Source organism: Actinacidiphila sp. bgisy144, assembly GCF_057708105.1.
Genome location: NZ_JBYIRM010000014.1, coordinates 114,532 through 209,350 on the forward strand (window position 1 = coordinate 114,532; position 94,819 = coordinate 209,350).

Consider the following 94,819-nt stretch of genomic DNA (forward strand, 5'->3'; position numbering starts at 1 on the left):
GCGTCGTCGTCGCACCGACCGTGTCGAGCCGGCTGGTGAGCGGGAAGCATCTGAGCAGCGCGGCCTACACGGCTGACGTTCGGATCGCCGCCCACTACGGGGGCGCGACCTCGGACCCCGCTGTGCTCACGCTCGGCCTGCCGGCCGGTCAGACGGTGTCCGCGCCGGCCGCCGCGACCCAACTGCGGTCGGTCGACGCGGCCATCGAGAAGACCGGTCCGCAGCTGCGGCTGGTGTCCTACGCCTCGACCGGCTCGCATGCGCTGGTGGGGCGGGGGAGTGCCAGCACCGTCGTGCTCGTCTATCCCCCGCACGACAACGACGACATGACGGACGATCAGGTCAGCGCCCTCACCCATGCCGCGAAGGCGGCGGCCCCGTCGTTGCGGGTGGCTGGCACGAGCGTGGCGGCGCTCGAGGCCGGAAGCACCAGCGGCGGCAGTTCGACCGTGAGCGGTGAGCTGGTCTTCGGCGCTCTGGGCGCGTTGATCGTGCTCGTCTGGGTGTTCGGCTCGCTGCTGGCGGCTCTGCCGATCATCATGGCGCTGATCTCGGTGCTGACGATGCAACTGTTCATCTGGGCCCTGACCTACGTGATGCCGTCGTCCTCGCCGCTGAACCCGGCGGTGCAGTACATCGTGGCGCTCCTGGGTCTCGGCCTGTCCATCGACTACTCACTGCTGGTGGTCACCCGCTGGCGCGAGGAACGTGCGGCGGGGCACGACAACGCTGACGCGGTCCGCCTCGCGGTCCAGCGTGCCGGGCATTCGGTGTGGTTCAGCGGGGTCGTCGCGTCACTGGGTCTGTTCGCGCTGATCGTGGTGCCGAACTCGCTGGTGCGCGGTATCGGGGTCGCCGGCCTGTTCATCCCCTCGACCGCGACGCTGGTCGCGCTCACTCTGCTGCCGGCGGTGCTGTCGAAGATCGGGCCGCGGGTGGACTGGCCGCGCCGCAGGTCGGCCGACACGGTCGGCCGGTTCTGGACCCGCTGGGCGAAGCTGGTGATCCGTCGCCGGGTGATCGCGGCTGCGCTGGGTCTGGGTGTCCTCGGCCTGCTTGCGTCGTTCGCCGCGACGATCGATGTCGGGCTGCCGACCACGGGCCACCTCGCCAGTAGCGGCGGCCCCACCGACGGTCTGCATGCGCTGGAGGCCGACGGGTTCCCCTCGGGCACGCTCACCACCGTACCCGTCTACGTCCCGCATGCCGCCGACGCGGGCGCGGTGGCCTCCACGCTCTCCTCGCTGGCGAGCCTGCACGGCGCCGTCGCCCCGTCCGTCCCGACGTGGCGGCAGAACGGTTCCGCGATGGTCCTCGCGATCCCGCGCTTCGAGGTGGGCACGTCCCAGGGCGGCGGCTCCCTGCGGGACATCCAGCACACGGTGCCCTCCGGGGTCCTCGTCGGGGGCGAGGGCGCGCTCAACATCGATCTGACCCACTCCACGTACGGGGCGTTCCCGATCCTGTTCGCGGTCGTGGCGATCGTGACCTTCCTGCTGCTCGCGCGGGGCCTGAAGTCGATCGTGCTCCCGGCGAAGGCCGTGCTGCTCAACATCTTGTCGGTGGCTGCCTCCTACGGCCTGCTCGTACTGGTGTTCCAGCACGGGTTCGGCATGCAGGCACTGTGGGGCGTACGCAGCTACGGGGCGGTCGACACGCTCGCGCCCGTGCTGATCTTCGGGTTCCTGTTCGGTGTCTCGATGGACTACGAGGTCTTCATCCTCTCCCGCGTACGCGAGGGCTACGAGCGCACCCGCTCGACCACCGCGGGAGTCATCGAGGGCATCTCGCGCACCGGCCGGCTGGTGACCAGCGCCGCGTTGATCCTGTTCCTCGCCCTGGCTTCGCTGTCGACGGCGAACGACGTCACGGTGCGGCAGATCGCGGCGGGTCTGGCCGCGGGCGTCCTGCTCGACGCCGTCGTCGTGCGGATGCTGCTGCTTCCGGCACTGGTCTCCCTGTTCGGCCCTCTCAACTGGTGGATGCCCGAGCGGGTGGCCCGACTGCTGCGGATCAGTCCCGACGCCCCGCAGGAGGGCATCGGGCAGGAACGTGAGCCGATGCCGATCGGAGATGCTGGCTAGATGCGGGTACTGGTGGTCGAGGACGAGCAGGACATGGCGGAGTCGCTGGCCTGGGGCCTGGCGGCCGAGGGCTATGTGGTCGACGTGGCGGCCGACGGTGTGGAGGGCCTCTGGAAAGCGCAGGAGACCTCCCCCGACGTGATCATCCTCGACGTGCGGCTGCCCGGGATGGACGGCTACCGGCTGTGCCGCGCGCTGCGCGAGCAGGGCCGGTGGACCCCGGTTCTGATGCTCACCGCGATGGACGAGGATCTCGACCACGCCGAGGGGCTCGACTCCGGGGCCGACGACTACCTCGCCAAGCCGTTCTCCTACCCGGTGCTCCTCGCCCACCTGCGCGCGCTGACCCGGCGCGGGCTCGGTGCCAGGCCGGCGGTGCTCGAAACCGCCGGCTTGGCCCTCGATCCGGCGAGCCGGACGGTCACCCGCGGCGGCCGGGAGCTGGATCTGAGCGCGCGGGACGTCGCCGTCCTCGAACACCTGCTGCGGCGCAAGGGCCGTGTCGTATCCAAGGCGGAGCTGCTCGCACACTGCTGGGACGTGGCCTACGAAGGCAGCCTGTCCGTGGTCGAGGTCCACGTCCACCGGCTTCGGCGGAAGATCGAGACCCGCGGCGGGCCGCAGGTGATCAGAACGGTGCGCGGCGAGGGTTACACGATCCGGGAGGAGGAGCGATGACCGTCCGGACGCGGGTGACGGCCGTGGCGGGCGTGGCACTGACCGCCGCGGTCTCGCTCGGCCTCGTCATCATGTACCTGATGCAGGTCGGCTCGGCGCACCGCACCGCCGACGACCAGTTGCGCACCTACGCCGCGCAGATCGAGCAGTCCGCGCGGTCCACCCGGCCCGGCGGCTGGCCCCGCCCGCTGCCGGCCTTCCCGCTGGACGCGAACGCCCAGGCCCAGGTCACGGAGGCCGGCAGCGCGCGCGTCCTGGCCTGGACCCCCGCGCTGGACGGGTTCGCCGCCGTCTACACGCTGCCGGCGGGCGCGGCCTCGCCGATCCGGCAGGCCGGAGTCGACCCCGCACTCGACGGTGAGGTGCGTGTGGTCGGCACCCATGCCGTCGTCGGCGGGCGGACGGTGAGCATCGTCACGTGGACGGACACCAGGGCGCTCAGCCAGATCAACGAGACCTTCAGCCGCCTGCTCCTGGTCGGAGTGCCCGGCATCCTGCTGCTGGCCTGCGTCACGGTGTGGCTCGTCGTGGGCCGGGCGCTTCGGCCGGTGGAGCGGATTCGCCGTACCGTCACCGAAATCAGCGCCGCCGATCTCTCCCGGCGGGTGCCCGAACCCGCCGCCCGTGACGAGATCGGCGAACTGGCCCGCACCATGAACGGGATGCTCGCCCGTCTCGAGGACTCGGCCGCGCGGCAGCGCCGGTTCGTCGCGGACGCCTCGCACGAGTTGCGCAGCCCGCTGGGGACGGTCCGCACGGCGCTGGAGGTCGGCCTCGCCCATCCCGACCACGCCCCGTGGACGCAGATCGCCGAACGCGCCGTACGCCAGTCCGCGCGCCTGGAAACCCTGGTGCACGACCTGCTCCTGCTCGCTCGCAGCGACGACCGGCACCTGCTGCACCGACGGAGCCCCGTCCCGATCGCGGCGCTCGTGCAGGACGTGCGGGCGGCGGTGCCCGCGCCGCGGGTACCGGTCGGGTTCCGTGCGGCCGCGAGCACGGCCGGGGGCGGTAACGGGGACGCGTGCGTGCTCGGCGACGCGGAGCAGTTGGACCGGATGGTGCGCAACGTCCTGGACAACGCGATCCGCCATGCCCGGAAGGGCGTCGAGTTGTCCGTCGACGTCTCGGCACCGGAGGCGGTCCTCATCGAGGTCGCCGACGACGGCCCGGGCATCCCGGTCGAGGACCGCGAGCGCGTGTTCGGCCGCTTCGTCCGCCTCGACGCGAGCCGGGAACGGGGGAGCGGAACGAGCGGTCTCGGGCTGGCCATCGCACAGGAGATCGCCACCGCGCACGGCGGGCGGATCGCGATCGGCGACGCGCCCGCCGGCGGCGTGCTGGTGCGCATCACCCTCCCGCGCACGGCCGGCTGAACTCCGCCGGCGCCGGCGCCGCGCGGACCCGCCGCCGCCCCCGGTTCGGTTGCCCCGGCTCAGCCGCTGCCGGGGCGGGCGAGCCCCTGGTCGTAGGCGAAGATCACCGCCTGGACGCGGTCGCGGGCGCCGATCTTGGCGAGGACCCGGCCGACGTGCGTCTTCACGGTGGACTCGCTGACCACGAAGCGGGTGGCGATCTCGCCGTTGGTCCAGCCCTTGCCGATGGCCACGAGGATCTCCCGCTCGCGTTCGGTGAGTGCCGCCAGTCGCGGGTCCTCGCCCTGGCCGGGCGTTCTGAACGGCACATGCCGGGTGTACTCGTCCAGGATGCGGCGGGTGAGGGCCGGCGCGATCACCGCGTCGCCCTCGGCGACGGCCCGGATGCCGGCGAGGAGTTCCTCGGGGCGGGCGTCCTTGAGGAGGAAACCGCTGGCGCCGGCCCGCAGCGCGGCGTGCACGTACTCGTCGACGTCGAAGGTGGTCAGCACCAGGACCCGGGAACGCCCCCCGGCCTCGGCGATCCGCCGCGTCGCCTCGATGCCGTCCATTCCGGGCATCCGCACGTCCATCAGCACCACGTCAGGACGCAGTTCGGCGGTCCTGCGGACGGCCTCGACCCCGTTCGCGGCCTCGCCGACCACCTCCGTCTCGGGGAGGGAGTCGAGGAGCACCCGGAAGCCGTAGCGCTGCAACTGCTGGTCGTCGACGACGAGCACCGTGGTCACGCGGCGCCTCCCTGGGGTGCCACGTCGAGCGTGGCCTCCACGACCCATCCCCCGTCGGATGCGGGACCGGCGTCGACGGTCCCTCCGTACAGCGCCGCCCGCTCGCGCATGCCCACCAGTCCGTGTCCTTCCTCGTTGCCCGGTCCTGGGTTTTCGGCCTGGCCGTTGTCCCGGATGCGCAGGACGAGCCGTTCGTCGTCCACGATGACCGACAAGGCCACCCGGGTGCCGGTCCCGGCGTGCTTCAGGGTGTTCGTCAGGGCTTCCTGGACGATCCGGTAGACGGTCAGCTGCACGCCCCGGTCCAGCGTCCCCGTCTCGCCGACCGTCCGGTAGACCACCTCCAGGCCGGCGCCGCGCACGCTGTCGCACAGCGCCTCGACGTCCGCCAGACCCGGCTGCGGGCTGAGCTCGACCACCTGGCGGGCGCCGTCCGACGCCTCCCGCAGGACGCCCAGCACCCGGCGCAGTTCGCTCAGGGCCGTCCGCCCGGTGTCGCCGATCAGCCGGAGCGCCTCCTTCCCGCGGGCGGGAGCCGTCTCGGCGGTGTACATGCCGGCATCGGCGAGGGTGATGATGACGGACAGGTTGTGGCCCACGATGTCGTGCATCTCCCGTGCCACCCGGGCGCGTTCCGTCGCGGTCGCGAGCCTGATGCGCTGGTCGCGTTCCGTCTCCAGCCGCGCTGCCCGCTCCCGCAGCCCCGCGAGCTGTGCGCGGCGGGTCCGCACCATCAGGCCGACGGCGAGGGCCGCGATCACCGTGCTCAGCAGGAAGAACAAGGTGTCCCACACGGACACCGCCGGCGAGATCCGCACCGCCACCAGCACCATCCCCGCCGCCATGCCCCCGCAGGCCCAGGGCAGCAGCCGCAGCCGCCCGTGCAGGGCCAGGCTGTACAGGGCCACGAACAGGGCGACGTCCGCGCGCAGCGCGGCATCCAGCGACCACTGGAGGACGAAGACGACGCCGATGGCGACGAAGGCCGCCATGGGCCGGCGCCGCCGCCACAGGAGCGGCAGCACCAGACCGGCCTGCAGGAGCAGCACCGCCGCCGGCGGCAGCTGGGTGAAGGAGAACTGGAACCGGTGCTGCTCGTCCCCGTCGCCGTCCCCCGCGCCGCCGTGGTGCAGCAGGTCCGGCAGGCAGAACACGAGGTAGACGACCACCACCACCGCGGTGTCCAGGACCCACGGGTGCGCCCGGTCCGCCTGCCGGAGCCGCTGGCCGGCCTGGGCGAACCGGGCGGCCAGCGGTCCCATCCCGCCGAGGTCGCCGGTGTCCGTGGTGGTGGTCAAGGTCGTCACCTGCCCATGGTGCAGGTGGTCAGACGTCGCTGCGCACCAGCCGGTACGCCGCCCCCGCGAGCGCGAGCGCCGTCCAGCCGAGGAAGACCAGCAACCCGGCGCCCGGTGACAGGGCGGTCGCGTCGTGGGTCAATGCGAACATCGACTCGCCCGCGTTGCTCGGGAGGTAGGGGCTGATGTTGTCCTGCCAGGAGCTGGGCAGGAGGGAGATCAGCCCCGGGACCAGCATCAGGGAGGCCACCAGGACCGAGATGCCGCCGGCCACCGAGCGCAGCAGCGCGCCCAGCGCGGTCCCGATCACGCCGACCAGCCCGAGGTAGAGGCCGGCGCCCAGCAGGCTGCGGAGGACCCCGGTGTGCGTGAAGCCCATGGCGGCGGGGGTGCCGGAGACGATGCCGCTGCCGAACCCGAAGGCGACGAACGCGCCGAGGGTGGCGACCACCAGGGCGACCAGTCCGAACACGGCCGCCTTGGACCACAGCACGGGCAGGCGGCGGGGCACGGCCGCGAGCGTCGAGCGGATCATCCCGGTGGAGTACTCACCCGCGGTGACCAGGACCCCGAGCACACCGAGGGCCAGCTGGGCGAAGTTGGTGCCGAAGAGGGACAGGCTCACGGCCGTCGCGGTGGCGAAGTCCTTGTCCTGGTGCGGGGAGCCGACGCCGGACTTGTAGTGCTCCGCGGCGATGAGCCCGAAGGCGACGAGGAAGAGAAGGCCGAGGCCCAGGGTGATCCAGGTGGAACGCAGGGACCAGAGTTTGGCCCACTCCGAGGCGAGCACGCGACGCCCGGTCACCCGGTAGGCGGGGCGGGCCGGAACCGAGGCGGGCGCCTCGACGGTCGTGGTGAGCGTGCTCATGCGGGCCTCCCGACGGTGGCAAGGGTGTCGACGGTCGTGGTGCCGTGGTACTCCACGGCATCCCGGGTCAGGTTCATGAACGCCTCCTCCAGCGACACCGTCCGTGCCGTCAGTTCGAACAGCGCGATCCCGTGCTCGGCCGCCTTCAGGCCGATCTCGCGGGCACTCGCCCCCGTCACCCGCAGTTCCTCGGAGCCGGCCCGGCCGGTGATGTCGACCCCGGGCCCGGCCAGGACCTCCCGCAGCCGCGCCGGCTCCGGGGTGGCCACCTGCACCGTGTCCCCGCCGGCGTCGCGCACGAGGTCCGCCACGGTGGTGTCGGCCAGCAGGCGCCCGCGCCCCACGATGATCAGGTGGTCCGCGACCAGGGCCATCTCGCTCATCAGATGCGACGACACGAACACGGTCCGGCCCTCGGCGGCGAGGCCCTTCAGCAGGTTGCGGATCCACAGGACGCCCTCCGGGTCGAGCCCGTTGACCGGTTCGTCCAGCATCACCGTCTGCGGATCACCCAGCAGCGCCGCCGCGATGCCGAGCCGCTGCCCCATCCCGAGGGAGAAGGCACCGGCCCGGTTCCTCGCCGCGCTGCCGAGCCCCGCCATCTCGATGACCTCGTCGACCCGGCGGCGGGGAATCCCGTGCGTCAGGGCGAGCGCCAGCAGGTGGTTGTAGGCCGAGCGGCCCGGGTGGATGGACTTCGCCTCCAGCAGCGCCCCCACCTCCTGGAGCGGCGCCTCGTGACGGGCGTACTGCTTCCCGTTCACCGTCACGGAGCCGGCCGTCGGTGCGTCGAGCCCGACGATCATGCGCATGGTCGTGGACTTTCCCGCGCCGTTGGGCCCGAGGAAACCGGTCACCGTACCCGGCCGCACGGCGAAGTCCAGCCCGCCCACGGCCGTCTTCTCGCCGTACCTCTTGGTCAACTGCTGTGCGTCGATCATGCGCGTCTCTTCCTGTTCGGAGCCGGCGCCCGCCGGCCGCTCTGGACGCCTCACCGACAACGCTAGAAGCCCGAACCCCCTGATCCGGTGGTACCGCGGACCGATCCGCGCCCCCCGGGTCGTACCGCGGTACTACGCGCCACTGCGACCCCGGTCGCACCGTCCGGGCCGCGTCCGCGTCCGGGCGGCCTGCCGACGCGGTGGGCTTCCGCATCACCGACGACGGCGCGCCGCCGCCCTCTTCGCCGGCCGGCAGCGGCCTCACCGGCATGCGGGAACGCGTCGCGATGTTCGACGGCGACCTGGGCGCCGCGACCGGCATCCGCGTCGTGGCCGAGGCCGCCGACGGCCGTGAATGCGGTCGAGGCCGCGCCCGCAGGCAACGCCCCGACGTGGTCCCGATGGACCTGCGCATGCCCGGCATGGACGGGATCGAGGCCACCCGCCTCATCTGCGAGGCGACCTCCTCCCGACCACGTTCGACATGGACGCCTACGCGTTCGCGGAGCTGCGCGCGGGCGTAGCTGGAGGTAGCTGCGGGGCAAGGCTCGGGCAGGCCGACGAGCCGGGCAAGGGGCGTGCTCCCCATGGTCCTCGGTGCCGCACTGGCAGTCGCCCTACCGGCACTTCGCGCTGCCGGCGTCGGCGACTTCGCCCGCCTCGGCGCTACCTCGGGGGTACGACAACGCCGTTCGCCGTTCGCCGCGCCCGCCGAGCTGCCGGGGATGGCGGCGTCACACAGAGACCGTATTGACAGGTCCATGACCGTCGAAGATTCTGAATTGCCGCGCCACGTCCCGCGCACGACCAAAGGCCGGCGGTTTGAGCATCCTGCACCCCCCACGAAGGAGCCAGCATGCGCAGATTCCTGATAGGCGTCGCCACCCTCGCGGCTGCGGCGGCCTTTGCCGCTCCGGCCGCGCCGGCCACCGCGGCGGCGGCCGCACCGGGACTGTCCTTCCGCCCCTTGCACTACAACATCAACGGCTACAACTGGGGCGGATACGCCGCCACCGGCAGCGGCTTCACCTCGGTGTCGGCCGCCTGGACCGAAGCGAACGCGACCTGCAACTCCACCAACGACCTCTACGCCCCCTGGGTCGGCATCGACGGGTACGGCTCGTCCACCGTGGAGCAGACAGGCGTGGAGACCGACTGCTCCAGCGGCAGCCCCGTTCACCAAGCCTGGTACGAGATGTACCCCGCCAACCCGGTCTACCTCAGCCGCACTTCGTACCCGGTCTCGGCCGGGGACCACATCACCGCCTCGGTGACCAACACCAGCGGCAGCACGTACGCCCTGAAGCTGACCGACTCCACGCGCGGCTGGACCTACAGCACGAACAAGTCCCTCTCCTCCCAACGGGCCAGCGCCGAGGTCATCATCGAGTCGCCGACCGGGGCCTACCCGAACTTCGGCACCCTCAACTTCACCTCGGCCACCGTCAACGGGAACTCCCTCGGCTCCTACGGCCCGACCGCGCTCGACCCGTCGAACGGCGCGTACGAGGCCCGGACCAGCGCGCTCGGCTCCAGCGGCACCAGCTTCAGCGAAACGTACCTGCGGGAGTAGCCGCGCCGGCGCTGGGGCGGCACCCCGCCCCAGCGCCCCAGCGGCTGACGCCGTCTCGGTCACCGGCGGGGACACGGTCCGCCGGGGCGCCGTGCAGCGGGGCGGCGGTGCGGGCGGCGACCTCCGCCGCGCTGACGCCCGGGGCCGTCTCGACCAGGGCGAAACCGTCCGGTGTGACGTCCAGGACACCGAGGTCGGTGATGACGCGGTGCACGCACGCCCGGCCGGTCAGCGGCAGGGTGCAGTGGTCGAGGAGCTTGGGGCCGCCGTCCTTCGCGGTGTGCTGCATGAGCACGATCACCCGCCGGGCGCCGTGCACCAGGTCCATGGCGCCGCCCATGCCCTTGACCAGCCTGCCGGGGACGGCCCAGTTGGCGAGGTCGCCGCCGGCGGAGACCTGCATGGCGCCGAGCACCGCGGTGTCGATGTGGCCGCCGCGGATCATGCCGAAGGAGAGCGCCGAGTCGAAGAAGGAGGCGCCGGGCAGCGCGGTGACGGTCTCCTTGCCGGCGTTGATCAGGTCCGGGTCGACCTCGTGCTCGCGCGGGTAGGGGCCGGTGCCGAGGATGCCGTTCTCGGAGTGGAGGGTGACGCGCACGCCCGGCGGCAGGTGGCCGGGGATCGTGGTGGGCAGGCCGATGCCGAGGTTGACGTAGGAGCCGTCGGCCAGTTCCGCGGCCGCGCGGGCCGCCATCTCGTCGCGGGTCCAGGCCATCAGCGTCGTACCGTCCTCTTCTCGATCGTCTTGGCGGCCGCCTGCTCGCGGGTGAGGGCGACGACCCGCTGCACGAACACGCCGGGCAGGTGCACCTGTCCGGGGGCCAACTCGCCCGGCTCGACCAGCTCCTCGACCTCCGCGACGGTGATCCGGCCGGCCATCGCGGCCGGCGGATTGAAGTTGGCGGCCGCCTGCCGGAAGACCAGGTTGCCGTCGCGGTCCCCGCGCCAGGCCCGGACCAGCGCGAAGTCGGTGGTGATGCCGTGCTCCAGGACGCAGGTGCGGTCGCCGAAGGTCCGGCGCTCCTTGACCGGCGAGGCGAGCGCGACGGCACCGTCCGGGCCGTAGCGCCAGGGCAGCCCGCCGTCGGCGACCTGCGTGCCCACGCCCGCCGGGGTGTAGAACGCTGCAATGCCGCAGCCGCCGGCCCTCAGCCGCTCGGCGAGGGTGCCCTGCGGCACGAGTTCGACTTCCAGTTCCCCGGCGAGGTACTGCCGGGCGAACTCCTTGTTCTCACCGACGTAGGAGCCGGTGACCCGGGCGATGCGGTGGGCGGCGAGCAGGACGCCGAGCCCGGCTCCGTCGACGCCGCAGTTGTTGGAGACGACCGACAGCCCGGTGGCGCCCTGGTCGTACAGCGCGTCGATCACCACGTTCGGCACGCCGCTGAGACCGAAGCCGCCGACCGCCAGGGACGAGCCGTCGGTGATGTCGTGGACCGCCGCGGCGGCGTCGGCGCAGACCTTGTTCACGGTGCGGGCTCCCTGTCCGGGACGGGCGCGCTCGGCGCGGGGACGGCGAAGAGGCGTAGTTGGAGGGCCAGCAGGGCGTAGTAGCCGACCAGGGTGGACAGTTCGAACAGGGCCCGTTCGCCGAGGGCGGCGCGGGCGGCGGCGTACCAGGCGTCGTCCAGCGGCCGCGGGGGTGCGGCCAGGGTGCGGGCGGCCTGCCAGGCGGCGCGTTCGAAGGGGTCGGCGAAGCCCGGGTCGCCCTCCTCGCGCAGCGCGCGCAGTTCGTCCCCGGTCAGTCCGGCGGCCCGGCCGACCGCCTCGTGGGCGTACCGCTCGAAGTCGCTGTCCCAGACGGCGGCCACGACCAGGATCGCGGTCTCGCGCACCCGGGGCGGAAGGGAGGCGGCGAAGCGGATCGCCGCGCCGAGGGCTTGGACGGCGCCGCCCAGCCGGGGGCTGGCCAGCAGGGCGTTGAACGGCCCGTTGAGGCGGCCGTCGGTGTCGGTGAGGGCGAAGAGCTGGGGGCCGTCGGCGCGCGGACCGCCGGTGATCTCGTCGTACAGGGCGCGCTGTTCGGGGGAGAGGCGGTCCGGGGTGGGGCGGGGCAGCCGGCCGCCGTGGACGGGGGCGGCGGTCATCGCTGCGGGCCCGCCTCGTCCGCGGCCTCGCGGGCCAGCGCGGCGAGGTCGGCGTCGGTCAGCAGCCGGCCCTCGCGCGCCATGGCGGCGCGGGCCCGCCGCAGTACCTCGTCCACCAGGGCGGGTGTGGTGTCGACACCCAGTGCGGCGAGCTTGTCGGCGAGGGTGTAGGGCCCGCTGTCGGGGGTGAAGGGCACCACGCGGGTGTTGCCGACGAGGGTGGGCTCCAGGCAGTTGTGCAGCAGCGGGTCGACGGCCGTCTCCTGGGTGATGATGTCCAGGCCGCCCCAGCAGAAGGCGCTGGTGCCGGTCACCGGGTGGTTCCAGGCGACGCGGTAGCCGGTCAGCTCCTCGCCGGCGCGCGCGAGTCCGGTCAGCTGCCGGGTCTCGATGCCGGTGTCCACCCCGTACAGGGTCTCGAACGCCATGGCGGTGGCGGCCAGGTCGGCGTTGCCGGGGCCGCCGCAGTAGCCGTTGACGGACAGCTCGACGACGTCCGCGCCGGCTTTGACCGCGGCGACCGCACAACCGACCGCCAGCCCGAAGGTGTTGTGCGGGTGCAGGCCGACCTCGACGCCGGGGGCCGCCTCCTTGGTGCGGGCGACGAGGTGGCCGTACGCCTCGGGGCTCAGCGCGCCCGGGCCGTCGAAGAGCGTGAGTTCGGCGGCGCCGGCTTCCGTGAGCACGGCGACCGACTCCTGGAGCACCTCCTCGGTCAGGTAGGAGACCATCAGCATCGGCACGACCACGTGCAGGCCGCGGTCGCGGGCGTGGCGGATCAGCGGGACGGCGCGGGCCAGCACCTCGGCGCGGCTGCGGGCCGGGCCCGCGGTGCGCCAGTCCTGCCCGCGCCACGCCTGCTGGTAGACGAGCGGCTGGTAGATGAGCGACGCCTCGCCCAGGCCCTGCACCCAGATCTGCACGCCGTCGTAGCCGGCGTCGGCGGCCCGGTCGATGTCCTCGGTGGTGCGCAGCAGCGGCAGTAGGGCGCGGCAGTCGGCGTTCTCGCCCTTGATGACCTCGACCTCGGTGCGCAGTGCCTTGTCGTCCCGGCCGGCCAGCCCCGCGGTGACGACCTCGCGGACGCCCGCGCCGACGAGTTGCCGCAGGTACGCCTCCTTGGCCGCGGTGGAGGCGACGACGCCGGGCAGTGTCTCCACCGACCGCAGGGTGGCGTCGCGCAGCCGCACCGACGGCGGCATCGGCCCGCGCACGTCCGGGCGGCGGTTGAGCGGGCTCACCGACCAGCGCCCGGGCGCATGGGCGCCGGGGACGCGTTTTCCGGCCAACTCGGCACGGAAACGGGCGATCTCCTCGTCGGTGAACACGGCCGGCTTGTCCATGGGCCCTCCGGGCGGCTGTCTGCGCGGGCGGTTTCCTGCACCGTCATTGAACCATCACCACCCGTTCTCTGTCGACACTAGAGACGTCGACGCTCAGAGGAGGGCGGGTCTAAGTGCAAATATTCCGAACGGTGTTTACTTTCTGTCGACACTAAGTGAAACTCTCCGGCAGTCGGCACGCACCACCCGAACCGAGGGAGACCAACCGTGACCCACGATGAGCCCCCTGCGCGGCCCGGCCGCCTGGCCGGGCGGACCGCCGTCATCAGCGGTGCCGGCAGTGTCGGCCCCGGCTGGGGCAACGGGCGCGCCACCGCCGTGATCTTCGCCCGCGAGGGCGCCACCGTGTACCTGACCGACCGGGACGAGGAGTCCCTTGAGGTCACCGCCCGGCAGGTCCGGGAGGAGGGCGGTACCGCGCACACCCGCCTGCTGGACGTCACCGAACCGGACGCCGTACGGGCCTGTTTCGCGCACGTCGCGCAGGCCGCCGGCCGGATCGACGTCCTGGTCAACAACGTCGGCGGCTCCCGGGCCGGGGGAGTGGCCGAACTGCCCCTGGCGGACTGGGAGGACCAGCTGCGGACCAACCTCACCAGCGCCTTCCTCGCCTGCAAGGAGGTGGTGCCGGTGATGCGCCGCGGCGGCGGGGGAGTTATCGTCAACACCGCCTCGGCGTCCGGGCTGCGCTGGACCGGGGCCGCACAGGTCGGCTACGCGGCGGCCAAGGCCGCGGTCATCCAGCTCTCCCGGGTCACCGCCGTCCAGTACGCGCCCGACGGCATCCGGGTCAACACCGTGGTGCCCGGCCAGCTGCACACCCCGATGGTCGAGGCGCGGCTGGCCGGCCAGCGGGCGGGCGGCGACGTGGCGAAGCTGCTCGCTCAGCGGCAGGCGCGCATCCCGCTGGGGTTCATGGGCGACGGCCGGGACACGGCGTACGCGGCGCTGTTCCTGGCGTCGGACGAGGCGCGCTTCGTCACCGGCACCGAGATCGTCGTCGACGGCGGAATGACGGCCCGCTGTGACTGAGCCCGTCCTCCACCCCGCCGCCGCCCGGCCCTCGCCCGGCTGTCCGCCGCCGCACCCCGCGCCCCGCCGGCCCGCCCTGCCGCTGCCGCCCGGCGCCTGCGACGCGCACTGCCACATCCTCGGCCCGGCCGCAGTCTTCCCCTACGCGCCCGAGCGCACCTTCACCCCGGTCGACGCCCCCAAGGAGCAGGTGGCCGCCCTCCACGCGCACCTGGGCCTGAGCCGGGCCGTGGTCGTGCAGTCCTCCTGCAACGGCTCCGACCACCGCACGCTGTTGGACGCGCTGGCCGCGGCCGGCGGCCGGATGCGGGGGGTCGCGCTGGTCGGCGAGACGACCACCAGAGCGCAGATCGAGGAGCTGCACCGGGCGGGGGTGCGCGGCTTCCGGCTCAACTTCCTGCCGCACCTGCGGGCCGCGCCCACCCGCGAGGAGATCGACTCCGTGCTGGAGCGCGTCGACGGCCTGGGCTGGAGCGTGGAACTCCACGTCACCGGCAGCGAGGTCGCCGACTACGAGTCCCTCATCCGCGCACTGCCCGGCCCGGTGGTGGTCGACCACCTGGCGCGGGTCGACCTCGCCGACGGCCCGCACAGCCCGGCGCTGCGGGCCCTGCGCCGTCTGCTGGACTCCGGGAGTGTCTGGCTGAAGGTCAGCGGCGTGGACCGGGTCTCCCGGCAGGGACCGCCCTACGCCGACGCGGTCGGCCTCGCCGCGTCCCTGGTGGCGCAGGCGCCCGAGCGGGTCGTGTGGGGCACCGACTACCCGCACGTGAACATCGACGGCGCCGCCCCCGACGACGGCCTGCTGGTCGACCTGCTGGCCGAGATCGCCCCCGAACCCGCCCTGCTGCGCCGGCTGATGGTCGACAACCCGGCGGAGCTGTTCGACTTCCCGGCGCTGCCCGCGCTCGAATAGTGTCGACAGAATGCCGAAATTGAGGTCATACGGACCCTTGACCTTCAATTTCTGTCGACAGTAACGTCACCTCAGTCCGCACCACCCAAGGAGCCGCAGTTGTCCAGGCCATCCGATCAGCTCCCTGCCCAGAGTATGCGCGCCCGTGTGATCCGCCGCGGTGACGCGGACTACGAGCAGGCCCGCCTCGACGCGGTGTGGAACGCCCGCAAGCCCGACCGCTACCCCGACGCCATCGTCCTGGCCGAGAACGGGCAGCAGGTCGCGGCCGCCGTACGCCAGGCCCGCGCGGAGGGCCAACGGGTCTCGGTCCGCTCCGGCGGACACAGCTGGGTCGGCAACGGGGTGCGCGACGGCGGCCTGCTCATCGACCTCTCCCGGCTCCAGGAGATCACCGTCGACCCCGGGGCCCGCACGGTGGCCGTCGGACCGTCCGCCAAGGGCCCGGCCCTCCAGCAGGCCCTCGCCGGACACGGGCTGTTCTTCCCCACCGGCCACGCCCCGACCGTCGGCATCGGAGGGTTCATCCTCGGCGGCGGCTACGGCTGGAACTCCCGGCATCTGGGCCCCGCCTGCCTGAGCATCCGCGCGATCGACGTCGTCCTCGCCGACGGCACCCTCGTGCACGCCACCGACGCGACCCACCCCGACCTGCTGTGGGCCGCGCGGGGCTCCGGCCCCGGCTTCTTCGGCATCGTCACCCGCTTCCACCTCACCGCCCACCCCCGCCCCGAGGCGATCGTGCGGACGGTGCACAGCTACCCGGTCGACCTGCGCGACGAGGTGCTGGCCTGGTCCTACGACACCCTCCCCGCGCTGCCGACGAACGTCGAGTTCTCCGCCAAGGTCGGCTTCACCCCCGGCCTGGACACCCACACCGTCTCGCTGACCGCCACCGCCTTCTGCACCCCCGAGCACGGCGCGGAAGCGCTCGCCGTACTGGAGCAGGCGCCCTTCCGGGACCGGGCCGTGCGCGCGGTGGTCGGCCAGCAGACCACCATGGACGAGCTGTACGACGTCGCCGACCGGCTCAACCCGGCCGGGCTGCGCTGGGCCGTGGACGGGGTGTGGGCCGAGGGCCCGGCCGAGGAGATCCTCACCGCCGCGGCGCCGGTCCTCGACACCATCCCGGACGGCAACAGCTTCGTGCTGTGGATGCTCTGGGGCCACTACCCGACGCGCGACGACGCCTGCTGGTCCACCCAGGCCGCCGCGTACCTCTCGCCCAACGCGGGCTGGCGCGACCCGGACCAGGACCTCGCCCGCGAGAACTGGGCGCACGGCTCGCTGGCCGCGGTGCAGCACCTCTCCAAGGGCCTGCAGTTCTCCGACAACAACCTCGCCGACCGCTACGACCTGGGCCTGAGCGCCGAGAACGCCGAACGCCTGGAGGCGGTCCGCGCCGCCTACGACCCCGACGGGCTCTTCCGCAGCTACATGGCCCCCGCCGAGTCCACCACCGCCTACGCCGCCGCCCGCCGCTGATCGCTCCGCCCGCCGATCCCGCCGCTGATCGGTCCGCCGTCCCCGCGCCACCACATCAGGCATCCCGAGCCGCAGACACCGTGCAAAGGAGCACAACCCCTCATGCCGAAGCACACCAGAACCACGCTGCGCCGTACCCCCGTCGCCCTGGTGATCCTCGCCGTCGCCGCCCCGGTCGCCGCCTGCGGCTCGAACTCCTCCTCCGCGTCCAGCGACGGCAAGGCCGAGATCACCGTGCTCCGCTCCAACAGCGCCCTGTTCGAACCGCTGTACATCGCCCAGCAGCAGGGCTACTTCACCGCCGCCGGACTCGACGTCACCATCAAGGCCGGCGCGCAGGACACCTCCCAGAACGCGCCCTCCGTCCTCAACGGCGAGGCGCAGTTCGCGATGACGGACTGCTCCGGGTTCCTCAAGGGCGCCGCCAAGAACATGCCGATCCGGATCGCCACCGGCCTGGAGTCCGCCACCACCAGGACCGAGCCCACCGACGGGCTGCTGGTGAAGGACAACAGCGCCATCAAGTCCTTCGCCGACCTGGAGGGCAAGACCGTCGGGCTGACCGCGCTGGGCGGCACCATCCAGTTCATCGTGGAGTACCTGATCGAGAAGGAGGGCGGCGACCCGACCAAGGTCAAGTACGTCGCGCTGCCGACCAGTTCCCTCACCGACGCCGCCACCAGCGGCAAGACCGACGCCGTCTACTCCTTCGGCGCCTTCTACTCGGCCGGCAAGCAGGCCGGGCTGCGCTCCATCGGCAACGGCATGAACGACCTGCCCGGCATCGCCCAGGGCGTCCTCTTCTCCAGCAAGAAGTACCTGTCCGCCAACGCCGCCACCGCCCAGAAGTTCACCGCCGCGATCGCCAAGGCCATCACCTACGCCGACGCGCACCCCGAAGCCGTGCGGGCCGTGGACAAGAAGTACACGCAGCTGTCGGCGGACTACATCGACAAGGCACCGGTCTCCTACTACGACAAGAACATCAACACGTCCGTCATGCGCACCGTCATCACCAAGATGCACGCGTACGGCCTGCTCAGCGCGACACCCCAGGACGACGCCATCTACTGGGACAAGGCCCCGACCGTCAGCGGCAGCTGACCGGACGGAAGAGGTGACAACCATGGCTACTTCCACCACCGGCCGCCGCCCGCCCCCGACCCGCACCCGCCCGGCCCGCAGGGCCGCCCCCGGGCGGGTGCACGGCCGCGGACTGCTCCTGCTGCGGCTGGCCGCGTTCGCCGCCGTGCTGCTGGTGTGGGCCGGCGCCGCCGCGTCCGGCGCCGTCAGCGCCACCGCGCTGCCCGGCCCGGTGTCGGTGGGCAGGGCGTTCCCGGGCCTGTTCGGCAGCGGCGCGTACTGGCAGGCGGTGGGTGACACGCTGCGCGGCGCCGTGACCGGATTCGTCGTCGCCGGCGTCGTCGGGGTGCCGCTGGGGCTCGCGACCGGCACGTACGCCGCCGCCGAGCAGTCCTCGCGGCTGCTGGTGGACGTGCTGCGCTCGTTCCCCGTGATCGCACTGCTGCCGGTGTTCCTGCTGGTCCAGGGGTCCACACCGACGATGAAGTCCACCGTGGTCTTCCTCGCCTGCGTCTTCCCGGTCTTCCTCCAGGCCCAGTACGGCGCCCGGTCGGTCACCCCGATGATCGCGGAGACCGTGCACAGCTACCGGATACCGCGCCTCCTGCGCTTCTGGCGGGTGATCCTGCCCAGCGCCACGCCCTCGATCATGACCGGGATACGACTGGCGGCCACCACGTCGGTGCTCGTGGCGATCGGCGTCGAGGTGCTCACCACGCTGCCCGGCATCGGCCACGAGGTGGTGCAGGCACAGCAGGGCGGGGCGTCCGCCCGGGCGTACGCCTACATCCTCACCGCGGGCGCGATCGGCTACGCGATCACCCTGCTGTCCCAGTTCGCCGAGCGACGGCTGCTGCGCTGGCGCCCGCCGGCGCAGACCGACTGAAGGGGGCGGACCGACCATGTCCCTGAACCGCAAGGGCCCGCGGGCCTTCTGGACCTCCGCGCTGCGGCAGCTGTGGCTGCCCGTCGTGGTGCTCGCCGTGCTGCTGCTGGCCACCGCCGGCAGCACCAGCTTCTACTTCCCGCCGGCCACCGAGGTCCTGGCCACCCTGTGGCGGCAGCTCGTCCACGAGGGCCTGGCGGGCGACCTGCTGTACTCCCTGAAGAACATCGTGCTGGGCCTGCTCGCCGCCACCGCGGTCGGCGTCGGCGCCGGACTGCTCATCGGCGAGGTGCCGCTGCTGCGGCAGGCGGTCGGCCCGCTGCTCGACTTCGCCCGCGCCACCCCGACGGTGGCGTTCGTCCCCGTCATCATCCTCACCCTCGGCATCGGCTCGGGCCCCAAGATCTTCCTGATCGCCCTCGGCTCGCTGTGGCCGATCCTGCTCAACACCGTCAGCGGCGTGCAGTCCGTCAACCCGGCCGTCCACGAGACCGCCCGCAGCTACCGGGTGCCGCTGCGACTGCGCCTGCTGAAGGTGGTGCTGCCCGGGGCGCTGCCGCAGATCTTCGCCGGGGTCCGCGTGGCGCTGTCGATCGCGGTGGTCCTCATGGTCGTCAGCGAGATCTACGGCTCGCCGGTGGGCCTGGGCCACTTCATCCTGCAGTCCGGTTCGGACTTCGCCGTGCCCGAGACCTGGGCCGGCACCGTACTCATCGGCATCCTCGGGTACGGCCTGAGCGTGTTGCTCCTCGCGGCCGAGTACGCGCTGCTCGGCTGGTACCACCAGCGCCCGCCCCGCACCCGGCGGGCCACGCCCCAGCCCCGGAACGAGGTCACACCGTGAACACACGTGGATACAGCCTGATCGTCGAGGACGTCTGCAAGTCGTTCGGCCACGGCGCGGACGAGCACCGGGTGATCGAGGGCCTGTCGCTGCGGGTCGACCCGGGCGAGTTCGTCTGCGTGGTCGGACCCTCCGGAGCGGGCAAGACCACCCTGCTGCGCTGCCTGTCCGGCCTGGCCCGCCCCACCTCCGGCACCGTGCGCTACGGCGACGAGCAGGTCACCCGGCCGCTCGCCGACATCGCGGTGGTCTTCCAGGACTACCGCGGCTCCCTGATGCCCTGGATGCGGGTGCGGGAGAACGTGGCGTTCCCGCTCCAGGGGACCGGGGTGCGCAAGGCGGAGCGGACCGAGCGTGCCGAGGAGTGCCTGGCCGCCGTCGGCCTGGACGGCGTCGGCGACAAGTACCCGTGGCAGCTGTCGGGCGGTATGCAGCAGCGGGTGGCCATCGCCCGCGGCCTGGCCTACAACGCGCCGGTGCTGCTGATGGACGAGCCGTTCGGGTCGGTCGACGCGCAGTCCCGCTTCGACCTGGAGGACCTGACGCTGTCGCTGCGCGCACGGCTCGGCATCACCGTCGTCGTGGTCACCCACGACATCGACGAGGCCGTCTACCTCGGCGACCGCGTCGTCGTCCTCGGCGGCAGCCCCACCACGGTCGTGGACAACCTCACCGTCGGCCTCGGCGCCGAACGCGACCAGATCACCACCCGCGCCGACGCCCGCTTCACCGAACTGCGCAGCCGCGTCCTGACCTTGATCCGCGCGGCCCAGCACCCGGCCCCAGGAGAGCAGGCCGGGGGCGCGGGGCCCGCGAAGCGCCGGGGCACCCGGGCGGTGCTCGGCGGATGACGACGCGCTTCGACCACGTGGGCGTCTCGGTGCCGGACCTGGCGGCGGCCACCGCCTGGTATTGCGCGACGCTCGGCCTCAGCACCGCCCCGCCGTTCGCGGTCCCGGGCACCGACCTGAGCGGGGTGATGCTGCTGCACCCCAGCGGCTACCGCATCGAGTTGCTGCACCGCCCCTCCGCGATCCCGGGCACCGTCGCGCCCACCGCACTGGAGGCGGCCGGCACCCACGGCTACGGGCACATCTGCCTGTGCGTCCCGGACGTGGACGCGGAGTTCGCCCGGCTGGTGGCGGCTGGCGCCGCGCAGAGCATGCCGCCGTGCGCCTCGCCGCGCCCCGGTGCGCGGATGGCGTTCGTGGCCGACCCGTTCGGCAACCTGATCGAGCTGCTGGACCGCGCGTAGCGCCGGCCGGTAGCGGTCAGGCGCCGATCATGTTGTAGCCGCCGTCGGCGACCAGGAACCCGCCGGTGATGTGGTGGGCGTCCTGCGTGGCCAGGAACAGCGCGGCGCCGGCCAGTTCGGCCGGCCCCGGGATACGGCCCATGGGCGTCATCTTCCGCAGCTGGTCGCCTCGCCCGCTCTGCCAGTCCTCGCGGCCCAGCGTGGCCTCGGTCTCGATGAACCCCGGGGCGAAGACGTTCACGCGCACCGCGGGGGCCAGCGCGTGGGCGTAGGACTTGGTGAGGCCGATGATGCCGTACTTGGCGGCGGCGTACTGGGGCGCGCGGGCGCTGCCGCGGGCCACCACGGTGGAGCCGATGTTGACGATGGCGCCGCCGCCGTCCTGCTCCAGCATCCGCGCGCCGAACTCGTGCGTGCACAGCAGTGTGCCCTTCACGTCGACGGCCAGGACGTGGTCGACGGACTCCTCGGTGACGTCGCGCCAGGACATCTGCTCGCGCGCCACGTCGCCGACGTTGTTGACCGCGACGTCGAGCCGGCCGAAGCGGCTCCACACCTCGTCGGCCAGGTGCTTGATCTGGTCGTGCTCGGCGATGTCGGCGCGGACCACGAACGCCTTGCGGCCCAGGGCCGTGACGCGCTCCGCGGTCGCCTCGGCGCCGGCGCGGGAACTGCGGTAGTGGACGGCGACGTCGGCGCCCTCCTGGGCGGCGCGCACCGCGATCTCGGCGCCGAAGCCGGTGCCGGCCCCGGTGACGAGCACCGTCTTTCCGGTGAATCGCTGGAACACGGTCATGGGAACTCCGTTTCTGTGCTGCGGGCTGTGCTGCGGGCTGCGGTTCGGGTCGTGCCTGGGCCGTGCGGGTCAGACGAGAGTGCGGCCGCCGTCCGCGTAGAGCACCTGGCCGGTGACGAAGGCGGACGCGTCCGAGGCGAGGAAGAGGGTGGGGCCGACCAGGTCCTCCGGTGTGCCGAGGCGGCCGGCCGGGACCAGCGCCTCCATGGACGCGCGCACGCCCGGCCGGGCCAGGTAGGCGCGGGTGAGGCCGGTCTCGGTGTAGCCGGGGGCGACGGCGTTGACGGTGACGCCGTGCGGCGCCCACTCGCGGGCCATCACCCGCATCAGCTGGTTGACGCCGCCCTTGGTGGCCGCGTAGGGCGCGTGGTCGCGGTGGGCGAGCAGGCCCGACACGGACGACAGGTAGACGATCCGGCCGTGCCCGGCGGGCACCATGAGGGCGCCCACCGCCCGCCCGAGCCAGAACGCGCTGCCGAGGTTGACCGCGGTGATCTTGTCCCACAGCTCGTCCGGGGTCTCCAGCACCGGGTGGCGGTCGTTCATGCCGACGGCGTGCACGAACACCTCGATCCGGCCGCCGAGCAGCTCCGCGGCGCCGGCGACGGCCTCCCGGCAGGCGCTCGCGGAGGTGAGGTCGGCGGTGTGCCCGCGGACCCGTCCGGCAGTGGCGGTGCCGGCCAGTTCGTCCAGGCGGACGGGGTCCCGGTCCAGGGCGATCACGTCGGCCCCGGCATGTGCCAGCGCCCGGGCCACGGCGCCGCCGATACCGCCGGCGCCGGCTACCAGCGCCCGGGCGCCGGCGAAGTTCCACATCGTCTCCATGCGGGGGACCGTAGCCGACACGGATTCAAGGTGTCCACACTTTGCCAGGGTGTTGACGCGGATATCGGATAGAGGCAGGCTGAGTGTCGACAGTTAGTGACTTGTTGTCGGGCGCTGAAGGCCCGGAGGACGCGGAGGACCTGATGAAGCTGGTGACGTTCGACGACGGCCCGGAGGCCGGACTCGTGGGCCGCCTGGACGGCGACACCGTGGTCGGACTCGACGTGCCGACCACCCAGGAGTACTTCGCACGCGCGAGCCGCGTCGCCGAGACCGGCCGCACCCACGCCCTCGCCGACGTACGGCTGCGCGCCCCGATCGTGCCGAAGAAGTTCTTCCACACCGCCGGCAACTTCCGGGAGCACCACGAGGACCTGGCCCGCGTGGACTGGTCCCACCCGGTCAACAAGGGCATCGTGTTCTTCCAGAACGTCGACGCGGTCATCGGCCCCGAGGACGACATCGTCTACCCGGCCAACCTGACCCGGGAACTGGACTACGAGCTCGAACTCGCGGTGGTCATCGGCACCCCCGGCAAGTTCCTCACCGCCGAGCAGGCCGCCGAGCACATCGCCGGATACCTGGTCTTCAACGACATCACCGCCCGCGACATCCAGCGCAAGGAGATGGAGTCCGGCGTCTTCTCCTTCTCCAAGGCCATCGACACCTTCTGCCCGATCGGCCCCTGGATCGTCACCGCCGACGAGGTCGGCGACCCGCACGACCTGGACATGGAACTGCGCGTCAACGGCGATGTCCGGCAGAAGTCGAACACCTCCCGCATGTCGGTGTCGATCCCGCAACTGGTCGCCTACCACTCGCCGCAGACCTACAGCGCCGGCGACATCATCACCACCGGCACCATCGCGGGCGTGGCTGCCAGCACCGCGGACCCGTTCGCGAACTACCTCAAGCCCGGCGACGTCGTGGAGGCCGAGATCGAGAAGCTCGGCGTCCTCCGCAACCGGGTCGTCTCCTGGCAGGACGCGTACGGCACCCCCGAACCCCCGGCCGGCTGGTCGCCCGCCCCCGGCGCCGGGGCCTGACGGCATGCGCATCGCGAACCTCTCGGGCCGGCTCGCCCTGCTGACCGGGAACGGCGCCGTCGACGTGGCCGACGGCGGCTTCGACCCGGACCCGGCCGCCGTCTTCGACCAGTGGGACGCCCTGCTGCGCTGGTCAGCCGGCGTCGACCCGGCCGCTGCCGCCCCGTACGACGAGGCCGACCTGCGCGCACCGGTGCCCGAGCCCCGGCAGGTCTTCGCCGTCGCGCTCAACTACCGGCCGCACGCCGCCGAGGCCGGTTACGAGGACCCCGACCAGCCGCTGGTCTTCACCAAGTTCCCCAGCTGCGTCACCGGGCCGGGCGGCACCGTCGACCTGCCGCCCGGCCACGTCGACTGGGAGGTCGAACTGGTCGCCGTCATCGGCCGGCCCGCCCACCGCGTCCCGGAGGAGCACGGCTGGGACCCGGTCGTCGCCCTCACCGTGGGACAGGACCTGTCCGAGCGGATCACCCAACTCGCCGGCCGGCCCGCGCAGTTCTCCCTGGGAAAGTCCTTCCCCGGCTTCGGCCCGACCGGACCGGCACTGGTCTCCCTCGACGACCTCCCCGACCCCGGCGACCTCGAACTCACCTGCACCCTCGACGGGGAGGTCGTCCAGCACGACCGCACCTCCCGCATGATCTTCCCCGTGCCGCGGCTGGTCGCCCACCTCAGCGCGATCTGCCCGCTGCGCCCCGGCGACCTGGTCTTCACCGGCACCCCCGCAGGCGTGGGCAACCGCCGCACCCCGCAGCGCTTCATAGGTCCCGGTGACACCCTCGTGAGCAGGATCGAGGGACTGGGCGAGATGCGGCACACCTTCAGGAGCGCACCATGAGCAACCACGGCGAAGCCACCGTCTTCACCGACGTCCAGGTCTTCGACGGCACCGGCAGCGACCCGTTCCCCGCCGAGGTCCTGGTGGAGGGCAACCGGATCACCAAGGTCGCCGACCGCATCCCCCTGGCCCGGCTCACCCGGGCCCGCGTGATCGACGGAGGCGGCGGCACCCTCATCCCCGGCCTGGTCGACGCGCACACCCACCTCGGCTTCGGCTCGACCACCGAGCACACCTCCCGCCGCCGGGACGAACCCGACGAGGAGAAGGCGCTGCTCGTCGCGCACGCCGGCCGCGTCATGCTCGACCACGGCTTCACCAGTGCCTACTCCGGCGGCAACCGGCTGCCGCGCACCGAGGTCGCCGCCCGCAAGGCGTTCGCCGAGGGCTGGATGCCCGGGCCGCGCTACAAGGCCGCCTCATGGGAGGGCACCGCCGGCATGCGCGAGCCGGGCGTCTACACCTTCCCCGGCACCGAGGGCCGCCCCTCCGACCCGCGGTCGGTCAGCCGGTTCGTCGACGAGATGGCCGACGTCGGCGTGGACATCGTCAAACTCTCGCTGTCCGGCGAGAGCGCCGTCGTGCAGGGCACCTCGCGGATCGTGCAGTTCACCGACGAGGAGGTGGCTGCCGCCGCGGCCACCGCCCGCGCCCGCGGGGTCTGGCTCACCGCCCACGCGCACGCCGCCGAGTCCGTGAAGATGGCGGTACGCCACGGCATCCGGGCGGTCTACCACTGCACCTTCGCCGACGAGGAGGCCCTCGACCTGCTCGCCGCGGCCCGCGACCGGCTGTTCGTCGCCCCGACCCCCGGCATCATCCACGCCAACCTGTACGAGGCCGGCAGCGAACCCGAACCCGGCATGGAGGTCGAGGCCACCGCGAAGGCGGTCCGGCAGGTCGTGCCCGAACTGGTCTCGCGCGGCATCCGCGTCGTCCCGGGCGGCGACTACGGCTTCGCCTGGAACCCGGTCGGCCGCAACGCCCGCGACCTCGAACTGTTCGTCGACTGGTTCGGCTTCACCCCGGCCGAGGCACTGCGCGCAGCGACGTACCTCGGCGGCCAGGTGATGGACATGGGCGGCGAACTCGGCCTGGTCCGCGAGGGTTTCCTCGCCGACCTGGTGCTGGTCGACGGCGACCCGCTGGACGACATCCGCATCCTCCAGCACGCCGACCGGCTCACGGCCGTCATGAAGGACGGCGCCTTGCACAAGGCGCCCGCGTGAGCCGCCGGCCGCCGCCCCGCGCCCGGACCCGCGGCGGGCGGCTGGTGGGGGAGTGGGACCGCGGCCCGACGCCCCGGCCCCGCGTCCCGGTCGCCGCCTTCCGCGGCATCCCCTTCGCCGCGCCCCCGGTCGGCGACCTGCGGTGGCGCCCGCCGCGACCGGCCGAACCCTGGGACGGGGAGCGCCGCGCGACCGACTTCGGGCCCGCGCCACTCCAGCCGCAGCCACCCGCCGACTCGGTCATGTACCGCGCCAACTTCGCCGACCGGCGGACCCTGGTGATGAGCGAGGACTGCCTCTACCTCAACGTGTGGACCCCCGAGCCGACTCCCGGCAGCGGGCTGCCGGTCATGGTGTGGGTGCACGGCGGCGGCAACCGCTACGGCCACGGCTCCCAGGACATCCACGACGGCCGCGCCATGGCCGCCCGCGGCCTGGTCGTCGTCACCCTCAACCACCGCCTGGGCGCCCTCGGCTTCCTCGCCCACCCCGGACTGGCCGCCGAGGACGCGTCCGGCGCGTCGGGCAACTACGGGCTGTACGACATCGCCGCCGCGCTCGCCTGGGTACACGGCAACATCGCGGTCCTCGGCGGCGACCCCGGGCGGATCACCCTCGCGGGCAACTCCGCCGGCGCCGCCCACATCTGCCACCTGATGGCCGCCCGCGCCGCCCGCGGCCACTTCCGCGCCGCCATCGGGCAGAGCGCCTCGGGCGTCGGCCGCGCCGAGGGCCCGCTGCCCGCCCAGGACGACGCCCAGCGGCTCGGCGTCGCCTACGCGGACGGGTTCGGCGCGAAGGACCCCGCAGCGCTGCGCCGCATCTCAGGGGTCGAACTGGTCGTCCGCGGCCACTTCGGGCCGGTCGTCGACGGCCGGCTGCTCACCGAGCCCACCGACGACGTCTTCGCCGCCGGCCGCCAGCACGCGGTCCCGCTGCTGCTCGGCACCAACCGGGACGAGGGCACCGTGTACGCCCGGCCCGGCGAGGACCCCGCGGCGGTCGGCGACGCCCGCTTCGTGGGCCCGGTGTGGCAGTGGGCCCGGCAGCACCACGCGGCCGGCGCGCCCACCTGGATGTACCGCTTCGAGCACCGGCCGCCACTGCCGCCCGGCCTGCCCGACCTCGGCGTCCACCACACCGCCGAACTCCCCTACGCACTGGACAACCTGGCCCAGCGCCCCGGCTGGCCGTGGCGGGACGCCGACCGCCGGCTGGCCGCCGCCATGGCCGGCGCCTGGGCCCGCTTCGTCGCCTCCGGCGACCCGGCCGGCCCCGGAGAACCGCCCTGGCCGCGCTTCAGCGGACCCGGCACCACGCGCGCCATGGTCTTCGGCGACACCGTGCACGAGGACGCGCTGACCGCGCCCGCCCACCCCTCCTGACCGACCAGAAAGGACGCCCCGTGGCACGACTGACGGGTACCGACGGCAGCGGCCAGGTCGCGGACCGCATCCGCGCCCGGCGCGGCGGCACGCTGCGCCCCCTGGACCGCATGCTCCTGCACAGCCCGCCCGTCGCGGACGGCTGGAACAGCCTGCTCGGCGCGATCCGGCAGCGCACCGCGCTGCCCGCCGACATCCGGGAGCTGGCGATCCTGCGGATCGCCGTGCTCAACCGGGCCAGGTACGAGTGGGTCGCCCACGAGGGCGAGGCCCGCGCCGCCGGACTGACCGGCGCCCACCTCGACGCACTGCGCGACGAGCACGCCGCGGACCACCGCGCCCTGGACGAGCGGCAGCGCCGGGCGGTCGCCTACACCGACGCCATGACCCGGCACGTGCACGTGCCCGACGCGGTGTTCGACGCGCTGCACGGCCACTTCACGCCGGCGGAGGTGGTGGAGCTGACCGCCACGATCGCCGCCTACGGCATGGTGTCCCGGTTCCTGGTCGCGCTCCAGGTGGAACTGCCCGCACCGGCCGCCGACCCTGTCGCCGAACCCGCCGCCGGTCCCGCGGCAACCGATCCCGAAGCCGGCCCCGAACCCGCCGCCGGCCTCGCCACCGAACCCGCCGCCGAACCCGCCCCCAGGAGGACGACATGACGACCCCCAGCCGTACCCGTACCGGCCGGCTGGCCGGCAAGGTGGTCCTGGTCACCGGCGCGGGCGCCGGCATCGGGCAGGGCTGCGCGCTGCTCTGCGCCGAGCAGGGCGCCACCGTGGCCGGCTGCGACATCGACCCCGCGGCGGCCGAACGCACCCGCACGCTCGCCGCCGAGCGCGGACTCGACCTCGACGTCGCCGCCCCGCTCGACATGACCGACCCGGCCGACGCCCGGCGCTTCGCCGACGAGGCGCGGCAGCGGCACGGCCGGATCGACGCGCTGGTCACCGCGGGCGCCATCGCCCCGCACATGGCCACCGCCGCCGAGATGGACTTCCGGCACGAGTGGACCCCGACCATGCGGGGGGAGGTCGACGTGGTCTTCCTGCCCGTGCAGGCGGCCTGGCCGCACCTGGTGGCGTCCGGGGGCGGCTCGATCGTCAACTTCGCCTCGGTGAACGCCTTCCGCGGCAGCGGGAACTTCGGCATGGTCGCGCACTGCGCCGGAAAGGCCGCGGTGCTCGGTCTGACCCGGCAGCTCGCGGTGGAGGGCGGCCCCCGGGGCATCCGGGCGAACACCATCTCCCCGGGCATGGTCCGCACACCGGCCACCGAGTCGGCCGGCGCGCACGAGGGCGCCACGCAGCGGGCGCTGCTGGACCGCATTCCGCTGGGGCGGGTCGGACGGCCCGAGGACATCGCCTGGTGCGCGGTCTACCTGATATCGGACGAGTCCACCTGGGTCACCGGCGGCAACTTCCCCGTGGACGGCGGGGTGCTCGCCAAGTAGCCGCGCGCCCGCGGGCGTCGGGGCCGGCGCGGGCCGGTCAGGCGCTCGCGCGGCGCTTGCGCGGCGGTTTCCGGCCGGCCCCCGCCTCCTGCGCGATCTGCTCCTCCACCGCGCGCAGGGCCCGTACGGTCGCGCCCGCGATCAGTGCGGAGGCCAGCTCGCCGTCCCGTTCCTCGCACGCCTGGATCAGCCGTTCCTGGTCGTCGACGCTGAAGGCGAGCCGGCCCGGGCGGGTCAGGCTCAGGTGCCGCAGCATGAGCGTCCGCAGCGCCAGGGAGTCCAGGATCTGCTTGAGCGTGCTGTTGCCGACGATCTCGGTCATCCGCTCCTGGAGCTGCACATGGCCCCAGAAGTACGCGTCCACATCACCGGCGTCGGCCAGCTCGCGCATCGCGGCGACCCGCGCGCGCAGCTCGGCGAGCTCGTCGTCGGTGGCCCGCTCGACCAGCAGCCCGGCCAGCATCGACAGCAGGTGCCGGCGTACCTGGTAGGTGTCCCGGATGTCGCCGAGGGTGGGCGCGGCGACCCTCGGGCGGCGCCGGGCCTTCATCTCGACCAGGCCCTCCTGCTCCAGGAGCATCAGCGCCTCGCGCACGGGGGTGCGGCTGGTGTCGAAGCGCCGGGACAGCTCGACGCTGTTGAGGTCCTGCCCCGGCTCCAGCCGGCCTTCGATGATGCCGCCGGCGACCCACCCGGCGATCTGCGCGACCAGCGGTTCGCGCCGGTCCTTCAGCCGCAGCAGGCGTTCGAGCACCAGGTCCATGTCCTGACCGGCCATGCGCCGTGTCCCCTTGATCGGTCCGAGTCCCACAGACTTTGGAACGGTGTCGACACTATCGCATGTGTGCTCGATCCAGCGCCCGGATGCTCGGTCCATTGTCGACACCTTGCCGAGCGAACGAGTCGGCCCGGGGCGTTGCTACCCGCCCCGGGCCGACTCACGCACAGGTCATCCCACGGTCAGGGTGAGGGCGCCGGTGTAGGTGGTGCCGGCCTTGATCGCGGTGGGCGTGCCGTCGACGGTCAGCCGCACCTTCTTGCCGCGCGGCGCCGTGACGGCGGCGTCGGCGGCCAGGGTCAGCGAGCTGAGGTACGACGGGCCGGTGACCGTCCAGGTGGAGCGGGCGCCGAGGGTGACGATGACGCCGTTGTTGACGACGTCGCCCGGGGTGTTGGCGACCTCGCTGATCTGGCGGTACTCGTCGATGGTGATGGTGGCCACGCGGTGCCGGGTGCTGGTCGCGGAGATGACGCCCCTGACGGTGGAGCGGGTGAAGTCCAGCACCAGGTTCTGGCCCTGCAGGCTCGCGTTGCCGCCGCCGCGGACGGCGTTGTAGAAGTCGCCCGCCAGGTCGATGTCGGTGAACGCGGCCCTGGCGTCGGTGCTCTGGGCGGTGGTGGTGTCCCAGGTCGCGGACCTGGTGGGGGCGGTGGTCGGCTCGGTGTAGGTGCCGAGCATCTCGGTCGACCACGGCTTGCCGGTCACCGCCACGCTGCTGGGCCGGTCGGTGTCCATCAGCTGGAAGATGACGCCGTTGCCCGGGGTGAGGCGGGCGCCGCGGGAGCCGTCGACGGTGACGTTCGCGGCGACCGCCTTGCACATGAACGTCGTCTCGCCGGTGTCGACCTGGGTTCCGCCGTCGACGAGGACCGAGCCGGCGGCGTACCACAGCACCATGAACCGGCCGGCCCTGATGGTCGTCGCCCGCTCCGGCAGGCGGCGCAACTCGCTCGCGGTCAGGCCGAGTTCCAGCGACTCGTTGAGCGCGGCGACCGCCGCCCGGGTGCTGTCGCCGTAGTGCGCGGAGGCGCCCCAGTGGATCAGCGCGTAGTCGCCGACGTCGTAGGTGCAGCCGAGGATGTTCTCGGTGACGTTGCCGATCGCGTAGGAGCCGTAGCCCTGGCCGCCGGTGTTCGCGACGCGGCTGTTGATCGCCGTCAGGGTGCAGTTGCTGCCGCCGTCGACGGACAGCGCGCCCCATTTCTCCGAGGAGATCGAGGAGTTGATGTACGACGCGCGGGTGCTCGCGCCGAGCAGGTTGGTGGCCCGGACGTTGCCCGAGATGCCCAGCATCCAGGGGACGGTGATCATGTAGCGGGTGTCGCCGCTGCCGCTGGCCGGGTACTCGGCGGGCACGTGGTCGCCGTCGGCGCAGTGGATGGTGGAGTTCTTCACGACGACGTTGGCGGTGGCGTCGGCGATCACCGCGGTGCGGACGACGCCCTCGTTCCTGATGGTGGCGCCGTCGATGACGAGGTTGGTGCCCGCGCCGGTGCCGACCACGGCGGCGCCGTACCCGACGAAGTCGCAGCGGCCGTTGCCCTGGAAGGCGATGTCCGGCCGGGTGAGCCGGTAGGTGGCGCCGCCGGTGACGTAGACGCCGTTGAACGCCTCGCCGTTCGACCGCAGGGTGATGTCGCGGGCCTCGTCGTCGGTGACGGTGCCGCCGCGTACGTCGGAGGGCACGGAGCGGCTCTCGTCGACGCCGTCGGCGTCCACGTAGACGGCCTGCCGGAACGGGAAGGACATCGCGTTGTAGGTGACGTCGTTGGCCGCGGCGACGTCGAGGACCACCGTGCCGCGGTAGGTGCCCGCCGCGATGGCGGTGGCCACGCCCCCGTCGCCGTCGGTGAGCCGGCCCAGCTTGCTGCCGGTCTCCACGCCGTTGACGGTGAGGGTGAGGCGGGTGCCGTCCGGGGCGGAGATGGCGCCGCCCTCGGCGATGGTGAGTTCGGTGACGGTGGTCGTGGCGGTGAGCTCCAGGGTCTCCCCGGACCGCACCGTGAGTGTCCGGCCGCTGCCGCCGCGGCCCCCGCCTTTGTGTGCGCTCTCGGCGACGGCGGGGGTGGCCAGCGCCGGTGCGAGCACCAGGCCGCCGACCGCGACCAGCAGTGCCCGGTTGCGGGCCCGGTAGCTGACCTCGCGGTCCAATGTGCCGGTGCCGGTGCCGGCGGGGCGGTCGGTGTCCGTACTGCGTGTGCGTACCACTTGAACTCCCTTGTCTTCCAGTGCATTCGGGCATGGCCGACCGGCACCGCCACGACCTGGGTGCGGCGGAGGAGGACGGCGGGCTGGTGGACTGAAGGGACCTTACTGTCGACACTTACTGCGCCTCAAGAGGTCGTGCGTGCCCATTTATCGCAACTCTGCCGACACTCCTGAGTGGACCGCGCATGCGTCGACCGTGTGTGCACGATCGCGGCGCGGCAACCGAGGCGCGGGTCGCGTCAAGCCGGGCCGTGTCAGCGCGCAACACGTCCGCTGCGTGGGAGGGTTCCGCGATCCACCGTGTCGGACCGGACCAGCACAACGACAACGATGAGCGGACCCGAAATCCGACCGAGTCCCACCGTTCGCTTCGCGGTCCCGGGCCGCCGAGGAACAGCCGCGATTCGGGCAGATGGATATGCGAGCGTCGCTCATCATCGGGCGCGGCTTGTGCTCCGCGGTCGGTCCCCAGAACTTCCGTCCGACGGTGCACTGGGCGTTGGCTGTTCGCCGTGTGTGGGTCGTCGAAACCTTATATCTGCGTGCTGCGTTTCGGGTGCCCCAGAGGTCGGTGGCCGGGTGGTCGCCGTCAGTTGGCTCCACGCAAGCGGTTGCGGATGCGGCGGATCTGGGGGTTGTCGGTGAGGGAGTGCAGGATGCGCCGGCCGGTGCCGGTTTCGTGGGCGGGCCCTTCGGTGCGGAGTACGGTGCCGTCGCGGACGACGACGTACGCGAGGGGGGCGTCCGTTTTGGGGAGGGTGACGGGGTGGCGGCCGGCGGGGAGGTCGAGGCGGGCGGGCAGCCGCAGGTGGGCGGTGGTCCCGTCGGGAGCCGGGACCAGGTGGGCGGTGACTGTCACCGTGGCCACTGTGACCTTGAGGGGGACCGGCGTGGCGGACGCGGTCGCCGCGACGTACGGCAGCGGGAACCACCGGCCGCCGCGCGCGTCGTTGGCGGCGGCGGCCTTCGCTGTGTCCGGGCCGAGCTTGCGCAACCGCTCGCCGAGGTCGAGGGTGAGCTGGCCCGGGCCCTTCGTCCAGTACGGCAGCGCGATTCGGCCGCCGGTCAGGGCGGGACCCGCGGCGGGGGCGCCGGGGGCGGCCGGGCCGGTGAGCCGGACCATCCGGTCGATGCCCAGGAACTGGACGAACGCCCACGCCTCGTAGACTCCGCGGTCGAGCGGCCGACCGCCCGCCAGCCGTTCCGGGTCGATACGCAGCCGGCCCGAGGCGACGATGCGGGAGCGCCCTGGGCCGGCCGGCAGGAGCCGCAGGTCGAGGTCCCCCTCCGGGTACCACCAGTCGTCGCGGTCGCGGTCCTTCACGACCAGTTCCGCGGACGCCAGCCGGAACGGGTCGCGGACCTCCCAACCGTCCTCCGTGCCCGGCACGCCGGCCAGCAGGGCGGGGTCCAGGTATTGCCTGCCGTCGCGTTCGACCAGGGCGAGCGGTTCGCCGTCGCCGCGCCGCAGTTCCAGGGTGACGTCGGTGACCAGACAGCCGTCCTCCCAGCGGGGCGGGCTCACCTCGCCGTGGGCCTTGACGTCCCGGACGCGCTCGGCGAAGGCGAGTGCCCCGTCGTAGTCGCCGCGTTCCAGCAGTTCGGCCCTGAGCCGGGATACCGCGGGCAGCCCCTCGCGTACGGCCGGGGGGAATTCCTCCAGCGCTGCCTGGCGGGCGGCCTCGAATCGGGGGCGCTGCTGGGCGGGGTCCTCACGCAGGATCTCGGGCTCGCGGGCCCGGGAGAGGACCTCCACGTGGTAGAGGCGGTGCAGCAGCCGGTTCTGGAGTGCGTCGATGTCGTCGGAGGGGGCGGTGCCGTCCTTGATCTGGCGCACTATGGTGCGCAGGTTGCCCCAGAAGTCGTGCCGCGGGTCGAATCGCTGACCGGTGTTGTTGCCGCCGTCGTCCCGCTTGAGCCAGTAGTAGCAGGGGTAGTCCGCGAGGACGGATATGCGGTCGGCTTTGAGGTAGGCGGCGCTGACGAAGGCGATGTCCTCCATGATCCACGGCCCTTCCGGAAACCGCAGCCCATGCTCCTGTATGAAGGCGCGCCGGAACATCTTGTGCGGGGCCAGGGCCTGCATCAGCTCGTCGTTCTCGACGGTGCAGACATCCACGGTGTGCCGGAACAGGCGCCTGGGGCGCGCCATCGTGGTGGACAGCTTGCCTATGACGATGTCCGAGTTGTTGCGTTGGGCGTGCGCGTACAGCCGCTCCAGTGCCTGGCTGCCGAGCATGTCGTCGTGATCGACGAACTGGACGTACTCGCCGCGGGCGTGCCGGATGCCGAGGTTGCGGGGGCCACCCGGCCAGCCCGAGTTGGGCTGGGTGTGCACCTGCACGTTGGGGTGGGCCGCCGCGATCTCCTTCAGGCGGTTCGGTGTGTCGTCGGTCGAACCATCGTCGACGTAGATGACCTCGTACTCGTCCTCGGGCAGACTCTGCCCGAGGAGTGAGGGCGCGCACTCGGCGAGGTATTTCCCGGTGTTGTACACGGGGACGATGACGCTGACCTTGACCTTCGACATGTCACGGACACTACCCCGCCCCATCGGATGCAGGTCGCGCCCGGTGATTCCTCACCTGGGTGCGGTGCTATGCCAGCGGCCTACCAATCAGCGACTACATTTCCTGACTGCACGGTTTCGGTGCGCGTTTGGAGTTCTGGCAGGAATTCGCTTATGGCGGCGGCGTCGGGGTGCCCCGAGGTGCGCTCCATGAGCTCGGTTCGGCTGATGATCGCGCCGTAGTGGGACACTTCGCAGGGGCAAACGGCGATCTGTTCGGTTCCGTCGTCGTCGGTGACGATGTACAAGCCCGGGTTGTCCGCGGGCCCGGCCTGTATGAGGCGCCGTACGTCTTCTGCGGTGATGTGCAGGGGCATGCCCGCACGCTAGGCGATGCTGGTTTCGCTTGTCGAGGCGATCGGTCGCCGAGGGTTCCTCGCTATCGCGTCCGCATGTCCGGGTGGTGCCGGCGGGCGCTCGTCCAGGCGGCCTGGCGCGCCCTGCTCTGCTGCCCGTTGTGGTGCAGGTGCGGATCTTTCAACTCCCATGGGGTTTTTCGGTACTGGACTTGGGCGCGGGAAAACTGGCTCTTGACTTGTACATGCGTGGTGACTGTAAGCTCCATCGACTTGTGAAGATCCTGTGACTCCGGGGTGGGGGCTTTGGAGCGGGGCGGGGACGGGAGTTGAACGCGGTGCTGCGCGGACGTGTACGCGGTGTGTTGGTCGCAGGGGTGGCCGCCGCCGTTCTGGCTGGTGTCGGTGTTCCGGTGGGCCTGGGAAGTGCGGCGGTCGCCGCGCCGAGAACGGCGCCGGCCGACGGGACCGGAGCGGCAAAGGCCGGAACGGGCAAGCCGACGGCGCTGACGGAGGACGCCGCGGTGTCCAAGGCCGTATCGACCGGTCAGGACGTGGAGATCACCTCGCTGCGTGCGGAGTCGAGCGAGACGTACGCGACCGCGGACGGCCGGCTGGAGACCGTGCAGCATCTGCGGCCGGTGCGGGCCCGCGTGGACGGCGGCTGGAAGGACGTCGACAACACCCTCGCGGCCGGCGCCGGCGGGCGGGTCGCGCCGAAGGTGTCCACGGTCGGCATGACGTTCTCCGGCGGGGGCAGCGGTCCGTTGGTGTCCCTGGAGACCGCGGGCAAGGAGCTCTCCTACACGTGGCCGACGGCGCTGCCTGCGCCCCAGCTGGACGGCGACACCGCCACGTACAAGGACGTGCTGCCCGATGTGGACCTGCAGATGCGGTCCGACACCGACGGGTTCCACCAGTTGCTGGTGGTCAACACCGCGACCGCGGCACAGAACCCGGCGCTGGCGCAGCTGAAGCTCGCGGTCTCGGGTTCGGGGCTGAAGCTGGCCGAGTCCCCGGACGGCGGGCTTCAGGCCCGGGACGAGGCCGGCGGCGGTCTGGCCTTCGAAGCCCCCACGCCGGTGATGTGGGACTCCGGCGCGGACGGCACCACAGAGTCCGCGACCACCGCGAAAACTCGGTCGGCGCAGGCGCAGACGGAGGCCGCCGCGGCCGACGGCCAGGGACCCGGTGACGCCTCGAAGATCGCCCCGATCGGGGTGGACGTCAGTAGCGACGGCAGCCAACTCCAGCTGACGCCCGATCAGGAGATGCTGTCCGCGGCGGATACCCGCTTCCCGGTGTACCTCGACCCCGAGACGTACACGCCGAAGGCGTCGTCCTGGACGATGGCCTCCCGCTACTGGGCCTCCACCCCGCAGTGGCGGTTCAACGGCGACGCGGACGCGGGCGTCGGCTACTGCGGGTGGGACTACTGCGCCCCCTACGACCTGAAGCGGCTGTTCTACCAGTTCCCCGCCTCGACGTTCGCGGGCAAGACCATCCTGAGCGCGACGTTCGTGGCGCACGAGACGCACTCGGCCAGCTGTGACGCCCGGCCGGTCGAGCTGTGGCGGACGAAGGCCATCTCGTCGTCGACGACGTGGAACTCGCAGAACAACGACGCGTTCTGGCTGAACAAGCTCTCGACCGCGAACGTCGCCCACGGGGGCGGGACGTCGTGCCCGGCCGGTGACGTGGAGTTCGACGCGAAGTCGGCCGTCCAGGTCGCCGCGAACGTCGGCTCCTCCACGGCGACGTTCGGGCTCAGGGCGAGCGACGAGGACGACAAGTACGGCTGGAAGCGGTTCTCCGACGACGCCTACCTGCGGGTGAAGTACAACCGCCCGCCCGGGCAGATCCCGATGGCGCACCTGTCGATGAACCCGGGCGGGCTGTGCAAGAAGCCCGCCGACAAGGTGTCGGTGCGTATCCGGCCCTCGGTGAGCGCGGTCGACGTCACCGACCCGGACAAGGACCAGGTCAGTGTCCAGTTCCAGGCGTACTGGGACGCCGGTGACGGCAAGGGCATGGTCGCGCACTGGACGTCGGCGAAGATCGGTCCGAAGGCGTCCGGTTCCGACTTCTCCACCACGCTGCCCACCAGCGTGCCGGAAGGCAAGACCGTCGCGTGGGCCGCCCGCTCGGTCGACTACGACCAGGGCGCCTACTACAGCTACTCGCCGTGGTCCCAGACCGGTTCGGCGACCGCCTGCTACTTCGTCTACGACAGCCACGTCCCGGCCAGCCCGCAGCTTGCCTCCGACGAGTACCCCGCAGTCGACGACACCGACCCCGACGACCCGTCCTACGACGGTGTCGGCCGCTACGGCACCTTCACGATCACCTCCGGCGACTCGTCCGTGACCGGCTACGAGTACGGCATCAACGCCGACCCGTCGTCCGGCAACACGGTCACCACCACCGCCGGCGCGGCGAAGACGATCCGGTTCCGCCCGACGAGGTCGGGCACGAACTTCATCACGGCGCTGACCATGACCGCCTCCGGTGTGCGGAGCGCCCCCGCCACCTACGAGTTCAAGGTGAAGGCGGGCCAGCCGGCGCGCGCCGAGTGGAACCTCGACGACGCCGAAGGATCAGCCGCGGCTGCCGGGACCGCGGGGGAGCGGACCTTGGACATCCACGGCGACCCGGTCCTGGGCGACCCCGGAGCGGTGGGCAGCGCCGTTACGTTCGACGGCACGGACGACTACCTGCAGTCCGACCTGCCGACCGTGGACACCTCACTGGGCTTCTCCGTCGCCGCGTGGGTGAAGCTGTCGGCCATGCCGTCCGCGGCAGCGGTCGTCGCCACCCAGCCCGGCAACAACAGCCCCGGCTTCGAGCTGTACTACTCCAAGGCACTGGACCGGTGGGCGTTCAACCAGTACACCGCCGACACCGCCACCGCCACCCCGGTCCGGGCCATGCAGGCATCCGCCGGCGGCGTCCAGGCCGGCCAGTGGGTCCACCTCGCCGGCACCTACAGCGCGGCGGCCGGCCAGCTCTCGCTGTACGTCAACGGCACGTTGGCCGGTACGGCGGCGTACACCAACGCCTGGGACGCCCGCCGGGGCCTGCAGATCGGCGCCGGACTGTACGAGGGCGTGCCCGCCTCGTACTTCCCCGGTTCCATCGACGACGTCCGCATCTACGACAAGCCCCTCGTCGCCGCAGACGTGACGCGCCTGTACAACAAGCAGCCCATCGGCACGGGCCGCCCGGCCCGCGCGGTCTTCCCGCTCGACGAGCCGGCCACCGACGACGCCGGCAACCCCACCACCCAGCTCTCCGGCCGCGCCGACGTCGAAGACGCCACACTGAAGAACGGTGCCGAACTCGGGCAGCCGGGCGTCGACCACCACGCACTTACCCTCGACGGCGTCGACGACTACGCCACCACCACCTCACCGCACGTCAACAACCAGGCGAGCTTCTCCGTCGTGGCCTGGGCGAAGCTGAGCGAGAAACCCAACCACGCAGCGATCATCGCCACCCAGACCGGCACCAACCGGCCCGGCTTCGAGCTGTACTACTCCGCCACCTACGGCTGGACGTTCAACCAGTACGTCTCCGACAGCGACGACTCGACCGCCGTGCGCGCCACCCAGGGCAACACGACCCAGTCACCAGCCGGCGTATGGACCCAGCTCATCGGCTCCTACGACGCCGTCGCCGATCAGCTGCAACTGTTCGTCAACGGCTCGCTCGTGCAGACCACCGCATTCGCCGCGCCCTTCTACGGCGGCGGACCGGTCCAGATCGGAGCCGGCTCCTACGACGGCGCCCCCGACTCCTTCTTCCCCGGCCAGATCGACCAGGTCCAGCTCTACGACCGGGCCCTGTCCGCACCGGAAGCCTCCGACCTGTACCAGGCCCGGCCGCTCGTCGAGGGCCGCTGGCGACTGGACACGTCCACTGGCACCACCCCGGCCGTCTCACCGGACGACATCGCAGCCACCACCGACCAGCACCCGATGATCCTCGGCCCCGGCGCCGCCATCGACACCACCGGCAACAGCAACCTCGTCGGCACCGGCGGCCTGTCCCTCACCGGAGACGGCAGCTACGCCGCCACTGCCACCTCCCCGATCCGCACCGACACCAGCTTCACCGCCAGCGCATGGGTCACCACCCCCGGTCGGCCCACCAGACCCATGACGGTCATGAGCCAAGCCGGGACCAACACCAGCAGCTTCGCCGTCCGCTACGTCCCCGACCCGGACGACCCGGACAATGCCGGCGCCTGGCAACTGGACCTGGTAGGTACGGACAGCGCCACCGCCGCCCATACCCTCGCCGACAACACCACCTTCGAAGGCAACGGTGGGTGGGACAACATCACCGTCGTCTACGACGCCTTCGCCACCCAGATGCGCCTGTACGTCGACGGCGACCTCCGCGAGACCTTGTGCGCCGACGACGATGACGACGGCACCCCCGACGACGCGACATGCACCGAGAAGGTCTCCTGGAACTCCGACGCCCACGCCTTCGACGCGACCGGCGGTCTGCAACTGGGCCGCTCCCGTACGGCGGCAGGCACCTTCGGCGAGTACCTGTCCGGCGCGATTGACGACGTATGGGTCTTCCAGGGCGCCGCCGACGACGACCAGGTTCACCAACTCGCCAGCGGCGCAGATCTTGCGACCAATCCGGGTCCGTGACCGGCCCGTTCGAACGCAACCTCACGACCTTCCGACAAGCAGGACCCAACCGCGGGACCAGCGCTGGATGCGCTGGCCGGGCCGGACACACACATGGAGCGAGCATGGCTGGGAAGCCCCGACACCGTGTACGGAGTCGCATTTCCGCGGTCGTATCAGCAGCACTCATCGGTACGGTCCTGCAGGGAACTGCCCTGCCCGTGGCACAGGCCGACGACATGCCCTCGGTGCCCGCCGCGGAAAAACCCATGGCCGGCCACTCGGTGACGGTTGCACCTCGCGTCACTCCTGGTGCCCCAAGCCTGCCGAAAGCCGCCCCGCCGCGTAGTTGGCCTCGGGCAACGTCGATCACGGTGGCCGTGCACCCGCAGTCCACCGCGTCACGAGCTCGTGTGGGCACCACGCCGTTGTCCTTGCTCGTTCCCGGCACTACCAGCGCGACGAGCAAGAAGACCGGCACGTCGAAGACCGCCGCGCTCAGTGGGCCGACGCACGTCCGCATTCTCGACCACGCAGCAGCCGAACAAGCCGGCGTCGCAGGCATGCTCTTCACCCTGGACCGCAGCGCGACCACCGTCGGCAGCACGGTGGGGTTGAGCATCGAGTACAAGGACTTCGCCCAGGCGTACGGCGGGGCATACGCCGACCGGGTGCGGCTTGTCGAACTTCCCGGCTGTGCGGTAACCACACCCGACAAGCCTGCCTGCCAGGTATCCACGCCCGTGCCGACGAAGAACGACCGGGTCATGCAGACCCTCAGCGCCACCGCTGTGACGGTTCCGGCAGCCCAATCGGCGGTGTTCGCGCTGGACTCGGCGACATCCAGCGATCAGGGCGACTACAAGGCGACTTCGCTGGCGGAATCCGCTGCGTGGTCGACCAATCTCAACACGGGCTCCTTCACCTGGTCCTATCCGATACAGACGCCAGGCGTGCCCGGTTCTTTCGCTCCCAGCCTCGGCCTGAACTACTCCTCAGGAGCTGTCGACGGACGGACCTCCAGTACGAACAACCAGGCGTCATGGGCCGGTGACGGCTTCAGCATGTGGTCCGGTTCGATCGAACGCGCCTACAAACAGTGCGCCGATGACGACGTCACCAACGCAGACGGCAGCAAACCCGGGGATCTGTGCTGGTCGTCCGACGACGCGATTCTCACGTTCGGTGGCCACTCAGGAGAACTGATCGCCACCGGCACGAACAGCTTCCGGTTGAAGGACGACGACGGAACCAAGGTCGACCGCATCTACGGTTCCTCGACCAACGTGCGTGCCAACGGCGCACACGATGACGAGTACTGGCGTGTCACCACGACGGACGGCTCTCGTTACTACTTCGGCTACAACCGGCTGCCCGGATGGGACTCGACGAGCGCCCCCACGAACTCGACGTGGACGGTGCCGGTCTTCGGTGACGATGCCGGCGAACCCTGCCATGCGAGTACGTTCGCCGACTCCTGGTGCCAGCAGGGCTGGCGGTGGAACCTCGACTACGCGGTCGACTCCCATGGCAATGCCATGGCCTACTACTACAACACGGAGACGAATACCTACGGTCGTGACGGAAAGGCGGCCGACGAGACGTCCTACGACCGCGGCGGCACCCTGGACCACATTGACTACGGGTTCCGTGACGGTTCGGCCTACAGCACCCAGGCACTGGCCCGCGTGGACTTCGACACTGCAGAGCGCTGCTTGGAGTCGGACAGCACCTGCGGCGCATCCAGCATCGACGACGACGCGTTCTATTGGTACGACACGCCGTGGGACCTCAACTGCGATGCCGGCAAGGACTGCACCAAGGCGTACTCCCCGTCGTTCTGGACGCGCAAGCGACTCACGGATGTGACGACGTCGGTCCTCAAGTCGGGGAGCACTACGTACACCCCTGTCGACACCTGGCATCTCGAGTACGGCTGGGGCATGGCCGACATCGACTACCAGCTCGAGCTCAAGTCCATCCAGTACACGGGTCTTGCCGGTACGCCCACGGTACAACTGCCGAAGGTCACTTTCGGCTATGACCAGCGGACCAACCGGTTGGACATCCCCGGGGACGACACCTCGCCGTTCATCAAGGAACGGGTGTCCACGGTGATCGACGAGTACGGCGGTCAGATCGACGTCCAATATTCGACTGCGACGTGCGATGCGGCGCACCTGCCGACTCCTTCGGCGAACACCACCCGCTGCTACCCCGTCTACTACACGAAGGAAGGCGACAAGGACCCCACACTCCAGTGGTTCGACAAGTACGTCGTCGACAGCGTCACCCGGACTGACCGGACCAACGCGTCACCCGACATGGTCACCCGTTACACCTACCTTGACGGAGCGGCTTGGCATTACGACGATGACGACGGGCTGACCAAGGAGAAGTACAAGACCTGGTCGGAGTGGCGGGGCTACTCCCATGTGCGGGTGGAGACCGGCGGGCAGGACCCGGTCGGCATGAAGTCGCAGACCGACCACTACTTCCTCCGTGGTATGGACGGAGACAAGGGGAGCACCACCCCGGTCACGGTCTCCGACGATCACGGTGGCACGATCACCGACGTCGATGCCCTCGACGGATTCGAGTACAAGTCCGAGCAGTACAGCGCCCCCGGCGGAGTGGTCCTCGACAAGACCGTCAATACCCCATGGGTTCACACCACTGCGACCCGCACCCGGGACTGGGGCACCACCACCGCCAACCTCACCGGAACCGCAGGCACCCGCACCTGGACCTCACTCGACAGCGGCGCCGGCCAGAAGTGGCGTACGACAAACGTCACCAACGCGTTCGAGGAGACCGCGGGCCGCATCGTCCGAACCGACGATTTCGGAGACGAATCCACTGCCGCAGACGATCAGTGCACGCGTGTCACCTACGCGGACAACACCGATGCCTGGATCCTGACCGCAGTCGCCCGTACCGAGACCGTAGCGGTGAGCTGCGCCAGCACGCCCGACCGCACCAAGGACGTCCTGTCGGATGTCCGCACCGCCTTCGACGGTCAGGACTACGGTGTCCCGCCGACAAGGGGGGACGAGACCCGCTCCGCCACGCTGGTCTCGCACAACGGAACGACGGGGACCTACCTCGAATCCGGCGTCACTTACGACACCGCGTACGGCCGCCCCCTCACCACGACCGACATCACGGCCACGGTCACGGCGAGCGAGACCACCGCTCCGGTCCGGACCGCCCGATCCGACGGTCACACGGTGACGACCGTGTACACCCCGGCCACCGGATTCCCTACCACCACCACGGTCACCGGACCGCCCGCAGACCCGGCGAGCAGTTCGACGTCGCAAACGGTGAAGACCACGTTCGACCCACTTCGCGGGCTTCCGACTACCGTCGTGGACGCCAACAGCAAGCGCACCGACACCACGTACGACGCGATGGGCCGCACCTTGCGCGTCTGGCAGCCGAACCGGTCGAAGGCCAACAGCGACATACCGAACTACCAGTACACGTACACGGTCACGGACAACGCCCCCGCCTCCGTCGCCACCAAGACCCTCAAGAGCGACAGCGCGCAGCAGACCGCGTACACGATCTACGACGGATACCTTCAGCCCCGGCAGGTCCAGGTTCCCGGTCCCTCGGGCGGTCGGCTCGTCAGTGACACCTTCTACGACGAACGCGGCCTGGTCGCGAAGCAGTTCGCCGCGTACTACAACGTCGACCCGCCGTCGTCGCAATTGCTGACACTCGACGATGCCCTGGGTGTCGAGACCCAGACCTGGAACACCTACGACGGCCTCGGCCGGGTGGTGCGGAGCCAGCAGGTGGCCGGCAACAGTGACGGCGGCACTGTCCTGGCCACGACCGACACCTCGTACGAGGGGGACCGCGTCGACGTCACCCCGCCCAGCGGTGCGACGCCGACCACCACCATCACCGACGCCCGCGGACAGACCACTGATCTGCTCCAGTACCACGGTGCGACGCCGACCGGCACAGCAGACGACACACACTACGAGTACACGCCCGCAGGCAAGCTCCTCAAACTCACCGACCCGTCGGGGAGTGTCTGGTCCTACGGCTACGACCAGCGCGGAAACCAGACCAGCAGCACGGACCCGGACACCGGCACGAGCACGTCCACGTACGACGACCGCAACCAGCTGGTCAGCACTACCAATGCCCTGCATCAGACGATCACCCACGTCTATGATCAACTCGGCCGTGAGACCGAGACCCACAGCGGAAGCGCCAGCGGACCTCTGCTGACCAAGCACGTGTGGGACCCGTCCGGTGCCAAGGGGCAACTCGCGTCCGCCACGAGCTATGTCGGTGGTGCCGGAGGCGACGCCTACACGACCACGTACAGCCTGTACGACAGCCTTTACCGGGCCGGTCGGATCACCACGACGATCCCGTCGGTCTCCGGCGAGGAGGGACTGGCCGGCTCCTATCAGTCGAACGTCAGGTACAACGCCAACGGCACACTCCAGTCAACGAGTTATCCCGCCGCGGGTTCTCTGCCTGCGGAAGTGATCACGCCCACGTATGACGACACTCTGCGCCTCACGGCGCTGACCGGCACCGGAGGCGTCACCTACCTCACCGACACCGCCTACAGCCTCACCGGCAAACCGTTGCAGTTCACCTACCAGAGCGGTGGGAAGAAGACCCAGGTCACCGACACCTATCAGTGGGGCACACAGCGGCTGAACAACTCGCGCGTCGACCGTGAGGACGTTCCAGGTACTGACAAGTCGTCCACTTACACATACAACGACGCCGGCACCATCACGTCCATCGATGATGTCTCCCGTGACGGTACGGACGACCAGTGCTTCACGTACGACTACCTCGGTCGGCTCACCGAGGCGTGGGCGCAGACCACCGCGACATGCGGCGCCCCGAGTGCAGCGGTTCTCGGCGGGCCGGCCCCCTACTGGCAGTCGTACACCTACGACCTGAGCGGCAACCGCAAGACCGAGACGGTGCACGACGCCAGCGGCGTTGCGGCGAACGACGTGAAGCGCACCTACGCCTACCCGGGTGCGACAAACGCCCAGCCGCACACGCTCTCCGAAGTGGACACCAGCGGCCCGACCGGTATCTCCAAGGACCTCTACACCTACGACAGCACCGGCAACACGCGGACCCGCACGGTCGGCGGAGACACGCAGACACTGAACTGGGACGCCGAGGGCGACCTCTCGTCTGTCACTGAGGATGACGGCAGCGGTGGCACCAAGTCGGTCGCCTCCTACGTCTACGACGCCGACGGAAACCGCCTGATCACCCGCACCGACAGCGACACCACCCTCGATCTCGGCACGACCAAGATCACCCTCGCCGATGGTGTGGCCAAGGCCACCCGCTACTACGATCTGGGTGGCGGAAACCAGGCCATCCGCACCGACGACAATCAACTGAGCTTCCTGCTCGGCGACCACCAGGGCACGTCCCAGTTCGCGGTCAGCGCCACCACCCAGGCGATGCAACAGCGCCGCTCCACCCCCTTCGGCGAAGCCCGCGGCGACCAACCTACGTCGTGGCCCGGTCAGGAAGGCTTCGTCGGCGGAACCCAGGACACCTCTACGGGCCTCACTCAACTCGGCGCCCGGGACTACGACCCGACAACCGGACGATTCACCAGTCCGGACCCGGTCCTCGATACCAGTGATCCGCAACAGATCAACGGTTACACCTACAGCGACAACAACCCCGTCACCTTCAGCGACCCCTCCGGACTCCATCTCGCATGCGGAGCGGACAGCCACGACGGAGTCGCCTGCCCGAAGCCGACGACACAGCCCACGACGAAGAAGAAGCCGGCGCCCGCTGATCCGTGCGCCCACGCCAGAACCATCTTCTGCGCGCTGGGACTGCCTGAGCCCAATGGAAACCTCGCCAAGCCAAACTTCTCCCAAATGGTGCAGAACGAGATCGACGTCTGCGCCGACGAATACCGCTCATGTGGACTCAAGAGCTCCCGGGCGGACTGGGACGCGGCCATGCAATTGGCCTATGACCTCATCAAATTGGGCTTGAAAAACGGCGTCATCGTCAAGCACGGCCACGTGCTGACGGAAGCTGGACCGCATGGACTGCCAACGGACGTCAACAACGTCCTCACAGGCGGGCCCGGCATCGGTGCGTACCTCGTTATTATCGGTGGCGGTGAACTGCCACCCGCAGGGACGCTGTATGAGAGCTTGAACGGCGCATCCGGGATCAAGTCTGCCCTGAGCGACATGTGTAGTTTCACCCCGGGCACCGCCATCCTGATGAAAGACGGCAAGGGCAAGCCGATCGGCAAGGTAAAACCCGGGGACGAGGTCGCCACTGCCAATCCGAAGACTGGCAAGCGGGAAGGAAGCCGCACGGTCGCGGCGCGGCTCGTCCACCGCGACGAGGATCTCGTCGACCTGACCGTACAGAGGACCGACGGTGTGCGCTCGACCCTGCACACGACGGCCAACCACCCCTTCTGGGATGACACCCTGCACGCCTGGGTCCCCGCCGCAGAGCTTGACCCCGGCCACGCCCTCATCACGGCGGCCGACACCCACGCCACGGTCCTCAGCCTGACGGCAAAGTCCGGCACTGCGTCGATGTACAACCTGACCGTCGACCAGCTGCACACGTACTATGTACTGGCGGGCGAGACTCCGGTACTCGTTCACAACAGCAACTGCCCTCTGTACACGGTGGGCGGGCCGAGGGTTCGCCCGGGGAAAGATATCGATGTGGATGCGGATGGCTTCGTTAATGGGCCTACTGCTGAGCAGCTTAAATCTCTGGATGTGCAGGGTCTCTCGACGTTTGATTCGGTGGAGAACGCCAGCCGTATCGGACTGAAGGGGCAGGTTCGTACCCCTACGGGGCCACTTCCCGACGGCTTGGGTATTATCGCCGACGGTAGAGGAGTCGGAGGTCCGCGGGCACTTGGTCACCACACCATCTACCCAACCCGTCGCATGTCGTTCGACGATTATGTAGGGCTCATCCAAGGGATGAACTGGCAGAACATAGGGAAGAAGCTGTGAGTCCAGAAAGAGATGCCCTGGGGATGAAGGAATGGCGTGCCTTGGTGGCAGCCGAACAGGTGGTCGCTCGATGTCGCGCCGACGTGAACCAGTTGCCCTCGCGCGTGGACTTGCTGGCGAAGGCGCTTTCAAGCAGTTCGGCATGGGATCGGTCTGCCGCTTTGGATTTCCTCCACCTCTTCCCTGAAGATGTTCCGGAGTTGATCGATCTGCTGATTGACCTTTCCTTGTCGACTGGGTGGGCGCTGCCCGCCCGTGGGGCGATCCGCTCAGCTCGGAAAGAAATTGATCCATCGAAATTCGTGCGGGTAGCGTTGGAGTGCCTATCTGACGGTGAACTCGAAGACTATCTCAGGCTGGCTGACCTGCTGGCCGAGGTTGAAGCGTGGGAAGCTCTGAGCGCCGTGATCGGCAAAGCTGCCGAGAGTAGCGACGCTGAAATCCGGGATTTCTCTCGCAGTTTCACTGAAAGTCGCGGGGGCATGTTGCCTTGATTGGCGAGTAGTCTTCGTTGGTGAAAATGGGCCGAGCCCCGTGTTCTCCGAATTTCTGCCCTGCTGGAATTCTGGTCGATCGCGACGGGCGTAGGTCTGCAAACCCGAAGCCCCGACAGGTGAGCCTTTTCCATCATCGGTTTGAGCTGGCCAGATGCAGTGTGAGGACGGCTTGGACGACGCTGGTGATCCGGGTGGTGGTGCATCGGAGTTTGCGAAAGGAGGCGCCTGGACTTGAGGGTCGCCATGGCCTGCTCCACGAGGGCGCGGATCTTTGCGTGGGACCGGTTCGCTGCCTGCTGACCGGCGGACAGGGTGGCCCATCGCCCCCAGTACGGGATGCGGACGGTTCCGCCGGCGCCGCGGTGGCCCTTGTCGGCCCAGCGCGGGGCGTCGGCCTGGGTGAGTGCGTCGACGATGCCGTGTTCGCGAGCCGCCCGTACGTCGTGGACGGCGCCGGGCAGGGCTGGTGAGGTCCACAGCAGCCGGCCGAAGGGATCGGCGAGGACCTGCACGTTCATGCCGTGCTTCTTGTGCTTCCCGGAGTAGAAGGGCCGGTCCGCAGCGATCCGGTCGATCGGCAGAAGAGTTCCGTCCAGGAGCACGAATGCTTTCGACGATGCTGTCCGCATCGCCTCCCCGAGGGTCGGCGCGAGGGCGGCCAGGGCCTCGACGGCCTCGGTGATGTACCGGTACGCGGTCGTGGTCCCGATGCCGAACCCCGCCGCGAGTTGGGCATACGGGTGGCCATTGCGGAGATGGGCAAGGGTGCGGAGCGCCTGACGGTCAGCGCTCAGGCGTCGCCAGCGGGTGCCGAGCTCCCGGCGACGCTGCCGCAGCTTGGCGGACAGGAAACGCAAGGCAGAACTGGACACGTCGACGCCCGACGGGTTGAAGAGCACACGAAGCCTCTGGTGGAGACGGATTTCTTGGTCGAAAACCCATCTACCAGGGGCTTCACCTGTCTGTCAGCCCAACTGACCACCTCGCCAGACAGGATGGAAAAGGCTCACCCGACCGGTCGGGGCGGCACGGCTCGCACCCCGGCGACGAGCTCGGTCCGATCGGCGCGGGCCAGGAGACGGTCCCCTCGGACGCGACTTCGGGGCCGGTGTACCGAAGGTGAAGTGGCGCTTCGGTACCGCAAACCGGTCGGCGGCTCAGGGTCAGGGCTGTTTGCCATCGGTGCGACTTCATGTCTACCATTGTAAAGATTCCTGACTAGTTTGCGTGATGGCCCAACGTCCCTGCTGGATCAGCAGCTGATGGCGGCGTTGCCATAGGGTGCGAAAAGGCTGGTCTTTCCGGGCGCGCGAGCGACAGATCCGAGGGCGGCATGGACGACGGGCAACGGGTTGACCTGGGAGTGTCGTTGTTCATCCCGTACCGGTACACCGAGGAACGGCTCTTCCGGGCCTTGCAGGATGCCGGGTTCGACGACTGGACGCTCGCTCAGTGCCGGGTCTTCCAACGCATCGCCCCGGACGGCTCGCGCCTCAAAGACCTCGCCGACCAGGCACAGATGACCAAGCAAAGCGCCAGCGTGATGGTCGACCAGCTCGAACGCCTGGGCTACGTCCGCCGGATCCCCGACCCCACGGACGGCCGTGCGCGGCTGATCGTGATCGAGGAACGCGGCCGGCGTGCGGTCAAGGTGGCCATGGCCACGCTCGATGAGATCTACGCGGAGTGGAAGTCCTACCTCGGCACCCGCAACTTCACGTTGCTGCACCAGATTCTCGATCAACTCCGCGAGATCACCGACCCCTACACGTGACGGCCCGGACCCGGTGCGACGCGGGATTGATCGTGCGCGGCCACGAGGCCATGTCCTTGTCCCCGTTCTCGTCGTGCCGCTCGATCAGCGGCGCCGGGAGCGCGACCGCCGTGAGCAGGTCCCGCGGTGGCCGCGCCGCGCCCCGCACGACGCGACGCGGCTGCGACTCCGCCGCAGAGGCCCCGGTCCATCGCGTGGTCGCGGGTCGGTCAACCGCGGATCGCGGTGGTTTCGCGGGTGAACTGGCGGTGGCCGATCAACTTGTAGGCCAGGCGGGCTGGGGCCGGAACGACCTGCATGAACTTCTGCCGTTCGGCGTCGCTGGCCTCCTCGGTGATGTGGCCGAGGATGACCAGCCGTCGCGTGAGCGGAATCGCGTTCATGCCGTGCTTGGCGAGCGCGTTCCATTCACTTTGGGTGACCGTGGCGGAGACGATCGGGAGCAGGCGCTGCTCCTCCTCGGCCAGGTGGGTGATCAGCGTCGGCATCGTGTCTTCGACGCGGGTCGCCATCCGCTCGCCGGCGGCGGCGTCAGCGCTTGTCGTCCACGCCGGCAGGTCCGCCTCCAAAGCCCTCACAGCGTCGTCGACCTGCATGTGCTGCGCGTCCATCCGGTCCATCAGCTCCGGGTCGAGCGCGGCTCGCTCACGGAGCAAGGGGAAGAGCAGTTCATCCTCGCCGGTGTGGTGCGTGTGCAGGAAGTCCAGCATCTCGCGGGCATGCGTGCCGACGACTTCGGATCGAGCCCGGTCGTCGGCCGCGGAGCGGAACAGCCGAGGCAGTTGACCGAACTCGCGCCGGAGGACGCGGTGGATCAGAACCATCTCGTGGGTGTCGACTCGGGGCCCGAAGGCGCTCATCGTGACTCCTCGATGGTTGCGGTGTCCTGGACGGCGTCGGGGGTGGGGAACGCGGCGCGGTGGGCCTCGGCCCAGTCGGTGAAGGTGCGTGCAGGGCGCCCGGTAATTGCGGCGACATCGCCTGTCGGCTCGGAGTTGTACGGCTCCATGGTGGAGCGGAACAGCTCGGTGACGGCCTGCGCCTGCTCCTCGGGCATGCCGTAGGACACCATCTGCGCGACCATGTCAGCCGGGTCGGCTTCGAAGTAGCGCAGGTCGCGGCCCAGCACCTCGCCCAGGAGCGTCACCTGGTCGGCGGGGCTGAGCGGTTCGGGGCCGGTGAGTTCGTAGGTACGGTGGTGGTGGCCGTCCTGGGTGAGGCAGGCCGCGGCGACCGCGGCGATGTCCTCCGGGTCGACGACAGCGGCCCGGCCGGCGGCGAACGGCGCGAACACGGCTCGATCGGCCGCGATCGCCCCTGCCCAGTTGAGTGCGTTGGACATGAATGCGGTGGGGCGCAGGAACGTCCATCCGATGCCGCTGTCGCGGATCGCTTCCTCGCCGGCCCGGTGCAAGGTGGTGATCGGGTCGGTGCCGTCGCGCCCGACGTTGCGTACGGAAAGCTTGACGATCCGCTCCACGCCCGCTCGCTGTGCCGCGGCCACGAGTCGTTGATCGTGTGCGGCGATGTTGAGCCCGTGGGTTATCGAGAACACCGCCTGCACACCGTCCAGTACGGGTGCCAGCTCGCTGTCGCCGAGATCGGCGACGACCTTCTGGGCACCGTCGGGGAAGACTGCGCCGGGATCGCGGGTGAGGACCCGCAGATTGCCGCCCCGAGCGGGGAGCAGCGCTTTGATGACTTCCGAACCGACAGTGCCGGTGGTTCCGGTGATCAAGATCATGGGTTCTGGTCCTTTTCCCTCAGTCCTCTGGATGTGGGCGGTCCTTGGGTCGCACCGCCCGCTCCTTCGTCGGAGCCGCCATCCAAGCTAGTCAATTTTCCTGACTATAATAGTCACGCATGCGAACCAATGGCAAACGGTGGTCGACGCGAGGCGACGAGGCGCGGGCGACACCCGCCGAACGTCGATCTCGCCGCCTATCTGGACGGCTATGCTCGGCCGATCGCGTTGAATCCAAGCCCATCCTCACCAGGACCTACCTGGCCGCGATCTTGACTCGGTCACGAAAACTGACTAATCTTGTAAGCCATCTTGACGATATCCCGAGCTGAACGGCACGGTTGCGGAGACGTGCAGCCCCCGGGCGCAGGACCGGCGCCGCACAGGCCGCCGTCAGCAGAGGCATGGGCGGTGGCTCTGCCGCGGCATGGGCGGGAGCCGGGCGCCCTGCGCTCGGCCGCAACGCCGGTGCACCCGTTCATCCGTCAACAGAGAGGGAAATACCGTGAAGTTTCTTGTCCTTGGAGCAACGGGGCGAACCGGTGTCCTCTTCGTCAAGAAGGCGCTCGACGAGGGACACCAGGTCACTGCTGTCGTCAGGCGGGCCGGTTCCGCCGTTGACCCACGCGCTCGGGTCGTCACCGGTGACGTCACCGACGCTGCCGTGATCGCGAAGGCGGCCCAGGGCCACGACGCGGTCATCAGCACGCTCGGGGTGAAGGAGGCCGGCGAGATCCCGGCGCTGATCACCGACATGGTCCGCGCGGTCATCGCGTCTGCGGAGACCTCTGGCGTCGACCGTTTCGTCCTGCTGTCCGCGTTCGGAGTCGGCGACTCCCTCGCCAAGGCGTCATTCCTCGTGAGCCCTCTCTTCCGAACCGTGCTGCGGAAGACCTACGCGGACAAGGCCGCCTCGGAAGTGCTCTTGAAGGCCAGCGATCTGAAGTGGACCCTCGAGTATCCCGGAGCGCTGAACAACGGTGGCAGCACGCGCTACAGCGCCGCTGCGCTCGAGGACGTCAAGAAGATGCCCCTCTTCCCCTCGACCTCTCGCACGAATGTCGCGGACTTCCTCCTCCGCTCTGCCGTGGGCAGCACCTTCATCCGTCGGACCGCCGTGGTCATCGATGTCAAGTAGGTCACCGATGCGGGCCCGAGAAACGTTTATCACCGGCACCGGCACCGCTCGGACCGGTCGCGTGGGTGAAACACCTCTTCCGGCACTGGAATTGGTGACGAGCGGCGTGATCGAGTCCGGGGACCTTCGGTGTGCCGCAGCAGCAGCCGCGGCATACCGTGACCGTGGGCCGTGCCGCTCCTACTCCTTGACGGCGGCGACCTTGTCCTCGGAGAGCGGTCCGGCGCGGACGTCGGTGATGCCGACCTGGGCGGCCAGATGCCGGGCGGCGCGCTCATTGTCGCCGGTCAGCAGGACGGGGGCGGCCAGTGAGCTCGGGAGGGCGGCGCCCTCCCGCCTAAGTCGGAGATCTATCTCGGTTGGTGTTACTGGCACCGGGACTGCATCTTGCCGGGCAAGGACATGCCTCCCGGCTGATCACCTCGGAAGAACCGGCCCTGATCTCCCGGCAGTTGATCCGCCGCAGCTGAGCACCAGCGAAGCGCCTCGCGACCGAGAGGTGGCTGAAGCCGTCAGCTGCCGGCATCGTCAGTGTTGAACCCGCGCTTGCGCTCGAGGACCACGACTGGGCAGTGCACCGCCGCAGCGATCTTGAGCAGGTTGGACGGTGTAGTGCTGCGCCAGCCCGATTCGATCTCCCCCATGAGCTGCTCGGATATCCCCACCCGTCCGGCGAGGGCGCGTTTGGTCAGCCCTGCTCTTTCGCGGGCCCACGTGACGGCCTCCGGCTCCTGACTGGGTCTTCTGGGCCGAGTCCGAGCACGATGGCATTCCTGCTCCCCAGGTGGTCGATCGCGGAAATCCTGGCCGGCCGTGCGGGACCGGATCAGGGGGCGGGCTGGCTGGCGATGGCCAGGCCCGCTGGACCATGCGCTGGAAGACCGCACTGAATGCCTTCGACATCACCTTCGACGGCCGACTCTCCGCAGCCCGTCAGTAACCCCAACCACCCGGATTGCACCGTTCATTTGACCGACCCACGTGTACTCGCCACCGGAAACCAACCCGACGCCCGTCTCTTCACCGGGCCACGCGGCGGACGCATCACCACCGCGGTGCTGCGCGACGCCACCCACTGGGACGAAGTCGTCAACGCCCTCGGCTACCAGCACCTGCGCCGCCACGACCTGCGCCACACCGGCCTCACATGGATGGCCGACGCCGGAGTTCCCCTCCACGTAATGCGGTTGATTGCCGGACACGGCTCGCTCACCACCACCCAGCGCTACCTCCATCCCGACCTGCGCTCCGTCGTCGATGCCGGCCACACCCTCAACGCCCACCTGGTTGCCAAACCCGACCTTCCACCGCCCCCTCCTTTCCCGTCGGCAAGGCTTCACGGATTGTAGAAACCGTACAAAGCCGGGACGTGAAGGGACGGCCGCGAAGGCGGCCGAAAGTGTCGTGAGCTGCGGGTTTTCTGGAGCCGTGGTCCCCAGTTGGTCCCCAGCCGGTTCCCGGAAGCTCGGCTGCTCGCGACGTGGGAGCGCCGGTCGAAAATGACGAAGGGCCCGCTGGCCTGGCTATATGCCAGTTCAGCGGGCCCTCGCGTGCACCGTCGGGACGACAGGATTTGAACCTGCGACCCCCTGACCCCCAGTCAGGTGCGCTACCAAGCTGCGCCACGTCCCGATGCTTGATCTTCCGGGCGGGGCCCGGGGTGATCGCGCAAGAGAACTATATCGCACTCGGGGGGAGGCTCTGCCGCACATTGAGGGCGGCGCGGGGTGGGCGGTGAGTAGGGGTACTCATGTGGGGCGGGGCCGGCCGGGGCGAGGGTGGGGGCATGACCAAGGTGATTCCGCAGCAGCAGACGACTGCTGCGTATGCCGCGCAGGCCGCGATCTCGTTCGGGCTGGCGCTGGGGGCGATGGTGGTGGGGGTGGCGTACCTGCCGGTGGACGCTTGGGTACGGGCGTTCCTGGCGGTGGGGCTGCTCTATGTGGTGACGGCGACGTTCACCTTGTCGAAGGTGGTCCGGGACCGTCAGCAGGAGGGGCAGGTCACGAGCCGGGTGGACCAGGCCCGGCTGGACAAGCTGCTCGCCGAGCACGACCCGTTCAAGGTCGAGGGGATGTAGCGCGGCCCCGGCAAGGCGCGCAGGGCTGAGGGCAGGGCTGAGGGGCGCCCCGGGGGAGGGGGCCGGGGCGCCCCCGGCCCGCGTACGGACGCCCGCACCAGAAGCGGCCCGGACCCGCCCCGCCCCGGCCGCCCCGCAGGGCCCCGGCCCGCACCCGTACGGCCCCGGCCCCCGGCGACGGCTCAGCCCGCCGGGGGCGTATCGCCCAGCAGATACCGCGCCCCCGGCCCCTGCCCCGCGGCGCGATCCCCGGGGTTGTACAACCCGCACCGGCTCAACGACAGGCACCCGCACCCCACACACCCCCCGAGCTGCTCCTTCAGCTGCTGAAGCTCGGCGATCTGCGCGTCGATCCGCTGCTGCCACGCCCGGGCGACCCGGCTCCAGTCGGCCGAGCTGGGCACGTGGTCGACGGGCAGGTGCGCGAGGGCGTCGCGCACCTCCTCCAGGCTCAGCCCGATCCGCTGGGCGGCCCGGACGAAGGCGAGGCGGCGCAGCGTGGCGCGGCGGTAGCGGCGCTGGCCGCCGGCGGTGCGCTCGGCGCGGATGAGGCCGATCTCCTCGTAGTAGCGCAGCGCGGACGTGGCGTTGCCGCTGCGGGCGGCCAGTTCGCCGATGGTCAGGCGGTCACGGCTGGAAAGGCTCACGTCCTCCACGGTAGCGCTTGACTTCAAGCGAGCTTGAAGTTGCACAGTCGGGGCATGACGACGACGCGAACCGCCGCGCCGGCCGCGGCGGGCCACCCCGACGGGCGGCCGTACGGCTACCAGGACCTCCAACCGCTGATGTCGCTGATGAGCGGCGACGAGAAGCACGGCCCGGCGGCCACCTCCACCCTCGACGTGCTGTGGGTGCTGTACGACCGGGTGCTGCGGGTTCGGCCGGACACCGCGGACGACCCCGGGCGGGACCGCTTCCTGCTGTCGAAGGGGCACGGCCCGATGGCGTACTACGCGGTGCTCGCCGCGAAGGGCTTCGTGCCGCGCGCGTGGCTGCCGGGCTTCGGGACGTACGACTCGCCGCTCGGGTACCACCCGGACCGGACGCTGGTGCCGGGGGTGGAGATCGGCTCGGGCTCGCTCGGGCACGGGCTGCCGCTGGCGGTCGGCAGCGCGCTCGGCCTGCGCGCGCAGGGACGGACCGGCCCCGCGGTGTGGGCGCTGGTCGGCGACGCGGAGATGGACGAGGGCAGCAACCACGAGGCGGTGCAGTTCGCCGGGGCGGTCGGCCTGGACCGGCTGCACGTGGTGGCCGTGGACAACCAGTCGGCGACCTACGGCTGGCCCGGCGGGCTCGCCGCCCGCTTCACGATGGAGGGCTGGTCCGCGGTGACCGTGGACGGACGCGACCACGAAGCGCTGTACGAGGCGTTCACCGCGCCGCACCCGGGCCGCCCGCACGCGGTGGTCGCCCGGGTGGAACCCAAGAGCTGAGCCCGAGCGCCGATCCCGGCGCCGAGCCCGCAGCCCCCCATCCCGCAGCGCCGACCCCGCCCGGCACCCCGCCCCCTTTCCTATCGGAGCCACTCCATGGACACCATGCGTGACCGCTTCTGCACGGTCGCCGGCACCCTTCTCGACGAGGACCCGCGCCTCGCGGTCGTACTCGCCGTGATCTCCGGCGACCGCTTCAAGGACGCCGCCCAAGCCCACCCCGACCGCGTGATCGACGTCGGCATCAGGGAACAGCTCCTGGTCAGCGCGGCCGGCGGCATCGCACTGACCGGCCTGCGCCCGATCGTCCACACCTTCGCGAGCTTCCTGGTGGAGCGTCCCTTCGAACAGGTCAAGCTCGACCTGAACCACCAGGGCGCCGGCGCCGTCCTGGTGAGCGCCGGCGCCTCCTACGACGTCGCGGCGGGCGGCCGCACCCATCAGGCGCCCGGCGACGTCGCGCTACTGGACACCCTGGACGGCTGGACCGTCCACGTGCCCGGCCACCCCGACGAGGCCGAGGCGCTGGTGCGGCACGCCGCGGCCGACGGCGACCGGCTGGTCTACGTACGCCTCAGCGAGCAGGCGAACCGCGCGCCGCGCCCGGTCGCCCCGGGCCGCTTCGAGACGGTGCGCGAGGGCCGCGCCGGCGTCGTGCTGGCGGTCGGGCCGATGCTGGACGCGGTGCTGGCGGCGACCGAGGGCCGCGACGTCACGGTGCTCTACGCCTCGACGGTACGGCCCTTCGACGCGGCGGCGGTGCGCGCGGCGGTGGGGCGTACGGCCGCCGCCGACCTGGTGCTGGTCGAGCCGTATCTCGCGGGGACCTCCGCGCCGTTCGCAGCCGACGCGCTCGCGGACCGGCCGCACCGGGTGCTGGCGCTCGGCACCCGCCGCGAGGAGCTGCGGCGCTACGGTTCCGCGCCGGAGCACATCGCCGCGCACGGCCTGGACCCGGCCGGTCTGCGCGCGCGGATCGACGGCTTCCTCCACGCGTGAGGAGCCCGCGGGCCTGACCGGATCGGTCCGCTTCCCGACCCGATGGGGCCTGTCACCGGCGGGCGCCGCGCGGCCAGGATCAGCACATGACCCGTGCACTGATCGTCATCGACGTCCAGGAGTCCTTCCGTGCCCGTCCGCTGTGGCAGGCGGTCTCCGACCCGCGGATCGCCGACCGGGTGGGCCGGCTGGTCGAGCTCGCCCGGCAGGCGGGCGACCTCGTGGTGTGGGTGCTGCACACCGAGCCCGGCAGCGGCGGCGTGTTCGACCCGGCGCTGGGCCACGTCCGCCTGATGGACGGGCTGCGGCGCCGGGACGACGAGCCGCTGCTCCACAAGACCGCGCACAACGCCTTCACCACCACCAACCTCCAGCAGATCCTCACCGGGCGCGGCGTGCGCGAGGTGGCCGTGTGCGGCATCCGCACCGAGCAGTGCGTGGAGACCACCGCGCGGATCGCGAGCGACTTCGGCTACCAGGTCACCTTCGTCGTCGATGCCACCGCCACCGATCCGATCCCGCACCGCGACGCGCCCGCCGGGCGGAGCGTCGCCGAACTGCTCGCGGACCCGCGGACGTTGAGCGCGCAGGAGGTCATCCGGCGGACCGAGTACGCGCTCGCCGGGCGTTTCGCCACCATCGCGACCGTCGCGGAGCTGGAAGCGGCGGCCGCGCGAACGTCCGAGGACCGGGACCCCGCCGCCGACGGCGGCGCGCACCCGGCATGATGGCCGGACCGTGAGCCGTATCGTCTTCTTCCTCGTCCCCGGCGTCCACCTGCTGGACCTGGCCGGCCCCGCGCAGGTCTTCTCCACCGCGGCGGGCTTCGGGCACCCCTGCACCCTGGAGTACGTCGCCGAGCAGCCGGTGGTCGGGACCGCGCAGGGGCTGCCGGTGGTGGCGGGGACGGAGTGGCCCGAACTCGGCCCGGCGGACCTGGTGGTGGTGCCCGGCTGGCGGTCGCCGGCCGCCGTGCCGGGCGCCCGCGGCCCGGTCGGCCCCGCCATCGGCCCGGCCGTCCTGCGGGCGCTGCGCGACCACCACGCCCGGGGCGGCACGGTGGCCGGGGTCTGCGCGGGGGCGGAGGCGCTCGGCCGGGCCGGGCTGCTCGACGGGCGCCGCTGCACCACCCACCACGACGTGCAGGACGAGCTGGCCCGCCGCCACCCCGCGGCCGTGGTGGTCCGCGACGTCCTCTACGTCGCCGACGACCGGGTGGTCACCTCGGCCGGGATCGCCAGCGGCATCGACCTGGCACTGCACCTCGTCGCCACCTGGCACGGACCGGCCGCGGCCGCGCGGGTCGCCCGCGACATGGTCGTCCACACCCGGCGCAACGGCCACGAACCGCAGGCCAGCGCCATGTTCCGGCACCGGTCGCACCCGGACGACACCGTGCACCGGGCGCAGGACCTGCTCGACGCGCGGTTCGCCGAGCCGCTGCCGCTGCCGGTCCTCGCCGCGGCGGCGGGCGTCAGCGAGCGCACCCTCACCCGCCTGTTCACCCGCGCCACCGGCGGGCTCACCCCGCTGCGCTACCAGCAGGCCCTGCGCCTGGAACGCGCCGAGCACCTCATCAGCCACGGCGCCACCGCGGACGCCGCCGCCCGCGCGGTCGGCTTCGAGGACCCCCGCATGCTGCGCCGCCTGCGGTCCCGTACGGCGGCGGGCGCGTGAACCGGTAGCGCGCCGGCACGCGAACCGGTGGCGGCGCCGGGCGCCGTAAACCGGTGGCGGCCGCGGGGCGGCGGCGGTGAGGGTGGGGGACATGGCAGCACCCCGGCAGCAGATACGCGCCCTGCACACCGCCTCCACCGTGACCGTCTACCAGGCGTACGCGCCGCACATCGGCGAGCCCGCGGCGCGCGACGGCCGCTTCCCCGCGGCCTGGAAACGGGACCGGATGACGTGGATCAAGCCGTCCTTCCTGTGGATGATGTACCGCTGCGGGTGGGGTGAGAAGGAGGGCCAGGAGACCGTCCTCGCCGTCGAGATCACCCGGGAGGGCTTCGCCTGGGCGCTGGAACACGCCTGCCTGGCGCACTACGACCCCGCGCTCCACACCGACCACGGCGCCTGGCGGCGGGAGTTGAGGCGGGCCCCGGCCCGGGTCCAGTGGGACCCCGAACGCGACCTGCACCTGCGGCCGTTGCCGCACCGCTCGCTCCAACTCGGGCTCGCCGGGGAGGCCGCGCGCCGCTACGCCGACGACTGGACGGTCGGCATCACCGACGTCACCGCCCTCGCCCGCGAGGTCCACGCGCTCGTACGGCAGGGGGAGTCGGCGGCCGCGGAGGCGCTGCTGCCGCGGGAGCGGCCCTACCCGGAGGACGCGCGGCTCCTGGCCCACCTGCGCGGATGAGGGGCCGATGAGCGGCTGATGAGCCGCCGATGAGCGGCGGACGGGAGCGGTGTACCGGGCACATAAGGACCGCGCGGCGACGGCGTACGGATGTTTATGCCATCGTGACCTGACGGATGTCAGAGTGTGGCCATGAGCGTGAGAACCACGGAGGACCACAGACACCCGTTCGCACCCCTCGCCGACGCGCCCGGCGGTCGCGCCGGCCGGTTCGGCACCGAGGGCGCCGGCCAGTTGGGCGGGTCGCCCGCCGGCGCCGGGCTCATCGCCCGGATGCAGGCACTGAACAGACGATGCCGGTGAGCAGTCCCGAGCACCCACGGCTCCTACCGCCGACGGTCCCGATCACCTCCGGGCCGACCACCGCCGGCCCCGCCCCTCGCCGGTCCGGCCGCCATCGCCGCCCACCCGGGCCGACATGACGGCCCATGAACCGGTGGCGCGCAGCACGAGCCGCCGGCAGGACCCGTGCGCCCGCCCACCCGTACACGCGTCCCCCGCGCACCCGCACCCCACGTATCCGCAAGCGCTCAGCCGGACTTCGGCCCCGCCGTCGCGGTGAGCAGCGCCAGCGGAGTGGCCGCGGCCCAGGCCTGGGGAGAGCAGGCGTGCGGGTAGGGAACGGGCCGGGGCTGGAGGTCACTGCCGTAGCCGGAGATGACCTCGGGCAGCCGCCATCCGTTGTGGCCGGCGGCGGCCACCAGTGCCTCGGCCACCTCGCGGGCCTCGGCGTCCAGGCCGTACGCGGCCATGCCGAGGGCGATCACCGCGTTGTCATGCGGCCAGATCCCGCCCCGGTGGTAGGACAGCGGATGGTAGGGCACCTGGCCCGCCGCGAGCGTGCGCACGCCCCAGCCGGAGAAGAAGTCCGGTTCGAGCAGCCGCCGTGCCACCCGCCGTGCCTGGTCCTCGTCGAGCATCTTCGACCAGAGCAGGTGCCCCGCGTCGGAGGCGAGGGCGTCCACCTGGCGGCCCTCGCCGTCCAGGGCGAGGGCCGGGAAGTCCGCGCCGACGAGCCAGAACTCCGCCGGGAAGCGCCGGCGCAGGTCGAGCGCCGCCGCCCGCAGCTCCCGCGCCCAGGCAGGGTCGCCCCACACGGTCTCGGCGAGCCGGGCGGTGCGGCAGAGCGCGTCGTAGGCGTAGCCCTGGGCTTCGGCGACGGCGATCGCGCCGGTCGCCTGGGTGCCGTCGGTGAAGCAGATCGCGCCCGCGGAGTCCTTCCAGTTCTGGTTGGCGAGCCCGCCGGCCTGCTCGTCGGACCGGTAGACCAGCCAACCGCCGTCGTCCAGGCCCCCGTCGCGGAACATCCATGCCACGGCCGCGCGGGCGTGCTGCTCCAGTCGCCGCGCGATCGCGGTGTCCCCGGTGCGCTCGGTGTACGCCTGGAGCAGCACGAGGAAGAGCGGTGTGGCGTCCACGGAACCGTAGTAGCGGCCGTAGGGGACCTGGCCGAAGTGCGCGAGCTCGCCGTGGCGCAGCTCGTGCGGGATGCGGCCGGGCTGTTCGAGGCGTGCGGGATCGTCGCGGGTGCCCTGCGCCGCGGCGAGCGCCCGGAGGGTGTGCGCGGCGACGCAGGGCCGGTACGGAAGGCAGAAGAGCGAGGTCAGCAGTGAGTCGCGCCCGAAGAGGGTGAGGAACCAGGGAGTGCCGGCGCCCGGCACCCGCAGCGGCTCGCCGTCCGGGCCGGTCGCGGGCACCCGGAGACCGGCGATGTCGGCAAGCCCCTGCCGCACCGCGTGGGCGAGGTCGGGCCAGCCGGTCAGCCCGGCCGGCCGCGGCTCGGCGTCACGGAAGGCTGCCACCTCCCGGGCGATCCTGTCCCGTACGGCCTGCGGCCCGGTGTCTTCTTCCCCACCGGTGGCGGTGGCCCGACCGGCGTCGGGGGCAGGTGCGGCGTCGGTGGCCGCGCTGCCGGGCATCGCCCGTGCCGTCAGGTCGATCCGGGCACTGCCGTGCGGCGGGAGGTCCAGCCGCCAGCTCAGCACGCGCGCGGCGCCGGGCAGGTGGCCGGGGGCGTCCAACTCGGCTCCGGTGGTGGCGTGTTCGCCCCCCGACACGTCGATGCGGTCCGCCGCCCCCGCCGGGCCCGTGGCCGTGGGCGGCGGGTCGGCGGTGACGCTGGTCGAGGCCGACCATCCGGGCTCGCGCCGGTAGCGGAAGGTCACGCCGCCGGCGTGCTCCTCCACCACCCGCGAGGCCCCGGGCTTGGCGTAGTGGCGCCGGTCCGAACGCAGCTCGAACTGGTCGGCGAAGTCGGCGTCCACGGTCAGTTCCAGGGCGGCGGTGACCGCGCGCGGCAGGTTGTTGACGACGGTCAGCCGTTCCGCCAGCACCCCGGCGGCGAGCGCCTGGTCGCGCCGGACGGTGTACGGCGACGGCTCGTCGCGGGTGCCGGGCAGCACCATCACCGCGCTCGCGTCGTCCGAGGTCAGGACGGTCAACGCCTGTCCGCCGACGCTCAGTTGCCACCGGCTCAGATGCCGGGCGTCCCTGGCGAACAGCCCGTCCGGAGCGGCGCCCCGGCCGCCGGCGATGTCGCCGTCGGAGGCGAGGACGGCGAAGGTGCCGCCATCGACGAGGACGCGGTCACGGTCCCGGCCCGTGGATGTGCCGGTCATCGTTCCTCCCGTGGGTCGGACAGCAGGTCGAGCACCACCGCGGCGGTCCAGCTGAAGTCGCGGATGCCGCGGGCGGCCCCGGTACGGGGGTTGACGTACTCGGCGAAGCCGCTGGTCCAGGCGTCGCGCAGGATGCCCGCGCGCAGTTCGTCGGCGGCGTCGGTGCTGCCGGAGGCGTGCAGCCCGCGGTGGACGAGCCAGGCGGTGTTGAACCAACTGGGGCCGCGCCAGTAGCGGTTGGGGTCGAACCGCTCGGACGTCAGGTCGTAGCTGGGCACCATGTGCACCTGCCCGAGCTGGAAGCGCTCGCCGGTGGCGGTCGACTCAAGGGCGTCGGCGAACGGGCGCGGCAGGCCCGGGACGGCCAGCGGCAGCAGCCCGTTCACGCCGGCGACCGGCAGCAGCCGGTCGTCGTGCAGGTCGCGCGGGGCGAAGATCCGGCGTTCGTCGTCCCAGAGCCGTTCGGTCAGCACGGTGGCGAGCCGTTCCGCGCGGCGCAGGGCCGGGGCGGGGTCGGCGCCCACGGCCCGCAGGATCTCGGCGAGGGCCTGCTCGGCGGCGATCAGCAGGGCGTTGAAGCCGGGGTCCTCGACCTGGAAGGCGTGCGGGGCGGCGTCATCGTAGCCGCTGTCGCGGTAGTCACGGGCAAGCCGGACATAGCGGGCGTAGTCCAGGTCGGTCGGACGGTCGCCGGCGGCGCTGTGGTCGAGGTCCACCCGGCGGTAGGAGTCCTCGGCGGCCGGTGTGACCCGGCCGAGGGGGACGTCCCAGCAGGGGCTGTTGTCCAGACCGGGTTCCCAGGGGTGCAGGATGGCGGCCAGGCCGCGGCCGCCGAGGTCCCGGTGGTCGGCGAGGTAGCGGTGCCAGGCGTCCAGGCGCGCGGCGACCCGCGGCAGGAAGCCGCGGCGGGCGGACTCGCGCGGGTCGGCGCGGTGTACCAGCCAGGCGGCGATGGCATGCACCGGCGGCTGCACGATCCCGGAAGTCTCGGCGTGGGCGGGCGCGCCCCGGTGCCGCCCGGCGCTGGAGGACTGCCAGAAGTCCGGGCTGGGGAAGTAGGCGCCGGCCGGTACCGCCGGGTTGAAGACGATGTGCGGAACGCGGCCGTCGGCCCACTGGGCGCTCAGCAGCCACTCGAGCTCCTGCTGCGCGCGGCGGGGGGAGAGGTGCCGCAGGCCGATGGCGACGAAGGCCGAGTCCCAACTCCACTGGTGGGGGTAGAGGGAACGGGACGGGACGGTGCCCCTGCCGTTCCAGTTGCCCAGCAGCACACGGGTGGCGGCGGCCCGCAGCGCCCGGTGGTCGTGGTCGGTGTCCGTGACGTCGCCGCTTTGGAGGAGGGAGGTCATCCCGCCGCCCGTCGCAGGAAGGCGGGCACCGACCGTACGGCGTCCAGCGGGTCGCCGGTCAGCCGGCACTCCGCCGCGAGCCAGCCGGTGTAGCCGGCGGCGCCGAGGGCGCCCAGCCAGGCGGGCCAGTCCAGGTGGCCGGCGCCGGGCTGGAACCGGTTGGAGTCGCTGACCTGGGCGTGCCCGATCCAGGGAGCGGCGGCCAGGATCGAAGCGGCCGGATCGGCTTCCTCGATGTTCATGTGGTAGCTGTCGATGCCGATGCGCACCGAGTCCAGCCCCACCTCGCCGATCAGGTCCACCGCCTGTTCGAGGCGGTTGACCATGTGGTCCTCGTAGCGGTTGAGGGGTTCGAGGAAGAGGGCGACCCCCTCGGCGCGGGCGTGCTCGCCGAGTTCGGTGAGCCCGGCGAGCAGCACCTCGCGGTCCTCGGCCTCGGTCCGCGGCGGCTCGAAGGGCGGCAGCCGGCGGGAGAACATGCCGTAGGAGGCGGGGGTCTGCGCGCCGAGGCCGCCGAGTTCGGCGATGACGCTCAGCTGGGACTTCATCTGCTCGATGGCGTCGCGGCGCTGCTCGGCGTCGAAGGCGCCGAGGAAGTGCAGCATGTCGACGCAGACGGTCGGCATGACGACCCCGTCGGCGAGCGCGGCGCGCAGTTCGGGCAGCCGGTCGCGGAAGTGCTGGTCGCCCTTGCCGCGCAGCTCGATGCCGTCGTAGCCGGCGGCCTGGGCGAAGTCCCACTTGGCCTGGAGGGTGTCTCCGGGCAGCAGTTGCTCCTGGCAGGCGAGTTTGAGCATGGGAGGGGGCCTTTCGGATCAGCCGGGCGGCTCAGAATTCCAGGACGACCTGGAGGGCGTCGGAGGGGCGTTCGTCGAGCAGGGCGTAGGCGTCGGCGGCGTCGGCGACCGGCACGCGGTGGCTGACCAGGGCTTCGGTGTCGACCTGGCCGCGTGCGACCAGGTTCAGGAAGGTGCGCTGGAGCCGCTCGACGTTCCAGCGGTGGGACAGCTGCGGCGGGACCCCGCCGATCTGGGAGCAGACCAGCTGGACGCGGTTGTGGTGGAACTCGTCGCCGAGCCGCAGCCCGGTGCCGTCGCCCTGGTAGAAGCCGGAGGCGACGACCCGGCCGCCGGCGGCGACCGAGCGGATCGCCTCGTGCAGGGCGGGGTAGGCGCCGCTGATCTCCACGGCGACGTCGGCGCCGCGGCCGTCGGTGAGGTCGCGGACCGCCTCGGCGACCTTGCCCGCGCGGACGTTGAGGGTGTGGGCGGCCCCGTAGTGGCGGGCGGCGGCCAGCCGGGAGTCGAGGGCGTCGACGGCGGTGACGGTCGCGCCGTTGAGCTGGGCGAGCCGGGTTGCCAGCAGGCCGATCACGCCCTGGCCGAAGACGGCGACGTCCTCGCCGAGGTGGATGTCGGCGGCGAGCACCGCGTTGTATGCGATCGCGCCGACCCGGGCGAACGCGCCGGCGAGCGGTTCCACCCCGTCGGGCAGCCGGTGGCCGATCATCCGCTCGGCCGGAACCAGGCCCTCGCTGCGGTGGCCCCAGATCCCCCAGACCAGGTCGCCCGGCTCGGGCAGGTCCGGCGTTCCGGCGAGCTCGGGGGAGACCTCGACGACCTCGCCCACCTCGGAGTAGCCCCAGCCGGCCACCGGATAGGAGATGCCCGCCACGTCGTCGTGGAACAGCCGCTGCTCGGCGTCCCAGGTGCGGGTCAGGTACGGGTTCGTGCCGCGGTAGGCGGTCAGTTCGGTGCCCGCGGAGATGCCGGAGAAGCGGGTGCGGACCCGCAGATGGCCCGGTGGAAGTGCCTCCGGGGCGACGTCCGCGACCTCGACGGTGCGGGGGCCGGTGAACTGGACGATGCGTTCCACGTTGACTCCGGAGCTGCTGCGGGATGCGTGCCATGAACCGTCGGATGACGCTGGCTTGTGTCGAAGATATCTCAGACTTAAGTCTTGTCAACAAGTAAAAGTGGTGGTGTTATGCAACACGACGTTGACGCAAGGCGGGCAAGTGAGGACGGTTCATGCACATGAGGTCCCTCGGAGGCATCGGCGGCGGCCGAGGCAGAAGCAGGTGCCTGGCGGCCGGTACCGCGGCGGCGCTCGGTATCGGGCTGCTGGCGGGATGCTCCGGCCAGAGCCCGGGGCCGCACGCGGGCAGGACCCTCACGGTCTGGAGTGAGGAGAACCTGCCGGCCCGGATGGCGGCGACGCAGAAGCTCGTCGACACCTTCGAGAAGCAGACCGGATACAAGGTCAAGCTGGTGGGCATCGACGAGAGCCAGCTGCCCCAGCTCGTGGAGTCCGCCGCCGCGGCCGGCAAGCTGCCCGACGTGATGGGCGGCATCCCGCTCGCCCCGATCTGGCAGATGTACAGCAACGGCCTGATCGACACCGACGCCACCGCCAAGGTGCTCGACAACCTGGGGCGCTCCACCTTCAACGCCAACGCGCTCAAGCTGACGAGCGACGGCGGCAAGGCCCTGTCGGTGCCCAGCGACTCCTGGCAGCAGATCCTCGTCTACCGCAAGGACCTCTTCGCCAAGGCCCACCTGCCGGTGCCGGACACCTACGACGCGATCCTCAAGGCCGCGCGGACGCTCAACAAGGGCTCGATGAACGGCATCTCGCTGGCCACCGACCCCAAGGACGCCTTCACCCAGCAGAGCTTCGAGGACTTCGCGGTCGCCGGCGGCTGCCAGCTGACCGACTCCGGCGGTGACGTCGCGCTGGACAGCCCCGCCTGCGTGAAGGCGTTCAAGACCTACGACGACCTCGCCAAAACCGGTCCCGAGGGCACCCAGACCGTCGACACCACCCGCGCCACCTACCAGGCCGGCCAGTCGGCGATGGTGGTGTGGTCCACCTACCTGATGGACTCCCTCGCCGGCCTGCGCGACGACGTCCTGCCCAACTGCCCGCAGTGCAAGGGCGACCCGACCTTCCTGTCGAAGAACTCCGGCATCGTCACCGCGATCAAGGGCTCCGCCGGCTCCTCCTCCGCCCAGTTCGGCGAGATCTCCTCCTGGACCGTCACCAAGACCGCCAACACGCTCGGGGCCGAGAAGTTCATCCAGTTCATGATGTCCAGCGGCTACGAGGGCTGGCTCGGCATGGAACCCGAGGGCAAGATCCCGGTCCGTGACGGCACCGCCGCCGAACCGCAGAAGTACGTCACCGACTGGCGCGGCATGAAGATCGGGGTCAGCCGGACCGAGCCGATGAACCGGCTCTTCCCGGCTGCCTTCCTCGACCAGCTGCTCGCCGGCGTCACCAACATGCAGCGCTGGGGCATCGCCCAGGGCCAGGGCGCACTGGTCGGCGCGACCGAGGGGTCGCTGCCGGTGCCCCAGGCCATCGGTTCCATGACCGGCGGGGACGGCACCTCGCCGAAGGACGCGGCCAAGCAGGCGAACGACGCGGTGTCCGCCCTGAAGAAGACGCTGCTGTGACCGGCGGCACCCTCACACGCGAGGCAGCACCTGAGGAAGCGCACATGAGCACATCCACCGCCGGCGGCCGCCGACGGTCCACCCCGTCGGAACGCGCCGAGAACCGGGCCGGGCTGGCCTTCGTGTCGCCCACGCTGCTGGTCGTCCTGGTGATCGTCGTCGTGCCGATCATCTGGACCGTCCTGCTCGCCTTCCAGCACGCGAAGCTGATCGACCTCCAGGGCATGGGCCTGTTCGGCAACTGGACGTCGCACAACTTCGAGCAGGTCTTCACCGCGCCCGGCTTCTGGAGCTCGCTGACCACCACCCTCATCTACACCGTGGGCGGCACCGTCGGCTCCATCGTGCTCGGTCTGATCGCCGCGCTCGCACTGCGCCGCCCGTTCCGCGGCCGGGGAGTGGTCCGCAGCACCATGCTGCTGCCCTACGTCGCCCCGGTTGTCGCGGTCACCTTCGTGTGGGAGACCGCGCTCAGCCCGCAGACCGGCATCATCAACAACTGGGGCACGCACGTGTTCGGTTGGCACAAGCCGATCGCGTTCCTGTCCACCAGTTCCTACCCCGTGGACCTGCTCGGCTGGCACCTGCACCTGCCGCTCGCCCTGCTGACCGTCGTCGCCTTCGAGATCTGGCGGTACTTCCCGTTCGCCTTCCTCTTCCTGCTGGCCCGCCTCCAGGCGGTCCCGGCCGGCATCGAGGAGGCCGCCGAGGTCGACGGCGCCACCCTCACCCAGCGGTTCAGGCACATCCTGCTGCCGCAGCTGATGCCGGTGATCGCGCTGCTGTCCGTGCTGCGCTTCATCATGACCTTCAACAAGTTCGACGACATCTACCTGCTCACCGGCGGCAACTCCGGTACCGAGGTGGTCTCGGTGCGGGTCTACAACTTCCTGACCGCCAGTTACGACGTCGGCGCCGCCGCGGCGCAGGCACTCGTCCTGGCCGTCATCCTCATGGTGCTGCTCGGCATCTACTTCGGGTTCTTCGCCAAGCGTGTACAGGAGGAGCAGGCATGAGCCGGGCACAGTTCGAGGACCGGCTCTTCGGCACGCTGCGGTGGGTGGTCATCGCGGCGCTGCTGGTGGCGACGCTCTTCCCCTTCTACTACATGGTGATGCTCTCCTTCCGGCCCACCGGACAGCTACTGCTGCACCCGGGGTCGCTGTGGGTGCCGCTGCACGAGATCACCGTCAGCACCTACAAGACCATCCTGGAGCCGACCTCCAAGGGCGGTCAGGGCCTGCTCGGCATGCTGCGCAACTCCGCCCTGGTCTCCCTGGGCACGGTGGTGCTCACGCTGGCCGCCGCGGTCCCCGGCGCCTGGGCGATCAGCCGGCTGAAGTTCGTCGGCAGCCGCCAGATCAGCGCGCTGTTCCTGGCGGTGTACCTCTTCCCGGCGACCCTGCTCGCGGTCCCGCTCTTCGTGATGTTCGCCAAGATCGGCCTCCAGGGCAGCCTGGTGGGGCTGGCCGTGGTCTACATCGCCCAGACCGTGCCGGTGTCGATCTACATGCTGAAGAACTACTTCACCACCGTGCCGGTGAGCATCGAGGAGGCCGCCGCCCTCGACGGCTGCTCGCGGCTGCGCATCCTGTGGCGGGTGGTCCTCCCGCTGGCGGCGCCCTCGCTGATGGCGACCGGGCTGTACGTCTTCATGATCGCCTGGAACGAGTTCCTCTTCGCGCTGCTGTTCCTCGCAGCCACCCCCGCCAAGTGGACGGTCTCGCTCGGACTTTCGCAGATGAACAACGCCATCGAGGTCCCCACCACGGTTCTCATGGCGGGTTCGGTGGTGCTCACCATCCCCGTGATAGTCCTGTTCTACGCTGCTGAGCGGTTCCTCACCGAGGGACTGACCACCGGCGCCGACAAGAGCTGAGACCATGAGGAGATCCCACCCGATGGCCCAGACGGCCGCGCCGCGGACCACCGCCGGCCACTTGCTGGAACTCATCCGCACCGGCCAGGCCGGCACCCGGGGAGAGCTCCTGAGTCTCACCGGTCTGTCCCGTTCCACCGTCGGCCATCGGCTCGACCAGCTGTTCGCCGCCGGCTGGGTGGCCTCCGCCCCGGGCCAACTGTCCACCGGTGGACGGCCGTCGGTGCGCCTCACCTTCGACACCACCCACGCGGTGGTGCTCGCCGCCGACCTCGACACCAGCCAGGCGCACGCCGCGGTGCTCGACCTGGCCGGCGCGGTGCTCGCCGAGCGGCGGGGCGAACTGCGGGTGGCCGACGGGCCGGAGACGGTGCTGGACACCCTCGCCGACTGGTTCACCGGTCTGCTCGACGGCCTCGGCGCCGCCGCGTCGAAGGTATGCGGTGTGGGCCTGTCGGTGCCCGGACCGGTCGAGTTCGACACCGGCCTGGTCATCCGGCCCCCGATCATGCCCGGTTGGGACGGCTACCCGATCCGGGAGCGGATGCGCGCCGCGCTCGCGGAGCGCGCCGGCACCGAGCCGCTGCTGCCGGTGCTGCTCGACAACGACGCCAACCTGATGGCACTGGGCGAGCAGCGCGCGGACTGGCCGGACTGCTCGACCTTCATGCTGGTCAAGGTCTCCACGGGGATCGGCGCCGGCGTGGTGATCGACGGCCAGGCGTTCCGCGGCATCGACGGCGGCGCCGGCGACCTCGGCCACATCCGCCTGCACGACCAGCCGGACGCCCGCTGCATGTGCGGCTCCTACGGCTGCCTGGCGGCCGTCGCCAGTGGGAGGGCGGTGGCCGGGCAGCTCTCCGGACTGGGTGTCGCGGCCGAGTCGGGCACCGACGTACGCGAACTGCTCGACGCCGGGCAGCCCGACGCGGTACGGCTGGCCCGCGAGGCCGGCCAGCGCTGCGGCGAGGTGCTGGCCACCGCCGTCACCCTGCTCAACCCCGGCGTGCTGATGATCGCCGGCGACCTCGCCGAGACCCACTTCCTCACCGGGGTACGGGAGGTGCTCTACCAGCGCGCGCTGCCGCGCTCCACCCGCAGCCTCCAGATCGTCACCTCGCGACTCGGCGACCGGGCCGCGCTGGCCGGAGCGGCCGCCACCGTCGTGGAGCACCTCTACGCGCCGGAACAGGCCGACCTGCGCCTGGCGGCCACCCTCGCCGACCAGCCCGCCACTACCTGACCCTGCCCCCTGCCCTCTGACCCTGCCGTCGCTGTCCGGCACCGGCCGGCCTTCGACACGGCCTGCGGGACGACCTGACCACGGGTACGGACCCGACCACGGGTACGACCCGGCCTCCGGCGCCGCGGACCCACGACCCCTCCCGGGAGAACCACCGTGCACTCCACCGCCCCCGACCCGGTCAGGGTCGGACTGATCGGAGCCGGACCGTGGGCGCGCGACATGCACGCCCCCATGCTGGCCGCCGGGCCCCAGACCAACCTGACAGCCGTCTGGGCCCGGCGGCCTGAAGCCGCCGCCGAACTGGCCGCCGCCCACGGGGCGGTCGCCGCCACCAGCATCGACGAGCTCTTCGACAGCTGCGAGGCGGTGGCCTTCGCGGTGCCGCCGGCCGTGCAGGCCGAGCTCGCCGTACGCGCGGCCCGCGCCGGAAAGCCACTGCTGCTGGACAAGCCGCTGGGTGCCGACCTGGCCGCGGCCAGGTCGGTGGCCGACGCGGTCGCCGAGGCCGGTGTGGTCTCGCAGATGGTCCTCACCAAGCGCTACCACCCGGCGACCCGCGCCTTCCTGGACCGGGCTCGGGACCTGACGCCGACCGGGGCGCGCTCCTGCTACCTGCACGGCGCCTTCCTCGGCGGCGAGATGGCCACCGGCTGGCGGCTGACCGAGGGCGCGCTGCTGGACCTCGGCCCGCACCTGCTCGACCTGCTCGACACGGCGCTCGGCCCGATCGTCTCCGTACGGGCCACCGGCGACCCCCGACGCTGGGTGGAACTGGCCTGCGTGCATGACGGCGGCGCGGTCAGCCAGGCGTCACTGTCCGGTGCGGTACGGCTGCCGCGCGCCCGGACCCGCGTCGAGCTCTTCGGAGCCGACGAGGAAGTGGTGTGGGACAGCAACGGCGCCGGCCACCAGGAGAGCTGGCCCCTGCTGCGCGCGGAGTTCGCCGCCGCCGTACGCTCCGGCGTCCCCGGCCCGCTCGACGCGGCGCGCGGGCTGCGCCTTCAGGAACTGATCGCGATGGCGAAAGCCGACCTCTCGGCGTGACCCGCGGCGGGGCGTCCGGGTTCCGCGCGGCAAGCGGGCCGGCCCCGGCGCGCCGACGCTCACGGCGCGTTGCCGTTCCGGCCACGCCGGCATCACCTGCTGGCCACGGCACCGGGTGAGGGTCCAGGCGACGGGACCGCGGTGTGGCGGACGACCGCCCCGCTCGCCGCCTACGTCCGCGCCGAGGTGCGCCACCCGATGACCGACGGCACCCCGGGCCAGGCCAACACCATGGGCGACGCGCTGCTGTTCGGCCCGATGGCGGCCCTGGCCAACCCGGTCCTCCTGGTGGCGGAGGGACACCGACGCTCGCGCGTGCCGCCGGGCGGCACAATGGGAGCATGAGCGACGCCTCGCAGGACGCGGACCGGCCGGCGCGGCGTCCCGGGCGGGACCGGGATGCCGAGGGCAGGGCCCGCAACAGCCGGCCGCGCGACGGCCTCGGCCGCCCCCTGCCGTACGGCGCCCCGGGCGTGGAACGCCAGCCCGAAGGCATCCGCCGCACACCGCGGCAGACCCTGGACGAGGCCCAACGGCTCCTCGACGACGGAAAACCCTTCCACGCGCACGAGGTGCTGGAGGACATGTGGAAGGCCGCGCCGGAGGGCGAGCGCGGCCTGTGGCGGGCCCTCGCCCAGTTCGCGGTCGGCCTGACCCACGCCGCCCGCGGCAACACCCGCGGCGCCGCGACCCTCCTGGAGCGGGCCGCCCGCGGCCTGGCCCCGTACGGCGACCGCGCCCCGTACGGCATCGACGCGGCCGGACTGGTGCGGTGGGCCGCCGCACAGGGCGCGGCGGTCGAACCCGGAACAGTAACCGCGTACTACGCGGCCGCCGAGGACGGTCCGTCGGGCGTACCCGGCACCACCGCCGGAGCACCCCCGCCGCTGCGTGCCCCGCGATCGGGCCACTGACCGGCGCCGGGCCCTCACGAGCGACCGGCGCTCACGACCGCCGCGGGACCTCCACCGGCGCGGCGCCCGGGAAGACGATCCGGACCCGGTCGCCCTCCACCTCGCAGCCGATCGCCTGCCGCAGCGCCGCCGGGTCCACGGTGTCCTGGGACAGGACGACCAGCGTGACGTGCACGCTCCCGCCCGGCTCCGCGTCCGTCTCCCCGTCCGGCACCGCCCCTCCGGCCTCTCGCGCCGCACGCGTGAGATACGGCGTGGCCGAGTGGGAGCCGAACGCGTTGGCGGCGACCTCGCGGGCGACCGCGGCCTCCTCGTCCCAGCCGTGGAGGGCGACCACCGCGCTGGTGAGGCCGTCCGCGGTACGGGCCAGCGCCCAGCCGGGACCGGTCTCGACCTGCGGCGGCCGCGCGCCGGCGACCGCGTGACCGCCTTCCCGTACGGCCGCGTGCGGCGCGCCGCCGCCGACCCGGTGCACCCGCACCTCCCACGGGCCGTGCAGCACGCTGGCCGTCTCGACCGGTACCGCCTCGCAGCCCGGGAGTTGGGCGTCGTGGCGGGAGGCGGCGGTGGCGCCCTCGCAGTGCAGCGGATGGATGCGGACCCGGCGCGAGGCGGTGCCGTCGGGGGCGAGCAGCGCCAGGTGGCCGTCGACCGTACGTTCCCAGGCGTGCGGCGCCGACTCGGGCGCGGTCGCGGTGGAGTAGCCGAACTTGGCGTAGTGCGGGTCGTCCTGGCCCGGGCCGGCGGGCGGGTTGTGGTCGCTGCCGTGGTTGACCAGCCGGACGATGCCGTCGTGCCGGGTGCCGTGCAGCAGCCAGCCGGGGACCGGCAGCGCCGTGCGCAGGTCGGACTCCTCGACGGGCAGCGGCGCCTCGTGCGCGGTCCACACCGGGTGGTCGGCCGGCAGCAGCAGCCCGAGGAAGCCCTTGCTCGCCCAGTACGGCGAGGCCGGCCCGGAGTACGCCTGGGTGGCGGGCAGGAAGGTGCGGTGCCAGCCGAGGGTGAGCAGCCCGCGCTCGTCCGGCGCGCCGCGCTCCACGAAGTGCCGGACCGCGCCCGACGCCAGCCGCCGGGTGAGCCCGGGGGACAGCGGCGAGCAGTCCGCGAGCGCGCCCATCCACACCGGCGCGGTCGCCGCGAACCGGTAGGCCAGCGAGCGCCCTTGGTGCACCGGGGCGCCGTCGCCGCCGAAGAAGCGCGGGTAGTCGGTGAGGAAGCGGGCCAGCCGGGCGCGGTACTCCCGGGCCCGTCCGCCGTCCTCCGCGCCCGCGATACGCGCCCACAGCAGCGGGTACAGGTGCAGCGCCCAGCCGCCGTAGTAGTCGAAGTTGCGGCCGTCGCCGTCGGTGTACCAGCCGTCGCCCAGGTACCAGTCCTCGATGCGGTCGAGGCCGCCGTCGATGTCCCGCCGGCTGAAGGGCGCGCCGACCGAGGCGAGGAACTGCTCGGACACGACCTGGAAGAGCCGCCAGTTGTTGTCCCAGGTGCGGGCGCCGACGAAGCCGGAGAACCAGTCGACCACCCGCTGCCGCACGGTGTCGTCCAGCCGGTCCCAGATCCACGGCCGGGTCTCGTGCAGGCCGATGGCGATCGAGGCCGCCTCCACCATCTGCTGCGAGCAGTCGGTCAGGGCCGGCCACGCCTCGCCGGAGCCGGGGTCCACACCGGCCGCCAGGCCCCGCGCGTACCGCTCCACGAGCCGCCCGTCGACCGCGCCGCCCGCGCCGGCGATGCGGAAGGCGGCCAGCAGGAAGGTCCGCGCGTATCCTTCGAGGCCGTCCGAGACCACCCCCGACCAGGAGTTGCGGCCCGGCAGCCGGTACTGCGCGAAGCCCGGGGTGGCGAACGGCACGACGGAGTCCAGCAGATGGTCGGCGAGGGCCTCCCAGTGGGCGCGGGTCCAGCCGGTGCGGGACGAGCGCACCCGGTCGGTCGGCGGGAGTCGGAGGTACGGAGCGGGCATGCGGAGGTCCTGCCTTCCTGCGTACGGTGCCGGGGGTGGGGAGGGGCGGGGTGTGGCGCGGGGATCGCGCGGGTGCGCCGGCGGTGAGCGGTCCGGGGGTAAACGGTTGCTGTGTGCGGGGGCCGGGCTCGGTGGCCGGGCGGGTTGTTCGACGGCCGGGCGGGCCAGGTGATCCGGCGGGGGGAACGGGGGAGCGGGGCCCCGCCTGCTCAGCCCCGGCGGGCCCGGCTGCCGCCGCCGGGCGGCGCCACCGAGTCGCGGACCACGATGTGCGTGCCGAGCCGCACGGACCCGCTCGGCTGCGCCCGCCAGTCGTCGCCGTCGCCGTCGGCGTCGGCGAGGGCCAGCCGCACCGCCTGCCGCCCCATCTCCTCCAGCGGCACGTGCACGGTGGTCAGGCGGGGGCGCAGTTCCTGGGCGACGGGGATGTCGTCGTAGCCGACCAGCGAGACGTCCTTCGGCACCCGCACGCCCGCTTCCTCCATGGCCTGCGCGGCGCCCGCGGCCACGATGTCGTTGGCCGCGAAGACGGCGGTGAACTCCGGCCCGTCGTCGAGCAGTTCGGCCATCCGGCGGTAGCCGAAGGAGCGGCTGAAGGGCCCGTGCTGGACCAGGGCGGGGTCCGCGGCCAGGCCCCGGGCCTTCAGCGCGCGGCGGTGGCCGGCCAGCCGGTCGCGGCTGGTGGACAGCCGCGGCGGGCCGCCGAGGTAGACGATCCGGCGGTGGCCCTGGGCGAGCAGGTGGTCGGTGACGGCGAACGCGCCGCCCTCGTTGTCGTACTCGACCTGGGCGGTGGGCGCGTCCCCGCCGATGCCCGGCCGCCCGCACAGCACCAGTCTGCTGCCGTCGGCGTGCAACGCGTGGGCCCGCTGCTCCAGTTCGGCCACGTAGGCGCGGTCCTGGACGCTGCCGCCGACCAGGATCACCGCGTCCGCGCGGCGCTGGTGGAGCAGTTCGATGAAGGCGAGTTCGCGCTGCGGGTCGCCCTGGGTGCAGCAGACCAGGCACAGCCGGCCGCCGCCGGTGGCCTCCCGCTCCACGCCGCGCGCGATGTAGGCGTAGAACGGGTCGATCACTTCGTTGACGACGATGCCGACGGTGCGGGCCGACACCCCGGCGAGCGCGCGGGCGTGCGCGTTGACGACGTAGCCCAGTTCGCGCATGGACGCCTCGACGCGCTCCCGGGTGGCCGCGGCCACCGGGTAGTTGCCGTTCATGACCCGTGACACGGTGGCCGTGGAGACACCGGCGTGCCGTGCCACGTCGGTGACGGTCGCGCGCCGTGGCGCGTCCTGGGGTGTCGTTCCTGCCCGACGCATCGTGCCGCCCTCTGCCCGCTGTCTGGTTCCACTGAGCCTATGGTCTGGGCGGGCGCCGTCGTGCCACCTCGCGCCAACCGGGTCGGCCGCCGTCATGCCAGATACTCCCAACTGGTCTGCCGCACCTGGTGCGCGAACGGCTCGCGCCGCGCGTAGCGGGCCACCTCCTCGACGGCCAGCGCCCCCAGCCGGGCCGCCTCGTTGCCCTGGGCACCGGCCAGGTGCGGGGTGATGAAGACGTTCGGCAGGGTCCACAACGGGTGCTGCGCGGGGAGCGGTTCGGGCTCGGTGACGTCGAGCATCGCGTCCAGCCGGTTGCTGACCAGGTGTTCGGTGAGCGCCTCGATGTCGACCAGGGCGCCGCGAGCGGTGTTCACCAGCAAGGTGCCCGGCCGCATCAGGGCCAGCCGCCGGGCGTCGATCAGGTGGTGGGTCTCGGGGGTCTGGGGGGCGTGCACGGTCACCACGTCGCTGGTGGCCACCAGGGTGTCCAGGTCGGTCCGCCGCGCCCCGAGCCCCTCCGCCTCGCCGTCGCTCAAGTAAGGGTCGTAGAGCAGCACTTGGGCGTCGAGGGTGCGCAGCACCAGCTCGGTGACCCGGCGCCCGGTGCGGGAGGCGCCGATCACCCCGACGGTCAGCCCGTGGGCGCCGAGCCAGTGCTGGCGGCGCAGGTCGGCGGCGGTGCGGTGGGTGCGGCGCTGCTGGAAGAGCCGGGCGAGCGGCATGACCCGCTTGGCGCCCATGATGATCGCCGCGAGGGTGAACTCGGCGACCGGTACGGCGTTTGCGGCAGCGGCCGAGGAGACGACGATGCCGCGGTCGAAGACCTCCGGGGACAGGAAGGTGCGCACCGTGCCCGCGGCGTGCACCACCGCGCGCAGCCGGGGCGCGCGCGCCAGCACCGCCGCGTCCACCGGGGGGCAGCCCCAGCCGGTCACCAGCACCTCGACGTCGGCGAGTTCGGCCGCGGCGGGGCCGGCCGAGAAGTCGTCCACCGGGTGCGCCAGGCGCAGGTCGGCGACCTGCGCCAGGCGGCGCCTGACGTCCGGCGGGAAGACCTCGTCGACCTGGCCGGGGTTCATCGTGATCAGCGCGCGCGGCCGCCTCGGTGGACCGTCGGCGTCCGCTGCGGGACCAGTCGACGCCTCATCGATGCTACGCACCCTGCCTCCGGACAGTAAACGTGTACTACGGACAGGAGGCACGCTAGGCACTCGCCGGGGCGGCCGTCAAGAAACCGGTCGGCGCCCAACCATGCGGTGCGCGGCCACACATGGCATCTGACCACGGGTTTTCCGGTGGCGGGCATCGACGGTCGGAACGCCAGGAAACACAGACGTTTCATGAAGACTATTGACGCTCGACGTAATCGCTTACTACGTTCTCGCAGCAGAACCGGACCGATCACACACCCGGCGCGGCCCAGGGCGACTCCTGCGCCACCTCGTCGAACAGGAACCCCGTCGTATGGCTGACACCGCAACAGGCCCCCCGATGAACGCCCGGCGCAAGCCCGCCGGGCCCGCCGCCCCGCCGGTGCACAAGCTGTCGCTGTGGCAGCGGCTCAAGCGGGACAAGGTGATGCTGCTGCTCACCCTGCCGGGCCTGCTGTACTTCGTGGTCTTCCACTACGTCCCGTTGCTCGGCTACGTCGTGGCGTTCCAGCACTACGAGCCCTACCTCGGCTACATGCACAGCACCTGGACGGGGCTGGCGAACTTCTCGGACGCCTTCTCCCAGCCGGCGTTCTGGTCCGCGACCCGCAACACCGTGGAGATCGCGGTCGTCCAGCTGGTGTTCTTCTTCCCGGTGCCGATCGCCCTGGCGCTGCTGCTGAACAGCGTGCTGAGCAGCAAGGTCCGCCGGTTCGTGCAGAGCGTGGTCTACCTGCCGCACTTCATCGGCTGGATCATCATCGTCTCGATCTTCCAGCAGGTGCTCGGCGGCGCCGGGTTGCTGCCCCACCTGCTCGGCAAGGTCGGGCTGCCGCGCTACGACATGATGTCCGACCCGCACGCCTTCCCGTGGCTGCTGACCCTGGAGTCCATCTGGAAGGACGCCGGCTGGGGCACCATCATCATCCTCGCCGCGCTGCTGAGCATCGACCGCGGGCTGTACGAGTCCGCGGCCATCGACGGCGCGGGCCCCTGGCGGCGGCTGTGGCACGTCACGCTGCCGGGCATCTCGCCGGTGATCGTGCTGCTGCTGATCCTCAACCTCGGCAACCTGCTCTCCGTCGGGTTCGAGCAGGTCCTGCTCCAGCGCGACGCGGTCGGGCCGGACGCCGGCGAGGTCCTGGACACCTACGTCTACTACCACGGCATCCAGGACAACGACTGGGGCGTCGCCGCCGCGGTCGGCCTGGTCAAGGCCGTCGTCGGCACCGTGCTGGTGGTCGGCGCCAACAAGTTCGCCCACCGGCTGGGCCACGAGGGGGTGTACCGCGGTGCTGACCGCTGAGACAGCCGACACCACGCGATCCGCGGGCGCGCGGGCGCGGTCCGCCGCGTCCGACGGCGGGGCCCGGGCCTTCCTCGCGGCCCGCCGCGCCGCCCGCCGCCGGGCCGGCGCGCCCGAGGGCCGGCCGCCGTGGATGGAGCGGCCCAGCCTGCTTGGACGCTGGGGCAAGGCCGTCATCCTGGTCCTGGTGGTGGCCGCCGTCGCCTATCCGATGATCGGCATCATCGCGACGAGCTTCGCCTCCCAGTCCGACATCATCAAGAGCTCCGGCCTGGTGCTGTGGCCCGCGCACCCCACCCTCGCCGCCTACCGCACCGTCTTCACCGGCGGCGTGGTGCTGCGCGCGCTGTTCGTCAGCATCGGCGTCACCGCTGTCGGCACCCTCGTCAGCCTGCTGTTCACCATCGGCATGGCCTACGGGCTGTCCCGGCGCGAGGTGACCGGCTCCCGCTTCATCCTGATGACCGCACTGGTCACGATGCTCTTCAACGCCGGCATCATCCCGAACTTCCTGCTGGTCAAGAACCTCGGCCTGTACAACACGTACGCGTCGCTGGTCATGCCGACGCTGATGAGCGCCTTCAACCTCGTGGTGCTGCGGGCGTTCTTCATGAACCTGCCGACCGAACTGCTCGACGCGGCCCGCATCGACGGCGCCGGCGACCTGCGCATCCTGGTCAGCATCGTGCTCCCGCTGTCCAAGGCGGTCATCGCCGTCGTCAGCCTCTTCTACGCGGTGACGTACTGGAACGCCTTCTTCAACGCGCTGCTCTACCTCGACGACTCCGCGAAGTGGCCGCTGCCTATGGTGCTGCGCAGCTATGTGCTCCAGGGCCAGAGCCTCAGCGGCGCCGCGACCGGCGAGACGGTCGCGCCCCAGGAGGCCGTGCAGATGGCGGTGCTCGTCATCGCCGTGGTGCCGATCCTGCTCGTCTACCCCTTCCTCCAGCGCTACTTCACCAAGGGCGTGCTCACCGGCGCCGTCAAGGGCTGAGTCCCCCCGCTCGTCCCCCCGCTCGTCCGCCCGCACCCTCCCGCAAGCACCCCGCCCCACTCCTGGCAAGGAGAGACATGTCCCGTTCCGCCCTTCCCTCCCTCAGCCGCAGATCGCTGCTGCGCTCGGCCATCGGCGTCGGCGTGGGCCTGACCGCGTCCCCCGTGCTCAGCGCCTGCGGCGACGGCGGGAGCACCGCGAAGGCGTCCGCGAAGGCCGCGGACCTGCTGCCGGCCACCACCGTCCGCGACATCGGCGTCAAGGCCGACCTGCCGGGCACCGCGGCGGGCGTCCCGCAGGGCTTCTTCCGCTACCCCGCCACCCCGCTGCGCGCCACCAAGGGCACCCCGCTGGCGGGCGCGCAGACGGTGCGGGCCACCTCCGAGACGTTCATGCCGCCGCCGCCCGGCCGCGGCAAGAACGCGGCCTGGCAGGCGATCGAGAAGCTGCTCGGCGGCCAGGTCGAGGTCACCGCGGTGCCCAGCGACGACTACCCCACCAAGTTCTCCACCATGGTGGCCGGCGGCAGCCTGCCCGACATCTTCGAGTACCCGGAGACCGGCGGCGTCGACGACAAGGCCGCCTTCCTCGCCGCCACCTGCGCGGACCTCACCCCGTACCTGGCCGGCGCCAAGGTCAGCGCCTACCCGAACCTCGCGGCGATCCCCAAGGCCGCCTGGCAGGGCGCCGTCTTCGGCGGCCGGCTGTACGGCGTGCCGATCTCCCGGATGGGCACCGGCGGCGCCGGCTTCTACCGGCACGACCTGTTCGCCGAGGTCGGCGTCACCGACCCGCGCGAGATCGCCGACACCGACGCGTTCGTGAAGCTGTGCAAGGAGCTGACCCGGCCGTCGAAGGACCAGTACGCCATCATGGCCGGCGCGGGCAACCTGGTGGCGATGAGCACCGGCTCGCCCATGTCCTGGCGGATGGACGCCAGGACCGGGAAGTTCACCCACCAGCTGGAGACGGACGAGTTCCGCACGGCGATCGAGGTGCAGCGCACGCTGTACAAGGCGGGCTGCTACTACCCGGGGTCGATCGGCATGTCGGGGTCCCAGAAGGCCAAGTACACCGACCTGTTCAAGAACGGCAAGGCCGCCTACGTCTACGACGGCATGCCGGCGTACCTGACCCCCAGCACCGGCTACGTCGACGCCATGAAGGCCGTCGACAAGAGCTTCGACCCGCGGCCGATGGTGCCGTTCGGCAAGAGCGCGGTCAGCTGGATGGACAACGTCTCGCTCCAGAACGTGCACCTGAAGAAGGCGTCCGGGCAGCGGGTGAAGCAGCTGCTGGCGTTCGCCGACTTCGCCGCATCGCCGTTCGGCAGCGTGGAGTACACCCTCATCAACTACGGCGTGGAGGGCACCGACTTCACCCGGGACGCAGGCGGCAACCCGGTGCTCACCACGAAGGGCAGCGCCGACATCGCCGTGCCGTGGAAGTTCTTCGGCTCCGCGGTGCCGGCGGTCTTCAGCGCGACCTCCGAGGCGGGCGTGCGCTACTCCCACGACGCGTACACCGTGCTCGTGCCGATGATGATCCCCGACCCCACCCTCGGCTACTCCTCGCCGACCTGGGACTCCAAGGGCGCGGGCAGCCTCAACACGCTGCTCGGCGACGGCACCAAGGACCTCATCACCGGGCGCAAGCCGATGTCCTGGTACAGCGAGCTGACGAAGAACTACCTCGCCGCGGGCGGCGAGAAGGCCCGCACCGAGTTCGAGGAAGCCGCGCAGAAGGGGAGCGCGAAGTGACCCTGCCGCCCGCCCTGCCGGCTGAGCCCGCCCTGCCCGCCGAGCCGTCCGTACCCGCCGAGCCGTCCGTACCCGCCGCGCCCGCACGCCGGACCGTGCTGCGCGCCGGGGCCACCGCCGCGGCCGCCACCGCCGCGGCCGCCGTGGCCGGCACCGCCCCCGCCTCCGCGGCCGCCCGCGGCTTCGACCCGCGGCCCGGCGCGGCCGGCGCCGGCGACCCGCTCTTCCCCACCCTCGGCAACGGCGGCTACCAGGTCACGCACTACGACCTGACCTTCGACTTCACCCCCGTCGACTACGACTACACCGGCGTGGTCGCGATCCGGGCCCGCGCCACCCAGGACCTCTCGGCGTTCAACCTCGACACCGACGGGCACACCATCGACCAGGTCACCGTGGACGGGAAAGCCGCCGCATGGGCGCTCTCGCTCGGCCAGAGCGGCCAGGAGCTGACCGTCACCCCCGCCCGCCCGCTGCACGACCGGGCGGCCTTCACCGTCGAGGTCCACTACCACGGCAACGGCAAGGACCCCCGGTCCGGGCTGTCCGGCTGGGTGTTCGGCGCCGACGGCGGCTTCGCCTGCGCCGCCCAGGCCTCGCGCGCCGACACCTTCTTCCCCTGCAACGACACCCCCTCCGACAAGGCCGAGTGGACCTTCCACCTCAGCGCCCCCGAGGGCTACGTGGCCGCCGCCAACGGCGAACTGCTGCACACCACCCCCCGGGCCGACGGCTCGGCCGTCTGGCACTTCGCGCTGCGCGAGCCGATGCCCACCGAGCTGTGCGGGATCGCCGTCGTCAAGGGCACCTACCTGTACGGCGCGAGCCACACCGGGCTGCCGCTGCGCCATGTCGTCCCGCAGGGCCAGGAGGACACCTACGCCCCGATCGTGGCCCGCACCGCGGACCATCTCGCCTGGCTGGAGGCGAAGTTCGGCCGCTACCCGTTCTCGGTGTACGGCCTGCACATCTACGGCGGCTACACCGACGCCCTGGAGAACCAGACGCTGAGCCTGTTCGGCACCAACTGGTTCAAGCCCACCGCCTCCGGCAACCCCACGTGGGAGAACACCATGGTGCACGAGCTGACCCACCAGTGGTGGGGCGACTCGGTCACCCCCAGTAACTGGCAGCAGGCGTGGCTCAACGAGGGCCCCGCCACCTACTACGCCGCCCTGTACAGCGAGGAGCAGGGCTGGTCGGTGCTGGCCGACAAGATGCGGCAGACCTACGGCCTGCTGGACGCCGTACGCGCCGCCGACGGCCCGCCCGGGCTGCCGAAGGGGCTGGGCGGCACCAACATCTACGACGGCGGCGCGCTGGTGCTGTACGCGCTGCGGATGCGGGCCGGCCAGCAGCGGTTCGACCGGATCATGCGGCTGTGGCCGGAGCGCTTCAAGAACGCCAACGCCTCCAGCGAGGACTTCATCCGGCACGCCGTGCAGGTCACCGGGGACCCCTCGCTCGACCCCTTCCTGCGCGACTGGCTCTTCGGCGCCGTCAACCCGCCGATGCCCGGGCACCCCGACTGGAGCGTGAACGCGTGAAGCGGACCGCCGGCGCCGTACTCGCCGCAGCCACCACCGCCCTTGCCGCCCTCCTGCTGCCCGCCGGCGCCGCGGGTGCCGCCGCGCCCGGCGCGTCCGCCGCGTCCGGCGTGTCCGGCGTGTCCGGCGCGCCCGGCGTGTCCGCGCCGTCCCCCGCCCCGGCGGTCTACCACGTCGCGCCCACCGGCAGCGGCGACACCTGCGACCTCGCGCACCCCTGCTCCCTGGACGGCGCGCGCGCCAAGGTCCGCGCCGCCGTCGCCGGCGGCATGACCCGCGACGTACGGGTCGAACTGCGCGACGGCAACTACCCGTTGACCGCACCGCTGACGCTCGGCGCGGCCGACTCCGGCCGGGACGGGCACACCGTGACCTGGGCCGCCGCGCCCGGCGCCCACCCCGTGCTGACCGGCGGCCGCACCCTGACCGGCTGGACGCACCACACCGACGGCACCTGGACCGCGCCCGTGCCCGCCGGGGTGACCCCGCGCCAGCTCTTCGTCGACGGCGAGCGGGCGACACCCGCGCGGGGCGCCGCGTGCGCCGCGAGCGTCTGCCACGCGACGAAGGACGGCCTGACCGGCGCCGTCGCGAGCGGCATCGCCGGATCGGCCCGCCCGACCGACGTGACCGCCGTCATCAAGGTCCGCTGGCGGAACTACCAGTGCCGCGTCACCGGCGTCAGCGGCGACGAGATGACCCTCGCCCAGCCCTGCTGGGCGGACTCCTCCAGCGGCACCGGCCGCACCGGGCCCTCCTGGGACACCACCACGGTCGACTCCACCCGCTACACCGGCGTCGCCTGGTTCCAGAACGCGCCCGAACTGCTCGACACCCCCGGCGAGTTCACCTGGAACTCCGCCGACCGCACCGTCACCTACCTACCGCGGCCCGGCCAGGACATGCGCCGCGCCCAGGCCGTCACCCCCGCCACCGAGCAGCTGGTCGTCCTCGACCACGCCCACGACCTCGACCTGACCGGCCTCGGCTTCGCCTACGCCGCCTACCACCAGCCCGACACCGGCGACGGCTACGCCGGCACCCAGGCCGGCCTCACCCTCACCGGCGCGAGCGGCCCCGCCGACCAGTCCGGCCGCTACTACACCAAGCCGGCCGGCGCGCTCACCGTCGACGGCGGCCGCCGGATACACGTTCAGGACGCCGGCTTCACCCACCTCGGCGGCGCCGGAGCCGTACTCCAGGACGGCACCCAGGACTCCGCCGTCACCCACTCCACCTTCACCGACCTGTCCTCCGGCGCCCTCTACGTCGGCGACACCGACCCGGACCCCGCCCCGGAGCTGGCCGGCCGGGACAACACCGTCGCCTACGACACGATCGACCACGCCGGGGCCGAGTACACCGACGCCGCCGGGATCTGGGCCGGCTACGAAGCCGGCCTGACCGTCGACCACAACACGCTGGAGCACCTGCCGTACTCCGGCATCTCCGTCGGATGGGGCTGGGACCAGCCCGGCGCGCAGACGTCCGTCCTGCGCGACAACCGCGTCACCGGCAACCGGATCACCGACGTCATGGCGGTCGCCGGCGGCCAGCACGACGGCGGCGCGATCTACACCCAGGGCGACCAGCCCGGCACGGTCATCTCCGGCAACTACGTCAACCGCTCCGCGTACGGCAACACCGAGCGCGACGGCAACGGCATCTACCTCGACGAGCAGTCCTCCCACATCACCGTCACCGGCAACGTCCTGACCCGCCTGGGCTACAAGTGGATCTCCAACTGGGCGGACTACGGCATCGACAACACCGCCACCGGCAACTGGACCGACACCGATGCCCCCGCCCTGGCCGGTACCGGCTCGGTCGCGACCGGCAACCACACCCGGCTCGACACCCTGCCCGCGCAGGCCGTGGCGATCGCCGCCCGGGCCGGCGCCGACGGCCCGCACGTCGAACCGCTCAGCGCCGACCTGGCCCGCGGCAGCACCGCCGGCCAGTCCGGCACCGACGGCACCGCCACCGCCGCGAACGCCGTCGACGGCGACACCACCACCGACGCGCTCACCCTCGCCGGGCCCGGCGCCTGGTGGCAGACCGACCTCGGCGCGGTCCGGTCCGTCGACCGGATCGAGATCTGGAACGACGCCACCATGGCCACCGCCGACGCCGACATCGAGATCAGCGCCACCCCCGACTTCGCCCACGCCACCACGGTGCACCTCGGCGGCACCGCACTGCGCCCCACCACCGTGGACCACCTGCACGCCCGCGGCCGCTACGTGCGGATCACCGCCACCACCGCCGGGCGGATCGGCCTTGCCGAGGTACGCGTCCACTCCTGACCGCGGGTCCCCACCGCCCGCTGACCGCTGACCGCTCACCGCCTGACCGTTTGACCGCCCGACCCGCCGACCGCCGCGGCCGGTCCGGACCCGGCCGCGACCCGGCCCACCTCGTCCGCACCGGCCGCGGCACCCACCCCGGGCGCCGCCCGGCGCCCGCACCCGCACTCGTGCCGTCGCTTCGCGCGGCACCGCCCGTAAGGACTGATACCCGCGTGACCACCACGGATCTGGCCCTTGGCGTCCTCGGCTACGGCCTGCGGGGATCGCTGGCCCGCACCGCGCACCGCCCCGGCAACGGCGCACGCGTCACATTGCTGGCCGACCCGGACCCGGCAGCGCGCGAGAAGGCGGCCGCCGACCTGCCGGGCGTGCGGACCGTCGCCGACCACCGCGACGTCCTCGCCGACCGGAGCATCGACGCCGTCCTGGTGCTGACCCCCGACCACACCCACGCCGAACTCGCCTGCCAGGCGCTGCGGGCCGGCACCCCGGTCTTCCTGGAGAAGCCGCTGGAGATCACCGTCGAGGCGTGCGACACCATCCTGCGCACCGCGTACGAGACCGGCACCCCCCTCTACGTCGGCCACAACATGCGCCACATGCCGGTGGTCCGGCTGATGCGGGACATCGTGGCGCGCGGCGAGATCGGCGCCGTCAAGGCGGTATGGGTCCGGCACTTCGTCGGATACGGCGGCGACTGGTACTTCAAGGACTGGCACGCCGAACGCCGCCACACCACCGGCCTGCTGCTCCAGAAGGCCGCCCACGACCTCGACGTCCTGCACTGGATCGCCGGCGGCTACACCCGCACCGTCCAGGCGCTCGGCGACCTCATGGTGTACGGCGGCAACCCGCACCGCCGCGCGCCGGGCGAGCCCAAGACCGCCGACTGGTACACCCGCGACGGCCACTGGCCGCCGAGCACCCAGCGCGACCTCAACCCCGTCATCGACGTCGAGGACGTCTCGCTGGTCAACATGCGCCTGGACAACGGGGTACTGGCCGCCTACCAGCAGTGCCACTTCACCCCCGACTACTGGCGCAACTACACCGTCATCGGTGACGCCGGGCGGCTGGAGAACTTCGGCGACGGGCCCGGCGCGGTGGTGAAGGTCTGGAACTCGCGCCGCTCCGGCTACCGGGCCGACGCCGACGCCGAACACGCCGTGCCGGACGCCCAGGACGAGGGCGGCCACGGCGGCGCCGACCCGCTGCTGATCGATGAGTTCGTCCGCTTCGTGCGCGACGGCGGCCGCACCGATACCTCGCCGGTGGCCGCCCGGATGGCGGTCGCCGCGGGCGTGCGCGCCACCGAGTCGCTGCGCGACGGCGGCCGCCCCCGCGACGTACCTCCCCTCGACCCGGACCTGGCCGCCTACTTCGACCGCGGCCAGACCGCCCGGACCCGCAACTGACCGGCCCCCGTCCGTCCGGCCCCCCTACCGCCCGGCCCCCCGACCGCCCGGGCCCGCAACCGTCCGGGTCCCAACCGACCGGCGCGCACCACCCGTTCCACCGCACCGCAGCCATGCACCGCCCCCACGAACGGAGATGACATGCGACCCACCTCACTCCTCGGCCGCCGCCCCCGCCGCGCACTGCTGCGCTCGGCCACCGTCGCCGGCGCCGCCGCGCTGCTGGGCGTCGCCATGACCGGGCAGTCGTGGGCCTCGACGCCCACCTCCACCTGGAGCACAGGCGCACCGACCCCGGTCAGCCGGCTCACGCTGCCGATGTCCTTCGAGTCCGCGCCCGCCGCCGGCGGCATCTACTTCGCCTACTACACGACGCTGGAGAGCGGCACCCGCCCCTACGCCGGCTTCCAGCCGAAGGAGGCGGACGCCGACGGGAACCCCACCCTCCAGGCGGTGTTCAGCTCCTTCAACGCCGCGGCCACCACCACCGACGCCAACTGCTCCTACGGCGCCGACGGCGGTGCGGGGGTGAGCTGCGCGGCGCGCTTCGCCTACACCAAGGGCCGCACCTACGCGCTGGTGCTCCAGTTGGCGAGCGTCACCGGCGACACCCAGCTGATGACCGGGGACGTGGTGGACGAGGCGACCGGCGCGACGGTGACGCACATCGGCAGCTTCAGCCTGCCGTCGGCGTCGGGCCGGTTCAAGGCGGCCGACAGCGGCTTCATCGAGCCCTACCTGACCGCCGGGTGCGGCCAGCAGGTCACCGTGACCTACGGCGCCCCGGTCGGGACGGAGGACGGCACCGACTACACCGGCGGTCTGCCGACGGTCACCGACCCGTCCTCCGGCAGCTGCCTGAGCACCACGTCCACCACCACCGCCGAGGGCCGCCAGGTCACGGTGACCGGCGACTCCTACACCGGGTAGCGCGCCCCCGGCCCGGACCGGCCGGGGACCGTCAGGCCAGGCGGCCCACGTGGGCCAGGGCCTGCTTGAGGAGGATGCCGCGGCCGCCCGGCATCTCCTCCTGGAGCTGCGGCGAGGACGCCTCCTCGGGGGTGAACCAGACCAGGTCCAGCGCGTCCTGCCGCGGCCGGCAGTCCCCGGCCACCGGCACCACGTACGCGAGCGAGACCGCGTGCTGCCGCGGGTCGTGGTAGGACGTGACGCCCTCGGTCGGGAAGAACTCCGCGACGGTGAACGGCTGGAGCGAGGCCGGCACCCGCGGCAGCGCCACCGGCCCGAGGTCCTTCTCCAGGTGCCGCACCAGCGCGTCGCGGACCCGCTCGTGGTGCAGCACCCGGCCGGAGACCAGGCTGCGGCTGACCGTGCCGTCCGGTCCGATGCGCAGCAGCAGCCCGATGTGGGTGACTTCTCCGTTGTCGTCGACCCGCACCGGTACGGCGTCGACGTAGAGGATCGGCATACGAGCGCGGGTCAGCTCCAGGTCCTCGGGAGCCAGCCAGCCGGGCGTGGTGTCGGTCATGTCAGCCATTGCGTGATCGTACGTGGAGGGGCGCGCTCTCCACTATGACCTTCGGAACTCCGCCCCCCGGCTCCGGGCGCGCACGCTACCCCCGGCTGCACACGTCGAGGACGGTGAAGTGGACCGCGCTGATCCGCAGGGCGCCTGCGGGCGTGCCGGGGGCGGAGCTGGTCATGTCCAGGCGCAGGGCGGCGGTGCGGACGGGGGCGAAGGCGATGCGCGTGGGCTCGTCGCTGGCGGTGGCCCAGGTGACGACCTGGCCTTGTACCGGCGTCCAGCGGTCGTCGATCCAGGCGGACAGGGTGACCTCGGCGGGCAGTGCGTGGGTGTCGTCCACGGTGAAGCGGACGGAGACGCTGTCGAAGGTGCGGGGATTGCGCAGCCGTATCGAGTACCAGTCCGCGCGGCGCGCGCCGTCGAAGGCGGGCAGCAGGCCGGTCGCGGCTTTGGTGAAGGCGTTGGACCAGCCGGTGGCGGGATCGTCGTCGTGGATCGCCTGGGGGGTGCCGGCGGGCGAACCGGAGAAGCTGGCGTCGGCGATCGGGTAGGTGGGCTCGCCCGGGCCGGGGTCGGGGGCGAAGACGGCAGGGGGCGTGGTGGCGACCGGGCCGGTGGCGGGGGTGGTGGGGATCGAGGCGGTGCCGTCGCGTAGCCCGGGGGCGCTCGCGGTCACCGTCAGCGGCCCGGAGGCGGTGCCGGAGCGGACCACGGCCAGCGCCTTGCCGTGGAAGGCGGTGCGGGTGGTGGCCTGGTAGCGCTCGGCGTTGTCCTGCTGGCCGTTGTCCAGGCCGGCCAGCGATCCGCCGGTGACGGCGAAGGTGAGCAGGTGGCCGGCGTCGGGCACCAGGACGCCGGACGCGTCGACCACGTCGGCGGTGACGTGGACCAGGCTGTCGCCGTCGGCGGTGACGGTGGCGCGGTCCGGGGTGAGCCGGATCGCGTGCGGCGCGCCCGCGGTGTGCAGCACGTCGGTGGCGACCACCTCGCCGTCGCGCAGGGCGAGCGCCGTCAGCTCGCCGGGCTCGAAGGGCACCCGCCAGGTCAGGTGGAGCTTGCCGGCGCTGCCGCCGGGGCTGGTGTAACTGCCCGGGTAGGGGCCGGTGGTGACCGTCTTGTCGTCGCCGGTCGGCTCGGTGGTCTCCAGGTAGTCGCGGCCGTCCGCGGTCTTCTTGGCGTCGAACCGGCGCACCCCCAGCGAGCGGCCGTTCAGGCGCAGTTCGACGGTGTCCACGGTGGAGTACGCCCACACCTCGACGGTCTCGCCCGGCTCGTGGCCGGTCCAGTCCATCGGCACCAGGTGCACCATCGGCTCGGTGGTCCACTGGCTGCGGAAGAGGTGGTACATGTCCTTCGGGAAGCCGGCGGTGTCGGCCGCGCCGAAGAACGACGCCTTCACCGGGAACACCTTGTAGGGCGTGGGCTCGCCGATGTAGTCGATGCCGGACCAGAGGAACTGCCCGGCGAAGAAGCGCCGGTCGCGGTCCTTCTTCAGGGCGTACTCGCCGCTCATCGTCCAGCGGGCGAGGTTGTTGTCGTACGAGGAGGTGGCGCGGCGGCCGGGGGTGTGGTTCTCGCCGGTGTTCAGGGCCTGCGGGTCCTGGTAGGTGCCGCGGCTGGCGGTGGCCGAGGAGGACTCGGACTCGAAGAGGAACAGGTGCGGGTGGCGGGCGTGCAGCTCGTCCACGGTGGCGGCGCTGTTGTAGTTCAGGCCCAGGCCGTCGAGCTTGGCCAGCAGCAGGTCGGCGGGGGAGCCGGTCGGCGGCAGCTGCTGGTACTTGTCGGAGCCGACCACCACCGGGCGGGTGGTGTCGTGGGCGCGGACGGCGGCGATCAGCCCGTCGGCCATGGCCAGCCCCGCGGTCTCGGTGGTGTCGGGCACCTCGTTGCCGATCGACCACATCAGCACGGCGGGGGAGTTGCGGGCCGCGCGCACCATCTCCGCGATGTCGCCGACGTGGTGCTCGTCGAAGAACCGGCCGTAGTCGTAGGCGCACTTGGCGGTGCGCCAGCAGTCGAACGCCTCGATCACCAGCAGCAGGCCCAGTTCCTCGCAGATCCGGATCAGCACCGGCGCGGGCGGGTTGTGGGCGGTGCGCACGGCGTTGGCGCCCATGGACTTCATCAGGGTCAACTGCCGCCGGATCGCGTCGTGGTGGACGGCCGCGCCCAGCGCGCCCTGGTCGTGGTGGAGGTTGACGCCCTTGAGCTTGGTGTGCACGCCGTTGACCGACAGGCCGCGATCGGGGTCGAGGGTGAAGTGGCGTACGCCGAAGGGGGTGGTGACGGTGTCCACCACCGCGTCCCCCACCAGGACCTCGGTCGTGAGGGTGTAGCGGTGCGCGGGCGTGTCCGGCGACCACAACTCGGGCTGTTCCAGCCGCAGTTCGGCGGTGACCGGCTGGGGCTGCGCGGAGGCGGCCAGCGGGAGGGGCGTCGCGGACCGTGCCACCTGGCGGCCGTGCCGGTCCCGTACGGTGCCGAGCACGGTGGCGGCGACCGCACTGCCGGTGGTGTTGACCACCTCGACCCGGGCGTGCACGGCGGCGTGGGCGGTGCCGTGCGCCGGGTCGAGGGTGGTGGCGAGGCCGGGCGTGGTGATCTGGACGCCGTGCCGGGCGACGTGCACCGGGTCGGTGAGGACCAGCCGCACATGGCGGAAGATGCCGCTGCCGGAGTACCAGCGGCTGCTGGGCAGTTGGTTGCGGACGGTGACCGCGATGACGTTGGCGGTGCGGCCGTCGGTGTGCAGCAGGCCGGTGAGGTCGTAGGCGAACCCGGTGTAGCCGTAAGGGTGGTTGCCGAGCAGCGTGCCGTTGCAGTAGACGTCGCTGTCCATGTGGACGCCGTCGAACTCGATGCCCACCCGGCGGCCTGCGGCGGCCGCGGGCAGCGCGAACGCCGTGCGGTACCAGCCGAGTCCGCCGGGGAGGTAGCCGCCGCCGCTGGTGGTGTGGTGGTCGGTGGTCGGGGTCTGCTCGATGCTCCAGTCGTGCGGTACCCGCACCGCCCGCCACCCGGAGTCGTCGTACTGCGGCGTCGCGGCGTCCGCGTAGGCGCCGGCGGGGTCGGTGACGTCGCACAGGTCCACCAGCGCGAAGCGCCAGCCGTCGGCGAGTTCCACGGTCCTGGGCAGGGCGGCTTCGTCGGCGGCGCCTGCCAGAGCGGGCGGGACGGCGGCAGCGGCGGCGGACGCCCCGGCGGTCGGGTGTGATGTGCGGTCGGCCGCCATGGCGGGACCCCTCTCGTGGACGCGTGCGGCCGGCACCCGCCGGGAGGTGCCACACCCCACCAGGACTGAACAGAACCGACCACGAACCCACGGATTCTCCCACTGCCGGGCCGCCGCCGGTCAAGGGGCGTGCCGGCGATTTCCGGGCCGGGGAGCGCAGGTCGGACCCGGTGCGGCGGGTCTGCGACGGGTCTTTACATCGATGTAAGGAATCCGTCCGCACACCTCAAGATCGGACACCGCCCGGCTGCTCCCGGGCGACCCCCGCCACCCCCTCCCGCGTGTCGTCCGCGCCGCTCGACGGCGCCCTCAAACCTGCCGCCGGGTCAGGATTTCCCCTTGTCGGCGCGGTCGCACGCACGGTGGCGGCGGGACGCGAAACACGGCGGAAACCCGTCGAGTTCGAGGGATGGACATGACATGCGGGCTGTGCTGTCATCATCCTGCCCTCTTTACATCGTTGTAGGAATCTCCACGGCGGACCCTCCGCCACCCCCCGCTCCGGCCTGCCGCCGCACCGGCCGGAGCGCCTGCCCCTGCCATCCCGCTCCGCACCGGAGCGGTCCCGGGAGGAATAGATGACCCACAGGAACAACGACGTCCCGCCATCCGCGGCCGGAGCGGACGGCGTGCAGCCGGCCGCCGCGGCCGGGCCCGAGCCGGGGATGAGCCGGCGCGGCCTGATCCGCTGGACCGGAGCGGTCGGCGTCGTCGGGATCGGTGCGGCGAGCGCCGGCATGCTGCCGGGCGCGGTCAGCGCCGCGCAGGCCGCGCCCGCGCCCGCGGCGGCGGCCGCGGCCGGCGCCACGGCGGACAGCGGCGCGCACGGCTCGGCCGTGAGCACCGTGACCACCGTCTTCGACCCGATCCGCCCGCCGTCGGTGCCACTGGCGGTGCGCTCGCCGTACCTGAGCGCCTGGCTGCCGGCGAGCAGCCCGGTCGGCACCTGGCCGACGTTCTGGACCGGCCGCACCATGGCGATGGTCGGCATCGCCCAGATCGACGGGGTGCCGTTCCTCTTCCTCGGCGCGCCCAACATCAGCGGGCAGGTGCTGCGCGGCATGGCGCAGCGCTCGCTGACCACCACCGCGACCCGCTCGGTGTTCCTCTTCGAGGCGGCCGGGGTGGAGCTGACGGTGACCTTCCTGTCCCCGGTGGAGCCCGGCGACCTGCGCCGCCAGTCGGCGCCGCTGACGTACGTCACCGCCGACGTGCGCAGCGCGGACGGCGCCGCCCACGACGTGAAGCTGTACTTCGACATCTCCGGGGAGTGGGCGCACAACGACTCCGGCACGAAGATCGGCTGGTCCGCGGAGCAGGTCGCCGGCGTCGGCGGCGGCTCGCTCACCTCGCTGTCCTTCAGCCCCGACGGCACCAAGTCGCTGGCGGAGAACGGCGACATGGCGACCTGGGGCACCGTGGTGTGGAGCGCCACCAACCGCGCCGGGCTGACCTGGCAGATCGGCGCCGACACCGCGGTGCGGCCGGCCGCGCTCACCGACGGCAAGCTCGACGGCTCCACCGACAGCCGCCAGCCGCGCGCGATCAACGACGCCTGGCCCGTCTTCGCCTTCCACTTCGACCTCGGCAGCGTGCACGGCGCCGCGCAGCACACGGTGCTGTCCCTCGGCCATGTGCGCGAGCCCGCGGTGAGCTACCTCGGCACGCCGCTGCCGCCGCTGTGGAAGTCGTACTGGTCCACCTGGCAGCAGATGGCGGCGTTCTTCCACGGCGACCTCACCACCGCCGCCGCCCGCACCGCCGCGCTGGACCGCAAGGTGCGGCAGGAGGCCACGGCGGCCGGCGGCGCGAAGTACGCGGCGCTGTGCGCGCTGGCGCTGCGGCAGGCGTACGGCGCCACCGAACTGGTCAGCAAGGACGGCAAGCCCTGGGCGCTGCTGAAGGAGATCTCCTCCGACGGCAACGTCTCCTCGATCGACGTCACCTACCCCACGGTCCCGGTCTTCGCCTGGGCCGACCCGGCCTATCTGGGACTGCTGCTGGCGCCGATGCTGGAGTACGCCGAACACGGCGGCTGGCCCAAGGAGTTCGCCGAGCACGACATCGGCTCCTCCTACCCCAACGCCAGCGGCCACAACGACGGCAACGAGGAGGACATGCCCGTCGAGGAGTCGGCGAACATGCTGCTGATGTCGGCCGCGTACCTCAAGGGCGCCTCCGCCGCCGACGCGAAGTCCTTCGCCACCGGCCACTACGCGATCCTCAAGCAGTGGGCGGACTACCTCGTCGACAACGCCCTCGACCCCGGCTACCAGAACCAGACCGACGACTTCACCGGGTTCATCGGGCACAGCGCCAACCTCGCGCTGAAGGGCATCCTCGCGCTCGGCGCGATGAGCCAGGTCGCCGCCGCGGCCGGCAACGCCGCCGACCGCACCCGCTACCTCGGCGTCGCCAAGGACTACATCGGCCAGTGGGTCGGCAAGGCGCAGGACACGGGCGGGGACACCAGCGGGGACTCCGGCGGGGACCACCTCAAGCTCGCCTACGACCAGCCGGGCACCTGGAGCCTGAAGTACAACGGCTACCCCGACGCGCTGCTGGGCCTGGGGCTGGTCCCGAAGTCGGTCGCCGCCGACGAGGCGGCCTGGTACCTCACCCAGGTCAACCAGCACGGCATCCCGCTGGACAACCGGCACGCCTACACCAAGGCCGACTGGGAGATGTGGACCGCGGCCTGGCTGCGCGACCACCCGGTCAGCGGCTACCTCATCGACTCCCTCTACGAGTTCGTCCACACCACCCCGACCCGGGTGCCGTTCACCGACTGGTACGACACGGTCAACGACCGGCAGAGCGGCGGCTTCCAGGCCCGCCCGGTGGTCGGCGGCATCTTCGCCCTGCTGAGCGTGGCCCGATGAGCGCCGCACAGGCCCGCCGCCGGACCCGGACCCCGCGGCGGCGGCTGGCGGTGGTGGCCGCCGCGGCCACCGTGGCGACGGTGCTGACCGGCACCGGACAGGCGGCCTCCGCGCACAGCAGCGCCCGCCCGCACATCCCGACGGTCACCGCGGGCGACGCCCGCTTCGAGGTGCTCTCGCCCACCCTGATCCGCACCGAGTACGCCGGGGACGGCCAGTTCACCGACAGCCCGACCTTCAACGCGATCGGCCGGGACTCCTTCACCAGCACGCCCTACACCTCCTCCACCGCCGGCGGCTGGCTCACCGTCAAGACCAGCAAGGTGACGCTGCGCTACAAGCTGGACTCCGGCGCCTTCACCGCGCAGAACCTGACGGTGCAGCAGAACGCCGGCAGCGCCGCGGTCACCGCCGCCCCGTGGAACGGCCTGACCTGCGCCGTCGGCGAGCTGTGCGAGGCGGAGAGCCTCACCGCCTCCGGCGTGGGCACCGCGAGCGACCACACCGGGGCCACCGGCACCGGCTTCCTCGCCGGCTTCGAGGCCACCGGCAACGCGGTCACCGCCGACGTGGACGCCACCTCGGCGGGCAGCTACGAGTTCGACGCCCGCTACGCCAACGCCGTCGGCGGCGACGGCAAGGACGTCACCCGCACCCTGTCGGTGTCGGTCGACGGCGGCGCCGCGAAGACCGTCAGCATGCCGGTCACCGCCGACTGGGACACCTGGGCCGTCGCCAAGGTGCCGCTGACGCTGACCGCCGGGCACCACACGGTCACCCTGGCGCACACCGCGGCCGACACCGGCCACGTCAACCTCGACAGCATCGCGGTCGTCACGCCCGGCGCGTCCTACCCCCAGGCGTCGACCACCGCGATCCTCGACTGCCCCTTCGGCACCAGCTGCGAGTCCGAGGCGGGCCGCACCACCGGCAACGCGAAGACCGCCACCGACCACAAGGGCTACTCCGGCGCCGGCTTCGTCGCGGAACTCAACCAGGGCACGTCCCTGACCCACCGGATCGTCGGGGTGCCCGCCGACGGCACCTACCTGCTGCGGCTGCGCTACGCCAACGGCACCGGCGGCGACGGCCTGCACCAGACCCGCACCATGACGGTCACGGCCGGCGGCGCCACCAGCACCCTCAGCCTGCCGGCCACCACCGACTGGGACACCTGGAGCACCGCGTCGGTCCCCGTCGCGCTGAGCGCGGGCACCGACACGATCACCCTCGGCTGCCCCGACGCGACCAGCTGCCACGTCAACGCCGACACCGTCTCCGTCGCCGACCAGAGCGCGGCCGCCCCGCAGCCGCACATCTCCCTGGGCGGCTACCGCCGCGGCCTGGACGGCGTCAACGGCGACAACGGCGACCCGGCCACCACGCCCGGCCTGCTCTACCGGGACGGCTGGTACCTGCTCGACGACACCACCTCGGCGCTGTACTCCACCGCCACCGGCACCACCTCGCCGCGCCCCGGCCACAACGGCACGCCCTACCAGGACGGCTACCTCTTCGGCTACGGGCACGACTACCAGCAGGCCCTGGGGGACCTGGCCACGCTCACCGGCCCCTCCGAGCTGCTGCCCGAGTGGGCCTACGGCGTCTGGTACTCCGAGTACCTCGACCGCACCGCGGCCGACTACGAGAACACCGTCCTGCCCGACTTCCGGTCCGAGAACGTGCCGCTGGACGTGCTGGTCACCGACACCGACTTCAAGTCGCCCGCCACCTGGGACGGCTGGGAGATGGACCCGTCGAAGTTCCCCGACGAGAAGGCGTTCTTCGACTGGGCGCAGAGCCAGGGCCTGCACAACACCCTGAACATCCACCCGAGCATCATCAGCACCGACCCGCAGTTCGCGCAGGCCGAGGCCACCGCGAAGAACAAGCTCGCCAAGGCCGGCTGCGACGGCGACGTGTGCACGTACACCTTCGACTTCGGCGACCCCGACCAGCTGAAGGCGTACCTGGACCTGCACCAGACGATGGAGAGCGACGGCGCCGACTTCTGGTGGCTCGACTGGTGCTGCGACAACTCGCAGTCCACGCTGGCCGGAGTCACCCCCGACGCCTGGATCAACCAGCAGTACGCCACCGACGCCGACAAGACCGTCGGCCGCGGGTTCGTGCTCTCCCGGGCCTTCGGGTCGCTCCAGTCCGGCGGCTACAGCAGCCCGACCGGCCTGCCGACCGGGCCCTGGGCGGACAAGCGCACCACCGTCCACTTCACCGGTGACACCTCCTCCAGCTGGGGCACCCTGAAGTACGAGGTCGGCTACACCCCGGGCGAGTCCGCGGCCACCGGGCTGTCCGCGGTCAGCCACGACATCGGCGGCTTCAACGACACCACCGGCCTGAAGGGCGCCGAGACGTACACCGACGGCGGCACGCAGAAGAGCACCACCAAGCTGCCCGACGACCTGTACGCGCGCTGGGTCCAGCTCGGCACCTTCCAGCCGATCGACCGGCTGCACGGCAACCACAGCGACCGGCTGCCCTGGCAGTACGGCACCGCGGCCCGCACCAGCGCCGACAAGTTCCTCAACCTGCGCGAGGACCTGCTGCCGTACACCTACACCCTCGCCCAGCAGGCCAACGCCACCGGCATCCCGGTGGTGCGGCCGATGTACCTCCAGTACCCGGAGGAGGACAGCGCCTACACCACGGCCGACAGCGAGTACATGTACGGCTCCGACGTGCTGGTCGCTCCCGTCACCACGCCCGGCACCACCGCCACCACCTCGGTGTGGCTGCCGCCGGGCACCACCTGGACCGACTACTTCACCGGGAAGACCTACCCCGGCGGCACCACGCAGACCGTCACCACCGGGCTCGACACGATGCCGGTGTTCGTCAAGGCCGGCGCGGTCGTGCCCACCAGGACCGACCACGTCGCCGACGACGCGAACAACCCGCTGAAGAAGGTCACGCTCACCGTCACCACCGGCGCCTCCGGCGCGTTCACCCTCTACGAGGACGACGGCACCTCCGCGGTGCCGGCCCGCTCGGCGACCACCGCCGTGCACTACACCGAGAGCAAGGGCGCCCACACCCTGCGGATCGGCGCCGCCCGCGGCAGCTTCCACGGCCAGGTCACCAGCCGGCAGTGGACGGTCGCCTTCCGCGGGGTCGACACCGCGAGCGCGGTCTCCGCGTCCGGCACCCGGCTGCCCAGGACCGCCTGGCACCTCGATGCGGCCAGCCACACCCTGACCGTCACGCTCCCGGCCCGCAGCGTCCGCAACGGCACCACCGTCACCTTCCACTAGGCAACGCCCCACCAGGAAGCAGGAAGCGAAAAGGCCCCGGGGGGGGGGGGGGGGGGGGGGGGGGGGGAAAGAAA

Annotated in this window: 75 protein-coding genes, 1 tRNA gene and 3 pseudogenes (1 of these 79 cut by a window edge); 48 read left to right on the forward strand and 31 right to left on the reverse strand. The window is 71.9% G+C overall.

The annotated features are described in order from the left end of the window. The 3 genes in view from AC3EVP_RS18030 to AC3EVP_RS18040 are tightly spaced (each overlapping or abutting the next) and all read left to right on the forward strand, a layout consistent with a single transcriptional unit that may run on beyond the window. Positions 1-2,084: the 3' portion of an MMPL family transporter gene (locus tag AC3EVP_RS18030; RefSeq protein ID WP_435131055.1), read on the forward strand. The gene continues 76 nt to the left of window position 1, outside the view; 2,084 of the gene's 2,160 nt are visible here — the last part of the coding sequence; the start codon falls outside the window, past its left edge; the stop codon is at positions 2,082-2,084. Further along, positions 2,085-2,762: a response regulator transcription factor gene (locus tag AC3EVP_RS18035; protein ID WP_435131056.1), complete on the forward strand. Its 678-nt coding sequence runs from the start codon at positions 2,085-2,087 to the stop codon at positions 2,760-2,762. It abuts the gene before it with no gap. Beyond that, the gene (locus AC3EVP_RS18040; RefSeq protein WP_435131058.1) at positions 2,759-4,138 is read left to right on the forward strand and encodes a sensor histidine kinase; all 1,380 of its coding nucleotides are present in this window, start codon (positions 2,759-2,761) and stop codon (positions 4,136-4,138) included. Before AC3EVP_RS18035 ends, AC3EVP_RS18040 begins: the two co-directional genes overlap by 4 nt. Positions 4,139-4,197: 59 nt before the next feature. On the opposite strand, the gene AC3EVP_RS18045 is transcribed toward AC3EVP_RS18040, so the two are convergent. The 4 genes from AC3EVP_RS18045 to AC3EVP_RS18060 form a co-directional block, all read right to left on the reverse strand. Continuing rightward, positions 4,198-4,866 carry a response regulator gene (locus tag AC3EVP_RS18045; protein WP_335976816.1) on the reverse strand — a complete coding sequence of 223 codons (669 nt, stop codon included), beginning with the start codon at positions 4,864-4,866 and terminating at the stop codon, positions 4,198-4,200. Continuing rightward, the gene (locus AC3EVP_RS18050) at positions 4,863-6,128 is read right to left on the reverse strand and encodes a sensor histidine kinase (RefSeq protein ID WP_435131159.1); all 1,266 of its coding nucleotides are present in this window, start codon (positions 6,126-6,128) and stop codon (positions 4,863-4,865) included. The genes AC3EVP_RS18045 and AC3EVP_RS18050 overlap by 4 nt, the downstream gene beginning before the upstream one ends. 64 nt (positions 6,129-6,192) lie before the next feature. Continuing rightward, positions 6,193-7,032 (reverse strand): ABC transporter permease, encoded by an 840-nt coding sequence (locus tag AC3EVP_RS18055; RefSeq protein ID WP_435131060.1) that lies wholly within the window; start codon positions 7,030-7,032, stop codon positions 6,193-6,195. After that, entirely contained in the window at positions 7,029-7,973 is a 945-nt protein-coding gene (locus AC3EVP_RS18060) for an ATP-binding cassette domain-containing protein (protein ID WP_435131061.1), read from the reverse strand. Before AC3EVP_RS18060 ends, AC3EVP_RS18055 begins: the two co-directional genes overlap by 4 nt. Positions 7,974-8,173: 200 nt before the next feature. Between AC3EVP_RS18060 and AC3EVP_RS18065 the strand changes: the two genes are divergently transcribed. Next, positions 8,174-8,497 carry a response regulator gene (locus AC3EVP_RS18065; protein WP_435131063.1) on the forward strand — a complete coding sequence of 108 codons (324 nt, stop codon included), beginning with the start codon at positions 8,174-8,176 and terminating at the stop codon, positions 8,495-8,497. Between the two features lie 332 nt (positions 8,498-8,829). After that, positions 8,830-9,546, forward strand: coding sequence for a G1 family glutamic endopeptidase (locus AC3EVP_RS18070; protein WP_335976807.1), 717 nt, complete (start codon positions 8,830-8,832; stop codon positions 9,544-9,546). Here AC3EVP_RS18070 and AC3EVP_RS18075 read toward each other — a convergent pair. Genes AC3EVP_RS18075 through AC3EVP_RS18090 form a run of 4 tightly spaced genes read right to left on the reverse strand, consistent with a single transcriptional unit; the run spans position 9,521 to position 12,976 of the window. Further along, a complete protein-coding gene (locus tag AC3EVP_RS18075; RefSeq protein ID WP_435131064.1) occupies positions 9,521-10,261 on the reverse strand; it encodes a 3-oxoacid CoA-transferase subunit B in 741 nt (246 codons plus the stop codon). The two genes, AC3EVP_RS18070 and AC3EVP_RS18075, sit on opposite strands and share 26 nt — an antisense overlap. After that, a complete protein-coding gene (locus AC3EVP_RS18080; RefSeq protein WP_435131065.1) occupies positions 10,261-11,016 on the reverse strand; it encodes a CoA transferase subunit A in 756 nt (251 codons plus the stop codon). Before AC3EVP_RS18080 ends, AC3EVP_RS18075 begins: the two co-directional genes overlap by 1 nt. After that, positions 11,013-11,633, reverse strand: coding sequence for a carboxymuconolactone decarboxylase family protein (locus tag AC3EVP_RS18085; RefSeq protein WP_435131066.1), 621 nt, complete (start codon positions 11,631-11,633; stop codon positions 11,013-11,015). The genes AC3EVP_RS18080 and AC3EVP_RS18085 overlap by 4 nt, the downstream gene beginning before the upstream one ends. Beyond that, positions 11,630-12,976 carry a hypothetical protein gene (locus AC3EVP_RS18090; protein WP_435131068.1) on the reverse strand — a complete coding sequence of 449 codons (1,347 nt, stop codon included), beginning with the start codon at positions 12,974-12,976 and terminating at the stop codon, positions 11,630-11,632. The genes AC3EVP_RS18085 and AC3EVP_RS18090 overlap by 4 nt, the downstream gene beginning before the upstream one ends. Positions 12,977-13,183: 207 nt before the next feature. Here AC3EVP_RS18090 and AC3EVP_RS18095 point away from each other — a divergent pair, with 207 nt between their 5' ends. The 8 genes from AC3EVP_RS18095 to AC3EVP_RS18130 all read left to right on the forward strand — a co-directional run bounded on the left by AC3EVP_RS18095 (position 13,184) and on the right by AC3EVP_RS18130 (position 20,477). Then, entirely contained in the window at positions 13,184-14,008 is an 825-nt protein-coding gene (locus AC3EVP_RS18095; RefSeq protein ID WP_435131070.1) for an SDR family NAD(P)-dependent oxidoreductase, read from the forward strand. Further along, on the forward strand, positions 14,001-14,924 hold the full coding sequence (locus AC3EVP_RS18100; protein WP_435131072.1) for an amidohydrolase family protein: 924 nt from the start codon (positions 14,001-14,003) through the stop codon (positions 14,922-14,924). Before AC3EVP_RS18095 ends, AC3EVP_RS18100 begins: the two co-directional genes overlap by 8 nt. A 147-nt stretch (positions 14,925-15,071) precedes the next feature. After that, a complete protein-coding gene (locus AC3EVP_RS18105; RefSeq protein ID WP_435131073.1) occupies positions 15,072-16,409 on the forward strand; it encodes an FAD-binding oxidoreductase in 1,338 nt (445 codons plus the stop codon). Positions 16,410-16,511: 102 nt separating this feature from the next. Beyond that, positions 16,512-17,513, forward strand: coding sequence for an ABC transporter substrate-binding protein (locus AC3EVP_RS18110; RefSeq protein ID WP_335976787.1), 1,002 nt, complete (start codon positions 16,512-16,514; stop codon positions 17,511-17,513). A gap of 22 nt (positions 17,514-17,535) precedes the next feature. Then, positions 17,536-18,378 (forward strand): ABC transporter permease, encoded by an 843-nt coding sequence (locus AC3EVP_RS18115; protein WP_335976785.1) that lies wholly within the window; start codon positions 17,536-17,538, stop codon positions 18,376-18,378. A gap of 16 nt (positions 18,379-18,394) precedes the next feature. Continuing rightward, on the forward strand, positions 18,395-19,222 hold the full coding sequence (locus AC3EVP_RS18120; protein ID WP_335976783.1) for an ABC transporter permease: 828 nt from the start codon (positions 18,395-18,397) through the stop codon (positions 19,220-19,222). After that, a complete protein-coding gene (locus AC3EVP_RS18125) occupies positions 19,219-20,073 on the forward strand; it encodes an ABC transporter ATP-binding protein (RefSeq protein ID WP_435131076.1) in 855 nt (284 codons plus the stop codon). The genes AC3EVP_RS18120 and AC3EVP_RS18125 overlap by 4 nt, the downstream gene beginning before the upstream one ends. Continuing rightward, positions 20,070-20,477: a VOC family protein gene (locus AC3EVP_RS18130; RefSeq protein WP_435131078.1), complete on the forward strand. Its 408-nt coding sequence runs from the start codon at positions 20,070-20,072 to the stop codon at positions 20,475-20,477. The genes AC3EVP_RS18125 and AC3EVP_RS18130 overlap by 4 nt, the downstream gene beginning before the upstream one ends. A gap of 16 nt (positions 20,478-20,493) precedes the next feature. On the opposite strand, the gene AC3EVP_RS18135 is transcribed toward AC3EVP_RS18130, so the two are convergent. Then, the gene (locus AC3EVP_RS18135; protein ID WP_435131080.1) at positions 20,494-21,273 is read right to left on the reverse strand and encodes an SDR family NAD(P)-dependent oxidoreductase; all 780 of its coding nucleotides are present in this window, start codon (positions 21,271-21,273) and stop codon (positions 20,494-20,496) included. Between the two features lie 69 nt (positions 21,274-21,342). Continuing rightward, positions 21,343-22,098, reverse strand: a complete 756-nt coding sequence (locus AC3EVP_RS18140; RefSeq protein WP_435131082.1) for an SDR family NAD(P)-dependent oxidoreductase — start codon at positions 22,096-22,098, stop codon at positions 21,343-21,345. 101 nt (positions 22,099-22,199) lie between these two features. Here AC3EVP_RS18140 and AC3EVP_RS18145 point away from each other — a divergent pair, with 101 nt between their 5' ends. From AC3EVP_RS18145 to AC3EVP_RS18170, 6 genes are read left to right on the forward strand one after another with little or no spacing between them, the layout of a single operon-like run. Beyond that, positions 22,200-23,144, forward strand: a complete 945-nt coding sequence (locus AC3EVP_RS18145; RefSeq protein WP_435131083.1) for a fumarylacetoacetate hydrolase family protein — start codon at positions 22,200-22,202, stop codon at positions 23,142-23,144. A 4-nt stretch (positions 23,145-23,148) separates the two neighbouring features. After that, positions 23,149-23,982, forward strand: a complete 834-nt coding sequence (locus AC3EVP_RS18150; protein WP_435131085.1) for a fumarylacetoacetate hydrolase family protein — start codon at positions 23,149-23,151, stop codon at positions 23,980-23,982. After that, on the forward strand, positions 23,979-25,211 hold the full coding sequence (locus tag AC3EVP_RS18155) for an amidohydrolase family protein (RefSeq protein WP_435131087.1): 1,233 nt from the start codon (positions 23,979-23,981) through the stop codon (positions 25,209-25,211). The genes AC3EVP_RS18150 and AC3EVP_RS18155 overlap by 4 nt, the downstream gene beginning before the upstream one ends. Further along, complete coding sequence (locus AC3EVP_RS18160; RefSeq protein WP_435131088.1) at positions 25,208-26,596, forward strand: carboxylesterase/lipase family protein; 1,389 nt, start codon at positions 25,208-25,210, stop codon at positions 26,594-26,596. Before AC3EVP_RS18155 ends, AC3EVP_RS18160 begins: the two co-directional genes overlap by 4 nt. Positions 26,597-26,616: 20 nt before the next feature. Further along, complete coding sequence (locus tag AC3EVP_RS18165; protein WP_335976762.1) at positions 26,617-27,258, forward strand: carboxymuconolactone decarboxylase family protein; 642 nt, start codon at positions 26,617-26,619, stop codon at positions 27,256-27,258. After that, complete coding sequence (locus AC3EVP_RS18170) at positions 27,255-28,049, forward strand: SDR family NAD(P)-dependent oxidoreductase (protein WP_335976759.1); 795 nt, start codon at positions 27,255-27,257, stop codon at positions 28,047-28,049. The genes AC3EVP_RS18165 and AC3EVP_RS18170 overlap by 4 nt, the downstream gene beginning before the upstream one ends. 37 nt (positions 28,050-28,086) lie before the next feature. Here the strand turns inward: AC3EVP_RS18170 and AC3EVP_RS18175 are convergent, their stop codons facing one another. The 4 genes from AC3EVP_RS18175 to AC3EVP_RS18190 all read right to left on the reverse strand — a co-directional run bounded on the left by AC3EVP_RS18175 (position 28,087) and on the right by AC3EVP_RS18190 (position 33,924). Then, positions 28,087-28,827 carry a GntR family transcriptional regulator gene (locus tag AC3EVP_RS18175; RefSeq protein ID WP_335976756.1) on the reverse strand — a complete coding sequence of 247 codons (741 nt, stop codon included), beginning with the start codon at positions 28,825-28,827 and terminating at the stop codon, positions 28,087-28,089. Between the two features lie 171 nt (positions 28,828-28,998). Continuing rightward, positions 28,999-31,038: a hypothetical protein gene (locus AC3EVP_RS18180; RefSeq protein ID WP_435131090.1), complete on the reverse strand. Its 2,040-nt coding sequence runs from the start codon at positions 31,036-31,038 to the stop codon at positions 28,999-29,001. Positions 31,039-31,627: 589 nt separating this feature from the next. After that, positions 31,628-33,568 carry a glycosyltransferase family 2 protein gene (locus tag AC3EVP_RS18185; RefSeq protein ID WP_435131091.1) on the reverse strand — a complete coding sequence of 647 codons (1,941 nt, stop codon included), beginning with the start codon at positions 33,566-33,568 and terminating at the stop codon, positions 31,628-31,630. An 80-nt stretch (positions 33,569-33,648) separates the two neighbouring features. Then, positions 33,649-33,924 carry a hypothetical protein gene (locus AC3EVP_RS18190; protein ID WP_435131093.1) on the reverse strand — a complete coding sequence of 92 codons (276 nt, stop codon included), beginning with the start codon at positions 33,922-33,924 and terminating at the stop codon, positions 33,649-33,651. Positions 33,925-34,427: 503 nt separating this feature from the next. Between AC3EVP_RS18190 and AC3EVP_RS18195 the strand changes: the two genes are divergently transcribed. The 3 genes from AC3EVP_RS18195 (at position 34,428) to AC3EVP_RS18205 (ending at position 46,065) form a co-directional block, all read left to right on the forward strand. Continuing rightward, positions 34,428-38,570: a LamG-like jellyroll fold domain-containing protein gene (locus AC3EVP_RS18195; protein ID WP_435131095.1), complete on the forward strand. Its 4,143-nt coding sequence runs from the start codon at positions 34,428-34,430 to the stop codon at positions 38,568-38,570. 4,946 nt (positions 38,571-43,516) lie between these two features. Further along, the gene (locus AC3EVP_RS18200) at positions 43,517-45,571 is read left to right on the forward strand and encodes an RHS repeat-associated core domain-containing protein (RefSeq protein WP_488179806.1); all 2,055 of its coding nucleotides are present in this window, start codon (positions 43,517-43,519) and stop codon (positions 45,569-45,571) included. A gap of 23 nt (positions 45,572-45,594) precedes the next feature. Next, entirely contained in the window at positions 45,595-46,065 is a 471-nt protein-coding gene (locus AC3EVP_RS18205) for a hypothetical protein (RefSeq protein WP_435131098.1), read from the forward strand. A gap of 133 nt (positions 46,066-46,198) precedes the next feature. Here the strand turns inward: AC3EVP_RS18205 and AC3EVP_RS18210 are convergent. Continuing rightward, positions 46,199-46,967, reverse strand: a pseudogene (locus AC3EVP_RS18210) (IS5 family transposase). 434 nt (positions 46,968-47,401) lie between these two features. Between AC3EVP_RS18210 and AC3EVP_RS18215 the strand changes: the two are divergent. Continuing rightward, positions 47,402-47,842: a MarR family winged helix-turn-helix transcriptional regulator gene (locus tag AC3EVP_RS18215; RefSeq protein ID WP_435131100.1), complete on the forward strand. Its 441-nt coding sequence runs from the start codon at positions 47,402-47,404 to the stop codon at positions 47,840-47,842. A 209-nt stretch (positions 47,843-48,051) separates the two neighbouring features. On the opposite strand, the gene AC3EVP_RS18220 is transcribed toward AC3EVP_RS18215, so the two are convergent. Together AC3EVP_RS18220 and AC3EVP_RS18225 are read right to left on the reverse strand one after the other, a co-directional pair. Beyond that, a complete protein-coding gene (locus tag AC3EVP_RS18220) occupies positions 48,052-48,702 on the reverse strand; it encodes a hemerythrin domain-containing protein (protein WP_435131102.1) in 651 nt (216 codons plus the stop codon). Further along, the gene (locus tag AC3EVP_RS18225) at positions 48,699-49,586 is read right to left on the reverse strand and encodes an NmrA family NAD(P)-binding protein (protein WP_435131104.1); all 888 of its coding nucleotides are present in this window, start codon (positions 49,584-49,586) and stop codon (positions 48,699-48,701) included. Before AC3EVP_RS18225 ends, AC3EVP_RS18220 begins: the two co-directional genes overlap by 4 nt. A 505-nt stretch (positions 49,587-50,091) precedes the next feature. Between AC3EVP_RS18225 and AC3EVP_RS18230 the strand changes: the two genes are divergently transcribed. Next, positions 50,092-50,724: an NAD(P)-dependent oxidoreductase gene (locus tag AC3EVP_RS18230; RefSeq protein WP_435131106.1), complete on the forward strand. Its 633-nt coding sequence runs from the start codon at positions 50,092-50,094 to the stop codon at positions 50,722-50,724. Between the two features lie 97 nt (positions 50,725-50,821). On the opposite strand, the pseudogene AC3EVP_RS18235 reads toward AC3EVP_RS18230, so the two are convergent. The 3 genes and pseudogenes from AC3EVP_RS18235 to AC3EVP_RS18245 all read right to left on the reverse strand — a co-directional run. Continuing rightward, positions 50,822-50,905: pseudogene (locus AC3EVP_RS18235) on the reverse strand ((2Fe-2S) ferredoxin domain-containing protein); the annotation flags it as partial. Beyond that, on the reverse strand, positions 50,905-51,099 hold the full coding sequence (locus tag AC3EVP_RS18240) for a hypothetical protein (protein WP_435131107.1): 195 nt from the start codon (positions 51,097-51,099) through the stop codon (positions 50,905-50,907). The gene AC3EVP_RS18240 and the pseudogene AC3EVP_RS18235, both read right to left, overlap by 1 nt. Positions 51,100-51,236: 137 nt before the next feature. Continuing rightward, the gene (locus AC3EVP_RS18245; protein ID WP_435131108.1) at positions 51,237-51,611 is read right to left on the reverse strand and encodes a helix-turn-helix transcriptional regulator; all 375 of its coding nucleotides are present in this window, start codon (positions 51,609-51,611) and stop codon (positions 51,237-51,239) included. 81 nt (positions 51,612-51,692) lie between these two features. Here AC3EVP_RS18245 and AC3EVP_RS18250 point away from each other — a divergent pair, with 81 nt between their 5' ends. Beyond that, positions 51,693-52,073 carry a tyrosine-type recombinase/integrase gene (locus tag AC3EVP_RS18250; protein WP_435131110.1) on the forward strand — a complete coding sequence of 127 codons (381 nt, stop codon included), beginning with the start codon at positions 51,693-51,695 and terminating at the stop codon, positions 52,071-52,073. Positions 52,074-52,282: 209 nt separating this feature from the next. Here AC3EVP_RS18250 and AC3EVP_RS18255 read toward each other — a convergent pair. After that, positions 52,283-52,356 (reverse strand) — tRNA-Pro (locus AC3EVP_RS18255). Between the two features lie 154 nt (positions 52,357-52,510). Here AC3EVP_RS18255 and AC3EVP_RS18260 point away from each other — a divergent pair. Then, complete coding sequence (locus AC3EVP_RS18260) at positions 52,511-52,804, forward strand: YiaA/YiaB family inner membrane protein (protein ID WP_335976729.1); 294 nt, start codon at positions 52,511-52,513, stop codon at positions 52,802-52,804. A 182-nt stretch (positions 52,805-52,986) separates the two neighbouring features. Here AC3EVP_RS18260 and soxR read toward each other — a convergent pair whose 3' ends face one another. Next, positions 52,987-53,451, reverse strand: coding sequence for a redox-sensitive transcriptional activator SoxR (gene soxR / locus AC3EVP_RS18265; protein ID WP_435131113.1), 465 nt, complete (start codon positions 53,449-53,451; stop codon positions 52,987-52,989). 54 nt (positions 53,452-53,505) lie between these two features. Here soxR and AC3EVP_RS18270 point away from each other — a divergent pair, with 54 nt between their 5' ends. From AC3EVP_RS18270 to AC3EVP_RS18295, 6 genes are all read left to right on the forward strand, one after another. After that, complete coding sequence (locus AC3EVP_RS18270) at positions 53,506-54,237, forward strand: transketolase (protein WP_335976724.1); 732 nt, start codon at positions 53,506-53,508, stop codon at positions 54,235-54,237. Between the two features lie 96 nt (positions 54,238-54,333). Continuing rightward, the gene (locus AC3EVP_RS18275) at positions 54,334-55,236 is read left to right on the forward strand and encodes a transketolase family protein (RefSeq protein WP_435131115.1); all 903 of its coding nucleotides are present in this window, start codon (positions 54,334-54,336) and stop codon (positions 55,234-55,236) included. An 86-nt stretch (positions 55,237-55,322) separates the two neighbouring features. Continuing rightward, positions 55,323-55,964 carry a cysteine hydrolase family protein gene (locus AC3EVP_RS18280; RefSeq protein ID WP_435131117.1) on the forward strand — a complete coding sequence of 214 codons (642 nt, stop codon included), beginning with the start codon at positions 55,323-55,325 and terminating at the stop codon, positions 55,962-55,964. Positions 55,965-55,974: 10 nt separating this feature from the next. After that, positions 55,975-56,913, forward strand: a complete 939-nt coding sequence (locus tag AC3EVP_RS18285) for a GlxA family transcriptional regulator (protein ID WP_435131119.1) — start codon at positions 55,975-55,977, stop codon at positions 56,911-56,913. A gap of 91 nt (positions 56,914-57,004) precedes the next feature. Beyond that, positions 57,005-57,598, forward strand: coding sequence for a DUF4291 domain-containing protein (locus AC3EVP_RS18290; protein WP_435131121.1), 594 nt, complete (start codon positions 57,005-57,007; stop codon positions 57,596-57,598). 132 nt (positions 57,599-57,730) lie between these two features. Further along, positions 57,731-57,901, forward strand: a complete 171-nt coding sequence (locus tag AC3EVP_RS18295; RefSeq protein ID WP_435131123.1) for a hypothetical protein — start codon at positions 57,731-57,733, stop codon at positions 57,899-57,901. 227 nt (positions 57,902-58,128) lie between these two features. On the opposite strand, the gene AC3EVP_RS18300 is transcribed toward AC3EVP_RS18295, so the two are convergent. From AC3EVP_RS18300 to AC3EVP_RS18315, 4 genes are read right to left on the reverse strand one after another with little or no spacing between them, the layout of a single operon-like run. After that, positions 58,129-60,216 (reverse strand): amylo-alpha-1,6-glucosidase, encoded by a 2,088-nt coding sequence (locus tag AC3EVP_RS18300; RefSeq protein ID WP_435131125.1) that lies wholly within the window; start codon positions 60,214-60,216, stop codon positions 58,129-58,131. Then, complete coding sequence (locus tag AC3EVP_RS18305; RefSeq protein ID WP_435131126.1) at positions 60,213-61,565, reverse strand: MGH1-like glycoside hydrolase domain-containing protein; 1,353 nt, start codon at positions 61,563-61,565, stop codon at positions 60,213-60,215. Before AC3EVP_RS18305 ends, AC3EVP_RS18300 begins: the two co-directional genes overlap by 4 nt. Then, complete coding sequence (locus AC3EVP_RS18310; protein ID WP_435131128.1) at positions 61,562-62,362, reverse strand: sugar phosphate isomerase/epimerase family protein; 801 nt, start codon at positions 62,360-62,362, stop codon at positions 61,562-61,564. The genes AC3EVP_RS18305 and AC3EVP_RS18310 overlap by 4 nt, the downstream gene beginning before the upstream one ends. Positions 62,363-62,393: 31 nt before the next feature. Then, positions 62,394-63,440 carry a zinc-dependent alcohol dehydrogenase gene (locus AC3EVP_RS18315; protein WP_335976704.1) on the reverse strand — a complete coding sequence of 349 codons (1,047 nt, stop codon included), beginning with the start codon at positions 63,438-63,440 and terminating at the stop codon, positions 62,394-62,396. A 161-nt stretch (positions 63,441-63,601) separates the two neighbouring features. Between AC3EVP_RS18315 and AC3EVP_RS18320 the strand changes: the two genes are divergently transcribed. The 7 genes and pseudogenes from AC3EVP_RS18320 to AC3EVP_RS18350 all read left to right on the forward strand — a co-directional run bounded on the left by AC3EVP_RS18320 (position 63,602) and on the right by AC3EVP_RS18350 (position 70,106). Further along, the gene (locus AC3EVP_RS18320; RefSeq protein WP_335976701.1) at positions 63,602-65,023 is read left to right on the forward strand and encodes an ABC transporter substrate-binding protein; all 1,422 of its coding nucleotides are present in this window, start codon (positions 63,602-63,604) and stop codon (positions 65,021-65,023) included. Between the two features lie 44 nt (positions 65,024-65,067). Further along, positions 65,068-66,039 carry a carbohydrate ABC transporter permease gene (locus AC3EVP_RS18325; RefSeq protein WP_335976698.1) on the forward strand — a complete coding sequence of 324 codons (972 nt, stop codon included), beginning with the start codon at positions 65,068-65,070 and terminating at the stop codon, positions 66,037-66,039. Continuing rightward, the gene (locus tag AC3EVP_RS18330) at positions 66,036-66,902 is read left to right on the forward strand and encodes a carbohydrate ABC transporter permease (RefSeq protein WP_335976695.1); all 867 of its coding nucleotides are present in this window, start codon (positions 66,036-66,038) and stop codon (positions 66,900-66,902) included. Before AC3EVP_RS18325 ends, AC3EVP_RS18330 begins: the two co-directional genes overlap by 4 nt. A 22-nt stretch (positions 66,903-66,924) precedes the next feature. Continuing rightward, positions 66,925-68,145 (forward strand): ROK family transcriptional regulator, encoded by a 1,221-nt coding sequence (locus AC3EVP_RS18335; protein ID WP_335976693.1) that lies wholly within the window; start codon positions 66,925-66,927, stop codon positions 68,143-68,145. Positions 68,146-68,301: 156 nt separating this feature from the next. Next, entirely contained in the window at positions 68,302-69,192 is an 891-nt protein-coding gene (locus tag AC3EVP_RS18340; protein WP_335976691.1) for a Gfo/Idh/MocA family protein, read from the forward strand. 126 nt (positions 69,193-69,318) lie between these two features. After that, positions 69,319-69,537, forward strand: a pseudogene (locus tag AC3EVP_RS18345) (hypothetical protein); the annotation flags it as partial. Then, entirely contained in the window at positions 69,534-70,106 is a 573-nt protein-coding gene (locus tag AC3EVP_RS18350; RefSeq protein WP_435131133.1) for a DUF309 domain-containing protein, read from the forward strand. The pseudogene AC3EVP_RS18345 and the gene AC3EVP_RS18350, both read left to right, overlap by 4 nt. Before the next feature lie 31 nt (positions 70,107-70,137). Here the strand turns inward: AC3EVP_RS18350 and AC3EVP_RS18355 are convergent, their stop codons facing one another. From AC3EVP_RS18355 to AC3EVP_RS18365, 3 genes are all read right to left on the reverse strand, one after another. Continuing rightward, entirely contained in the window at positions 70,138-72,069 is a 1,932-nt protein-coding gene (locus AC3EVP_RS18355) for a DUF2264 domain-containing protein (protein ID WP_435131134.1), read from the reverse strand. 209 nt (positions 72,070-72,278) lie between these two features. After that, a complete protein-coding gene (locus AC3EVP_RS18360) occupies positions 72,279-73,388 on the reverse strand; it encodes a LacI family DNA-binding transcriptional regulator (RefSeq protein WP_435131136.1) in 1,110 nt (369 codons plus the stop codon). A gap of 92 nt (positions 73,389-73,480) precedes the next feature. Continuing rightward, positions 73,481-74,551 (reverse strand): hydroxyacid dehydrogenase, encoded by a 1,071-nt coding sequence (locus AC3EVP_RS18365; protein WP_435131137.1) that lies wholly within the window; start codon positions 74,549-74,551, stop codon positions 73,481-73,483. Between the two features lie 304 nt (positions 74,552-74,855). On the opposite strand from AC3EVP_RS18365, the gene AC3EVP_RS18370 reads away from it, so the two are divergent. The 7 genes from AC3EVP_RS18370 (at position 74,856) to AC3EVP_RS18400 (ending at position 84,803) form a co-directional block, all read left to right on the forward strand. Next, positions 74,856-75,848, forward strand: a complete 993-nt coding sequence (locus tag AC3EVP_RS18370; RefSeq protein ID WP_435131139.1) for an ABC transporter permease — start codon at positions 74,856-74,858, stop codon at positions 75,846-75,848. Positions 75,849-75,981: 133 nt separating this feature from the next. Next, a complete protein-coding gene (locus AC3EVP_RS18375; RefSeq protein WP_335976932.1) occupies positions 75,982-76,842 on the forward strand; it encodes a carbohydrate ABC transporter permease in 861 nt (286 codons plus the stop codon). Between the two features lie 77 nt (positions 76,843-76,919). Beyond that, positions 76,920-78,602 carry an extracellular solute-binding protein gene (locus tag AC3EVP_RS18380; protein ID WP_435131141.1) on the forward strand — a complete coding sequence of 561 codons (1,683 nt, stop codon included), beginning with the start codon at positions 76,920-76,922 and terminating at the stop codon, positions 78,600-78,602. Beyond that, on the forward strand, positions 78,599-80,149 hold the full coding sequence (locus tag AC3EVP_RS18385; protein WP_435131143.1) for a M1 family metallopeptidase: 1,551 nt from the start codon (positions 78,599-78,601) through the stop codon (positions 80,147-80,149). The genes AC3EVP_RS18380 and AC3EVP_RS18385 overlap by 4 nt, the downstream gene beginning before the upstream one ends. Continuing rightward, positions 80,146-82,455: a galactose-binding domain-containing protein gene (locus AC3EVP_RS18390; protein ID WP_435131145.1), complete on the forward strand. Its 2,310-nt coding sequence runs from the start codon at positions 80,146-80,148 to the stop codon at positions 82,453-82,455. Before AC3EVP_RS18385 ends, AC3EVP_RS18390 begins: the two co-directional genes overlap by 4 nt. 215 nt (positions 82,456-82,670) lie before the next feature. Next, positions 82,671-83,873 (forward strand): Gfo/Idh/MocA family protein, encoded by a 1,203-nt coding sequence (locus tag AC3EVP_RS18395; protein ID WP_435131146.1) that lies wholly within the window; start codon positions 82,671-82,673, stop codon positions 83,871-83,873. 141 nt (positions 83,874-84,014) lie between these two features. Continuing rightward, on the forward strand, positions 84,015-84,803 hold the full coding sequence (locus tag AC3EVP_RS18400; RefSeq protein WP_435131148.1) for a hypothetical protein: 789 nt from the start codon (positions 84,015-84,017) through the stop codon (positions 84,801-84,803). Positions 84,804-84,834: 31 nt separating this feature from the next. Here AC3EVP_RS18400 and AC3EVP_RS18405 read toward each other — a convergent pair whose 3' ends face one another. Together AC3EVP_RS18405 and AC3EVP_RS18410 are read right to left on the reverse strand one after the other, a co-directional pair. Next, positions 84,835-85,362, reverse strand: a complete 528-nt coding sequence (locus AC3EVP_RS18405; protein ID WP_335976930.1) for an NUDIX hydrolase family protein — start codon at positions 85,360-85,362, stop codon at positions 84,835-84,837. Between the two features lie 85 nt (positions 85,363-85,447). Further along, entirely contained in the window at positions 85,448-88,591 is a 3,144-nt protein-coding gene (locus AC3EVP_RS18410; RefSeq protein WP_435131149.1) for a glycoside hydrolase family 2 TIM barrel-domain containing protein, read from the reverse strand. A 578-nt stretch (positions 88,592-89,169) separates the two neighbouring features. Between AC3EVP_RS18410 and AC3EVP_RS18415 the strand changes: the two genes are divergently transcribed. Further along, positions 89,170-91,473, forward strand: a complete 2,304-nt coding sequence (locus tag AC3EVP_RS18415; protein WP_435131151.1) for a glutaminase family protein — start codon at positions 89,170-89,172, stop codon at positions 91,471-91,473. Then, positions 91,470-94,745 carry a TIM-barrel domain-containing protein gene (locus tag AC3EVP_RS18420; protein ID WP_435131153.1) on the forward strand — a complete coding sequence of 1,092 codons (3,276 nt, stop codon included), beginning with the start codon at positions 91,470-91,472 and terminating at the stop codon, positions 94,743-94,745. Before AC3EVP_RS18415 ends, AC3EVP_RS18420 begins: the two co-directional genes overlap by 4 nt. Positions 94,746-94,819: the final 74 nt, after the last annotated feature.

What these genes read in the sequence shown, in the direction of transcription:
- AC3EVP_RS18035 (WP_435131056.1), top strand. Translation starts at nt 2,085, where the DNA reads ATGCGGGTACTGGTGGTCGAGGACGAGCAGGACATGGCGGAGTCGCTG.
- AC3EVP_RS18040 (WP_435131058.1), top strand. Translation starts at nt 2,759, where the DNA reads ATGACCGTCCGGACGCGGGTGACGGCCGTGGCGGGCGTGGCACTGACC.
- AC3EVP_RS18050 (WP_435131159.1), bottom strand. Translation starts at nt 6,128, where the DNA reads ATGGGACCGCTGGCCGCCCGGTTCGCCCAGGCCGGCCAGCGGCTCCGG.
- AC3EVP_RS18055 (WP_435131060.1), bottom strand. Translation starts at nt 7,032, where the DNA reads ATGAGCACGCTCACCACGACCGTCGAGGCGCCCGCCTCGGTTCCGGCC.
- AC3EVP_RS18060 (WP_435131061.1), bottom strand. Translation starts at nt 7,973, where the DNA reads ATGATCGACGCACAGCAGTTGACCAAGAGGTACGGCGAGAAGACGGCC.
- AC3EVP_RS18070 (WP_335976807.1), top strand. Translation starts at nt 8,830, where the DNA reads ATGCGCAGATTCCTGATAGGCGTCGCCACCCTCGCGGCTGCGGCGGCC.
- AC3EVP_RS18075 (WP_435131064.1), bottom strand. Translation starts at nt 10,261, where the DNA reads ATGGCCTGGACCCGCGACGAGATGGCGGCCCGCGCGGCCGCGGAACTG.
- AC3EVP_RS18085 (WP_435131066.1), bottom strand. Translation starts at nt 11,633, where the DNA reads ATGACCGCCGCCCCCGTCCACGGCGGCCGGCTGCCCCGCCCCACCCCG.
- AC3EVP_RS18090 (WP_435131068.1), bottom strand. Translation starts at nt 12,976, where the DNA reads ATGGACAAGCCGGCCGTGTTCACCGACGAGGAGATCGCCCGTTTCCGT.
- AC3EVP_RS18110 (WP_335976787.1), top strand. Translation starts at nt 16,512, where the DNA reads ATGCCGAAGCACACCAGAACCACGCTGCGCCGTACCCCCGTCGCCCTG.
- AC3EVP_RS18115 (WP_335976785.1), top strand. Translation starts at nt 17,536, where the DNA reads ATGGCTACTTCCACCACCGGCCGCCGCCCGCCCCCGACCCGCACCCGC.
- AC3EVP_RS18120 (WP_335976783.1), top strand. Translation starts at nt 18,395, where the DNA reads ATGTCCCTGAACCGCAAGGGCCCGCGGGCCTTCTGGACCTCCGCGCTG.
- AC3EVP_RS18130 (WP_435131078.1), top strand. Translation starts at nt 20,070, where the DNA reads ATGACGACGCGCTTCGACCACGTGGGCGTCTCGGTGCCGGACCTGGCG.
- AC3EVP_RS18135 (WP_435131080.1), bottom strand. Translation starts at nt 21,273, where the DNA reads ATGACCGTGTTCCAGCGATTCACCGGAAAGACGGTGCTCGTCACCGGG.
- AC3EVP_RS18140 (WP_435131082.1), bottom strand. Translation starts at nt 22,098, where the DNA reads ATGGAGACGATGTGGAACTTCGCCGGCGCCCGGGCGCTGGTAGCCGGC.
- AC3EVP_RS18150 (WP_435131085.1), top strand. Translation starts at nt 23,149, where the DNA reads ATGCGCATCGCGAACCTCTCGGGCCGGCTCGCCCTGCTGACCGGGAAC.
- AC3EVP_RS18155 (WP_435131087.1), top strand. Translation starts at nt 23,979, where the DNA reads ATGAGCAACCACGGCGAAGCCACCGTCTTCACCGACGTCCAGGTCTTC.
- AC3EVP_RS18170 (WP_335976759.1), top strand. Translation starts at nt 27,255, where the DNA reads ATGACGACCCCCAGCCGTACCCGTACCGGCCGGCTGGCCGGCAAGGTG.
- AC3EVP_RS18175 (WP_335976756.1), bottom strand. Translation starts at nt 28,827, where the DNA reads ATGGCCGGTCAGGACATGGACCTGGTGCTCGAACGCCTGCTGCGGCTG.
- AC3EVP_RS18185 (WP_435131091.1), bottom strand. Translation starts at nt 33,568, where the DNA reads ATGTCGAAGGTCAAGGTCAGCGTCATCGTCCCCGTGTACAACACCGGG.
- AC3EVP_RS18190 (WP_435131093.1), bottom strand. Translation starts at nt 33,924, where the DNA reads ATGCCCCTGCACATCACCGCAGAAGACGTACGGCGCCTCATACAGGCC.
- AC3EVP_RS18205 (WP_435131098.1), top strand. Translation starts at nt 45,595, where the DNA reads ATGAAGGAATGGCGTGCCTTGGTGGCAGCCGAACAGGTGGTCGCTCGA.
- AC3EVP_RS18215 (WP_435131100.1), top strand. Translation starts at nt 47,402, where the DNA reads ATGGACGACGGGCAACGGGTTGACCTGGGAGTGTCGTTGTTCATCCCG.
- AC3EVP_RS18220 (WP_435131102.1), bottom strand. Translation starts at nt 48,702, where the DNA reads ATGAGCGCCTTCGGGCCCCGAGTCGACACCCACGAGATGGTTCTGATC.
- AC3EVP_RS18225 (WP_435131104.1), bottom strand. Translation starts at nt 49,586, where the DNA reads ATGATCTTGATCACCGGAACCACCGGCACTGTCGGTTCGGAAGTCATC.
- AC3EVP_RS18260 (WP_335976729.1), top strand. Translation starts at nt 52,511, where the DNA reads ATGACCAAGGTGATTCCGCAGCAGCAGACGACTGCTGCGTATGCCGCG.
- AC3EVP_RS18270 (WP_335976724.1), top strand. Translation starts at nt 53,506, where the DNA reads ATGACGACGACGCGAACCGCCGCGCCGGCCGCGGCGGGCCACCCCGAC.
- AC3EVP_RS18275 (WP_435131115.1), top strand. Translation starts at nt 54,334, where the DNA reads ATGGACACCATGCGTGACCGCTTCTGCACGGTCGCCGGCACCCTTCTC.
- AC3EVP_RS18280 (WP_435131117.1), top strand. Translation starts at nt 55,323, where the DNA reads ATGACCCGTGCACTGATCGTCATCGACGTCCAGGAGTCCTTCCGTGCC.
- AC3EVP_RS18290 (WP_435131121.1), top strand. Translation starts at nt 57,005, where the DNA reads ATGGCAGCACCCCGGCAGCAGATACGCGCCCTGCACACCGCCTCCACC.
- AC3EVP_RS18295 (WP_435131123.1), top strand. Translation starts at nt 57,731, where the DNA reads ATGAGCGTGAGAACCACGGAGGACCACAGACACCCGTTCGCACCCCTC.
- AC3EVP_RS18300 (WP_435131125.1), bottom strand. Translation starts at nt 60,216, where the DNA reads ATGACCGGCACATCCACGGGCCGGGACCGTGACCGCGTCCTCGTCGAT.
- AC3EVP_RS18305 (WP_435131126.1), bottom strand. Translation starts at nt 61,565, where the DNA reads ATGACCTCCCTCCTCCAAAGCGGCGACGTCACGGACACCGACCACGAC.
- AC3EVP_RS18310 (WP_435131128.1), bottom strand. Translation starts at nt 62,362, where the DNA reads ATGCTCAAACTCGCCTGCCAGGAGCAACTGCTGCCCGGAGACACCCTC.
- AC3EVP_RS18320 (WP_335976701.1), top strand. Translation starts at nt 63,602, where the DNA reads ATGAGGTCCCTCGGAGGCATCGGCGGCGGCCGAGGCAGAAGCAGGTGC.
- AC3EVP_RS18325 (WP_335976698.1), top strand. Translation starts at nt 65,068, where the DNA reads ATGAGCACATCCACCGCCGGCGGCCGCCGACGGTCCACCCCGTCGGAA.
- AC3EVP_RS18330 (WP_335976695.1), top strand. Translation starts at nt 66,036, where the DNA reads ATGAGCCGGGCACAGTTCGAGGACCGGCTCTTCGGCACGCTGCGGTGG.
- AC3EVP_RS18335 (WP_335976693.1), top strand. Translation starts at nt 66,925, where the DNA reads ATGGCCCAGACGGCCGCGCCGCGGACCACCGCCGGCCACTTGCTGGAA.
- AC3EVP_RS18350 (WP_435131133.1), top strand. Translation starts at nt 69,534, where the DNA reads ATGAGCGACGCCTCGCAGGACGCGGACCGGCCGGCGCGGCGTCCCGGG.
- AC3EVP_RS18355 (WP_435131134.1), bottom strand. Translation starts at nt 72,069, where the DNA reads ATGCCCGCTCCGTACCTCCGACTCCCGCCGACCGACCGGGTGCGCTCG.
- AC3EVP_RS18360 (WP_435131136.1), bottom strand. Translation starts at nt 73,388, where the DNA reads ATGCGTCGGGCAGGAACGACACCCCAGGACGCGCCACGGCGCGCGACC.
- AC3EVP_RS18370 (WP_435131139.1), top strand. Translation starts at nt 74,856, where the DNA reads ATGGCTGACACCGCAACAGGCCCCCCGATGAACGCCCGGCGCAAGCCC.
- AC3EVP_RS18375 (WP_335976932.1), top strand. Translation starts at nt 75,982, where the DNA reads ATGGAGCGGCCCAGCCTGCTTGGACGCTGGGGCAAGGCCGTCATCCTG.
- AC3EVP_RS18380 (WP_435131141.1), top strand. Translation starts at nt 76,920, where the DNA reads ATGTCCCGTTCCGCCCTTCCCTCCCTCAGCCGCAGATCGCTGCTGCGC.
- AC3EVP_RS18400 (WP_435131148.1), top strand. Translation starts at nt 84,015, where the DNA reads ATGCGACCCACCTCACTCCTCGGCCGCCGCCCCCGCCGCGCACTGCTG.
- AC3EVP_RS18405 (WP_335976930.1), bottom strand. Translation starts at nt 85,362, where the DNA reads ATGACCGACACCACGCCCGGCTGGCTGGCTCCCGAGGACCTGGAGCTG.
- AC3EVP_RS18410 (WP_435131149.1), bottom strand. Translation starts at nt 88,591, where the DNA reads ATGGCGGCCGACCGCACATCACACCCGACCGCCGGGGCGTCCGCCGCC.
- AC3EVP_RS18415 (WP_435131151.1), top strand. Translation starts at nt 89,170, where the DNA reads ATGACCCACAGGAACAACGACGTCCCGCCATCCGCGGCCGGAGCGGAC.
- AC3EVP_RS18420 (WP_435131153.1), top strand. Translation starts at nt 91,470, where the DNA reads ATGAGCGCCGCACAGGCCCGCCGCCGGACCCGGACCCCGCGGCGGCGG.